Here is a 114859-nt window from a genome sequence, read left to right on the forward strand (position 1 = left end):
CACCCACCACGTGCCGATGGGCATCGCCGCCGGCCTGCTCCTGGGCAAGACCGTTGGCGTACTGGGTTTCACCTGGGTCATGGTCAAAACCGGCCTTGCCGCGCTGCCCGCCGGCGCCAACTGGGGCCAGGTGCTGGGCGTGGCAATCCTGTGCGGCATCGGCTTCACCATGAGCCTGTTTGTCGGCTCCTTGGCGTTTTTGCCAGGCAGCAGTGATTACGCGGGCATGGACCGGATGGGCATCCTGACCGGCTCGATATTGGCGGCGTTGATCGGGTATGCGGTGACGGCGATCGCCAGCCGCAAGCAGGCACTCGTTCAGGCGTAATCGCTTCTGGAGCCGGCGTGCCGGCTCCAGCTTACTCTCGGCCCATTCGGCGCCATCTCACAGAACCGTCCTACAGCCACCCTCCGCTGCTTGCCATAACGTCGTGCTCCCGGCTCCAACGCCGGACGTCGTTAGACAACACGCCAGGAGGGCACGATGGCAAACAACAAGGATATACCACAAGTCTGGCGATGCTACGGGACCGGCACGGGCGGTTACCGACGGCTTGAGGACATGAACGGGCGCGAGCTGGCTGAACGTGACGCCAGGCAGCGAGCATATGAAGCCATGCTTGCCCGCCAGGAAGCCTACGAGGCCAGGCGTAAAGTGGAGCCGCCGCCAACGCCATTGCCCATGGTCGGCTGCGTATTCGCAAAGTCCTGCAATCTGCCGGACGCCCTCATCGACTACAACAATCCGTCCGGTTACATACCGCTTGATCGCATAGGGGACTATGGTGAGCACGTGCTGCTTGGTGGCCGTGAAACCGACAGTGAGGGGCTACTGCCACTCAAGAAGATCAGCGGCAGCGCCCTCCCGGCCGGGCTCGGAACATTGGCACTGGGCGGTTCAGCGGTCGGCGGGGCATCAAGCGTCGCAGCTGGTGCTGGAACAGTCGCCGCAGGCCTGATGCTTGGGATTGCAGCACTTATCTGGCCCTCCAATTTGGGCGACAGCGCGCTTTACAGCGACCGCCAACTGCGCTCAATGCCACGCGCGCGAACACGAGTTCGCCTGCAGGTCGAGCAACTTGGTGACGGCACTCTAAAGGGATACGCCTTTTACACAGGGAAAAATCGCGACTGGGAGATGGTTGATGTCGTGCAGTTTGGTCTGCGCGGCACACGGCAGGTAGCTGACTTGGGCGACGGCGTCGAGCTGATCTGGACGCCTGCCATCGATCCCGCTGGCACCCTCGGTATTCCTGCGCTGGAAGCTGCGCCGCAGGCACCGCAAATCTGGGTGTACCCACCGACCGAGAAGGCCGCCAACATCATCGTTGACCCGATTTACCCGCCGCAATACAGGGATTTCATTCTGGTATTTCCGGCGGATTCGGGGGTTCGGCCGCTCTACGTGGTGGTCAGCGTCAGACCAGGGGACCATGACTACTATGAGGCCCCTAAAACACTTCCAGCCTTTCCCGACGCAGTAAGGGTTAAACCTAAATCATCCGTTCAAGGTGGAGGAAAAAAGAGAGCAAGGTGGGTCGATAGGAAAGGGAAAATCTACGAATGGGACTATAAAAGCAACGCCGTGGAAAAATTTGACAGATTTGCGATTCACCTAGGAGAGTTCAACCATATAACGGGCGAGCAGACTGGCCCAGCAAAGCCAGGCAGAACGACTACTCGACAATAGCGAGAATACGACTCATGACCCATTTATCAATAACCGGCTTCTACCCTGACGAAAAACAAGATGATTCGTTGCAATTCGAATTCGATATAGAAGGAGCCGAACTCAATCAAGCTGCTGCCCAACTCACAGAGTCAAAGCCTCTGGAAAACCTGGCTCCAGGTGAGCTGGAGCTGACAAAAAATCAGATAACGCAATTGGCGGTGTTGCTTAACATCAACCTCCCCGATGACTTGGAATACTTCATCGGAATACGCGCATAACGGTATAATCAAAGGTATGCCTTGATTTATCACGAGCCGTCTTTGAGTCACGATGAAGCTATCAGCTTCCTCACCACCAAAGACCTAAGCAAGGTCACAGAAGCACTCATATCCATCGGCCTTAACGAGACAGACGCTACGTGGGCGCAAGAAACCTGCCTCCGGTAGGTGAGTAATGACGACGAGGACATCGCGTCAGCTGCCATCATTGCGATAGGCCACATCGCGAGGCGCTTCGGTCAGCTGGACATGGCGAAAATTTCGCCAGCACTGCAACAAGCAAAAACAAAATCACCGTTTCTGAGTGGTGCCGTGCAAGACACCCTTGACGATATCCAGATGTTCACCTGATCCCGCAAAACATACGCCCAACAAAAAACCCCAACCGGTCACCCGGTTGGGGTTTTTCTGTTCCTGCGACCTTACTCTTAACGAGTAACGCGGCTGGTCCCGTTCACGGTCATGATGCGAACGCGGTCGCCGATGCGGAAGACTTCGTTCGGGTCAACGGCCTGGACGTAGGCACGCATGCTGCCGTCGTCTTCACGAACAGTGACTTCGACGCCTTGAGTGCGGGTCAGGCCCTCTTCAGCGGCCGAACCGAGCAAGCCACCGGCAACGGCACCGATAACGCCTGTAACGATGCTGCCACGGCCACCGCCGATAGCGCTGCCGCCAACGCCGCCAACCACTGCGCCAGCAACGCCGCCGATTGGGGTCTTGGTGCCTTCGATTTTCACCGGACGCAGGGATTCGATGGTGCCCATGCGAACAGTCTGTACACGACGTGCTTCGTCACGGGAGTACGAGTCGCCGGTCAGACTCGAGGCGCAGCCACCCAGCAGCAGCGACAGGGTGGTAAAGCAGGCAACCAGTAAAACGGACTTACGCATAGCATCAACTCCAAAGGACAGGTATCCATTAAACCGCTGCGGCTTGCCGCCTGTCACGGCATGCCGGGCAGAAAATTGTTTTCATTCAGCCTTAGTACAGAGAACCTGTACCGAAAAACTCGACGAACGGTAGCAATCCACCGCCGCCGCAAGCTTCATGGGCTGTTTCATCAGTGTAGCCAATGGCTGTATGACGCGGCGCGGCGCTGCACACCGAAGCCTCTGACTAGAGACTTCCGCGGGCAGCGCAACATTCAGGCGAGGTGACGAAAGGTGGGCTCAAGGCGCTAGCCGCTCGCGGGCCCAGTCGGCACCCTGCAAGCGGTAGTTCAGGCGGTCGTGCAAACGACTCGCGCGGCCTTGCCAGAACTCGATGCGCTCCGGCAGCAGGCGATAACCGCCCCAGTGTTCGGGGCAGTCAGGCTGGGTATCGCTGAAGCGCTGTTCGGTAGCCTTGAGCAGGTCTTGCAACTCTTCGCGGTCCCGGATCACCCGGCTTTGCGGTGAGGCCCAGGCACCCAGGCGGCTGCCCAGGGGGCGCACCTGGAAGTAGGCATCCGACTCCTGCGGAGTAACCTTGACCACCCGACCTTCGATGCGCACCTGGCGCTCCAGGGTCGGCCAGAAGAAAGTCATGGCGGCAAACGGAAGCGCCGCGAGCTGTTCGCCCTTGGCGCTCTGATAATTGGTGAAGAAGGTAAAGCCCTGTGTGTCCAGGCCCTTGAGCAGCAGGATCCGGCAATGTGGGCGACCGTCCTGGTCGACCGTTGCCAGGGTCATGGCGTTGGCCTCTACCGGTGGCTGCTCGGTTTTCACCGCATCCGCAAACCACTGGTGGAACAAGGCAAACGGTTCACCCGGGGCCTGGGCCTCGCTCAAACCGTCCCGTGTGTAGTCACGGCGCATATCGGCCAGTGCCTGGGTCATGCGGCTTTATCCTTCTGGCTCAAAGAATCAGTTTTTTGCCTGGTCGTTGGTAGCAGCTGGAGCAGCGGCCTTGGCCGGAGCCGGTTTTTTCGCGGCGGGCTTGGCTGGGGCCTTTTTGGCAGCCGGCTTGGCAGCAGCTTTCTTGGCGACCGGCTTTTTCGCCGGGGCAGCTTTCTTGACTGGCGCGGCGGCTGGAGCAGGTACGTCCTGTACAGCAACCATTTCAGCCTTCGGCGGGTTGGCCGAGTTGTACTTGCTCAACAGTGCCAGCATGGTGGTGCGCTGGGTGAACATGATTTCCATGCGACGGTTCAGGGCACGGCCCTGGGTGCTGTCGTTGGCGGCACGTGGCATCAGGTCACCCATGCCACGCAGCATCAGGCGGTCCTGCTTCAGGCCACTGAGGCTGAAAATCGAGGCGATGGACTGCGCACGTTCCTTGGTCAGCGCCTGGCTCACTGGCTCGGCACCTGTGGTGTCGACATGGCCCAGGACCAGTACGGCGGTTTTCGGATCGCCTTCAACCGCCTTGGCAACGCGGGTGAAGGGGCCCAGGGTCACCGGCAGCAACATCGCCGGGCGTTTCGGGTTGTAGGAGCCGTCAACCGGGGCAATCACGACCAGTACGTTGTCGCGACGCTCCAGTTGCAGGTTGCTGTCCTTGATCGCGATGCGCAGGCGCGGCTCGTAGTCGTCAAGCCAGGCCTGGGTGATTTTTGGATCAGGCATAGGGATGTTGGCGACGTCGACCTTGGCCAATGGCTTTGGCTTGCTTTCGAACGGCCACCACCACTTGGTATCGGTATCAGTCTTGGCAACGGCCGGTGCGGCAGCCGGCGCGGCAGCTGGGGCGCCAGGGGCAGGCGTTGCGGCCTTGAGGTCGGCTTTCAGGTCTGCCTTGGCGTCGTCGGCTTTCGACGAGAACGGCCACCAGCTGGAACCGGTATCCGCCTTGGCAATCGGTGCAGCGGCTTGTGCAGGCGCCGCAGCGGCTGGTGCAACCGGCGCAGCCGCCTTGGCAGCAACGGCCGGCTTGGCATCCGGCTTGGCGTCGGCTTGGCTCACTGCGTCCTTGGTAGCAGCCTTGTCGGAGCCAAATGACCACCAATGCCCGCCTTCGGCATCATTTTGTGGGGTTTGTGCACAGCCAGTAATAGTGAGGCATAGCGCCAGTGCCAAGGACTTGTTCGATAACATGAGATATCCACAAAATGAGAAAAAATCAGGGGCCTGAATGACCCGTTAAACAGACGCTTCTGGAACATTAAAGTTACAACATTTTGCCTAGCGTCTTTTTGTATGTGCCTTTGTAACAAAAAAACGCCAGACAGCAAGCTATTTACAGACAACCGGCCAATATTCTTACCAACTTTTGTGCCCGCGGGTCCATAAGTACATAAGGGCCCAATGTATTGGTCACAAAACCAAAGGCTACATCATGTTCCGGGTCGGCAAACCCCACCGAACCCCCGGCCCCTGGATGCCCAAAGGCCCGCGGGCCTAGGCCGAACGTGGCGTTTGGCACCTGCGGTTGATCCAACATGCAGCCCAGGCCAAACCGGGTTTGTGTCAATAAGGTTTTATCCGGGCCAATACTGTGTTCGCGGGTCAACTCTTCGAGCATATCGGCTTCCAGCAAACTACCGTCGAGGAGCCCACTATAAAAACCCGCCAGACTTCGCGCATTACCGTGACCATTTGCCGCTGGCTGCTGCATACGCCGCCATTCGGGTTTATTAGTGCTGGTCAGAATAGACGGTGGGTTGGTAAATGCACGAGTAGTCATCGCCATCGGCTCGCGCATCGTTACTTGAAGTAAACGTTGTGCCGCCGCATCGCCTACATTGCCCTTGCCTCGGGCTATATGGGCAACTCGATAAAACTCTTCGTCTGCCAGCCCCACATGAAAGTCCAGGCCCAAAGGACGTGCGACCCGGGCCACGATGCTCTCGCCCGGCCCGCGACCGTCGGCGCGACGCAATAATTCGCCCACCAGCCAACCATAAGTAATCGCCGCGTAGCCATGGCCTTCCCCGAGCTTCCACCACGGCGCTTCGGCCGCGAGGGCGTCGACCATCATTTGCCAGTCGTACAGCGCTTCGGCGGGCAGCGTCTCACGCAGGGCCGGCAACCCGGCCTGGTGGCAGAGCAAGTGGCGCAGGGTGATGGCTTCCTTTCCGGCTGCGGCGAACTCCGGCCAGTATCTGGCGACCGGCGCATCAAGCTGCAACTTGCCTTCGGCCACCAGTTGCAGCGCCGTGACGGCGGTAAAGGTCTTGGTGCAGGAAAACAGGTTGGCGATAGTGTCGCTGTGCCAGGCCTCGGCACCGTCCTTGTCGGCGGTACCGGCCCACAGGTCAACGACGGTTTCGCCACCGATCTGGATGCAAAGCGCCGCGCCACGCTCCTGAGGGTCGTCGAACAGTGCGGCAAACGCTTCACGCACCGCTTCGAACTGAAGCTCGTAATGACCCTGAATCTGCACCTAAGCCCCCTCGGAAACGTACCGCAAAAAGTGGCCGACATTGTTCCAGCCATTGAGTGATTTGTGAACCCGCACTTGTCGATCGGGGCCCATCAATGGCCTTTGCCGGAATGCCCGCCGGAATGCCCTGCACCCGGCCCCTCAGCATTGCCGCCATGCCCGGGTTTGCCGCCTTCGCCGGTGTGGACTGCTGCTGCAGCCTTGGCCTTTTCGGCCTCCTTGCCCAGTTGTTCAACGGCTGCCAGGTTACTTTTACGCACACTGTCAACAAACCCCTGGAAGGGCACATCGGTGATGCCTACCAGGCCGAAGTGGCCGTTTTCGCCGTCCAGCAGCCGACCGGTGACCGGCTGGTCCAGGTACTGGAACCAATGCACGCCGACAATCGATGGCTCGGCCATGGCCTGCTTGAGGAAGTTGGCGTAGGCAACCCCGCGATCGTCCTCCTTGGCCAACTGCGTCACGCCGCCCCAGAAGGGGCCACGGTCCGCCGAACCGAAGTTGAATTCGGTGATCAGCACTGGCTTGTCCAGCGCCCGCAATGCGGCGAAGTCGTAACCGTCCTGGGGCTTGAGGGTGTACATGTTGAAACTCAGCACGTCGCAATATTGCGCACAGGACGCCACCGCTTCCGGAGTGCTGACCGCGTATCGGCCGCCCAGCAACAGTTGGTTCGGCGCGTGCCATTTCAATGCATCCGAGATGGTCTTGAAGTAGGCATCGGCAAAGGTCTTCTGAAAATATTTGAAGTCTGCTTCGATTTCCGGGTGCTCGGGGTTAGGCATCGGCGGCACGAAGCCTGGGTCTTCCATCAGTTCCCAGGCGGGCAATTCGATACCCCAGGCCTTCGACAGGCCGTCCTGGTTGCGGTACTTGTCGCGCAATTGCTTGAGAAATGCGCGCTTGGCCGGCACATCGGTGGTCATGCGCAACGTGCCGTAGGCCAGGGCGTAGCGAGACTTCGGATCATCACCGGGGCCGGCCCAGGCCAGTTCGTTGTCGGCAAAGAAACCGATCAACCACGGGTCATCGCGATGGTCCCGGGCCGCAATCGCCACCGCACGTTCGGTGGCCATGGCAAAGCGCGGGTCGAACGGGTCGGGCATGCCGCCCCACCAATCGGTGCCGGTACTGATGCTCGCGTAATCGCCGACGATCGACAGTGGCAAGGTGTAAGGCACGCGATCAGCGGTTGCCAACTGTGGCGCACTCCAATTGCCAACGGTGTTGAAACCCCAGGCTTGCAGGCGATCGAGGGTGTGGCCGACCCAGCGCTTCTGGTCAAAACCTTGCTGCACGCAAGGAGCCGGCGGCACACACGGCTGGCCATAGGTGCGCTGCAGGTTGGCGCCATAGAAGTCGTACCAGCGGCCGACATTGAAACTGCGCCCCTGATCGGCACCATTGCCACTGCGGCTGTCACCGCTGCCGTAGTATTTGTCGAAGGGCTCGCCGGCCTTGGGCAGTGCGGCAAACATCCATTCGCGGCCTGCTACATAGGTCTGGCTGTTGTCGGGAGCCACGGTGTTGACGCCCAAGGAATAGAACGGATGGCCTTGCGGCGTCACCAAAAACCAGCGCCCGTCGCGCTTCTCGGTGCGGAAGAAGCCGCTGGCGTCAAAGGCCGGGCCCTTGTTCCAGCCGCCGAATTTGTCCAGGGAGGCCTTGTCGCGCTCGGCCAGCCAGCCCTTGAGCTGTTGCTGTTCCTTGACCGCGGAAGCCTTCAACTGCTCGTCACTGCTGACTTTCTCCGGCCATTTGGCGCGGGTGGACTGCCCATAGGCGTCCACCAGGTCGCTGTAGGTGGCCTTGAGCACCGGCGCGATGTCCTGCACGCCAAAGCGCTCCAGCAGGATGCTTTGGGCAACATTGGGCTTGATCATCGACAGGGTCACCGACACGATCTGGCTGCGGTCGATCTCCCCTTCGCTGCTGGCCAGCAATACGCGCTGGCCATCGACGGTGATCGGCATCGGCGGCCCGGCCTTCATGCCCTGGCTCAACGGCGAGTTGGCTTGCAGCGGGATCAGCAGGGTCTGCGCCGGGCCTGCGGGCAGGTCAATACGGCTGACCAAAGCCCTGCCGTCATTGCTCTGCACCTTGACGTACAGGGTCAGCGCCCAATCCATTGCACTTTGAATGCGCAGGCTCATGGCGCCGGACTGTGACCAGTCCCAGGCACCGGTTTGCGGACTGAGCACCAGGCTCGGTTCGGCGGCCGGGTTGAAGGTGATACGGCGCAGCACTTCGCCTTCAGGGGTTTGTTCGGCGTTGTATTGCGGCAGGCTGGCGTCCTGGGTCGCCACCTTGACCACATCGGCGGGCCGTACAAAGTTGAACAACGTTTGTTGCCCGGCAGGCGCAGCCAGCAATGGCGCGGCAAACAACAAGGCAAAAACAGCGGGCAGCGTGCGAATCATGTGAACAAGGTTCTCCCAAACGGCCGATGACTGGCCTGATGACGTGATGCGATGGTGAGATAGACCACAAAGTGGGCGAATTCGCCCACCGGGTCTTAAGAAATTTCCCGCCGAAACGGCGGCAAAGCATTCAGGATAGCTTTCCCGTAGCGCTGGGTGACCAAGCGCCGGTCAAGCAAGGTGATGGTGCCGCGATCTTCTTCGGTACGCAGCAGGCGCCCGCAGGCCTGGACCAGCTTCAGGGAAGCGTCCGGCACCGAGATTTCCATGAACGGATTACCGCCCCGGGCCTCGATCCATTCGGCCAATGCGGCCTCCACCGGATCATCCGGCACCGAGAACGGGATTTTGGCGATCACCACGTGTTCGCAGTAGGCGCCGGGCAAATCCACACCCTCGGCAAAACTCGCCAGGCCGAACAGCACGCTGGAATCGCCGCCATCCACCCGCGCCTTGTGCTTGTTCAGGGTTTCCTGCTTTGACAGGTTGCCCTGGATAAACACCTGCTTGCGCCAGTCACGGTCGAGGCCGTCGAACACGTCCTGCATCTGTTTGCGCGACGAGAACAGCACCAGCGTGCCCCGGGAACCTTCTACCAGCGACGGCAGGTCACGAATGATTGCCGCCGTGTGGGCCGGCGCATCCCGTGGGTCGGCCTTGAGGTCCGGCACCCGCAACACACCCGCGTCGGCGTGATGGAACGGGCTTGGCACCACGGCGGTGACGGCCTTTTTCGGCAGCCCGGCGCGCATGCGGAAGCGGTCGAACGTGCCCAGCGCAGTCAGCGTAGCCGAGGTGACCAGGGTGCCGTAGGCCACGTTCCACAGGTTGCGTCGGAGCATTTCCGCCGCAAGGATCGGGCTGGCATTGACCTCGATATCAAACAGCGCACCGCTTTCCGACAAGGTCAGCCAACGGGCCATGGGCGGGTTGTCTTCCGGGTCTTCAACGGTAAAGGCGGTCCACAACTCCCAGTTACCCTGGGACCGGGACAGCAGGCTGCCAAACAATGGGTACCACTCTTCGGCCTGGTTGCTGGCGATGCCGATGTTGACCTCGCCGTCCATGCCTTCCTTGAGTAAATCGGTGAGCCGGGTGAACAGGTCGGTCAGGCGCGAAAAGCCCTTCTTCAGTTCGATGCCCATTTCGCGCATGTGCTCGGGGATCAGCCCGCCGACGAAGCGGTGACGCGGCCGTTCGCGGCCTTCCACGTCTTCGCCGGGCTTGAAGTCTGCTACCTGCTCGCAGGCGCTGAACATGAATTGCTGCTGGGTCTTGATCTCGCGCGCCAGCTCCGGAACCTGCTCGATCAGCTTGCCCAGGTCGCCGGGCAGCGGATGTTGCGCGAGCAACTTGGTGAGGTTCTTGGCGGTGGTTTCCAGCCAGTCGGCGGTGGACCGCAGGCGCGTGTAGTGGGCAAAGTGGCCGATGGCCTTGTCGGGCAGGTGATGGCCTTCGTCGAACACGTACAACGTATCGCGCGGGTCGGGCAATACGGCGCCGCCGCCCAGGGCCAGGTCGGCCAGGACCATGTCATGGTTGGTGACGATAACGTCGACCTTGCCCATGCCTTCGCGGGCCTTGTAGAAGGCGCATTGGCCAAAGTTGGGGCAATGACGGTTGGTGCACTGGCTGTGATCGGTGGTCAGGCGCGCCCAGTCGGCGTCTTCCAGGGCATTGGGCCAGCTGTCGCGGTCGCCGTCCCATTTATTGCCGGCCAGCTTCTCGATCATGCTGGTAAACAGCTTCTGACTGACCTCATCGACTTCGATCTTGAAGCCTTCTTCCTCGAACAGCGAGGCCGTCGCGGTTTGCGCATGGCCTTCCTGCAACAACACGTCGAGCTTGGACAGGCACATGTAGCGCCCACGACCCTTGGCCAGGGCGAAGGTGAAGTTCAGGCCACTGTTACGCATCAGGTCAGGCAGGTCTTTGTAGACGATCTGCTCTTGCAGGGCGACTGTGGCGGTAGCAATCACCAGGCGCTTGCCGGCAGCCTTGGCGGTGGGAATCGCCGCAATGCAATAGGCCACGGTTTTGCCGGTACCGGTACCGGCTTCGACGGCCACCACGGCGGGGTCGCCACTGCGCCGGCCTTCGTCGTCGGTGTCGATATCCCCGAGGACCTTGGCAACTTCGGCGATCATCAGGCGCTGGCCGTACCGCGGTTTCAAGCTCTTGGCTTCGAGAAAACGCGAGTAGGCGCCCTGGATCGTGGTTTTGAGTTCAGTGCTGATCATGAATAGTCGGGCGCAAAAAACGCTGGATAAATTTTCAGTGGTTCGGATCGGCCGCTATCATACCCCGCTAATTAATCCCGCGCAGAACGGAGTACCTCAATGACCGTGTTTAGCCTTGCTTATACCCTGCATGTACTGGCGGCCCTGATCTGGGTCGGCGGTATGTTTTTCGCCTGGATGATCCTGCGCCCCGCCGCCATGGCTGCGCTGGACGGGCCTGCCCGGCTTAAACTCTGGGTAAATGTGTTTCAACGTTTTTTCGTGTGGGTTTGGGTCGCGGTGCTGGTTTTGCCGATCAGCGGTGTTGGCCTGCTGCAACTGCGTTTCAGCGGGTTTGAGACTGCGCCGCGTTATGTGCAGGTCATGATGGGCTTGTATGTGGTGATGACGGCGCTGTTTATCCGGATTCAGGCACTGAAGTTGCCGGAGCTGCGCACGGCGGTGGCGGCTGAGGATTGGCCAGCCGGGGCTGCGGCGTTGGGGCAGATTCGTAAATTGGTGGGGATTAACTTGATTGTGGGGTTGGTGCTGGTGGCGATTGCTGCGGCTCGGCCGATGTTCTGAGGATGCCTGCGTAGCAGCTGTCGAGCCTTGGCGAGGCTGCGTACGCGGTGTGTCAGGTACACCGCCGACGCAGCCTCGCCAAGGCTCGACAGCTGCTACGCACACAGGCGTAGCGGTTTATAGCCTTTGGACGGTCACCGCACCCGCAGGCCCTGCTGGGCCCGCCTGCCCTTCCAGCCCGGCGCGGCCTTTCTCGCCGCCATCGGCGTGGTACACCACGCATCCCTTGGACTGCCCGCCTTTACCCGGCTTGCCCGCCGTACCCGCCAAACCACCGGCACCGCCGTCCACCCAGACCTTGATCTTTTCGCCCGGGAAGTCCTGCGGCAACTCTACCCGAACCTGCGCGCCCGCCGCGCCCGGCAACCCGTCGCCGCCGTTGTCGCCATTGGCACCGCGCCCGGCCGAACCCCAGGTGCAACCCGGGTCTTCACCGTTGGCGCCATCCAACCCGGCATAACCCTGGGCACCCGCACCGCCGCGGGCATCCACCGACAGCTCATCGGCCGTCAGCGAATTGATCCGCAAGACCAGGTCACGCCCCGCCTTGGCCGGGCGTTCATGGGTACCTGGCGCGCCGCGCGAAGTGATCTGGCTGCCATGCTCCAGTTGCGCCTGGCGCACCTGCAATTGCAGGGCGGTACTGCCGGGCACGATGGCGATACGCGCTTCGCGACCCAAGTGCAATTCATCCACCGTCACCTGGGTGATGTTGGCGGGAATCAGCAAAGTGCCGTAGTCCGCCACCTCCAGCCGCTCCAGCTGCAAGACGCCGCTGCTGTTGGGCAGGCGCATCAACGAATTGGTCTCGACGCTGACGCTTTGGGCCAGGGCAATGGGGCTGACCAGCAAGGCCAACAGAAAAACCTTACGCATGATTGGCCTCCTTGGTTACATCATTAGTCGGTGCCGGCGCCGAAAAGCTCTGCACATGGAACATACCCACCAGCAGGATCTGCAAGCGGTCACGCCAGGGGTGGGCACGGTTTTTCACACTGCCATTGAACAACAGCAGTTCCAGAATATGGGTCAACAACAATAGGCTGCCGGCCAGACTGACCAACAGGTGAAACGGGTTGATCAGCGGTGTGAACAGATTGACCACCACCAATACCCAGAACAGCAACGTCAATAACTTCCCCAGCCCCCAAAACACCTTCATCCCGCACGCTCCCCTTGCACGTTATTCTTTGGGCGCACAGTAACGACTTCTACAGGCGTTGTGCCAGTGAAGGATTAAAAAATTGATGAAGGGGCCCCTGTGGATCCCACAGGGGCCTTTAGGGTGGGTCAGCGGTTGATCTGGATTTCCACGCGGCGGTTTAGCGCGCGGCCGTCAGCGGTTTTGTTATCGGCTACCGGATGGCTTTCGCCGGCGCCGGTCACGGAGACAAAACTGCTGCGCGGGATTCCGGAACTGACCAGGTAGTCGGTAACCGAATGAGCGCGTCGTTCAGAGAGTTTCTGGTTGTAGGCGTCTTTACCAACGCTGTCGGTATGGCCGCTGACGCGCAGTTGCGCACTCGGGGCCTCTTTTTTCAGGCGGGTGGCGATGATGTCGAGTTTGGTTTTGTCGGCGGCCGTCAGCTTGGCGGAGTCGAACTCGAAGTGCACGTCACGAATCACGATGGTCTCTTCCTTGACCACCACCACTTCTTCTTGAACCACTGCAACCGGGACGGGTGGGCAGCCATTGGCATCCACCTGCACGCCTTTTGGCGTACCCGGGCACTTGTCGCGACTGTCTGGCACGCCGTCACCATCTTCATCACCGTCGCCATGCACCCAGCAATACGCACCGGCCATGCCGCCGATCAGCAGCGCACCATAGCCCGCATAGGAAGAGCTTTGGGTCGCGCCGATGGCCGCGCCGGTCACACCGCCGACCGCGGCGCAGGTGGGCCAGTCGGTTTTTTGCAAGCCTGCGCAACCTGTCAATACTCCGGTTAGCAGAACCAAGGGTAGAGCTGTCCGCATGATGCTCATCTGACTTTCTCCTGAGGGGATCGGCGGGGGCCGACGAATGGAGTAAAGACGGCTCTATTCATCTGCGCCAGCGTGTCACACCCCAGTATTCATTGGCCCGCACGGTTTATTCTCGCCGCCCGCTCTAGGCCCGCACGCTCAGGCAGGCTAGTCTCTACCGTCCTGATGTGAGGATCTTCGATGACTGCCGGTATTTCTTCCCGTACACCCCAGCAAGCGCTTGCCGCGTTGCTTGAGCTACACGCGCCCAAACGCCTGCTGTTATTGGGTGCCAGCCAGTTCCCGGCGCTGGATGCGTTCAAGCAAGCACATGCGGATACACGGGTGTCTTTCGCCGAGCCCGGCCCCTTGCCCGCCGACCTCGCGGCCCAGCGTTTTGACCTGGCGCTGGTCGTCGACTGCCTGGAACACCTGTCAAAACCTGCGGGCCTGACCCTGCTGGGGGGCATTCGCAACCTGAATGCCAGCCGCATTGCGGTGCTGGTAGACCTGGACGCCTGCGCCTGGAAAGACACCGACCTCTTCTCCCTGGCCCTGCAAGCCAGCGAACGTTTCCAGCGCGACGATCAGGTTTTGACGCTGTTTACCTACGATCTGCTTGACTATAAACAGGTGCCGGATTGGCTGAACGCCCGCTTTTGGGCCAACCCGCAAAACTTTGGAAAGTATTGGTGGTAACCCGATGAGTACATCCATTTGCCCCTGCGGCAGCGGCAACCTGCTGGATGCCTGCTGCGGCCATTATCACGCCGGCCACCCCGCGCCCTGCGCCGAAGCGTTGATGCGCTCGCGCTACAGCGCCTATGTGCTGGGCCTGGTGGACTACCTGGTGGCAACCACCTTGCCAGCGCAACAACCCGGGCTGGACACCGCTGCCATTGGTGCCTGGAGCACCCAAAGCACCTGGCTGGGCCTGGCCGTGGAAAGCTCCGAGGTGTTCGGTGGCCAGCCGGAACATGCCTTCGTGACCTTTACCGCCCGCTGGCATGACAGCACAGGCGAACACAGCCACCGCGAGCGCTCCTCATTCGTGCAGAACAACGAACACTGGTACTTCATCGACCCGACCGTTGCCGTGAAAGTCGAGCGCAATGACGCGTGCCTGTGTGGCAGCGGGCAGAAATTCAAGAAGTGCTGTTCTGGCTACCTCTGACATTCGTTGATACCCGGCCGGCTCGCGCTTGCTATGCTGACTCTTCAGACGGAGTAACGGCATGGTTTCTCAGGCGCGGGTATTCAGGACTTACAGCCTTCTGCTGGCATTGATGCTGGGCCTCTCCGGCTGCGCGTCGTGGTTCGCCGACGATACGCCCGCCCCCGAGGTTCGGCTGGTGAAGGTCGACCCGGTGCGGGTCAAACTGCTGGAGCAGAAGTTCAAGCTGTATTTTCGCGTGGACAACCGCGACGACAGCGACTTGACCGTGCGCGGCCTGGTTTACAAGGTCAGCCTGGGGCCGCTGCTGCTGACCGAGGGCGAGTCCAACGAATGGCTAACCGTGCCGCCCCACAGCCACGCGTTCTTCCGGGTATCGGTACGCACTAACCTGTGGCCGCAAATCCGCGATGTGGTCGACATGCTGAAAAATCGGCGCGCGCCCGTGCCCTACCGCCTTGAAGGCGAGTTGAAAACCGGTTTATTTATCGGGAACGACGTGCAGGTGATGCGCAATGGCGAGATAATCCCCGGCGATTTTATTCCGGAGCGACATCGATGACTCAGCAACCCCATGTCCATGGTCCTGACTGCAACCACGATCATGATCAGCATGATCACGACCATGGCCATGTCCACGGCCCGAACTGCGGCCACGCTCACCAGGAGCCGGCGCGCAACACCCTGAAGGACGTAGGTCGTAACGACCCTTGCCCGTGCGGCAGCGAGAAGAAATTCAAGAAGTGCCACGGGGCTTGATGCCCTGAACACAGGTCATTGTGGGAGCTGGCTTGCCTGCGATAGCAATCTTTAAGGCAACAATGATGTGACTGAAACACCGCTATCGCAGGCAAGCCAGCTCCCACATTTTGACCGTATTTCAACCTAGAGTTTTGCGCTGAAACTGCAACATCACCTCCAATCCTCCACCTTCGCGATTGCTCAAGCTCAAACGCCCGTCATGGGCACTGGCAATCGTATGCGCGATGCTCAACCCCAGCCCGTACCCGCCGGTTTCCACATTGCGCGAGCCTTCCACCCGGTAAAACGGCTCCATCACCTGATCCAGCTGTTCCTGGGGAATCCCCGGCCCACGGTCGCTGATGACAATTTTCAAGCTGTCCGCCTTGTCCTCCACCCGCACCACCACCTCGCGGCCATAACGCACCGCGTTCTCCAGCAGGTTCTGCACGCAACGCTTGAGACTGCGGGCATACCCCGGCAGCGGCTGTTTGGCCCGCCCTTCTATCGTGACGGTTTCACCCACATCCTGCAGATCCGCCTGCAAGCTTTGCAGCAAGGCGTTGATGTCGATGTTCTGGCGCTTTTCGTTGATTTCGCCGCTGCTGACAAAATCCAGGGTGCTGGAAACCATGTGTTCCATTTCTTCCAGATCGCTGCGAAAGCGCTCCTTGGTGCGGTTGTCTTCGAGCATTTCCGTACGTAACCGCAGGCGTGTGATGGGTGAACGCAGGTCGTGGGACACCGCCGCAAGGAAACGCGTGCGTTCGGCGATGTTGGCGATCAGCCGCTGTTGCATGGCGTTGAATGCCTGGGCGGCGCGGCGTACTTCGGTGGGCCCATCAACTGAAAGCGGTGGCCGTTGAATATCCCGGCCCAACGCTTCGGCCGCCTTGGCCAGGGCGTTGAGCGGGCGAATGGCCAGGCGCACCGCCACCAAAGCAATGATCACCAACACCAACACCCGCAGCAGATAAATACGCATCACGTAGTCGAACAGCAGGTCCATCGGCGAGGTGCTGGTCCAGCCCTGTTCCTCGGTGGCCTGTACCTGCAACCAGCGCCCGTCCGGCAAACGCAGGTCAATCAGGAACTGCCCCACCACCGGCCTGGAGCCGAGCAAGGTCGACAGCCCGGCATGCTGGCCCTCGGCATCCAGCAACTTGAGACTCAACAGATGCAGGTTCTGCGTGTAGCCAGTTTTTTGCGACAGCACTTTATTCAGCAGACGCTCGGTGGCTCGGTCGCTGTCGCTGATGCTGCTCGGCACATCACTGGCCTGGTCACTGAGCATCAGATGAAAGCGCGGCGTATCAAGCAGCTTGATCAACACATCAGCCTGCGCCGGATCGCTGTGCACCAGCCGCACCACGTCCGCCAGCCGCGTGGCGATCAGCCGGCTGGGAATTTCCAGCACCTGGCCGTGGCGCATGTCGTACCAGATGCTGCTGGTCAGGGCCTGGGCCGCGAGCATGCCGCTGACCAAAATCAGCACCAACCGGCCAAACAACGAACGCGGCAGCAGTTTCACGATTGCAGCGCCACGTCATCGGCGGTGAGCATGTAGCCCTCGTTGCGCACGGTCTTGATCAGCCCGGCCGGCAACTGCGAGCGCAGGCGGCTGACGCACACATCAATCGAGCGGTCGAACGGTGTGCTGTCCTTGTCGAACACGTGATTGAGTAAAAAGTCGCGGCTCAACGGCCGGTTGGGGTGTTGCAACAACAGGCGCAGCACCCGGTAGTCGGAGTTGCCGAGGCTGACCACCACGCCCTGCGGCGAAAGCAATTGTCGCGCCCGGGTGTCCAGTTGCCAGCCGGCAAAGCTGATGCCTGGCGCTTCGTCCAGCCGCGCCCGGTCCGGGAAACTCTGCACCCGGCGCAACACCACCTTGATCCGCACCAGCAACTCGCGCGGGTCGAACGGCTTGGGCAAGTAATCGTCGGCGCCGATTTCCAGGCCCACGATCCGGTCGATCAACGTGCCCTTGGCGGTCAGCATGATCACCGGCGTATTGGAGCTGACCCGCAATTCGCGGCACAAACTCAGGCCGTCTTCGCCCGGCAGCATCAGGTCGAGCACGATCAGGTCGATGACATTCAGCGCCAGGCGGCGGCGCATTTCCTTGCCGTCGCCGGCGGTAGATACCTGAAAACCGGCGTCACTCAGGTAGTCGCACAGCAACTGGCGGATTTGCGGGTCGTCATCGACGATCAGCAGGTGGTCTTGCTTGGCCATGGGGCAACTCGTCCGAAACTCAAAAGGCAGGAGATAGCCGAAACGTCAGCCAGGAGTACGCGCAAATGTAATGGAATGTTGTGGGAAGCGATAATCACGCATCCACATTACAAAGCCACGGCGTGGCGGCCGGTATCGGTCTTTAGACTACCGAATCTAAATGAGATTAATTGTAATTTAGCCTAGGTCACTCCGAATGCCATTGCCTACCCCACGCGCCTTGTCGCTGCAAACTACCCTTGCGCCGATGTTCGGCCTGCTTGCCGCCGGCAGCCTTTCTCCCTCTGCCTGGGCCGATGCGCCGGTGGCGGCGTCCAATGATTCAGTGGTCAGCCTGCCAGAAATCAAGGTCGACGGCGAAGCCACCTCCACCTTCAAGGTCGACCGGGTGACCTCGGCGAAAATCAGCCAGCCGCTGCTGGACGCGCCGCAAAGTGTGACCATCGTCCCGCAGCAAGTGCTCAAGGAGCAGAACGCGCAAACCCTGCAGGAAGTATTGCGCAACGTGCCGGGCATCACCTTCATGTCTGGCGAAGGCAACCTGGGCTGGGGCGACCTGTTTTCGATTCGCGGCTTTTCCTCGGAGCAGAGCCTGACCGTCGACGGCGTGCGCGATGCCGGCCAATCGACCCGCACCGACACTTTCAACCTGCAACAGGCGGAAGTGTTCAAGGGCACCGGTTCGATCGAATCCGGCGTTTCCGCGGTAGGCGGCAGCGTCAATCTGGTGAGTAAAGAAGCGCACCTGGGCGACGCCAACAAACTCTCGGCCGGCATCGGCACCGACAGCTACCGCCGCCTTACCGGCGATTTCAACAAACAACTCAACGACACCACGGCCCTGCGCATCAACCTGATGAAGCACTACAACCAGGTGGCCGAGCGCGACGACGTGGACTACGACCGCTGGGGCATCGCGACCTCCCTCGGCTTCGGCCTGGGCACCGACACCCGCCTGTTTATCGACACCTTCTACCAGAAGGACGACAACACCCCGGACGGCGGCGTACCGATCCAGCGCGGCACCGACGGCGACCGCATGCCGGGCGTGAAGCGTTCGAACTGGTACGGCGATTCGCACCTGTACACCCAGCAGACCAAAACCACCTCGCTCACCGCCCGCTTCGAGCATGATTTTGACTGGAACCAAGCGACCCTGAAAAACCAGACCAAGTGGGAACGCACCGACAACTTCGCCGTGCTTTCACCCGCGCGCTTCTTTGCCGCCAATGCCAGTGGCCAGAAAACCTGCACCGGTACGCGCTGTGCGACCTTGGGCTACACCGGCGTAGGACCGGTAAGCCAGGTGCCCGGCAGCACGGTGAATGCCTACCCGGGATATGCCAACAGCGGCAGCACCGCCTACGGCATTCTACGGGGCAGCGACTTCGGCTTGTCCAAGCGCTACACCATCCTCGACAACCAGACCGACTTCGCCTTCACACTCAATACCGGCGGCCTGGAGCACGCAGTCGTCAGCGGGCTGGAGTTCTACCACGAGACCTACGGCGGCCTGAAACGCAACGCCGAAGTGCCGGCGGGCGACCTGTTCTTCGACATGAATGACCCCAACCACAGCTTCGCCAGCACCACCACCGTCAAGGGCGAGGGCGACCCGCGCTCGGTGATCGACAACGCCGGTCTCTACCTCGGTGACACGATTACCCTGAACGAGCAATGGCAAGTCCTCGGTTCGCTGCGCTATGACCACTGGCAGGCCGAGACCAGCCAGCGCGGCCAAGCCACCATCAACAGCACCGACGGTGCCGTGAGCGGCCGCGTCGGCGCGGTGTACAAGCCTTTGCCTAACGGCAGCATCTATGTGTCCTACAGCGAAGCGGCACAACCGTCAGCCCTCGGCGCGTCGACCAACAACCAGATCTACGGCGCAGCCAGCACCAGCAACTACACCCCGGCCAAGTCGAAAACCTACGAAATCGGCACCAAGTGGGACATTGCCCACGACCTGCTGAACGTCACCGCCGCGGTCTTCCGCACCGAGCTGGACAACTCCTGGGAATACCAGGACGGCGAAACCGCCCCGGTACGCGCCCTCCCCGCCAAGCGTGTCGACGGCGTAGAACTTGGGCTGCAAGGCAATATCAACCCGCGCTGGACGGTATACAGCGGGTTCTCGGCGCTCAAGAGCACCCAGACCAAGGGCGCCAACAAAGGCGAAGAAGCCAAGAACGTCCCGGACCTGACCGCCAACCTGTGGACCACCTACGCCCTCACCGACGACCTGAGCCTGAGCTACGGCGCGCAATACGTAGGACGCCGGCGCTACAGCGACAACAAATACGTCGGTGGCCTGAACAACAACAGCAGCTACGCCACCGGCCCCTCCGGCGTGTACGCGATCTACACCCGCGACCACGAAAAGGCCCCCGGCTACTGGCTCAACAACGTGGCCGCGCAATACAAAGTGAACAAGCAAACCACGGTCAACCTCAACCTCAACAACGTGTTTAACAAGTTCTACTACAGCCAGATCGGCTCGTCCCTGGACGGCTTCCAGCTCTACGGCATTCCGGGCGCCGGGCGCACGCTCACCGCCAGCGTCGACTATGAGTTTTAAGCCGTGCTGATCGAAATCCCGGCCCTGCTGAAAGCCGAAGAAGTCGAAGTGGCCGTCGCCACCTTGCTCGATCAACCGTGGGTCGACGGCAAGGTCACCGCCGGGCAGCGCTCGGCCATGGCGAAAAATAACCGGCAGCTGTCGGAAGACGCCCCGGTAGCGATTTGCCTGGGTGAGCAGATTCTGTCGCGGTTGTCGGACAACGCACTGTTCATGTCTGCCGCCCTGCCAAAGAAAATCTACCCGCCGCTGTTCAACCGCTACAGCGGCGGCGAGGCCTTCGACTGGCATATCGACAATGCAATTCGCGGCCTCAAGGGCGTGCGCGAGCGGGTACGCACCGACATCTCCGCCACCTTGTTCCTGGCTGACCCGGCCAGTTACGACGGCGGCGAACTGGTGATTCGCGACACCTTTGGCGAACACGCGGTGAAGCTGCCGGCCGGGCACTTGCTGATTTATCCCGCCAGCAGCCTGCACAAGATCAACCCGGTGACCCGGGGCGAGCGCATCGCCAGTTTCTTCTGGATCGAAAGCCTGGTGCGCGAAGACAGCCAGCGCCAACTGCTGCTGGACATGGACGTGGCGATTCAACGCCTCAGCGCGCAACACGCCGACGACCACGCACTGCTGCAACTGAGCGGCGCCTATCACAACCTTTTGCGGCGCTGGAGCGATGTCTGATGCGCCGCCTTCACCTGGAGTTCTCGCCATGCTGAAACCCCGCAACTTCCTCAAGCTGGGCGCGCTGTTTGCCGTGCTCGTTCTTGGCCACGCCGAAACCGCTGCGGCCCATGAAGTCACCGACGTGCTGGGCCGCAAGGTCGAGGTGCCAGACCACGTGCAGCGTGTGGTGCTCGGTGAAGGCCGGCTGATTTCGGCGTTTGCCTTGCTGGACAAGGACGCACCGTTCCAGCGGATTGTTGGCTGGCAGAATGACTTGAAACTGCTGGACGCCCACACCTACAACGCCTACGTGGCGAAATTTCCGACGGTAAAAGACATCCCGCTGATTGGCCAGGCGTCGGAGCAAAGCGTCAGCGCCGAGGAAATTCTTTCGCTGAAACCGGACCTGGCGGTGTTCAGCATTTCCGGCCACGGCCCGACCGAACACAGCTCGGTGGCCGATGTGCTGGCCAAGGCGGGCATCGCGGTATTGTTCGTCGACTTCCGCATCAACCCGGTGCAAGGCACCCATACCAGCATGACCGCCCTGGGCCAGGCCCTTGGCCGGGAAACCCAGGCCAAGGCGTTCCTCGACTTTTATGACCAGCACATCAAGGTGATCACCGACGCCGTCGCCACCTTGCCGGCCGGTCCGCGCCCGAGCGTGTTCCTGGAATTGCTGGCCGGCGCCTGGCAGGCACCGGGGCACACCACCGGCAAGAGCGGCATGGGTGAAGTGATCAAACTGGTGGGCGGGCGCAACATCGCCGCCGACGTGGTGCCGGGAGCGCTGGGAGATATCAGTGTCGAGTACGCGCTGAAGGCTGACCCGGATGTATATGTGGCCACCGGCAATCACAAGCCCGGGTTGATTCTGGGTGCTGGCGTGAGCAACGAAGACGCGCGTGCCGCGTTTGATACCGTGCTGGCACGCCCTGAGTTTGTGAACCTTCGGGCGATTCGTGACGGCAATTCCCACGGTCTGTGGCATGACTTCTACAACTCGCCGTACAACCTGCTGGCGATTGAAGCGCTGTCCAAGTGGGTGCATCCGCAATTGTTCGCCAAGCTGGACCCGAGCGCGACCATGGACGCGATGAACCAACAGTTCCTCGGCATGCCGCTGCAGGGTGCTTACTGGATTGATGGCAAGGCCAAGTAACTAAGGCTCACAACCCATTCCCTGCCTGGACACGGTTCCTGTGGGAGCTGGCTTGCCTGCGATAGCGGTGTTGGATTCACCATCGCCATCGCAGGCAAGCCAGCTCCCACACTGACCGCGTACCGGCAGGGATTTTCGTCGTTTTCAAGGCTGCGAATCCAATGACCACTCAAACCCTCGACCTCGCCAGCGCCAGCCAGGGCTACCGCCGCCTGCTGGCCCGGCGCTGCTGGCTGCTGGCCCTGCTGGGTGGCGCGCTGATGTGCGCGATCCTGGTGGACTTGGCCAGCGGCCCGTCGGGCATGGGCCTTGGCGCCCTGCTCGATGGTTTGCTGCACCCCGCCCACCTGAGCCCCACCGACCAGGTGATTATCTGGAACGTGCGCCTGCCCTACGCGTTGATGGCTGTATTAGTGGGCTGCGCGCTGTCGCTGGCGGGCGCCGAGATGCAGGCGATCCTTAACAACCCGCTGGCCAGTCCGTTCACGCTGGGGGTTTCCTCGGCGGCGGCGTTGGGCGCCTCCTTGGTGATTGTGTTTCCGGTGACCACGCTGTGGGTGTCGGCCAATACGGCGATTTCCATTTCGGCGTTTGTGTTTGCCGCCGCCTCGGTATTTTTGCTGCAAGCCATGTCGCGCCTGCGCGGAGCCGGGGTCGAAAGCCTGGTGCTGTTCGGGATTGCCCTGGTGTTCAGTTGCAACGCGGTGGTCGCCCTGTTGCAACTGGTCGCCACCGAAGATGTGCTGCAACAACTGGTGTTCTGGACCTTGGGCAGCGTGACCCGGGCCAACTGGGACAAGCTTGGCATCCTCGCGTTTGTGGTGGCGGTGGTCATGCCTTTCTCCTTCGCTGCCGCCCCACGCCTGACCTTGCTGCGCATGGGCGAAGACCGTGCGCAAAGCTTTGGGGTCGACGTGAAGCGCCTGCGGTTTTTCTCGTTGTTGCGCATCAGCCTGCTGTCGGCCACCGCCGTGGCGTTTGTGGGAACCATCGGATTTATCGGCCTGGTAGGTCCGCATATCGCGCGGATTCTGGTAGGCGAAGACCAGCGCTTCCTGCTCCCGGCCAGCGCGCTTGTAGGTGCGTTGCTGCTGTCGCTGTCATCCATCGCCAGCAAGCTGATCATGCCCGGCGTCATTGTGCCGGTGGGTATCGTCACCGCACTGGTGGGCGTGCCGATTTTTGTGTTGCTGGTGTTCAAGCGTGGGAGGCAGTTATGAGTAGCGGGTTGTCGATTCAGAATGCCCATGTCAGTTATGGACGGCGGCAGATTGTGCATAACCTGAGTCTGCCGACCTTGGCCCATGGCAGCTTGACCGCGTTGATCGGGCCAAACGGTGCGGGTAAGTCGACGTTGTTGCGGGCGGTGGCCGGGCTGGAAAAAATGCAGGGCGTCGTAAGCCTGGGTGACCTGGACCTGACGAAAATGTCTGTTGGCGAGCGGGCTCGTCGTGTGACCTATATGCCGCAGAACCTGCCGCCGGGGTTGAGCCTGAGCGTGATGGAAAGCGTGATCGCAGCGTTACGCGTGGCGAATGTCGATGGCATCGCGCTGTCCAGTGACGCGTGCTTGCGCGAGGCGTTTGATGCGTTGCAGCGCATTGGCATCGCTCATCTGGCGGATCAGCTGTTAAGCACGCTATCCGGCGGCCAGCGGCAACTGGTCAGCCTGGCGCAACTGATTGCACGCCGGCCACAGGTGATGCTGCTGGATGAACCCACCAGTGCGCTGGACTTGAACTACCAGTTGAAGGTCATGGATTGCGTGCGCGACCTGGTACGGGAACACAACCTGATCGCCGTGGTGGTGCTGCACGACATCAACCTCGCAGCCCGTTATGCCGACCGCATTGCCGTGCTGCGCCAAGGCCGGTTGCATGCCTGTGGCCCGGCGGACAATGTGCTCGATGCGGCACTGTTTGCCGAAGTCTATGGTGTGCGGGTACGCATCGAGCGATGCTCACAACAAACGTTGCAGGTGTTGGTGGACGGCGCCGTAACCTGACCCCCCGTAGCAGCTGTCGAGCCTTAGCGAGGCTGCGTTGGCCGCACCGCAACTATCAGGCCAGGCACCGCACCGAGTCGCACCCGACGCAGCCTCGCTAAAGCTCGACAGCTGCTACGGGAGGAGGGTTTCTGAAGAAATGACGGTGGCGTACTCGCCGTGCAGGTTGCCCAACGACATGGCATGTACCGCCTGCGCCGAATGCATCTGCCCGAAAAAGTCCGCCTTGTCGAAGGTGTAGCAGGCATCTTCGATAACCCACGTCTCAAACCCCAGGTTGCCGGCACTGCGGGCCGTGGCCTCCACCGAGTTATGGGTGGCCACGCCCACCAGCACCACTTGCCGAAGCCCGGCCTCACGCAAACTCGCTTCCAACCCTGTCCCACAAAATGCGTCCGGCACCCGTTTCTGGATCAACTGCTCACCCGCCTGCGGAATAAACGCGTCCTGAAACTCCACCCCCGACTGCTCCGGCCAGAACACCGATTCCGGCGAATGGGACAGATGCTGCACATGAATCACCGGCCAACCTTCGCGCCGCCAATGCCCCAGCAACGCCAGCATGCGCTCCTGCGCGTGCGGATTATTACGTCGCCCCAGCCTGGGATGATGAATGCCTTTTTGCTGGTCAATCAGAATCAACGCTGCGCCCGCACGAATATCCATATCGATAGACCCAAATGTTTCATTGAATTTTCGTCAGCCTAACATTACCTATACCTACAGGCATTCGCTCAAGCGTCACCACCCTTGGAGAGCTTCATGATCGACCTGTATTACTGGACCACCCCCAACGGTCACAAAGTGTCGTTGTTCCTGGAAGAAGCCGGCCTACCTTACGAGGTGCACCCGATCAACATCGGCCAGGGCGATCAGTTCAAGCCCGATTTCCTGAAAATCGCTCCCAATAACCGCATCCCGGCCATCGTCGATCAGAACCCGACCGATGGCGGCGCGCCGATTTCCCTGTTTGAATCCGGCGCCATCTTGCTGTACCTCGCGGAAAAAACCGGCCAGTTCATCCCCAAGGACCTGCGCGGTCGTCAGGAAGCACTGCAATGGTTGTTCTGGCAAATGGGCGGCCTGGGACCGATGGCCGGGCAAAATCACCACTTCAGCCAATTCGCCCCGGAGAAGATTCCCTACGCGATCAAACGCTATGTGGATGAGACCGCCCGCCTGTATGGCGTGCTGGACCGACGCCTGGCCGACCGCACGTTTGTGGCGGGCGAGGAATACAGCATTGCCGACATGGCGATCTACCCGTGGATCGTTTCCCACAAGTGGCAGAGCCAGAAGCTCGAAGACTTCCCCCATGTAGAACGCTGGTTCAACCACATCAAACAACGCCCGGCGACGGTACGTGCGTATGAGCTGGTGCAGAAGGTCAACCCGCCGAAATCCTGACCCACAGGCGCATTTCACTCCTTGTGGGAGCTGGGTTGCCTGCGATTGCATCCCTATGGTGAACCAGACACGCCGAGGTGCCTGCATCGCAGGCAAGCCAGCTCCCACAGGATTTTGTGCTGATCCATAAATCTATCTACAAATAAGCATCGCCTCCCGCTTGCGTCGTTTCGCCGCGCTCACTAACGTAGCGCCTTTACTGACGCTACCCCCCGCAGGAGCTTTGCCATGGCCTCGCCAGCCCTCTCACATTTTCTTCCCCGGTTCGGCGTTGCCGCGGCCATTGCCAGTGCCCTGGGCCTGGCCGGTTGCCAGTTACAAAGCACCCAGGACACCCTGCCCCCGGTTTCCGGCGTGCAGCCCATCAAGGGCCTGGCGCAGAACGTTTCCGTGCGCCGCAATAACCAAGGCATCCCGCTGATTGAAAGCAGCACCTTCCATGACGCGCTGTTCACGCTGGGCTATGTGCACGCCAGCGACCGCATCACCCAGATGGTCACCCTGCGCCTGCTGGCCCAGGGCCGTCTGGCGGAAATGTCCGGGCCGCAAGTGCTGGATGTCGACCGGTTCATGCGGGCGGTCAACCTGCGCAAAAGCGCCGGCGAGCTGTATAACGCCTCGTCGCCGCGCCTCAAGCGCTTCTTTGAAGTGTATGCCCGCGGGGTCAACGCCTACCTGTTCCGCTACCGCGACAAGCTGCCGCCAGACCTGGCCCAGACTGGCTACAAGCCTGAATACTGGAAGCCGGAAGATTCGGCGCTGTTGTTCTGCCTGCTGAATTTCAGTGAATCCACAAACCTGCAGGAAGAATTGTCCTCGTTGGTGCTTGCGCAAAAAGTCGGCGCCGACAAACTCGCCTGGCTGACCCCAAGCTACCCGGATGAACCGTTGCCGGTGGCCGAGTCCGACAAGCTCAAGGGCATCAACCTGGGCCAGGTCCCGGGCCTCGCCGCCTTGACCAGCCTCAGCGAACACCTCGGCAGCCTGAACACGTTGGGCACTTCCAGCTCCAGCAACTGGGCGATCGGCCCGCAGCGCAGCCGCAGCAACAAGAGCCTGCTGGCCAACGACCTGTCGACCTCGATGCAGGCGCCGTCGCTGTGGAACTACGTACAGATCCGCTCGCCGAAATACCAGGCCGCCGGTGTGTCGATCGCCGGTTTGCCCACCCTGCTTTCAGGCTTCAACGGCAAGGTGGCATGGAGCATGAGCCAGGTTGCGGGCGACACCCAGGATGTGTTCCTGGAGAAGGTCAAGCGCCAGGGCAACGCGCTGTACTACGAGAACAACGGTAAATGGCTGCCGGCCATCGTGCGTAACGAAACCTACTTCGCCAAGGGCCAGCGGCCGATTCGCGAAGCGGTATACGAAACGCGCCACGGGCCATTGCTTAATAGTGCCCAGGCGCTAAACGGCGGCTACGGCCTGGCGTTGCAGACCGCCGACTTCAAGGACGATAAGAGCCTGGACGCGTTCTTCGACCTGTCCCGTGCACAAAACGCCGGCAAAGCGTCTGACGCAACCCGGGAAATTCGCGCGATTGCCTTGAACATGGTCTTCGCCGACGCCAGCAGCATCGGCTGGCAGGTGACCGGACGCTTCCCCAATCGCCGTGAAGGCGAAGGCCTGGTGCCGTCGCCGGGCTGGGACGGGCGCTACGACTGGGATGGCTACGCCGATGCGATGCTGCACCCTTATGATCAAGACCCGACCCAAGGCTGGATCGGCACTGCCAACCAACGCACCATTCCCCGTGGCTACGGCATGCAACTGTCCAACTCGTGGGCTGCGCCGGAACGCGCCGAACGTATCGCGCAACTGGCCGGCAGCGGCAAGCACGACAGCCGCAGCATGATCGCCATGCAGTACGACCAGACCACCACGTTCGCCGCCAAGCTCAAGCGCATGTTCCAGGCACCGGGCATGGCCCAGCCGTTGAAACAGGCGATTGATGGATTGCCGGTGGCAGACCAGGCCAAGGCGCACGAAGCGCTGGGCCGCCTGATGGCCTTCGATGGTCGGCTGGCCGCCACCTCGGCAGACGCGGCGATTTATGAACTGTTCCTGCAGGAAAGCGCCAAGCAGATTTTCCTCGACGAACTCGGCCCCGAAAACAGCGCCACCTGGAAAGCCTTTATCGGCAACGCCAACCTGTCGTACTCGGCGGTGGCCGACCACCTGCTGGGCCGCGAAGACAGCCCGTTCTGGAATGACGCCCGCACCGGGCAGAAAACCGACAAGCCGACCATCCTCGCCCGCAGCCTGGCCGCGGCGATCAGCGCCGGCGACAGCGCGTTGGGCGCCGATCACAAGGCCTGGCAATGGGGCAAACTGCACAGCTACACCTGGAAGAACACCAGCGGCCAGGCCATTCGCGGCCCACTGGCAGCGGGCGGCGATCACAACACGCTGAACAGTGCACCGTATAGCTGGGGCCAGAGTTTCGACACAACCCAGGTGCCGGCGCTGCGGATGATCGTCGACTTCGGCCAGGTGGAACCGATGATGGGCCAGAGCGGTATTGGCCAATCCGGCAACCCGGCCAGCCCGAACTATGCCAATGGCATCGACCCGTGGCTGAAGGCGCAATACCTGAGCTTCCCGATGCAGCCGCAGAACTTCGACGCCGTGTATGGGAAGACGCGGTTGACGTTGGTGCCAGGAAAATAACCGGGTTTCCCTGACTCAACCGGATCAACATGTGGAAGCGAGCTTGCTGTGGTGAGTGGGCTTGCTGTGGTGAGCGAGCTTGCTGTGGTGAGCGGGCTTGCCCCGCGTTGGGCTGCGAAGCAGCCCCATCAATCTGTGGTGAACTCACGGGGGACAAGCCCCCTCACCACAGCAAGCCCGCTCCCACAGTTGATCGCATCCATTTCCGATAGAACTTCTCCACCCGCCCCCGCCTCATAACTAACAAGCCCACCTCCACGGCATGCCCATGGACCTTGTTATCGCACGGCCCGAAGGCCTCTACTGCCCCGCCGGGGATTTCTACATCGACCCCTGGCGCCCGGTGGAACGCTCGGTGATCACCCACGCCCACGGCGATCACGCCCGCACCGGCAACCAACACTATCTGGCCGCCGCCCCCGGCGAAGGCATCCTGCGCTCACGCCTGGGCCAGGACATCAACCTGCAAACCCTGGCCTACGGCGAAACCCTGCGCCATCACGGCGTCAATTTGAGCTTCCATCCCGCCGGCCATGTGCTCGGTTCAGCCCAGGTGCGCCTCGAATACCAGGGCGAAGTGTGGGTTGCCTCCGGTGACTACAAAGTCGAACCCGACGGCACCTGCGCACCGTTCGAACCCGTGCGCTGCCATACCTTCATCACCGAGTCGACCTTCGGCCTGCCGATCTACCGTTGGCAGCCCCAGGCGCAGATTTTTGCCGGGATCAACGACTGGTGGCAGGCGAATAGTGCCGCCGGCAAGGCCAGCGTGTTGTTTTGCTATTCCTTCGGCAAGGCCCAGCGGATTCTCCATGGCATCGACGCCAGCATCGGCCCGATCCTCAGCCATGGCGCGGTCGAACCGCTGAACCGGGTGTACCGCGAAGCCGGCGTCTATATCCCCGAAACCCTCTACGCCGGTGACTTCAAAAAAACCGACCCTTTGTTGCGCCAAGCCCTGATCATCGCCCCGCCCTCGGCCGGCGGCAGCACCTGGATGCGCCGTTTCGGCGATTACAGCGACGCCTTCGCCAGCGGCTGGATGCGCCTGCGCGGCACCCGGCGGCGGCGCGGGGTGGACCGCGGTTTCGTGCTTTCAGACCACGCCGACTGGCCCGGGCTGTTGTGGGCCATCGAGCAAACCGGCGCCGAGCGGGTGATGGTCACCCACGGTTCTGTGGGCGTATTGGTCCGCCACCTGCGGGAAAAGGGCCTGGACGCCCAGGGGTTCACCACCGAATACGGCGATGACGAAGAGGAAGCTACGTCATGAAAGCCTTCGCCGAGCTGTACGCCAATCTCGACGCCACAACCTCCAGCAACGCCAAACTCGCTGCCTTGCAGGCCTATTTCCTCCAGGCGCCAGCGCAAGATGCCGCGTGGGCGGTGTACTTTTTATCCGGCGGGCGGCCACGGCAACTGGTGCCCACACGCTTGCTGCGGGACATGGCCACCGAAGCCGCCGGCATTGAGCCGTGGTTGTTCGAAGAAAGTTATCAGTCGGTAGGCGACCTGGCAGAAACCATTTCCCTGCTGTTACCGGAATCGCCCCACACCTCGGACGACGGTTTGGCGATATGGCTGGAAGAGAAACTCTTGCCGTTGCGCGGCCTGCCGCCAGAAGAATTGAGTGAACGCCTGCCCGCCTTGTGGGCACAACTGGATCAACCCAGCCTGATGCTATGCATCAAGCTGATCACCGGCAGCTTTCGCGTGGGCGTGTCGAAGTTGCTGGTTACCCGCGCCCTCGCGGCCATGGCCGGGCTGGAAAGCAAACGTGTGGCCCAACGCCTGGTGGGCTACACCGACCTGTCCAACCGTCCGACCGCCGAAGGCTATTTGAAGCTGATTGCCGCCGAATCATTGGACGAACACGCACAACGTGGCGGGCAGCCTTATCCGTTTTTTCTTGCCCATGCCTTGGCCCAACCCGTGGAGCAATTCGATGCTTTGCTTGGCGCCCCCGATGACTGGCAAGTGGAATGGAAGTGGGACGGCATTCGCGCGCAACTGGTCAAGCGTGAAGGCCGTTTGTGGGTCTGGTCCCGGGGCGAGGAGCTGGTGACCGACCGCTTCCCGGAGCTTCATGACCTGGCGCACAGCCTGCCCGATGGCACGGTGATCGACGGTGAAATCGTGGTGTGGAAGGCCTCGGTACAGCCCTTTGCCCTGCTGCAACAGCGCATCGGCCGCAAAACCCTGAGCAAGAAAATCCTCGAAGACGCCCCCGTCGCGGTGCTGGCCTATGACCTGCTGGAACACCACGGTGAAGACTGGCGCAACCACACCCAGGCCGAGCGCCGGGCGCAACTGGAGCAAGTGATCAGCGACTGCAACCGGCCGACGTTGCAGGCGTCTCCATTGCTGACCGGCGACAGCTGGCAGGCATTGGCCGAACAACGTGAAGCCTCCCGCAGCCTGGGCGTGGAAGGCATGATGCTCAAGGCCCGCGACGGCCTCTATGGCGTGGGGCGTACCAAGGACATGGGCGTGTGGTGGAAGTGGAAGGTCGACCCGTTCAGTGTCGACGCGGTGTTGATCTATGCCCAGCGCGGCCATGGCCGGCGCGCCAGCCTGTACAGCGACTACACCTTTGCGGTGTGGGACGGCCCGCCCGGTACTGAGCGTACGTTGGTGCCGTTCGCCAAGGCGTATTCGGGCCTGACCGATGAAGAAATGCGTAAGGTCGACGCCATCGTGCGCAAGACCACCGCGGAGAAATTCGGCCCGGTGAGCAGCGTAAAGCCCAGCCTGGTGTTTGAATTGGGTTTTGAAGGGATTGCCCTGTCCAAGCGGCACAAGAGCGGCATTGCCGTGCGGTTCCCGAGGATGTTGCGTTGGCGCCAGGATAAATCCGTGGATGAGGCAGACAACCTGGCCACACTGCAAAATCTGCTGGCCTGACCCAAGCCCCTGTAGGAGCTGGCTTGCCAGCGATAGCGTCCTCAAGATCACCGTCACATTCAAGAAACAATCGCCGGCAAGCCGGCTCCTACAGGATGATGCTGTGCTTCAGGTTGGTGCGGTCAATTTTCCATGCCCGTTTTCGGGCATTTCCTATTGGCACAACTCCTTAATCTCACCTTTTAAAACGACCATTCGGAACTATGGTGCAGAAATTGCTACTTGAGTTCGGTCTGACACCGTTCAGTAACAGTCCTAACCGCGCCACAAGCGCTTATCTTGGTTTCCAGGGATTACATAATGAAAAAAGCATTGCTGACCCTTTCTGCACTGGCTCTGTGCATGGCCGCAGGTTCTGCGCTGGCCAAGGAATACAAGGAATTGCGTTTTGGTGTCGATCCGTCCTACGCGCCGTTTGAGTCAAAAGCCGCTGACGGTAGCCTGGTGGGCTTCGATATCGACCTGGGCAATGCCATCTGTGCCGAGCTGAAGGTCAAGTGCAAGTGGGTCGAAAGTGATTTCGACGGCATGATTCCAGGCCTCAACGCCAACAAGTTTGATGGCGTGATTTCCTCGATGACCGTGACCGAAGCCCGTGAAAAGGCGATCGACTTCTCCAGCGAGCTGTTCTCCGGCCCGACTTCCCTGGTATTCAAAAAAGGCGCGAACTACTCCACGCCTGAGTCCCTCAAGGGTAAAACCGTGGGCTACGAGCAAGGCACCATCCAGGAAGCCTACGCCAAGGCCGTACTGGACAAAGCCGGTGTGACTACCAAGGCCTACGCCAACCAGGACCAGGTGTATGCCGACCTGACTTCCGGCCGCCTGGACGCTTCCGTGCAGGACATGCTGCAAGCCGAACTGGGCTTTTTGAAGTCGCCAGCCGGCGCTGACTACGAAGTCAGCAAGGCCATCGACGATCCACTGCTGCCATCGAAAACTGCGGTCGGTATCAAAAAAGGTAACAAAGACCTGAAGGCCTTGTTGGATAAAGGTATCAAAGCGTTACACGATGATGGCACCTACGCCACCATCCAGAAGAAACACTTTGGCGATCTGAACCTGTACAGCGGCAAATAATGCCTGGGGCGCCCTTCCTCTGGAGGGGCGCTTTTTTATCGCCATAGGTCCTGATTTATGTTCGAAGATCTTTTGCAAACCCTGGGGCTCAGTGCCTTCAGCTTGAAGGGTTTCGGCCCGCTGTTGCTGCAAGGCACCTGGATGACCGTCAAGTTGTCGGTGTTCTCCCTGGCCGTCAGCGTGTTGCTGGGCTTGCTCGGCGCCACCGCCAAACTCTCCAGCCTGGCATTCGTGCGGATTCCCGCGCAGATCTACACCACCTTGATTCGCGGCGTGCCTGACCTGGTGCTGATGCTGCTGATTTTCTACAGCCTGCAAATCTGGCTGACCGGCTTTACCGACTTTATGGAATGGGACTACATCGAGATCGACCCATTCAGCGCCGGGGTGATCACCCTGGGCTTTATCTACGGTGCGTATTTCACCGAGACCTTTCGCGGCGCGATCCTCGCCGTGCCCCGTGGCCAACTGGAGGCCGCCACGGCCTACGGGCTCACGCGTGGCCAGCGGTTTCGCTTTGTGACCTTCCCGCAAATGATGCGCTTCGCCCTGCCGGGCATTAACAACAACTGGTGCGTGATGCTCAAGGCCACGGCCCTGGTGTCGATCATCGGCCTGGCGGACCTGGTCAAGGCCGCGCAGGATGCCGGCAAGAGCACGTATCAGTTGTTCTATTTCCTGGTGATCGCGGCGTTTATCTACCTATTGATCACCAGCGCATCCAACGTTGTCCTGCGCTACCTGGAACGGCGCTACTCCGCAGGCTCCCGGGAGGCAGTGCGATGATCGAGCTTATTCAACAATACTGGCGGCCCTTCCTTTATAGCGATGGCCAGCACATCACCGGCCTGGCCATGACGATGTGGCTGCTCAGTGCCTCGATCCTCATCGGCTTCGTGGTTTCGATCCCGCTCTCCATCGCCCGAGTGTCGCGCAATCGCTGGGTACGCTGGCCGGTGCAGTTCTACACCTACCTGTTTCGCGGCACGCCGCTGTATATCCAATTGCTGATTTGCTACACCGGGATCTACAGCATTGCGGCGGTTCGCGCCCAACCCGTGCTGGACGCGTTCTTTCGCGACGCGATGAACTGCACCATTCTCGCCTTCGCCCTCAACACCTGCGCCTACACCACGGAGATTTTTGCCGGGGCAATCCGCAGCATGGCCCACGGCGAAGTCGAAGCAGCAAAAGCCTATGGCCTGAGCGGCTGGAAGTTGTATGCCTATGTGATCATGCCGTCGGCCCTGCGCCGCTCGCTGCCGTATTACAGTAATGAAGTGATCCTGATGCTGCACTCGACGACAGTGGCCTTCACGGCGACAATCCCGGACATCTTGAAAGTCGCCCGGGACGCCAACTCTGCCACTTACATGACCTTCCAATCATTTGGTATCGCTGCGCTGATCTACCTGACCGTGACCTTTGCCCTGGTCGGTCTGTTTCGTCTGGCGGAGCGCCGCTGGCTGGCCTTTCTCGGCCCCAGCCACTAAGGAGCCTGCATGCGTCATCAGACTCATCCACTCGTGGCGCCGGTGCCGGGCACGGCGCGGCAGATCCACAGCTTCCACTTCGGGCCCGAGCAGGCCGAAGGCAAGGTGTACATCCAGTCGTCGCTGCACGCCGACGAGCTGCCGGGCATGCTGGTAGCCTGGCACCTGAAGGCGCGCCTGGCACAACTGGCCACCGCCGGGCGCCTGCGCAGCGAAATCGTGCTGGTGCCCATCGCCAACCCGACGGGCCTGGAACAGGTGTTGATGGACATCCCGCTGGGCCGCTATGAACTGGAAAGCGGGCAGAACTTCAATCGCCTGTTTGTCGACCTGAGCGACGAAGTCGGCAATCAGGTCGAAGGTTTGCTGGGGGATGACCCTACGCACAACGTCGAGCTGATCCGCGACGCCCTGGTCATGGCCCTGGCGGCGCAAACGCCCGTCACGCAACTGGAGTCCCAGCGCCTGGTGCTGCAACGCCTGGCCTGCGATGCCGACATGGTGCTGGACCTGCACTGCGACTTCGAAGCCGTGGCGCACCTGTACACCACCCCCGAGGCGTGGCCGAAGGTGGAGCCGTTGGCGCGCTATATCGGTTCGCAGGCCAGCCTGTTGGCCACCGACTCCGGCGGGCAGTCGTTCGATGAGTGTTTCACGCTGGTGTGGTGGCAATTGCAACAACGCTTTGGCGAGCGCTTCCCGATTCCGATGGGCAGTTTTTCGGTGACCGTCGAGTTGCGCGGCCAGGGTGATGTAAACCACGGCCTGGCCAGCCTCGACTGCCAGGCGATCATTGATTACCTGATTCACTTCGGCGCGATCAGCGGCGAGCCTGCACCGTTGCCGGCATTGCCCTACCCCGCCACACCGCTGGCAGGCGTCGAACCGGTGGCCACGCCCGTCGGCGGCTTGCTGGTGTTCAGCGCCCTGCCTGGGGAATACGTGGAGGCCGGACAACTGATCGCCGAAATCATCGACCCCATTTCTGACCGCGTAACGCCGGTGCATTGCCGCAATGCCGGCCTGCTTTACGCCCGTTCGCTGCGGCGCATGGCCACTGCCGGGATGGTTATCGCCCATGTCGCGGGCACTGAAGCCTATCGCAGCGGCTACCTACTTTCGCCTTGAGGATGCACGCCCCATGTACAAATTGACCGTTGAAGGCCTGCATAAAAGCTATGGCGACAATGAGGTGCTCAAAGGTGTCTCGCTCAAGGCCAAGACCGGTGATGTGATCAGCTTGATCGGCGCCAGCGGCTCGGGCAAAAGCACCTTTTTGCGCTGCATCAACTTTCTTGAACAGCCCAATGATGGCGCCATGACGTTGGACGGCCAGCAGATCCGCATGGTCAGCGACCGCCATGGGATGCGCGTGGCGGATGACGCTGAGTTGCAGCGCCTGCGCACGCGGTTGGCGATGGTGTTTCAGCATTTCAATTTGTGGAGCCACATGAGTGTGCTGGAGAACATCACCATGGCGCCGCGCCGGGTGCTGGGTTGCAGCAAGAAAGACGCCGAGGACCGTGCCCGCCGGTACCTGGACAAGGTTGGCTTGCCGGCGCGGGTGGCGGATCAATATCCGGCGTTTTTGTCGGGTGGGCAGCAACAGCGGGTGGCGATTGCCCGGGCGTTGGCGATGGAGCCGGAGGTGATGCTGTTTGACGAGCCGACTTCGGCGCTGGATCCGGAATTGGTGGGTGAGGTGTTGAAGGTGATCCAGGGTTTGGCTGAGGAAGGCCGGACGATGATCATGGTGACCCATGAGATGAGCTTTGCCCGGAAGGTATCGAGCCAGGTGCTGTTTTTGCACAAGGGGTTGGTGGAGGAACAAGGTGCGCCGGAGGATGTGCTGGGTAGCCCGAAGAGCGAGCGGTTGCAGCAGTTTTTGAGTGGGAATTTGAAGTAGCCGGTCGGGGTGGGGTGTATATCCGTTATTTAGGTAACGGCCGCCTAGGGTCCGCTCTTACAGCGGCTCACTTTTGAACAGCGCAAAAGTAAGCAAAACGCTCTTGCCCCACCGCTCCGTACTGCCTGCGTTCGGCCAGCGTGGTTTAACGGGGCGCCTAAGATCAAGATCAACGGCAGATCAACAGCACAGCGGCCTGAAAGCCGACTTGAGTGTTAAAAGCAAAATCAAAAGCTAAAGCGGGGACGGTCCACTGTAGGAGCTGGCTTGCCGGCGATGGCATCGCCTCGGTGTGTCTGGAAGACCGAGGTGTTTGCATCGCAGGCAAGCCAGCTCCCACAGAAAAGCAGAGCCACCCCGCCCGTAGCAGCTGTCGAGCGCCAGCGAGGCTGCGTGCTTTTGATCTTGATCTGCTCTTGATTTTGATCTGCGGGCCCCGTCAACCACGATGGCCTTCGTTCCGGCATGCCGAGCCTAGGCGAGGCACCGAGTGGTGGGGCAAAGCGTTTTTTGGTTACTTTTTTAGGCGTTTGTAAAAAAGTGACCCGCTGTAAGAGCTGAACCCTAAGTTGCCGTTACCTAAATAACGGATATACACCCCACCCCCCAGCAATCGCAGTTAAACCTTTCCCCCACCGCACGGGTCTCTGAAATACACCCCCAGAGCCCCAAGCATGGCCAAATCCCCCAACTTCGCCAAAGACTGGTTCACCGCCAAGGGCTGGAAACCGTTCGCCTTCCAAAAAGACGTATGGCAGGCAGTCAAGGAAGGCCAATCGGGACTGCTCCACGCCAGCACCGGCGCCGGGAAAACCTACGCACTGTGGTTCGCCGCCCTCAACCGCTTCGCCATCACCGAAGACACTCCCCGCAAACGCAAAACACCCGCCGAACCGCTGACAGTCCTGTGGATCACCCCCATGCGTGCCCTGGCCGCAGACACCGCCCGGGCCCTTGAAGCACCGCTGCAATCACTGAACATCCCCTGGAGCGTGGGCCTGCGCACCGGCGATACCAGCAGCAGCGAGCGCGCCCGCCAGAGCCGTCGCCTGCCCACCACCCTGATCACCACCCCGGAAAGCCTGACGCTGATGCTCGCCCGCGCCGACAGCCAGGTCAGCCTGTCGCGACTGCGCATGGTGGTCGTGGATGAATGGCACGAATTGATCGGCAACAAACGCGGCGTACAACTGCAATTGGCCCTCGCCCGCCTGCGGCAATGGCATCCTGAGCTGATTGTGTGGGGTATATCCGCGACATTGGGTAATCAAGCCCACGCGTTGGAGGTGTTGATCCCACAAGGCGGTGGGATCAACGTGAAGGGCCAGACGACCAAGAAACTGCGGGTGGACACCCTGCTGCCCCCGGTTATCGAGCGTTTCCCGTGGGCCGGCCACATCGGCCTGAAAATGCTCCCGCAGGTGGTGGCCGAGGTCGACGCCAGCAGCAGTTGCCTGGTGTTTACCAACACACGGGCGCAATCGGAAATCTGGTACCAGGCCTTGCTCGATGCTCGTCCCGACTGGGCCGGGTTGATTGCCTTGCACCACGGCTCGCTGTCCCGGGAAACCCGTGATTGGGTGGAACGCGCCTTGAAGGAGGGGCAACTGAAGGCCGTGGTATGTACGTCGAGCCTGGACCTGGGGGTGGATTTCCTGCCGGTGGAACGGGTGCTGCAGATTGGCTCGGCCAAGGGTGTGGCGCGCCTGATGCAACGTGCCGGGCGTTCCGGCCACGCACCAGGCCGCCCGTCGCGCGTCACGCTGGTGCCGACCCACAGCCTGGAACTGGTGGAAGCCGCTGGCGCGCAGGACGCCATCGCTGAACGGCGCATCGAAGCCCGTCAGTCGCCCCACAAGCCGTTGGATGTGCTGGTGCAGCATTTGGTGAGCATGGCGCTGGGCGGCGGCTTTGTGCCGGATGCGCTGCTGGCAGAGGTGCGTACCGCCTGGGCCTATCGAGACCTGAGCGACGCGGATTGGGCCTGGGCATTGGGCTTCGTGCGCCATGGTGGCCTATCGCTGACTGCCTACCCGGATTACCGCAGGGTCGAGCCAGACGAACACGGCATCTGGCGCGTACCCGATGCCCGGCTGGCGCGGCGCCATCGGATGAGCGTGGGCACCATCGTCAGCGACGCCAGCATCCAGCTCAAATTCTGGAGCAAAGGCGGCGGTGGCAAGACCCTGGGCAGTGTCGAGGAAGGTTTTATTGCGCGGCTGAAGCCAGGGGATGGTTTTCTGTTTGCCGGGCGCCTGCTGGAATTGGTCCGGGTGGAGAACATGACTGCTTATGTACGGCGCAGTAACGTGAAAAAGGCCGCCGTACCGCGCTGGAACGGCGGGCGCATGCCACTTTCCAATGAACTGGCCCAGGCAGTGGTCAAGCGCTTCGATGCGGCCGCCCACGGTCAATTCATCGGGCCGGAGATGCAGGCGGTGCAACCGTTGCTGGAAACCCAGTTGCGCTGGTCCGGGCTGCCGACTCGCGAGCATCTGCTGGCCGAGGCGCTCAAGTCGCGGGAAGGCTGGCACCTGTTTTTGTATCCGTTCGCCGGGCGCCAGGTGCATCTTGGGCTGGCAAGCCTGTTGGCGTGGCGGGTCAGCCGGCAACAGGCGGTGACGTTTTCGATTGCGGTCAACGACTATGGGCTGGAGCTACTGAGCGCGACCGAAGTGAATTGGCCGGCCTTACTGGGGGGTGGGGCACTGTTCAGTCCGGATCATCTGCTGGACGACGTGGTAGCGAGCCTGAATGCCGGTGAACTGGCCCTGCGGCGCTTTCGCGAGATCGCGCGGATCGCCGGGCTGGTGTTCGCAGGCTACCCGGGCGCGCCGAAAAGTACGCGCCAGGTGCAGGCCTCCAGCGGTTTGTTCTTTGAAGTGTTCAAGCAATACGACCCACAGAACCTGCTGCTGACCCAGGCAGGGGAAGAAGTCCTGCGGGATGAGTTGGATATTCGTCGGCTGGAAGAAACGTTGCAGCACTTATCAGCATTAAAACTGGACCTGCATCTGGTCAAGCGGCCTACCCCGCTGGCCTTTCCGTTGCTGGTGGAGCGTTTCCGGGAAAGCCTGAGCTCGGAAAAACTTTCGGAGCGCATTGCACGGATGGTTCAGGACCTGGAAAAAATCGCCGATAACGGGAAAAACTGATGCCCTCTCATTGCCCGATACAACTGGCAGAAGAAGCCCTGTGGTTGCTGGCGGACAAGGCCGTGTATTGGCCTGCGAGAAAATGCCTGTTGATCGCCGACGCGCACTTTGGCAAGGCGTCGGCCTATCGCAGCCTCGGCCAGCCAGTGCCGCAGGGCACGACCACTGACAACCTGCAGCGCCTGGACCAACTGTTGGCCGCCTACCCGTGTGTGCAGGTGATCTTCCTCGGCGACTTCCTCCACGGGCCCGGCTCCCACGCCAGCGGCACCCTGAACGCATTGAGGGCCTGGCGAGAGCGTCATTCAACCGTGGCGCTCACGCTGATTCGCGGCAACCACGACAAGCGCGCAGGCGACCCACCTGCCGACCTGGCGATGGAGGTGGTAACCGAGCCCCTGCTGATGGGCCCGTTTGCGCTGCAGCACGAACCCGACGTCCATGCCAGCCACCATGTACTGGCCGGGCACGTGCATCCGGTGTATCGCCTGCGGGGCAAGGGTCGGCAAAGCTTGCGCCTGCCGTGCTTCCGGCTCGGCGCCCAAGTCAGCCTGTTGCCGGCGTTCGGTGCGTTTACAGGAGGTTATTCAGTGACTCATGACGAAGACAGCCAGATCTTTGTGATCGGCGACCATGAAGTATGGCCAGTGCGTTGAGCAACTGACCATTGGGCCACCGGTTTCAAAATCAAGCCACCGGGGCGGGAGGCGGTTCGTCAGGCAGGGTGGGCTCACCCGGCTCTTCAGGCTGGTTGGGCCAGGGATCATCGGGGCCAGGTTGGCCGGGAATGCCGCCTGCGGCGGGATCGGCCATCAAGGACCAGGCCATGACACCAATCTGATTGGGTTCAAGCCGGGCGAGTTCGGCGCTGATTCGCGGATCGAGCTTCATAGGGGACTCCTCAAGCGTGGCCCGGCGCGTTGTGCACGCGTCGGGGCAGTACACTCAATAGAGTGTCTGCCCGCTGACAAATTCCCTAAGCCTGTAAGACGATTCGATCAAGTGCGTGGGAGAGTAACGCCGCGCTGGCCCTGATACTTGCCGCCACGGTCTTTATAGGACACTTCACACTCTTCATCGGATTCAAAGAACAACATCTGGGCAACGCCTTCGTTGGCGTAGATTTTTGCCGGCAAGGTGGTGGTATTGGAGAACTCCAGGGTCACGTGCCCTTCCCATTCCGGTTCCAGCGGAGTGACGTTGACGATGATGCCGCAGCGCGCGTAGGTGCTTTTGCCCAGGCAAATGGTCAGGACGTTGCGCGGGATACGGAAGAACTCGACAGTGCGCGCCAGCGCAAAGGAGTTTGGCGGGATGATGCAGACGTCGCTCTTGACGTCGACGAAGCTTTTTTCGTCGAAGTTTTTCGGATCGACGGTCGCCGAGTTGATGTTGGTGAACACCTTGAACTCATCGGCGCAGCGTACATCGTAGCCGTAGCTGGAAACCCCGAACGAAATCAGTCGCTCAGTGCCTTCGCCACGCATCTGGCGCTCCACGAAGGGCTCGATCATGCCGTGCTCTTGCGCCATGCGGCGAATCCACTTGTCCGATTTGATGCTCATGGCGGGTGTCCTGAATAGCGAGGTGAAAAAATTCTGTTGGGCATCTTACCGGGGCTGGCCCCGTGGTTCAAAGGGGCGACTGTTTTTCTTGGCGCCGCGCAGCCCCTGCTGGGCGGGGCGCACCTTCAAATGTGGGGCGTTGATGCGGTATCGGGCTGCCGCCAGTCACGAAAATAGAGAAACCTTCGGAAATACCATTGGCACGTTCCTGAAAAAGGGTTAAGGTGGCGCCACTGTGCTGCTTGTGTCACTGAGAATCTCTACACGATATGTTGAATTTCGATCCAACCATCTCCAAGAATTTTTCCTGCTCTTTGCACTCAGTCTCGGCCAGGGCTTTTCCTGAGTCGCAGTTAACTTTGTCCAAGGAGATACACCATGTCTAATCGCCAAACTGGTACCGTTAAGTGGTTCAACGATGAAAAAGGCTTCGGCTTCATCACTCCACAATCCGGTGACGACCTGTTCGTTCACTTCAAAGCTATCCAATCCGACGGCTTCAAAAGCCTGAAAGAAGGCCAACAGGTTTCTTTCATCGCTACCCGCGGTCAGAAAGGCATGCAAGCTGAAGAAGTTCAAGTTATCTAACTTGTACTGATTTAGTCAAAAAGCCCCGCCCTCAAAAGCGGGGCTTTTTTGTGCCTGGGATTTGGCTATCGTAGCAGCTGTCGAGCGCCAGCGAGGCTGCGTAGGGTGCGACACCGAGTTGAGGCCGGACGCAGCCTCGCTGGCGCTCGACAGCTGCTACGCGCCCCCCAAAGCAAAACGCCCGGTGCATTCACATGCCCCGGGCGTTTTCATAGCTGCCTTACAGGCCGTTATTGGAACAACGACTCACTCGACAAGCCATTTTTCTCCAGGATCTCGCGCAAGCGCTTGAGACCCTCTACCTGGATCTGCCGCACCCGTTCCCGGGTCAAGCCAATCTCCAGGCCAACATCCTCCAGGGTGCTGCTTTCGTGGCCGCGCAGCCCGAAGCGGCGAATCACCACCTCACGTTGTTTGTCCGTGAGTTCGGAAAGCCACTGGTCGATGCTTTGCGACAGATCGTCGTCCTGCAGCAACTCACAAGGGTCCGTAGGACGATCATCAGTCAGGGTATCTAGCAGGGTTTTATCCGAATCCGGACCCAGCGAGACATCGACTGAAGACACCCGCTCATTGAGACCGAGCATGCGCTTGACCTCCCCCACCGGTTTCTCCAGCAGGTTGGCGATTTCTTCAGGCGAAGGTTCATGATCGAGTTTTTGGGTCAGCTCACGTGCCGCCCGCAGGTAGACGTTGAGCTCCTTGACCACATGGATCGGCAACCGGATTGTGCGGGTTTGATTCATGATCGCCCGTTCGATGGTCTGACGAATCCACCAGGTGGCATAGGTCGAAAAGCGGAAGCCCCGCTCAGGGTCGAACTTCTCCACCGCCCGGATCAGGCCGAGATTGCCTTCCTCGATCAAGTCCAACAGGGACAGCCCACGATTGACGTAGCGTCGGGCGATTTTCACCACCAGCCGCAGGTTGCTTTCAATCATGCGCTTGCGCCCAGCCGGATCGCCTTTTTGCGACAAGCGCGCAAAAAAGACTTCTTCTTCGGGAGTGAGCAGAGGGGAAAAGCCGATTTCATTGAGGTACAGCTGGGTCGCGTCGAGCGCCCGCGTGTAATCAATGTATTTGTGTTGCTTTAACGCGGTGGAGTTCTTGGATTTGGTGCGAACTGAAGGTACAGCAGGTCCCTCATTCGACATCGATTCCGTAGCAATGCCGGTCTCCATAAGGAGAACCTCATCGTCGATGTCAAACTCCGGCGCTTCTTTACTGAGAGCCATTGTTATAGTCCTTTGGTGAGTTCGACCTCAAGCTCAAGCGACGCCTTTATCCTTGGCAACGCTGGAGCCTGTTCCTTCTACGCGAGGGAACAGGCTGGTAACAACACATCAACGACGGGGAAGGAATTGCAGCGGATCAACAGGCTTCCCTTGGCGGCGAATCTCAAAGTGCAGTTTCACCCGGTCTGTACCAGTTGACCCCATTTCGGCAATTGTCTGTCCGACTTTGACCTGCTGCCCCTCCCGAACCAACAGCCTGCGGTTGTGACCGTAGGCACTGACGTAGGTATCGCTGTGTTTGATGATGACCAGCTCGCCGTAGCCCCGTAAACCACTCCCGGCGTACACCACTGTCCCATCAGACGCAGCTAAAACAGGCTGTCCCAAATCCCCGGCGATATCAATGCCTTTATTCAAACTACCGTTTGAAGAGAATTTTCCAATCAGGATGCCATTTGAGGGCCATCCCCAACCAGTCGGCGCCGGCCCTGCCGGAGGCAGTGGAGCAGGTGCAGGTTTGCTCGCAACGCTAGGCGCAGCGGTGCCTGCAGGGCGGGTAATGATTGTGGTTTTGCTCGAAGACGACGGCGAAGAGGCGGTATTTGTGACAACGGCGGTCGGTGCTGAACCGGTTCGCCCATCGAAACGGATAGTTTGTCCCGGATGTATCGTATACGGCACGGGAATGTTGTTACGGGCGGCCAGCGCCTTGTAATCCCACCCATACCGGAAGGCGATCGAGAACATCGTATCGCCCTTGCGCACGACATATTGCCCGGTGGTAACGGTTGGTTTTTGCGGTACCGCATTATTGCGGTCAACCACCCGCGCACCGGATGGCGTGCTTGAACAAGCCGCCAACAAGGAACTCAAGACAAGGCCAATCACCAGTCGCTGAAAGCTTGTTTGACTCATACGCTGTGCAATGACCGTGAGACTCACCCGCCGCTCCCTTTGTGGTGGCTGACTATGAACGCCTGTATCAGGCTTGAAATATGACGCAAGTATAACTGGCCGTTGGGTTTTTACTGGAAACACGATTCTAAAGAAATTTTCATCATGTTTAATTCCCACGAGCAATCATGTTGACTCAATAGACCCCGCTGTAAGACACATACCCGGCAATAGAATTCAGTAGGCAGGAATAATTGATCAGGCCAGCGGGCCATTAAGCAACGGGACGAAACGCACGGCGCCGAGCACGTGCCGGGAAAAGCCCTCTTCCTCGCGAACAATCAACATTAATTGTTGCACTTCGCCGGAGCCCACCGGGATCACCAGGCGCCCGCCGGGAGCCAGTTGATCGAGCAAAGCCTGGGGCACATCGGTTGCCACCGCAGTGACGATAATGCCGTTGTACGGCGCCAGCGCCGGCCAGCCTTCCCAACCATCGCCCCAGCGAAACACCACGTTGCGCAGGTTCAACTCCACCAGGCGCTCCTTGGCCCGGTCCTGCAGAACCTTGATGCGTTCGACCGAGAACACCCGCTCCACCAGCTGTGACAACACGGCCGTCTGGTAGCCGGAGCCGGTACCGATTTCCAGCACCTTGTCCAGCGGGCCCGCCGCCAGCAGCAGCTCACTCATCCGCGCCACCATATAAGGCTGGGAGATGGTCTGGTTGTGGCCGATTGGCAACGCAGTGTCTTCATAAGCGCGATGGGCCAGAGCCTCATCGACAAACAGATGCCGCGGGGTACGCCGGATGACTTCCAGCACCTGGGCGTTGGACAGCCCTTCTTCGTACAGGCGCTGGATCAATCGCTCGCGGGTGCGCTGGGAGGTCATCCCGATGCCCCGGCGCAGCAGGTCGTCTTGTTCACGAGCCATCAGCGCAGCCCCTCCAGCCAGCCATCGAGGCTACTGAAGGCATCACTGAAGGTGCGATCAAGTTGCAACGGGGTAATCGAGACATAACCTTGCATCACCGCATGAAAGTCCGTGCCCTCGCCACCGTCCTCGGCATCGCCGGCAGCGGCAATCCAGTACCCTTCCCTGCCACGTGGGTCGACCACCTTCAGCGGCGCTGCCGCACGGGCGCGATGGCCGAGGCGGGTCAGCTGGATGCCGCGAATATGATCCAGGGGCAGATTGGGAATATTGACGTTGAGCACCGTGCGCGGCGGCAAGACCAGGGTGTCATGGGCTTCCACCAGCTTGCGGGCGAAATACGCCGCGGTGGCCAGGTTGTCCAGTTGACGGGAAGCAAACGAGAAGGCAAACGAAGTCCGACCCAGGAAGCGCCCTTCAAGGGCTGCTGCCACGGTACCGGAATACAACACGTCGTCCCCCAGGTTGGCGCCCAGGTTGATCCCGGAAACTACCAGGTCCGGCTCGCGCTCCAGCAGGCTGTTGATCGCCAGGTGCACGCAGTCGGTCGGCGTGCCGTTCACGCTGATAAAGCCGTTGGGCAACGTCTGTACATGCAAAGGACGGTCGAGCGTCAGCGAGCTGCTGGCGCCGCTTTTGTCCTGGTCCGGGGCAACCACCACGCACTCGGCGTAATCCGCCAGCGCAGCATAAAGCGCGGCAAGGCCGGGTGCGGTGACCCCGTCGTCGTTAGATATCAGAATACGCATGGGCTGTCCGTCTGCCCCACCGGCACCAGATCTACAAGCTCGCGCACCAATACGGTGGCGAAGCATCCAGCCGGCAGGACGAATTCCAATTGCAGAATGTCAGGCTCGGGATAATGCCACGTCAACCCGCCAATGGGCAGTCGAAGAATGCGACGTTCCTGGCTCATGCCGGCATTCACCAGCCAATCGCGCAGGTCGGCTTCACCGTCGGCAATCGCTCGCTCCAACGCATGGGTAGCGCCAGTGGCAGGCGAATCGCCTTCGCCCCATTGCGGCCCGGTGGGATGCAGGTCGAGGATCGCCAGGCGTGGGTCGCTGCATTCAGCCTCCTCCGCCGGGAAAAAGCTGCGGCTGTCGGTAAACGCCAGCAAATCGCCGACCTGGGCGCGCTGCCAGGAACCGTCGGCTACCCGCGCCGCCAGCACTTTGTTGAACAGAAAGCTGCGTGCCGTCGACAGCAGGCGCGAACGCACGTTGCGCTGCTCCGGCAAGGCCTTGCGCGCAGCCCAGTCACGGGCATCGACGACGTTGCCGCCGTTATGACCGAAACGCTGGGTGCCGAAATAGTTGGGAATACCTTGTTTGGCGATCAGTTGCAGGCGCGCGTCGATGGCCGCGGCATCGCCGGCAAACTGGGTCAGGCGCAAGGTAAAGCCATTGGCCGAATGGGCACCGCGCTGCAGCTTGCGCTTGTGGCGGGCGATCTTGAGGATCTTGAGGGTGTCGTTTTCCGCCCCGCTCAGGTCCGGATCAGCCTTGCCCGGCAACTGCACGCTGAACCACTGGCGGGTCAGCGCCTGGCGGTCCTTGAGCCCGGCGTAGCTGACGGTGCGCAACGGCACGCCCGCCGCCTTGGCAATCCGTCGCGCGGCTTCTTCGGTATTCAGGCCGCGCTTTTCCACCCACAGCCACAGGTGTTCACCCTCGCCGGTCAGCGGGATATCCAGTACTTCATCTACCTGGAAATCTTCAGCGGTAGCCTTCAGAACAGCGCTGCCCAAGGCCTCGCCATAGGCACGCGGGCCCAGCAATTGCAGATCATTCATGCGCGCAGCAACAAGGCAACGGCGTGCACCGCAATGCCCTCTTCGCGGCCGGTAAACCCGAGCTTTTCGGTGGTGGTAGCTTTTACGTTCACTTGATCCAACTCAACTTGAAGATCTGCGGCAATCAGCGCGCGCATCGATTCGATATGCGGGGCCATCTTGGGCGCCTGGGCAACGATGGTGTTGTCGACATTGCCGACCTTCCAGCCCTTGGCGTGGATCAAACCGACCACGTGACGCAGCAGCACGCGGCTGTCCGCGCCCTTGAAGGTGGGGTCGGTGTCCGGAAAGTGCTTGCCGATGTCGCCCAACGCGGCGGCGCCGAGCAAGGCATCGCTCAAGGCATGCAGCACTACGTCGCCGTCGGAATGAGCCAGCAACCCATGGTGGTGCGCGATTCGCACACCGCCCAGGGTGATGAAATCGCCTTCGGCGAAACGGTGCACATCGTAGCCGTGGCCAATACGCATAAAAAAACGCCCCGATTTAATTCAGGGCGTGATTCTACCTACTTTTGCCTCACATTAACCGAGCAAAGCGCGTGCGTGATGGCGTAAGTGGTCTTCGATGAAGCTGGCAATAAAGAAGTAGCTGTGGTCATAGCCCGGTTGCAGTCGCAGCTTGAGCGGGTGGTTGGCCGCCTTGGCCGCTTGTTGCAAGGCCTCAGGCTTGAGCTGCACCGCGAGGAAATCGTCGCGATCGCCCTGGTCCACCAGCAGTGGCAGCTTTTCCGAGGCTTCGCTGATCAACACGCAGGCATCCCATTCGCGCCATTTGGAGCGCTCTTCCCCGAGGTAACGGGAGAACGCCTTCTGGCCCCACGGGCAATCCATCGGGTTGTTGATCGGCGAGAACGCCGACACCGACTGATAGCGCCCGGGGTTGCGCAAGGCGCACACCAGCGCCCCATGACCGCCCATGGAGTGGCCGCTGATGCCGCGCTTGGCCGATGCCGGGAAATGCGCCTCGACCAATGCCGGCAATTCCTGCACCACGTAGTCATGCATCCGATAGTGCTGGGCCCAGGGTTCCTGGGTGGCATTCAGATAAAAACCGGCACCGAGGCCGAAATCCCAGGCATTGTCCGGGTCGCCCGGCACACCCGGCCCACGAGGGCTGGTGTCCGGGGCGACGATGATCAACCCCAGCTCGGCGGCCATGCGCTGGGCGCCGGCCTTCTGCATGAAGTTCTCGTCGGTGCAGGTCAGCCCCGACAGCCAGTACAGCACCGGCAACGTGCCGCCCTGCTCCGCTTGTGGCGGCAGGTAAACGGCAAAGGTCATGTCGCAACCGAGCACATCGGAATGATGCTTGTAGCGTTTATGCCAGCCACCGAAGCTCTTCTGGCACGACAGGTTTTCCAGACTCATGGCCGACCTCAGAAGTGGATGACGGTACGAATGCTCTTGCCTTCATGCATCAGTTCAAACGCTTTGTTGATGTCTTCCAGGCCCATGGTGTGGGTGATGAACGTGTCCAGCGGGATTTCGCCGGTCTGGGCCATTTCCACGTAGCTTGGCAATTCGCTGCGGCCACGCACGCCACCAAACGCCGAACCGCGCCAGACGCGGCCGGTCACCAGTTGGAACGGACGGGTGGCAATTTCCTGGCCGGCACCCGCCACGCCGATGATCACCGACTCGCCCCACCCCTTGTGGCAGCACTCCAGCGCGGCACGCATCAGTTGCACATTGCCGATGCACTCGAAGGAAAAGTCGACACCACCATCGGTCAAATCGACGATCACGTCCTGGATCGGGCGGTCGTAATCTTTCGGGTTGATGCAGTCGGTGGCGCCCAATTGCTTGGCGATTTCAAACTTGGCCGGGTTGATGTCGATGGCAATGATGCGGCCGGCCTTGGCTTTTACCGCGCCGATCACCGCTGACAGGCCGATGCCGCCCAGGCCGAAGATGGCCACGGTGTCGCCTGGCTTGACCTTGGCCGTGTTGATCACCGCACCGATACCGGTGGTGACGCCACAGCCCAGCAGGCAGACCTTTTTCAGCGGCGCGTCCTTAGGAATTTTGGCAACGGAGATTTCCGGCAGCACGGTGTACTCGGAGAAAGTCGAGGTGCCCATGTAGTGGAAAATCGGCTGGCCTTTGTAGGAGAAGCGCGAGGTACCGTCGGGCATCAAGCCTTTGCCCTGAGTGGCGCGAATGGCCTGACACAGGTTGGTCTTGCCCGACAGGCAGAATTTGCACTTGCCGCATTCCGGGGTGTACAGCGGGATCACGTGGTCGCCCACCGCCACCGAGGTCACGCCCTCGCCGATGGCTTCTACCACCGCGCCGCCTTCGTGGCCCAGGATCGACGGAAAGATGCCTTCCGGGTCCGCGCCCGACAAGGTGTAGGCGTCGGTATGGCACACACCGGACGCCACCACCCGCAGCAACACCTCGCCCGCCTTGGGCATGGCCACATCCACTTCAACGATCTCGAGGGGTTTCTTGGCTTCGAAGGCTACGGCCGCGCGGGACTTGATCATCCGGTTTCTCCATCGGGTTAAAAACGTAAGACCGGCAGTGTAAAACATGGCCACCTGATTAATAATCCAGGTGAAAGCAAAACATTATTGCTGTACAGGGATAATCACCATGTTGGAAAACCGCTGGGAAGGCATCGACGAGTTTGTCGCCGTGGCCGAGTGCAGCCAATTCACTGCAGCCGCAGAGCGCCTGGGGGTGTCGTCCTCTCATATCAGCCGCCAGGTCGCCCGGCTGGAAGAACGACTGCAAACGCGCCTGCTGTATCGCAGCACCCGGCGCGTGACGCTCACCGAGGCCGGCCAGACGTTTCTGCAACACTGCCAACGCTTGCAGGACGGCCGCGAGGAAGCCCTGCGCGCCGTGGGCGACCTCGCCAGCGAGCCCAAGGGCATGCTGCGCATGACCTGCGCGGTGGCCTATGGTGAGCGCTTTATCGCCCCATTGGTCACGCGATTCATGGGCTTGTACCCACAACTGCGCGTGGACATCGAGCTGACCAACCGCCCACTCGACCTGGTCCACGAAGGCCTGGACCTGGCCATTCGCCTGGGGCGCCTTGCCGACTCGCGGATGGTTGCCAGCCGACTGGCGCCCAGGCGCATGTACCTGTGCGCCTCGCCCGCCTACCTTGAGCGGTATGGCCGCCCCCACAGCTTGTCGGAACTCAGCCGGCATAACTGCCTGATTGGCAGCTCGGATATCTGGCAACTCAAACAGGACGGGCGGGAGTTCTCCCAGCGCGTGCAGGGAAACTGGCGCTGCAACAGTGGGCAAGCCGTACTGGATGCAGCGTTGCAGGGCACCGGGCTCTGCCAGTTGCCCGACTATTACGTGCTGGAATCCTTGCACAGTGGCGCCCTGGTCTCGCTGCTCGAGGCTCACCAGCCGCCGAATACAGCGGTGTGGGCGCTGTATCCGCAGCAACGCCATCTGTCACCGAAAGTGCGCAAGCTGGTGGATTTCCTCAAGGAAGGCCTGGGCAAAAACCCGGTCTATCTGTAAATGCCGGCCTCAATAAGTAACGCCTGCCCGGTACGGTATTGCCTGCAAATACGCGCTGCTCCCAGCGCCAGAAGGCATACCGATGATCCCCAACGCGGCACAGCTTCAACGTATCAACCACTTTATCCGCAAGGTCCTGAATGATTTCCCGGTGCCAGCCGAAGTGGCCGCCCGGTTAATTCGCGACAGTGCCCAACCCCTCAGCCAGGAAACCCTGGAACCCGACGCACTGCTGCTGACCACCCTTGAGTACAACACCGACGATCCGCACGCGCCCTTTACCGCAGCGGTCGTCCAATCCATGAGCCTGACCGAAGCGATGATCTGCAGCGCACCCATCGCCGCCGGCGGGATAATCAATACCACCGGGTTTTCCACCACCGCACCGTACTTCAACGTGGTCAAAGAGCTGCCGCGCCTGATGGATAACCGCATCCCGGCCATGTTCAACGAAGAATTCATCGCCGCGGGCTGGATCCCGCCGATGCGCTATGAGGCGATTTACCACAAGAGCCATCCCCAGGTGTACGACCGCCGTACTCAATCAGACATCGTGCCCGCCACCTTTCGCGACTTTGTCCGCAACAGCCATTTCGATACAGCCTACGACGAGGCGTTACAGGCTTTCTGGGGCATGCACCTGGAAAACTACAAGACGCTGATGCGAACGGCGTTCATCGAGGCATACCTGAGCCAGGCCGTAGAACTGACACTGACCCAGGACGAGGTGCAACTGGCGGCCAGGGCGGCAGGCATGCCCGCCAACAAGGACCTGAGCAGCCTGACCCTTGAGGACTTGCAGGCACCCTACCGCCCTGACACCCACCTTGATCTACGGCTGCTACGCATCCATAACGCTGAAGCAACCTCCCTCCTTACCATCACGGATAAGCAGAGCCAGATCACCTTGCTCTACATTCCGGGTAACTCTTCGCCTTTCCATGGTTTCAATAACCCGGCGTCAATGAGGAAATGGCTGGCGGGCGCGGCCAAAGACCCTACGCTTCGTAAAGCCTTGGTGGCCTATTTCGACCCGGACACCGTCGATTCCGGGTATATCTACAGCGGCGTGGAGGAGGCCCTGATAGGCATCAGCCTGTTTCCTGACAGCGCCCCGGCAGCCGGTTTGTTCAACCGCTTGCTGCACAACAACTATTGGGACCCCGAGCAATACATAAACAACCCCGGTTACCCGGCGCTGGGCGGCAACCCCTTCGACTATATGGCCCGGCAAATACGCGCACGTATTTCAAAGATGGCGGCAAACACCATCACCTCGCCCCTGGATATTCGCAAGGCGCAGACCATCGACGCCCTGGAAAAGGCTTGCTTGCTGGCGATCCCCATCGCCCTGGCGATGGGCACGGCATTGTTGGCAGAATTTTGCTTTATCACCGCAGGTTCAGTTGAAATGGCCATAGGCGCCGACGACGTGATCAAAGGCAAGCCGCAGGCCAGCGAACGTATTACGTTCGGCGCCCTGAATGCTTCGCCGGTGGTATTGCACGGCATCGGCACCGCCATCACCACACTGAACAAGATTCGGGTCGGCCTGGGCAAAGCCGTACGGGAAACCGATGGCCAGATCAGTGCGAGTGCACTGCCAGCCGCGGCCACCACAGGCGAATCGCCGGGCCGCACGCTGGTGCCGGCTCACCACCCCAGTGGGTTGCAGATCGTGAAGATCGACGGCGATGCCTTCATGACCTACACCGCGCCAAATGACGGTGGCCTTTTCGAACTGTTCATCAGTGACCCGGTAGACCCGCGACGTGTCCAGTCGACCGGGCTGTATGCCATCCAAGGCCCGGACCTCAAATGGCGCCGGGCAGGGTTGAGTGGCGGCGCGCCGTTTCGTAATGCCTGGCAAAAAATCTACCGGGTGCTGGGTGGCACAACCGACACGACCTTTTTCAGCGGCTACGAAATGCCGGCCTCGATGCGCGATACGCTTGCCGGGATGTTGCATGACAGCAGTAAATTTAACGAAGAATACGAACCCTTTGGCGCAGGCCTGCAATTGCTTAGAGACGCCCGCAAGCTGTTCTTCGAAAAGAGAAACAAACTGGCGCAAGACGCCGCAATATTCTTCGATTCGCCGTCTTTGCCGCTGGTAAGGCCGCCGCTGCCGAGCTTCACCCTGAGCGAATCGCAATCCGGCATCATCTCAAAACTGTTCGGCGTCAGTGATGGCGTGGTCCTGGGCGAAAGTCATGGTGACCTGTCGAGCAAGGCGATCCTGATCGATAATATGCACATGCTCGCCCGCATTGGCGTCAAGCGCCTCTACTTCGAGCATTTACTGACAGATGTGCATTTACCTTTGTTGAAGGCGTTCTACAGGTCCAAGGGCACGCCAATGTCCGACGAGCTCAAAAACTACCTCAAGGCTATCTACCCGCCACTCACAGATACGTATTACTCGTTTCAAAACGTCATCATTAAGGCCCGGGACGCCGGTATCAAAATCCAACCCATCGACTGCACCGCCAGTTACATGGTCAAGGGCATGGCCGACGCCGACGGTACCCTGCGCCAGCAATTGATGAATTTTTATGCCACCGAGGTAATTCAATGGGTCCAGACGACTAAACGTCGCCCGGGGAAATGGATTGCACTGGTAGGCAACAGTCATACCAATACTTTCCGGGGAACGCCGGGGCTTGCCGAGCTGACTGGCAGCATCGGGCTGCGCGTTAAAGATGCCAGGGCTGGGCAACGCCTGGGGATTGAGGTAGATCCGGGAGATACGTTGGGCCTGGGTATTGGCAAAGGCGAGGCGACCGTCAAAGCCGATCTCGTGTTGCGGGTAGACCCCACTACGCTGCAACGAATTGCGGCGGGACAACCCGGCCCCTCACACCGCCAAGTAGCAACGACCCCGGAAACCCGGCTGACCCGACCAGGACAATTCCTGCTGTCGGCTGCCAGCGAGGGCATGCCGGCGCGGGTCCATTACCGGGCACGCCGAGGAGACCTCCAGACCTTCACGGTCAATCAGTTGGGATCGATGGTCTCCATTACATCGCCGGGCTGGGCGGTCGATAAACAACCGTTCGCGAACGTGCCAGCCCTGGTAGAGGCGCTGAAAGCCCAGCCGGGGTTAGAGGAGGTCAGCGACTGAGGCCTGCAATCAGGCTTGAAAAGCCCGACGCTGTCGCAGCCATTCGAGGTCTTCGGGGCGGGTGACCTTGAGATTGTCGCTGCGGCCTTCGATCAGGCGCGGCGCGTGCCCGGCCCACTCCATGGCCGACGCTTCGTCGGTGATCACCACGTCCGAGACCAGGCTGTCGGCCAATGCGCGGTGCAAGGCGCCCAGGCGGAACATCTGTGGGGTATAGGCCTGCCAGATCGGAGCACGATCGACAGTTTCCAGCACGCGCCCGTGTTTGTCGGCACGCTTGAGGGTGTCCCGCGCCGGCACTGCCAGCAGGCCACCCACGGCGTCGTCGGCCAGTTCAAAGAGCAGCTTGTCGAGGTCCGCGCGGCTGAGGTTTGGGCGGGCTGCATCGTGCACCAGCACCCAGTCGTCGTCGCTGGCGCCCTGGCCGTGCAGGTAAAGCAAGGCATTGAGTACCGAGCCGGATCGCTCATCGCCGCCGTCCACGCGCACAATACGCGGGTCGGTTGCACAAGCCAGGGCCGGCCAGTAAGGGTCATCAATCGCAACGCTGACCACCAGTCCCTTGAGACCTGGATGGTCGAGGAAACAGCCAAGGCTGTGTTCGAGAATAGTGCGCCCGCCCAGTTGCAAGTATTGCTTGGGACGGTCCGCGGCCATACGGGCACCCACGCCCGCGGCAGGAATCACGGCCCAGAAGGCCGGTGAGGAAATGCTCATTGGGCCAACTGGTAGAGGGTCTCGCCCTCCTTGACCATGCCCAACTCATGGCGAGCCCGTTCTTCAACGGTCTCCATGCCTTTTTTCAGTTCAAGCACTTCAGCGTCGAGCACACGGTTGCGCTCCAGCAACACCTCGTTTTCGGCGTGCTGTGCGGCAATTTGCTGGGTCAGTTCGGTGACCTGCGCCAAGCTGCCATTCCCCACCCATAGGCGGTACTGCAGGCCAGCCAGCAGCAAGAGCAAGACGAGGAACAACCAATTGGGACTGCGCATCGAATATCGGGTATCCAGTGAAAAAAGACAGCCATGCAAAACTTTTGAAGCAACTGATAGCACGAAGCCTGGATTAACCAGGCTTGTGCTTGTTAGTCATGAGATTAGCGTCGAAATTCACGTTGTCGTGATTTTTCCGACGTAATCCGCTGACCTTTTACCATTTAACAATCAGCCGCGAAACTCGCTGCGACCGTTGTATTTGGCTTTGGCGCCCAGTTGCTCTTCGATACGCAACAATTGGTTGTACTTGGAAACGCGATCGGAGCGGCACAGGGAACCGGTCTTGATCTGCCCAGCCGAAGTGCCCACGGCCAGGTCGGCAATGGTCGAATCTTCGGTTTCGCCGGAGCGGTGGGAGATCACGGCAGTGTAGCCCGCAGCCTTGGCCATCTGGATGGCTTCCAGGGTTTCGGTCAGGGTGCCGATCTGGTTGAACTTGATCAGGATCGAGTTGGCGATCTTCTTGTCGATGCCTTCTTTCAGGATCTTGGTGTTGGTCACGAACAGGTCGTCGCCAACCAGTTGGATTTTCTCGCCGATCTTGTCGGTGAGGATTTTCCAGCCCGCCCAGTCGGACTCGTCCAGGCCATCTTCAACGGAGATGATCGGGTAGCGCTCGGTCAGGCCCTTGAGGTAGTCGGCAAAACCTTCAGAGGTGAATACGTGGCCTTCACCGGACAGGTTGTACTTGCCGTCTTCGTAGAATTCGCTGGCCGCGCAGTCCAGGGCCAGGGTCACGTCGGTGCCCAGCTTGTAGCCAGCGTTGGCCACGGCTTCGGAGATGACTTTCAGTGCATCCTCGTTGGACGCCAGGTTCGGCGCGAAACCACCTTCGTCACCCACTGCTGTGCTCAGGCCACGGGCCTTCAGTACAGCCTTGAGGTGATGGAAAATCTCGGTGCCCATGCGCAGGCCTTCGGAGAAGGTCTTGGCGCCAACCGGCTGCACCATGAATTCCTGGATGTCGACGTTGTTGTCCGCGTGCTCGCCGCCGTTGATGATGTTCATCATCGGCACCGGCATCGAGTACACACCCGGGGTGCCGTTCAGGTTGGCGATGTGGGCGTACAGCGGCAGGTCCTGGTCCTGTGCAGCGGCCTTGGCAGCAGCCAGCGACACGGCGAGGATAGCGTTGGCGCCCAGGCTGCCTTTGTTTTCGGTACCGTCGAGCTTGATCATCGCGTGATCAAGGGCTTTCTGGTCAACAGGGTCCTTGCCCAGCAGCAGGTCACGGATCGGGCCATTGATGTTGGCTACCGCCTTGAGTACACCCTTGCCCAGGTAACGGCTCTTGTCGCCATCGCGCAGTTCCAGCGCTTCGCGGGAACCTGTGGAAGCACCGGACGGCGCGCAGGCGCTACCGATGATGCCGTTATCGAGAAGCACGTCGGCTTCGACGGTAGGGTTGCCACGGGAGTCGAGAACTTCACGACCTTTGATGTCGACGATTTTTGCCATTGTTGTAAACACTCCAAAGTTGACGAAAACGCTCTATACCGCTCGATATAACTTGTGGGTCACATTGCTTTTTGTAGGAGTCGGCTTGCCGGCGATGAGGCCGGCTGCATCGCCGCAAGGCTTGAGGGCGCCATCGCCGGCAAGCCGGCTCCTACAGAAATTGGTTCGCCGATATTACGCGGTTTCGACGCCAGGAAAACTCTTGACCAGTTCGTCCAACTGCTTCAACTGGGCCAAAAATGGCTCCAGCTTGTCCAGGCGCAGGGCGCACGGGCCGTCGCACTTGGCGTTGTCCGGGTCTGGGTGGGCTTCCAGGAACAGGCCTGCCAGTGACTGGCTGATACCGGCCTTGGCCAGGTCCAGTACCTGGGCACGGCGCCCGCCAGCGGAGTCGGCGCGACCACCGGGCATTTGCAGCGCGTGGGTCACGTCGAAGAACACCGGGTATTCGAACTGTTTCATGATGCCGAAACCGAGCATGTCCACCACGAGGTTGTTGTAGCCGAAGCTCGAACCACGCTCGCAAAGGATCAACTGGTCGTTACCCGCCTCCACACACTTGCTCAGGATGTGTTTCATTTCCTGGGGCGCGAGGAACTGGGCTTTCTTGATATTGATCACAGCGCCGGTCTTGGCCATGGCGACCACAAGGTCGGTCTGGCGCGACAGGAAGGCCGGCAACTGGATGATGTCGCACACCTCGGCGACCACGGCCGCTTGTTCCGGCTCGTGGACGTCGGTGATGATCGGCACGCCGAAGGCTTGCTTGATGTCCTGGAAGATCCGCATGCCTTCTTCAAGGCCCGGGCCGCGATAAGAGGTCACGGACGAACGGTTGGCCTTGTCGAAGCTGGCCTTGAACACGTAGGGGATACCGAGCTTTTCGGTCACCTTCACGTACTCTTCACAGACCTGCATCGCCATGTCGCGGCTTTCCAGCACGTTCATGCCGCCGAACAGCACCATGGGCTTGTCGTTGGCAATCTCGATGTCGCCTACGCGAATGATCTTCTGGGCCATCAGGTTTACGCCTTCTTCTGATGTTGCGTCAGTGCTGCTTTAACGAAGCCGCTGAACAACGGGTGACCGTCGCGCGGGGTCGAGGTGAACTCCGGGTGGAACTGGCAAGCCACGAACCATGGATGATCCGCTGCTTCAACCACTTCAACCAGCGCGCCATCACCGGAACGACCGGAGATTTTCAGGCCGGCTTCGATGATTTTCGGCAGCAGGTTGTTGTTCACTTCGTAGCGGTGACGGTGACGCTCGACGATCACGTCCTTGCCGTAGCAATCGTGAACCAGGGAACCCGGCTCCAGCAGGCAATCCTGCGCGCCGAGGCGCATGGTGCCGCCCAGGTCGGAGGTTTCGGTACGGGTTTCGACGGCGCCGGTGGCATCTTCCCATTCGGTGATCAGGCCCACGACCGGGTGGCCGCTGGTGCGATCGAACTCGGTGGAGTTGGCATCCTTCCAGCCCATCACGTTACGGGCGAACTCGATGACCGCCACTTGCATGCCCAGGCAGATACCCAGGTAGGGCACCTTGTTCTCACGAGCGTACTGGACGGCCGTGATCTTGCCTTCCACGCCACGCAGACCGAAGCCGCCTGGAACCAGGATGGCGTCAACGCCTTCCAGCAGCGCAGTGCCCTGGTTCTCGATGTCTTCGGAGTCGATATAACGCAGGTTGACCTTGGTACGGTTGCTGATGCCCGCGTGGCTCATCGCTTCGATCAGCGACTTGTAGGCGTCCAGCAGTTCCATGTACTTGCCGACCATGGCGATGGTGACTTCATGCTCAGGGTTGAGCTTGGCGTCGACCACAGCTTCCCACTCGGACAGATCGGCGCCGCCACACTGCAGGCCGAAACGCTCGACGACAAAATCATCCAGCCCCTGGGAATGCAGGATGCCCGGGATCTTGTAGATGGTGTCGGCGTCTTCCAGGGCGATTACCGCACGTTCTTCAACGTTGGTGAACTGGGCGATCTTGCGACGCGACGCGATGTCGATCGCGTGGTCGGAGCGGCAAACCAGCACGTCCGGCTGCAGGCCGATGGAACGCAGTTCCTTGACCGAGTGCTGGGTAGGCTTGGTTTTGGTTTCGCCGGCGGTGGCGATGTACGGCACCAGAGTCAGGTGCATCAGCATCGCGCGCTTGGCGCCGACTTCGAAACGCAACTGGCGAATGGCTTCGAGGAACGGCTGGGATTCGATGTCACCTACGGTGCCACCGATCTCGACCATTGCCACGTCGGCATCGCCTGCACCCTTGATGATGCGGCGCTTGATTTCGTCGGTGATGTGCGGGATCACCTGGATGGTTGCACCCAGGTAGTCACCACGGCGCTCCTTGCGCAGCACGTGCTCGTAGACACGGCCGGTGGTGAAGTTGTTGTTCTGGGTCATGGTCGTGCGGATGAACCGCTCGTAGTGGCCCAGGTCCAGGTCAGTCTCGGCGCCGTCGTGGGTGACGAACACTTCACCGTGCTGGAACGGGCTCATGGTGCCCGGGTCAACGTTGATGTACGGGTCCAGCTTGAGCATGGTGACCTTAAGTCCCCGCGCCTCCAGGATGGCCGCCAATGAAGCGGAGGCAATGCCTTTCCCCAATGAAGAAACAACACCGCCCGTGACGAATATGTAGCGCGTCATGAAAAACCCTAGAAGTCTGCGTTAAAGCGGTCCGAGCCGCCGGGGAAAGCGAAGGAAGGCCGAAGCCCCCGATCACCTGCATTAATCACAGTGCACCTTTCAAAAAAACCGCCGCGTTGTGACAGACCAGCAATGAAACACCGGTACGTTGATCGCTACACATTTTTTGGAATCGCCCAGCAAAGACTGCTTGGTAATCGGCAACTGCTGCGATTCAGGCGAATCCACAGAAGTTGTATCAAGAAGGGAGCGTAGTCTACCGGAAAGGCTCTATCAGCTCAAACCTTGATCGCAGGTTGGTGGCATCCAATGTAATTGCCAGCCGTTATGGCGACCTGCCGAAAGCCCCGGCAGGTTGGCCACAGCCAGCAATTGTTGGCCCTGATACAGCAGCGGCAATCTGCCACGGATGAAGCCTGGCACCGCACTTTCGTTAAGCAACCGCTTCAGGTCGCGCCGGCCCCGGCCTGGCAATTCGATGATTTCGCCGCCCTGGCGATAACGGATGCTCAAGGTCCCTTCGGGCGCGCTGCCGCTGAAATGCAGTTGGCCGTTACCGGATAACTGTAGTGGGTTTTGCGGGTGTGGCCAGCTCACCGGCGCGTCTGAAAATTCCGACCAACTGGCGGGTAACCACCAGATATGCCCAGCGCAACGGTGTAACTGGCCATCGGCCAGGCACCACAGCGGCTGTGCGTCTTCCTTGGCATCGCGCAAGGCCTGCCAACCGGCCCAGTGCTCGCTGTCGGGCAAGCGGGTCAGCGGTGCCAGCCAATGCCTCAGCGCATTGCGCTGGCGGGCCTCAGAGAGCGCGCAAAGCGGTTCAAGGGCCAGCGACGGCAACGCCAACCAGGGAAACGCCGAAGCCTGGCTGGCGGCCAGCAGGTCCATTTGTGCCAGTTCGTCGAGCAGGCCATGGGCTTCGCTCAAGTGTTCGGCGCTACGGGCCATGGTGCTGACAGCCTGGGGCCAGCGCTCGGTCAACTGCGCAAAAACATGGTGGCGCAAGTAATTGCGGGAAAAACGCGGATCAGCGTTGGAAGGGTCTTCGATCCAGCTCAATTGTTGCTCGCGGGCGTAGGCCTCCAGGTCGGCGCGAGATACATCCAGCAAGGGTCGCACCAAAAAACCCGCGCCCACTGGGCGCTGCGCAGGCATTGCCGCCAACCCACGCACACCCGCGCCACGCAACAAGCGAAACAGCAAGGTTTCGGCCTGGTCGTCGCGGTGCTGGGCCGTGACCAGCACCTCCCCTGCCCCGATCGCCTCGGCAAACGCCTGATACCGCGCCTCACGGGCGGCGCGCTCAAGACTTGCGCCGGGCTGTACCTGCACGTGGATAATCCGCAGTGACACGCCCAAGGCATCGCATACGGTCTGACAATGATCCGGCCACGCATCAGCCGCAGCTTGCAACCCATGGTGGATATGGAGCGCGCTGAGTGGTGGGAGTTTTTCGGTTTTGGCCAGAGTGGCCAAAAGGTGTAGCAGGACAGTGGAGTCGAGGCCGCCAGAAAAGGCGATATGCCAAGTCGGGGCTTTGCGCCAGGGCGCGAGGGCTTGCAGAAGTTTTAGGGACAGGCTCGGCTTGAAGGGTTTCATCGAAGAGTACCGTGCGAACGAAATCGCAACTGTAGGAGCCGGCTTGCCGGCGATGAAGCCCGCGAGGACATCGCACAACTCAAGGCCGCCATCGCTGGCAAGCCAGCTCCTACAGGTTGGTATTACGTCGGCTTAGAGGCCGTAGCTCATCAGTCGCTCGTAACGACGGGCCAGCAGTGCCTCGTTGTCGAACTTCTTGAGCATCGCCAGCTGCGAGCTGAGTTCGGCACGAATGGTCGCGGCAGCGGCAGCCGGGTCGCGGTGAGCGCCGCCCAATGGCTCGCCGATCACTTTGTCCACGATACCCAGGCCTTTGAGGCGATCAGCGGTGATGCCCATGGCTTCGGCAGCGTCTGGCGCTTTCTCGGCGGTTTTCCACAGGATCGAGGCGCAGCCTTCCGGCGAGATCACCGCGTAGGTCGAATATTGCAGCATGTTCAGTTGGTCGCAGACGCCAATGGCCAATGCGCCGCCGGAACCGCCTTCACCAATCACGGTAGCGATGATCGGCGTCTTCAGGCGCGCCATCACGCGCAGGTTCCAGGCAATGGCTTCGCTTTGGTTGCGCTCTTCAGCGTCGATGCCAGGGTAAGCGCCCGGTGTGTCGATGAAGGTCAGGATCGGCATCTTGAAGCGCTCGGCCATTTCCATCAGGCGACAAGCCTTGCGGTAACCTTCGGGGCGCGGCATGCCGAAGTTGCGGCGAACTTTTTCGCGCACTTCGCGGCCTTTCTGGTGACCGATCACCATCACAGGCTGGTCGTCCAGGCGGGCAATACCGCCCACGATGGCCGCGTCGTCGGAGAAGTGACGGTCGCCGTGCAGTTCATCGAACTCGGTGAAGATGTGCTCGATATAGTCCAGGGTGTACGGACGGCGCGGGTGGCGGGCCAGGCGCGCGATCTGCCAGCTGGTCAGCTTGCCGAAGATGTCTTCGGTGAGCGTGCTGCTCTTGTCTTGCAGGCGAGAGATCTCATCGCCGATGTTCAGCGAATTGTCATTGCCGACCAGGCGCAGTTCTTCGATCTTGGCTTGCAGGTCAGCGATCGGCTGTTCGAAATCAAGAAAATTCGGGTTCATAAGCGTCCGTCTTGGGTCGACGGCCAAGGAGTGCCTGGCCAGCCGGTTGTCTATTCGCGCCCTACCTTAAGGGAGAGGCGCGTTCAGGTCGAGATTAAATGTTCGGTCGAGATCTGGCGATTTGATATCGCCGACACATCAACGGTATTGGAGGAAGACGTTGTCACGCCCGAACTGGTCACGCAATGCTTGAATCAAGCCATCTGCCGGGTCGATTCTCCAGGTCTCGCCGAACTGCAGCATGGCCTTGGCATCGTTGCCGGTGTACTCCATGGTGACCGGGCACGCGCCGCGATGACGCTTGAGCAGGTCACCCAGCCAGCGTAGCTGATCACCTTTGAGCGCATCGGTGCGCACTTTCAGGCGTAGGCTTTCGGCCAGGTTGGTGCGGGCATCTTCCATGCTCATCACGCGCTTGATCCGCAGGCGCAGGCCGCCGGAGAAGTCGTCGTTGCTGACTTCCCCTTCCACCACCACCATCGCGTCGGTCTGCAACAGCGACTGGGCGGAATGAAATGCATCGGCAAACAGCGACGCTTCGATCCGGCCCGAGCGATCATCGAGGGTGATGAAGCCCATCTTGTCGCCCTTTTTGTTCTTCATCACCCGCAGGGCGATGATCATGCCCGCGACGGTCTGTGTGTCTCGCGCCGGCTTGAGGTCGATGATGCGCTGGCGGGCGAAGCGCCGGATTTCACCTTCGTATTCGTCAATCGGGTGCCCAGTGAGGTACAGCCCCAGGGTGTCCTTCTCGCCCTTGAGGCGTTCCTTGAGGGTCAGGTCCTTCGCCTTGCGGTGGTTGGCGTAGACGTCGGCGTCTGCTTCGACGAACAGCCCGCCAAACAGGTCGGCGTGGCCGCTGTCGTGGGTGCGCGCGGTCTGCTCGGCGGCCTTGATCGCTTCTTCCATGGCGGTCAGCAACACCGCGCGATTGCGGTCAATGTTGGCCTGGTAGGCCTTCGGCTCATCATGGAAGTACGGGCCCAGACGATCCAGGGCGCCGCTGCGGATCAAGCCATCAAGGGTACGTTTGTTGATGCGCTTGAGGTCGACCCGCGCGCAGAAGTCGAACAGGTCCTTGAATGGCCCGTCCTGGCGCGCTTCGGTAATCGCTTCCACCGGGCCTTCGCCCACGCCTTTGATCGCGCCAAGGCCATAAATGATGCGGCCTTCGTCGTTCACCGTGAACTTGAACTCGGAAGCGTTCACGTCTGGCGCGTCAAGGCGCAGCTTCATGGTGCGCACTTCTTCGATCAAGGTCACGACCTTGTCGGTGTTGTGCATATCCGCAGACAGTACCGCGGCCATGAACGGCGCCGGGTAATGGGCCTTCAGCCAGGCAGTCTGGTAAGACACCAGGCCGTAGGCGGCGGAGTGGGATTTGTTGAAGCCGTAACCGGCGAACTTCTCCACCAGGTCGAAAATGTTACCGGCCAGGTCGGCGTCGATGTTGTTGCTCGCGCAACCTTCAATGAAGCCGCCGCGCTGCTTGGCCATCTCCTCGGGTTTTTTCTTACCCATGGCTCGACGCAGCATGTCCGCGCCGCCAAGGGTGTAGCCGGCCATCACCTGGGCAATCTGCATGACCTGTTCTTGGTACAGGATGATGCCGTAGGTCGGTGCCAATACGGGCTTGAGACCTTCGTACTGGTAGTCGGAGTGCGGGTAAGCCAGCTCGGCACGCCCGTGCTTACGGTTGATGAAGTCGTCCACCATGCCCGATTGCAGCGGGCCCGGACGGAACAGCGCCACCAGTGCGATCAAGTCTTCCAGGCAGTCGGGCTTGAGCTTTTTGATCAGCTCTTTCATGCCGCGCGACTCAAGCTGGAACACCGCCGTGGTCTCGGCTTTTTGCAGCAATTGGTACGTCGGTTTGTCGTCCAGCGGGATAAAGGCGATGTCCAGCGGCGGCTCGTCGATCTTCGCGCGCTCGCGGTTGATGGTCTTCAGCGCCCAGTCGATGATCGTCAACGTACGCAGGCCGAGGAAGTCGAACTTCACCAGGCCGGCCGCCTCCACGTCGTCCTTGTCGAACTGGGTTACCAGGCCATCGCCTTCTTCGTCGCAATAGATCGGCGAAAAGTCAGTCAGCTTGGTCGGAGCAATTACCACACCACCGGCGTGTTTACCGACGTTACGCACCACGCCTTCGAGCTTGCGCGCCATGTCCCAGATTTCGGCTGCTTCTTCATCGACCTTGATGAAGTCCCGCAGGATTTCTTCCTGCTCGTAGGCTTTTTCCAGGGTCATGCCGACTTCGAACGGAATCATTTTCGACAGGCGGTCAGCCAGGCCGTAGGACTTGCCCTGCACCCGGGCCACGTCACGGATTACCGCTTTCGCCGCCATGGAACCAAAGGTGATGATCTGGCTTACGGCGTTGCGGCCGTACTTCTCGGCCACATATTCAATGACCCGGTCGCGACCATCCATGCAGAAGTCGACGTCGAAGTCGGGCATCGATACCCGTTCCGGGTTAAGGAACCGTTCGAACAGCAGGTCATATTCCAGCGGGTCGAGGTCGGTGATCTTCTGTACATAGGCCACCAGCGACCCGGCACCCGATCCACGGCCAGGACCTACCGGCACGCCGTTGCTTTTGGCCCACTGGATAAAGTCCATTACGATCAGGAAGTAACCGGGGAACCCCATCTGGATAATGATATCCAGCTCAAAATTCAGCCGGTCGACGTACACCTGGCGCTTGGCTTCGTAATCTTCAGTAGTGTCCTTGGGCAGCAGGACGCTCAGACGATCTTCAAGGCCGTCAAACGAGACCTTGCGGAAGTATTCATCGATGGTCATGCCATCGGGAATCGGGAAGTTGGGCAGGAAGTGCTTGCCCAGCTTCACTTCAATATTGCAGCGCTTGGCGATTTCGACGGAGTTTTCCAGCGCCTCTGGCAGGTCGCTGAACAGCTCGGCCATTTCATCGGCGCTTTTGAGGTACTGCTCTTCACTGTAGTTTTTCGAGCGGCGCGGATCGTCCAGCGCCCGGCCTTCACCGATGCACACGCGGGTTTCGTGGGCCTCGAAATCTTCCTTCTTGATAAACCGCACGTCGTTGGTCGCGACCAGCGGCGCGCCGAGCTTTTCAGCCAGGGCCACGGCGGCGTGCAACTGCTCTTCGTCGTTGGGGCGGTTGGTGCGCTGGATTTCCAGGTAGAAACGGTTGGGGAACACCTCCATCCACTCGCGCGCGAGGACCTCCGCCTCCTGAGGGTTGCCGCCCAACAGCGCGATGCCGATTTCACCCTCTTTAGCCGCCGAGAGCATGATCAGCCCTTCGCTGGCTTCGGCCACCCATTCGCGCTCGATGATGATCGAGCCGTTGCGCTGGCCATCGATAAAGCCACGGGAAATCAGTTCGGTGAGGTTTCGATAACCGACACCGTTCATCGCCAACAGGCTGATGCGGCTCAGTGGGTTATCCGGGTCCTTGTTCGACAGCCACAGGTCGGCGCCGCAGATCGGCTTGATGCCGGCGCCCATGGCGGCCTTGTAGAACTTGACCAGGGAACACATGTTGTTCTGGTCGGTTACCGCTACGGCAGGCATGTTCATGCCCACCAGGGTTTTGACCAGGGGTTTGATCCGTACCAGGCCGTCGACCAGGGAGTATTCAGTGTGCAGGCGCAGGTGAACGAATGAAGCCGGCATAGTGATCCTGTACAAAACGTGGAAACAACAAGGCCCGGATTGTACCGGGCCTTGGCAAAAACATCAGCCTTGCTGCTAAACCTCGATCAGGCTTTCCCGGGCCTCGTAAGCCTGGCGAACCGGGGCGAACGAGCGGCGATGGATCGGGGTTGGGCCCAGGCGAGCCAAAGCTTCCAGATGAACGGGCGTCGGATAGCCTTTGTGCCCGCCAATACCGTAGCCGGGATAGATCAATTCGAAAGCCGCCATTTCTCGGTCACGGCTGACCTTGGCCAGGATCGAGGCCGCGGCAATCGCCGGCACCTTGCTATCGCCCTTGACCACTGCCTCTGCCGGCATTGTCAGCTTGGGGCAGCGGTTGCCGTCGATCATCGCCATTTTTGGCGTGATGTGCAGGCCTTCAATGGCGCGCTGCATGGCCAGCATGGTGGCGTGCAGGATATTCAGTTTGTCGATTTCCTCGACCTCAGCCCGAGCAATGTGCCAGCTCAGGGCTTTCTCACAGATCTCGTCATAGAGTTTTTCGCGACGGGCTTCAGTGAGTTTTTTCGAATCGTTGAGGCCGAGGATCGGACGGTTCGGGTCGAGAATCACCGCAGCGGTGACGACTGCGCCGCACAGCGGGCCGCGGCCCACTTCATCAACGCCCGCCACCAGGTCCAGGGCATCGGCGACCAGGCTGAAATCCAGGCCCATTTGCGTCTTCATAGGGCTTCCTGTTTATGGCCGATCAAGGTCAGCACAGCCTCTGCCGCCTGGTTCGACGCATCACGGCGCAAGGTGCGGTGGATTTCGTCGAAACCACGGGTTTGTTCGTCGCCGCCATCGATCAACGGGAGCAGGGTTTGCGCCAGGGCTTCAGGCGTTGCATCGTCCTGCAACAATTCAGGCACCAGCAGGCGCTGGGCCAGCAAATTGGGCAGGGAGATGTAGGGGCTTTTGACCATACGCTTGAGAATCCAGTAGGTCAGCGGCGCCAAGCGATAGGCCACGACCATCGGGCGTTTGTAGAGCAAGGCTTCCAGGGTCGCAGTGCCGGAGGCGATCAACACCGCATCGCAGGCGGCCAACGCCAGGTGCGAGCCGCCGTCGAGCAGGGTCAACGGCAAGTTGCGCCCTACCAGCAATTCCTCAATCTGCACACGACGCTGAGGGCTGGCGCATGGCAATACGAAGCGCACACCCGGCTTCAGGGCTTGCAGCCGTTCGGCGGCATCAAAAAACAGTGCGCCGAGTCGCCCGACTTCGCCACCACGGCTGCCCGGCATCAAGGCCACCAGCGGCCCGTCAGGCAAGCCCAATTCGGCGCGAGCGCCAGCACGGTCCGCCTCGAGCGGGATAGTGTCAGCCAGGGTGTGGCCGACAAACCGCACCGGCACGCCCTTTTCTTCGTAGAACCGGGCCTCGAACGGCAGCAGGGTCAGCATCAGGTCGCAGCCTTCACGAATCTTCAGCACGCGCTTTTGCCGCCACGCCCACACGGACGGGCTGACGTAATGCACGGTCTTGATCCCGGCCCGACGCAACTTGAGTTCAATATTGAGTGTGAAGTCCGGCGCATCGATTCCGATAAAGACGTCGGGCTTTTCTTCGATCAGGGTCTGAATCAGCTTTTTGCGGCGGGCCAGCAGCTCGCGCAAACGACCCAGCACCTCCACCAGCCCCATGACCGACAGGCGCTCCATGGGAAAGTAAGACGTGAGGCCTTCAGCCTGCATCAGCGGACCGCCGACACCGATGAACTCAACCGCTGGATGCTGGACCTTAAGGGCTCGCATGAGGCCTGCACCGAGAATGTCGCCGGAAGCTTCTCCGGCCACCAACGCTATACGCAGCTTGGCCATGATCAGCGGGTGATGCCGCGAGTCGACGACTGGATCGAGTCACGGAAGATCGTGACTTCGGGAAACAATGCGGCGGGTTCGGTCAGTTCGCTCAAGGCCTGGTCGACCGTCAGCCCCTGGCGGTAAACCACCTTGTATGCGCGGCGCAAGGCATGGATCGCGTCTTCGCTGAAACCCCGACGGCGCATGCCTTCGAAGTTCATGCTGCGGGCCTCGGCCGGGTTGCCGAATACCGTGACGAATGCCGGAACGTCCTTGCCGATGGCGGTACCCATGCCGGAAAAGCTGTGGGCGCCAATATGGCAATACTGATGGACCAGGGTGAAGCCGGACAGGATCGCCCAGTCGTCAACGTGTACATGGCCCGCCAACGCGGTGTTGTTGACCAGGATGCAGTGGTTGCCGATCACACTGTCATGACCGATGTGGGCATAGGCCATAACCAGGTTGTGGTCACCCAGGGTGGTCTCTGCGCGGTCCTGAACGGTCCCGCGGTGAATCGTCACGCCTTCACGGATGATATTGTGGTCACCGATTACCAGGCGTGTTTCTTCACCCTTGTACTTCATGTCCGGGGTGTCTTCGCCTATCGAGGAAAACTGATAGATGCGATTGTGTTTGCCAATCCGCGTCGGGCCTTTGAGGATCACATGCGGCCCGATGACTGTACCCTCGCCGATTTCCACACCTGCGCCGATGATCGACCATGGGCCGACCTCAACGTCGGCGGCCAGCACGGCCGTCGGATCGATGATTGCGCGAGGGTCAATCAAACTCATAGTTTGCGTTCCGCACAGATGATTTCAGCCGAGCACACCGGCTTGCCGTCGACCGACGCCTGGCATTCGAACTTCCAGATCTGGCGCTTGCAGCTGATGAACTTGGCTTCCAGGATCAACTGGTCACCCGGAGTAACCGGGTTGCGAAAGCGCAGTTTGTCGGAGCCCACGAAATAGTAGAGCGTGCCATCGGCAGGCTTCAGGTCGAGCATTTTGAAACCAAGGATACCGGCAGCCTGGGCCATCGCTTCAATGATCAGTACGCCTGGCATGATGGGATGCGCAGGGAAGTGACCATTGAAGAACGGTTCGTTGATGCTGACATTCTTGTAGGCACGAATGCGCTTTTCCTCAACATTGAGGTCCGTAACCCGGTCCACCAGCAGGAACGGGTAACGGTGAGGCAGGTATTCGCGAATCTCGTTGATGTCCATCATTTCGGGGGGAAGCCTGTAATAAAGATTGGGAGCGCGCGGACTAAGGCACGCCCCTCTAGCAAATCAAGGAGGCAGTCTAGCGGCTGTGCACACTTGATATGGAAATGGTATCAGCCATCTGATGAAGCATTACCGCCAGGGGTCACGTCCCCAACACGCTTTTCCAGATGTTTCAGGCGCCGAGCGATATCGTCGAGCTGCCTCAGACGCGCCGCGCTCTTGCGCCATTCGGCCGCAGGCTGCATGGCCGTACCGGATGAATAGGACCCAGGCTCGGTAATCGAATGGGTCACCATGGTCATGCCGGTGATGAATACGTTGTCGCATACTTCGATATGGCCCACCAGGCCGACACCGCCGGCGAGCATGCAATGCTTGCCAATCTTGGTGCTACCGGAAATCCCCACACATGCCGCCATGGCGGTGTGATCGCCAATCTGCACGTTGTGGGCGATCTGAATCTGGTTGTCCAGTTTTACCCCGTTACCAATGACGGTATCGGCCAAGGCCCCGCGATCGACAGCGGTGTTGACGCCAATTTCAACGTCATCGCCGATCAACACGCCGCCTACCTGGGCAATCTTGTGCCAGACACCCTTCGAGTTGGCGAAGCCGAAGCCTTCACCGCCAATCACGGCGCCCGACTGAATGACCACACGCTCACCAATACGCACGTCGTGGTAAAGGGTCACGCGGGGCGCCAGCCAGCCACCGGCACCAATCTCACTGCGGGCACCAATGAAGCACTGGGCGCCTACCGTTACATCCGCGCCGATACGTGCGCCGCTTTCGATCACCACAAAGGCACCGATGCTCGCGGCAGGGTCAACCTGCGCGTCATCCGCGATAACCGCAGTGGGATGGATACCGGCAGCAGCCTTGGGTTTTGGATCGAACAGGTGCGACACCCGTGCGTACGCCAGGTAAGGGTCGGCAACGACCAGCGCATCCCCGGCAAACCCTTCGGCGTCAGCGGCCTTCAGCAACACGGCTGCGGCACGGCTGTCACCCAGGAATTTGCGGTATTGGGGGTTTGCCAGGAAGCTCAACTGAGCTGGGCCAGCCTCCTGCAAGGTGGCTAGCCCAGTGATTTCCTTCTCCGGGGAGCCACTCAAGGTAGCCCCCAGGAACTCGGCCAATTGGCCGAGCTTGATAGTCGCAGTCATGGCTTACTTCAGCTGGTTCATGCGCTCGATCACCTGACGGGTGATGTCGTACTGAGGTTTAACGTCGATTACCGCACCGCGTTCGAACACCAGGTCAAAGGCACCTTTCTTGATGACTTCTTCCACAGCGCTGTCGAGTTTCGGCTTGAGTTGCTTGAGCATTTCGCGGTCGGCAACAGCCTTGGCTTCGTTCAGCTCCTTGGACTGGAACTGGTAGTCACGGGCCTTTTGCTTGAATTCAAGCTCCAGACGCTCGCGCTCGCCTTGCTGCATCTTGTCGCCACCGGCTACCAGACGATCCTGGATACCCTTGGCGCTGCTTTCCAGTGTCTTGAGCTTGGTCAGTTGCGGACCGAATTTTTTCTCGGCATCCACGGCGTATTTCTTGGCCGCATCAGATTCCAGCAGGGCCATCTGATAGTTCAGCACGGCAATTTTCATTTCGGCAAAGGCCGGGGTCGCTACCAGGACAGTCGCCAGGAGAACCAATTGAGTCAACTTACGCACGATGCACTCCTACAAATCCGTTGTCGTTATCTTGGGTCAGACGCTTAGAACGTTTGGCCGAGGGAGAATTGGAAAATCTGGGTTTCAGCGTTATCCGGTTTCTTGATCGGCATGGCCAGAGCAAAGCTCAATGGGCCCAGCGCCGTCACCCAGGTCACGCCCACACCTACAGAGCTTGCCAGGTTGCTCAGACTAATATCGTTGCACTGTGTGCTGGACTTCGAGCCGTTCGGGTTGGTGACCTGTTCGCACTTGGAGTCGAACACGTTACCCACATCCCAGAAGACCGAAGTACGCAGGGAACGTTGGTCTTTCACGAATGGCAGCGGGAACAGAATCTCTGCACCACCCTGGATCAACACGTTACCACCGAATGGCAGCGGGTCGTTGTCCGAGTCAGGCAAAGTGCCCTGGTTACCGGTCACACCCTCGCCACGGCTTGGGGTACCACGAGGACCCAAGGTGCTGTCCTTGAAGCCACGTACCGAGTTGAAACCACCGGCGTAGTAGTTCTCATAGAACGGCAAGCCGCTGGTCGAACCGTAGCCATCGCCATAACCCAGTTCGGTGTGCAGGCGCATGGTGTAGTTTTCGCTCAATGGCTGGAACAGCTGGCCACGGTAGTCAAGCTTGAAGAACGACAGGTCGCTGCCCGGCGTGGTTGCTTCCAGAGTCAGGCTCTGGGAGTGGCCACGGGTCGCCAGTACACCTTTGTTCAGGGTCGATTCCGACCAGCCGGCCGAAGCCTTGAAGTTCAGGAACTGGTCGCCCTCTTTACGCACGAAGTTGAAGATCTCGTCCACGGTGTACACACCGGTCTTGATCTTGTCCTGTTGCGCGGTGAGGCCGAAGGTCAGACGCGAGGTCTCACTGATCGGGTAACCAATGTTGGCACCAACGCCCAGGCTGTCGATTGCATAGCTTGCAACGTCGACGTCGAGGTCTTTGTAGTCGGTTGTGCGGTAGAAGGCGTTGTAGCCAAGGCTCACACCGTCAGCAGTCCAGTAGGGGTCGACATAACCGAAGTTATAGCGGCTCTGGTATTCGCTTCGGGTCAGGCCGATGGAAACCTTGTTACCGGTACCGAGGAAGTTGTTCTGGGTGATCGAACCACCGAGGATCAGGCCGGCGCTCTGGGCGAAACCGACACTGGCGGTAATCGAACCGGAGGCTTGCTCTTCTACTGCGTAGTTCACGTCAACCTGGTCATCCACACCCGGGACTGCCGGGGTTTCGACGTTCACTTCTTTAAAGAAGCCCAGGCGCTCAAGGCGAACCTTGGACTGGTCGATCAGGTAAGTCGACGCCCAGCCACCTTCCATCTGACGCATTTCGCGACGCAGCACTTCGTCAGCAGACTTGGTGTTGCCACGGAAATTGATGCGGTTGACGTAGGCACGCTTGCCCGGGTCTACGACGAAAGTGATGTCCACGGTGTGGTCTTCGTCGTGCGGGGTGGGTACGCCGTTGACGTTGGCGAAGGTATAGCCCTCGTTACCCAGGCGGCGGGTGATCAGTTCGGACGTGGTGGTCATCAGCTTGCGCGAGAACACCTGGTCTTTCTGCACCAGCAACAGGGACTTGACCTGGTCTTCAGGCACTTTCAAGTCGCCGCTGAGCTTGACGTCACGAACCTTGTATTTCTCGCCTTCGTTGACGTTGACAGTGATGTAGACGTGCTTCTTGTCCGGGGTGATGGACACCTGGGTCGAAGCGATATCCATGTTGATATAGCCACGGTCCAGGTAGTAGGAACGCAGGCGCTCCAGGTCACCGGACAGTTTTTCGCGGGCATACTTGTCATCGTTCTTGAAGAACGACAACCAGTTGGTGGTCTTGAGTTCGAACAGGTCGATCAGGTCGTCATCAGAGAACTTGGTGTTACCCACCACGTTGATGTGCTGGATCGCGGCCACGGTGCCTTCGTTGATGTTGACCTTCAGGCCCACACGGTTACGCGGCTGCGGCACCACTTCGGTCTCGACGGTAGCCGAGTAGCGGCCCTGGGCAACGTATTGGCGTTGCAGTTCGTTACGCACGCCTTCGAGAGTGGCGCGCTGGAAGATCTCGCCCTCGGCAAGGCCCGATTGCTTGAGGCCTTTCATCAAGTCTTCAGTGGAGATCGCCTTGTTGCCCTCGATCTCGATACTGGCGACAGAAGGCCGCTCGACCACAGTGATGACAAGGACGTTGCCTTCACGACCCAGTTGGATATCTTGAAAGAACCCGGTTTTGAACAGCGCACGAGTGGATTCCACCAGGCGACGGTCATCAGCCTGTTCCCCGACGTTCAACGGCAAGGCACCAAAGACGCTACCCGCGGAAACCCGCTGGAGGCCGTTGACGCGAATATCGGAGATGGTGAAGGACTCGGCGTGAACTTCGGCGATCATCAATACGGTGAGAACCGCAGTTAGCAGCAGACGTTTCATGAAGTCCTTTCTTATTCCAACTGGCAATAAACAAACTGCCGCAAAATGCGGCAGATTCGCAATTCAGCGAAGCGTTACAGTCGTCCCAGATCGTTGACCAGGGCTAACAACATCACCCCAACCACCAAACTGATACCGATCTGTATCCCCCAACCCTGCACCCGATCCGACAAGGGGCGACCACGCGCCCACTCGACCAGATAAAACAACAGATGCCCCCCATCCAATACTGGAATGGGCAACAAATTCAGAACCCCAAGGCTAATACTCAGATAAGCCAGGAAATTCAGGAAATCTACAACGCCCGACTGGGCAGAAGCGCCCGCCACTTTAGCAATGGTTATCGGTCCACTCAAGTTTTTTACCGAGAGCTCGCCGAACAACATTTTCTTGAGGGAATCGAGGGTCAGCACACTCATGGTCCAGGTGCGTCTCGCGCCCTCGCCAATTGCCGCCAACGGCCCGAAACTGACCTCTCGCACCATCGAAGGTGGCCACTCGACACCTTTGACACCGGCGCCCAGGTAACCCCCGGCCGCCTTGGCTTCCCCGCGAACCGCCAGAGTCACAGGGACGTCGATTTGAGCACCATCGCGCTCAACTTTCAGCACAATTTTGGTATCAGGGCGTACACGTACCAGGTCGACCACTTGCTGCCAGTCGCCCAGTACCTGGCCATCGAGCGCCAGCAAGCGATCGCCGGTTTTCAAGCCTGCGGCCTGAGCCGGCCCCTTCGGATCCAGCTCTGCGAGCACCGGCGGCAAGGCCGGACGCCATGGGCGAATACCCAGTGACTTGATCGGATCAGGCTCATCAGAACCCTTCAGCCAGTGGTCCAGGGTCAGCTCGCGCGGCGTTTCAGCGGTAGAGTCCGGCTCACGCACCACCAGCTTCACGATGCCGCTTTCACCCAGGCGACGCACCAACTGCAAATTGACCGCACCCCAACCAGTGGTTGGTTCGCCATCAACTGCAACAATTTCCTGCCCGGCGGTCAGGCCCGCCTTGGCTGCCATACTGTCCGCCTCGACTGCACCGATGACCGGACGCACCTGCTGGCTGCCCAACATGGCCAAGACCCAGAAAAACACGATAGCCAACAGAAAGTTGGCGATCGGGCCTGCTGCGACGATGGCAATACGCTGACGAACGGTCTTGCGATTGAAGGACTGGTCCAGCTGGTCCGCCGGCACTTCGCCTTCGCGCTCGTCGAGCATCTTGACGTAGCCGCCCAACGGAATGGCCGCAATCACGAACTCGGTGCCGCGACGGTCGTGCCAGCGCAGCAATGGCATGCCGAAGCCTACGGAAAAGCGCAGCACCTTGACGCCGCAACGACGCGCGACCCAGAAATGGCCGAACTCGTGGAAGGTGACCAGCACACCCAGAGCAACCAGGGTGCCGACAATCATGTAGAGCGCACTCATCTAATTTCTCCGCATTCCAATCCAGTGCCTGAAGGCTCAAACACACCCAAAGGCTAACGCGTATTGCGGCCCAGCCATTGCTCGGTCAAGGCCCGGGCCTTTGTATCCGCCTCGAACACCGCGCCCAGATCACTCACGGCGACGACGGGCTCAAGGTTTAAAACGTCCTCGATGATACTCGCGATCTGCGGAAAGCGGATGCGCCGGTCAAGAAACGCTGCCACCGCCACTTCGTTGGCCGCATTCAGCATCGCTGGCGCGCTGTTACCCGCTTCCGCAGCTTGCCGCGCCAGACGCAGGCAAGGGAAGCGCTGCTCGTCAGGCGCTTCGAAATCCAGACGGGCAATGGCAAACAGGTCCAACGGCGCAACACCTGAGTCAATCCGCTCCGGCCATGCCAGGGCATTGGCGATCGGCGTGCGCATGTCCGGGTTGCCCAACTGGGCCAATACGGAGCCATCCACGTAATCCACCAGGGAATGAATCACACTTTGTGGGTGGATCACCACCTCGACCTGGTCCGGCCGGGCATCGAACAGCCAGCACGCCTCGATCAGCTCCAGCCCTTTGTTCATCATGCTCGCCGAATCCACCGAGATCTTGCGACCCATGGACCAGTTCGGATGAGCGCACGCCTGATCAGGGGAAACATGCTCCAGATCGGCCAGCGGAGTCTGCCGGAAGGGGCCGCCGGAGGCTGTCAGGAGAATCCGGCGCACGCCGACCTGGCTCAACCCGCGGGCGAAATCACCGGGCATGCACTGGAAAATCGCGTTGTGTTCGCTGTCCAGCGGCAACAACACGGCGCCGCTCTTGCGCACCGCCTGCATAAAGAGCGCGCCGGACATCACCAGGGCTTCTTTATTGGCCAGCAGAATCTTCTTGCCTGCATCAACGGCGGCCAGGGTCGGACGCAAGCCGGCAGCGCCGACAATCGCCGCGACTACGGTGTCGACATCAGGGTCAGCCGAAACCTGGCACAACCCCTCCTCCCCCACCAGCACCTGAGTCGCCAGGCCCGCAGCGCGCAGGTCATCCTGCAAACCACGGGCGGCGGCTGCTTCAGGCACCACCGCGTATTGCGGCACGTGCCGCACACACAGTGCCAGCAGTTCGCTCAGGCGACTGAAACCGGTCAATGCGAAGACTTGATAACGCTCGGGATGACGGGCAATCACATCCAGGGTACTCAGGCCCACCGAGCCAGTAGCGCCCAGCACGGTGACCTGTTGCAGACGGCTCACGAGGCAGCCATCCACAGCAGTACGGCAAAGATCGGGATCGCGGCCGTCAGGCTGTCGATACGGTCCAGCACACCACCGTGGCCCGGCAGCAGGTTACTGCTGTCCTTGATCCCGGCTTGACGCTTGAACATGCTTTCGGTCAGGTCACCGACTACCGAGATGAACACGACCACGGCCGCGCCCACCAGGGACAGGAGCATTTCCTTGACGGTCCAGCCACGCACCACACCGACCACCAGCGTAATCACCAGGGTCAGCGCCAGGCCGCCATACACGCCTTCCCAGCTCTTGCCCGGGCTGACAGCCGGTGCCAGCTTGCGCTTGCCGAAAGCACGACCGGAGAAGTAGGCACCGATATCGGCACCCCACACCAGCACCATCACCGCCATGATCAGCCAGTTCCCCAACTGCATGTGCTTGATGTAGACCAGGCCTTGCCAGGCGGGCAGCAGGATCAAAAGACCGATCACCAGCTTGCAGGCGACACTGGACCAATGGCTGCTGGTGCCTGGATAAGTCAGCACCAGATAGGTCGCCAGCGCCCACCACAACACCGCCGCACCCAGCACCCAAGGCGCCACGTCCGGCAGGACGTACATCAGGAACATCAACAACGCCACGACAGCGGCGTACACCACACGCGGCAACTGCGCGGTGAAGCCCGCCAGGCGCGCCCATTCCCAGGCACCCAGTGTCACAACCAGGCCAATGAACAGCGCGAAGTTTGCGCCCTCAAGCAGGAAAAACCCGCACAAGGCAATAGGCAGCAGGATCAGCGCCGTGATGATTCGTTGTTTAAGCATTAAACCCGGGCTCCAGCTTCGATCTGCTCGCTCGTTTTACCGAAGCGACGCTGACGGGAAGCGAAATCGGCCAGCGCATTGCGCATGGCATCGTGTTTGAAGTCCGGCCAGAACAGGTCGGAGAAGTACAGTTCGGTATAGGCCAACTGCCACAACAGGAAGTTGCTGATGCGGTGGTCGCCACCGGTACGAATGCACAGGTCGGGCAACGGCAGGTCGCCAGTCACCAGACAGGTTTGCAACAGTTCGGGGGTGATGTCTTCCGGTCGCAGATGACCGGCCTGCACTTCCCGCGCCAGGCGTTGCGCAGCCTGGGCGATGTCCCACTGGCCGCCGTAGTTGGCTGCAATTTGCAGCACAAAACGGTTGCTGCCGGCAGTGATCGCCTCGGCCTCGCGCATGGCCGCTTGCAACTCGGGATGGAACCGCGAGCGGTCGCCGATGATGCGCAGGCTGATGTTGTTCTCGTTCAGGCGCTTGGCCTCACGACGCAGGGCCTTGAAGAACAGGTCCATCAAGGCACTGACCTCCTCGGCCGGGCGCTGCCAGTTTTCACTGGAGAACGCGAACAGGGTCAACACTTCGACCTTGGCCTCAGCGCATACCTCGATCACGGCACGCACAGCATCGACACCCGCTTTATGCCCGGCGACACCCGGCATAAAGCGCTTCTTCGCCCAGCGATTATTCCCGTCCATGATGATCGCGACATGGCGCGGCACCACAGAGGGTACAGTCTGCTTGGTCTTTTCCATGAAGGCGTCCTGACCCCTTATACGGCCATCAGGTCCTTTTCTTTATCTTCCGTGGCCTTGGTGATCTGGGCCTCGGCGTCTTTAGTCAGCTTGTCGATATCGGCGACAGCACGACGCTCTTCGTCTTCGCTGATTTCCTTGTCCTTGACCAGCTTCTTCAGGTCACCCAAGGCATCACGACGAATGTTGCGCACGGCAACCCGTGCATCTTCAGCGGCGCTGCGGGCCTGCTTGGTGAAGCCCTTGCGGGTTTCTTCAGTCAGGGCCGGCATGGAGATCAGCAGCAGCTCACCCAGGTTGGTCGGGTTGAGGTTCAAGCCGGCGCTCTGGATCGCCTTGTCGACAGCGCCGAGCATGTTGCGCTCAAAAGCCACGACTTGCAGGGTGCGCGAATCTTTTACAGTGATGTTCGCCACTTGAGTGATCGAAGTATCAGTACCGTAGTACGGCACCATCACGCTGCCCAGGATGCTTGGGTGAGCCTTGCCGGTACGGATCTGACCAAATGCATGGTTCAGGGAGTCCAGGGATTTCTGCATGCGCTCTTGAGCGTCTTTTTTGATTTCGTTGATCATTGTTCGATTTCCTCGATCAGAGTCCCTTCCGCGCCGCCATGTACGATGTTCAGCAGGGCGCCGGGCTTGTTCATGTTAAATACGCGCAGCGGCATCTTGTGGTCGCGGCACAAGCAAATGGCCGTCAGGTCCATCACGCCCAGCTTGCGATCCAGCACTTCATCATAAGTCAGATGATCGAACTTCTCGGCATGCGGGTCTTTGAATGGGTCTGCGGTGTAGACACCGTCAACCTTGGTGGCCTTGAGCACCACGTCTGCGTTGATCTCGATACCACGCAGGCACGCTGCCGAATCGGTGGTGAAGAACGGGTTGCCGGTACCGGCAGCAAAAATCACTACCTCTTTGGCATCCAGGTGACGCATGGCTTTGCGACGATCATAGTGATCCGTTACGCCAACCATGGAAATAGCCGACATGACGATCGCGGTGATGTTGGCGCGCTCCAGGGCATCGCGCATCGCCAGGGCGTTCATCACAGTGGCCAGCATGCCCATGTGGTCGCCCGTCACCCGATCCATGCCGGCAGCGCTCAGTGCTGCACCGCGGAACAGGTTGCCGCCGCCGATCACCAGACCGACCTGAACACCGATACCGACCAGTTGGCCGACTTCCAGCGCCATGCGATCAAGTACCTTGGGATCGATCCCAAACTCTTCCGACCCCATCAGGGCCTCGCCGCTAAGCTTGAGTAGAATGCGTTTATAGCGAGCCTGATGACCACTGCCCTGCTGAGCCATTGCGAATCTCTCCTGCGGCGTATTTTTGAAAATTCTTGGCAAGCCGTTTACGGCCTGCGTTCACTCTAGCTTGACGCTGTCACAGCGCCATCGGAACACGGCTTTGTAAGCCAGTTCCAAAGGGAAACCAATAAAAATCGATCACCCCATTTGAAAAGAGGCTGCGCGCGTAAGCGGGCAGCCTCTTTTGGGCGACAGTTTAAAACTGTCTTACTGCTTGGCGGCAGCCAGCTGGGCAGCAACTTCTTCAGCGAAGTTGTCGACCGGCTTCTCGATGCCGTCGCCTACTTTGTAGTAGGTGAAGGAAACGATTTCAGCACCGGCTTTCTTGGCCAGTTCGCCAACCTTGATTTCAGGGTTCTTGACGAACGCCTGCTCAACCAGGGAAGCCTCAGCCAGGAACTTGCTGATACGGCCTTTGATCATGTTTTCAACGATGTTTTCCGGCTTGCCGGCGATTTTGTCAGCGTTGAGGCTCAGGAACACGGCTTTTTCGCGTTCGATTGCTTCAGCGGACACTTCCGATGGCAGCAGGAATTCAGGGTTGCTGGCCGCTACGTGCATAGCGATGTCTTTGGCCAGTTCAACGCTGCCGCCTTTAAGGGCAACCACAACGCCGATCTTGTTACCGTGCAGGTAACCACCGACAACATCACCTTCAACGCGAGCCAGGCGACGGATGTTGACGTTTTCGCCAACCTTGCCGACCAGTACCAGGCGAGCAGCTTCTTGAGCTTCGATCAGCGGCGCGACGTCAGTCAGCTTGTCAGCGAACGCTTTTTCAACGCTTGCAGCAACAAATGCCTTGAAGTCGTCCTGCAGAGCCAGGAAGTCGGTCTGCGAGTTCACTTCCAGCAGAACGGCGGTTTTACCGTCTTCTTTAAGAGCGATAGCGCCTTCAGCAGCCACGTTGCCTGCTTTCTTGGCAGCCTTGATGGCGCCCGAAGCACGCATGTCATCAATGGCTTTTTCGATGTCGCCGCCGGCCTTGGTCAAGGCCTTTTTGCAATCCATCATGCCTTCGCCAGTACGCTCACGCAGTTCTTTAACCAACGCTGCAGTAATCTCTGCCATTTTCAAAATCCTCTTGGATAGGTTTTCAACCATTCCACCCGATTGAACGGGCGATCAATTCTTCCCGAACCACCCTTGTAGGCCGCTGCACGTTACAAGTGTTGTAGCTGCGCTGCCGACAAGTGGTTTTCGAGGTGGCAAAAAGGGGGCCAAGCCCCCTTTTTGCTTACTGAGTAAACGCCAAGGCGTCAGTTACTCAGCTGCTGCTACCGGAGCTTCTTCAACGAACTGCTCGGTGCCGCCAGCAACGTGGTTGCGACCACGGATTACAGCGTCAGCCATCGAACCCATGTACAGCTGGATAGCGCGGATTGCGTCATCGTTGCCTGGGATGATGTAGTCAACGCCTTCCGGGCTGCTGTTGGTATCGACTACGCCGATAACCGGGATGCCCAGCTTGTTGGCTTCGGTGATCGCGATGCGCTCGTGATCAACGTCGATAACGAACAGTGCGTCAGGCAGGCCGCCCATGTCCTTGATACCACCCAGGGAACGATCGAGCTTTTCCAGGTCGCGAGTGCGCATCAGCGCCTCTTTCTTGGTCAGCTTGGCGAAAGTACCGTCTTCGGCTTGCACTTCAAGGTCACGCAGACGCTTGATGGAAGCACGGATGGTTTTGAAGTTGGTCAGCATGCCGCCCAACCAGCGGTGATCGACGTACGGCGAACCGCAACGTGCTGCTTCTTCAGCAACGATCTTGCCAGCGGAACGCTTGGTGCCGACGAACAGAATCTTGTTTTTGCCCTGGGCCAGGCGCTCTACGAAAGTCAGAGCTTCGTTGAACATTGGCAGGGTTTTTTCAAGGTTGATGATGTGGATCTTGTTACGCGCGCCGAAAATGTATTTACCCATTTTCGGGTTCCAGTAACGGGTCTGGTGACCGAAGTGCACACCGGCCTTCAGCATATCGCGCATGTTGACTTGGGACATGATAGTTCCTTAATAAGTCGGGTTTGGCCTCCACGTATCCCAATGACCAACCAGCGGCATTCGCCTCCGGCACCCAGGTCATCGTGTCGACACGTGTGTGGATTTAAGCTTTGCGGGGTATCCCCGGAAAGCGGCGCATTTTATACCACAGGGCTGGCAAAAACGGAACCCGAAATCACATTTGCCGTCAGTCGCTTTTGCCTAACCCTTTGAATAGAGCCAGAATGCCCCCATCCTTATAGACAGAAGCGATCGCCAGACGCTCATGGTTTGCCCCCAGCGTCTGCTAGAATCGCGTTTTTTGGGCTTGTGCGAATTCTGCAACCTTTTGTCGCACACCCGTAAACCGTATTGATTTCAGCGCGTCGCGCTAGAGAGAGCCTGTATGACCGTCACCCTCAAAACCGCCGAAGACATCGCTGGCATGCGTGTTGCCGGCAAACTGGCTGCCGACGTGCTGGAAATGATTGCCGAACACGTCAAGCCCGGCGTCACCACCGAAGCGCTGGATCGCATCTGCCACGACTATATCGTCGACGTGCAAAAAGCCATCCCGGCGCCGCTGAACTACAAGGGCTTCCCCAAGTCGATCTGCACCTCGATCAACCACGTGGTATGCCACGGGATTCCGGGCGACAAGCCACTGAAAGACGGCGACACCCTGAACATCGACGTCACCGTGATCAAGGACGGCTACCACGGTGACACCAGCCGCATGTTCCACGTCGGCAGCGTGCCAGTGTGGGCCGAGCGCCTGTCGCAAGTGACCCAGGAATGCATGTACAAGGCCATCGAGATCGTCAAGCCCGGCTGCCGCCTGGGCGACATCGGTGAAGTGATCCAGAAGCACGCTGAAAAGAACGGTTTCTCGGTGGTGCGCGAATTCTGCGGCCACGGCATCGGCAAGGTATTCCACGAAGAGCCGCAGATCCTGCACTACGGCCGCGCCGGCACCGGCATGGAGCTCAAGGCAGGCATGACCTTCACCATCGAGCCGATGATCAACCAGGGCAAGGCCGACACCAAGGTACTGGGCGACGGCTGGACCGCCATCACCAAGGACCGCAAGCTCTCGGCACAGTGGGAACACACCCTGCTGGTGACCGATACCGGCTACGAGATCTTCACCCTGCGCGCCGATGACACGATTCCTCGCGTTTCGGCGTAATGTTTGCACCGGTTTTCTAATAGCAACGCTGTGACCCCTAGATAGAAAGGAAAACCGATCGATGCCCCAGGTGGATCCCGAACTCTTCGACCGTGGCCAGTTCCAAGCGGAACTGGCGCTGAAGGCCAGCCCTATCGCCGCCTTCAAAAAGGCCATCCGTCAGGCCCGCGAGGTGCTCGACGCGCGTTTTCGTACGGGCCGGGACATCCGCCGGCTGATCGAGGACCGCGCCTGGTTCGTCGACAACATCCTGCAAAAGGCCTGGGAGCAGTTCAGCTGGAGTGAAGACGCCGATATCGCCCTGGTGGCGGTCGGCGGCTACGGCCGTGGCGAACTGCACCCCTACTCCGACATCGACCTGTTGATTTTGCTGGAGAGCGCCGACCACGAGATTTTTCGCGATTCCATCGAGCGTTTTCTGACGCTGCTGTGGGACATCGGCCTGGAAGTCGGCCAAAGCGTGCGCTCGGTAGACGAATGCGCCCAGGAAGCCCGCGCCGACCTGACGGTGATCACCAACCTGATGGAAAGCCGCACCATCGCCGGCCCCGAGCGACTGCGCCAGCGCATGCTGGAAGTCACCAGTACCGCACACATGTGGCCGAGCAAGGATTTCTTCCTGGCCAAGCGCGCCGAGCAGAAAGCCCGCCACCACAAGTACAACGACACCGAATACAACCTGGAGCCCAACGTCAAAGGCTCGCCGGGCGGGCTGCGGGATATCCAGACCATCCTGTGGGTTGCACGCCGCCAGTACGGCACCCTGAACCTGCGCGCCCTGGCCGGGGAAGGCTTTTTGGTGGAGAGCGAAAACGCCCTGCTGGCCTCCTCCCAGGAGTTCCTGTGGAAAGTGCGTTACGCCCTGCACATGCTGGCCGGGCGCTCCGAAGACCGCCTGCTGTTCGACCACCAGCGCTCCATCGCCACCCTGCTGGGGTTTGAAGGCGAAGACGCAAAGACCAGCATCGAAAGCTTCATGCAGCAGTACTACCGCGTGGTGATGAGCATCGCCCAGCTCAGCGACCTGATCATCCAGCACTTCGAAGAAGTGATCCTGGCCCCGGAAGACGAAGCACCGCCGCAGCCGATCAACGCGCGCTTCCAGCTGCACGATGGCTACATCGAGGCCCGCAACGACAACGTGTTCAAACGCACGCCGTTCGCCATGCTGGAAATCTTCGTGTTGATGGCCCAGCAGCCGGAAATCAAAGGCGTGCGCGCCGACACCATTCGCTTGCTGCGGGAAAACCGTCACCTGATCGACGACGAGTTCCGCCACGACATCCGCAACACCAGCCTGTTTATCGAGCTGTTCAAGTGCAAGATCGGCATCCACCGCAACCTGCGCCGGATGAACCGCTACGGAATCCTGGGGCGCTACCTGCCGGAGTTCGGCTTTATCGTCGGGCAGATGCAGCACGACCTGTTTCACATCTATACGGTGGACGCCCACACCCTGAACCTGATCAAACACCTGCGTAAGTTGCAGTACACCCAGGTGTCAGAGAAATTCCCGCTGGCCAGTAAGCTCATGGCGCGCCTGCCCAAGCCTGAGTTGATCTACCTGGCCGGCCTGTACCACGACATCGGCAAGGGCCGGCATGGCGATCACTCGGAAATTGGTGCGGTGGACGCCGAGGCGTTCTGCCAGCGTCACCAGTTGCCGCTGTGGGACAGCCGCCTGATCGTGTGGCTGGTGCAAAACCACCTGGTGATGTCCACCACCGCCCAGCGCAAGGATTTGTCCGACCCGCAGGTGATCCATGATTTCGCCCAGGCCGTCGGCGACGAGACCCGCCTCGACTACCTGTACGTGCTCACCGTGTCCGACATCAACGCCACCAACCCGACGCTGTGGAATTCCTGGCGCGCCAGCCTGTTGCGCCAGCTCTACACCGAGACCAAGCGCGCGCTGCGTCGCGGCCTGGAGAACCCGGTAGACCGCGAGGAACAGATCCGCCGCACCCAAAGCGCGGCACTGGATATTTTGGTGCGTGGCGGCAACGACCCGGACGACGTCGAGCAACTCTGGTCGCAACTGGGCGACGACTACTTCCTGCGCCACACTGCCGGTGACGTGGCCTGGCACAGCGACGCGATCCTGCAGCAGCCGGCCGACGGCGGGCCGTTGGTACTGATCAAGGAAACCACCCAGCGCGAGTTCGAGGGCGGCACGCAGATCTTCATCTACGCACCCGACCAGCACGACTTCTTCGCCGTGACCGTGGCCGCGATGGACCAGCTCAACCTGAACATTCACGACGCCCGGGTCATCACGTCCAGCAGCCAGTTCACCCTCGACACCTACATCGTGCTCGACACCGAAGGCGAGTCCATCGGCGACAACCCGGAGCGGGTGAAAAAGATCCGCAAGGGCCTCACCGACGCCCTGCGCAACCCGGACGACTACCCGACCATCATCCAGCGCCGGGTGCCGCGCCAGCTCAAGCATTTTGCGTTCGCCCCCGAAGTGACCATCCACAACGACGCCCAGCGCCCGGTGACCGTGCTGGAACTCAGCGCGCCGGACCGCCCGGGCCTGTTGGCGCGAATCGGCACGATCTTCCTGGAGTTCGACCTGTCGTTGCAGAACGCCAAGATTGCGACCCTGGGCGAACGGGTCGAAGACGTGTTCTTTATTACCGATGCCGACAACCAGCCGCTTTCCGACCCTGAACTGTGCCGACGCTTGCAGGAAGCCATCGTCCAGCAGTTGAGCGTCAACCAAGGGACCGGCGTCGAGATGTCCAGACTGACGATTTGATTTTTAACTGTATAAATGCGGTTCCTGTAGGAGCTGGCTTGCCTAGCGATGGCATCACCTCGGCGTACCTGATACACCGCGGTGCCTGCATCGCTGGCAAGCCAGCTCCTACAGGGAGCCCGTGATAGAGGCCCTCATGAACAACGCTCTGAACCAGTTGCAGCCCTACCCGTTCGAGAAACTGCGCCTCCTGCTGGGCAGCGTCACGCCGAACCCGGACAAACGCCCGATCGCCCTCTCCATCGGCGAACCGAAGCATAAATCCCCACAGTTTGTTGCCGATGCACTCGCCAACAGCCTGGACCAGATGGCCGTGTACCCCACCACGTTGGGCATACCGGCCCTGCGCGAGGCCATTGGCGCTTGGTGCGAACGCCGCTTCAGCGTGCCCAAGGGCTGGCTGGACCCGGCGCGCAATATCCTGCCGGTAAACGGCACCCGTGAAGCGCTGTTTGCCTTCACCCAGACCGTGGTCAACCGTGGCGATGACGCGCTGGTGGTCAGCCCGAACCCGTTCTATCAGATCTACGAAGGTGCTGCGTTCCTCGCCGGGGCCAAGCCGCATTACCTGCCCTGCCTGGATGAAAACGGCTTCAATCCGGATTTCGACGCAGTGTCGCCGGACATCTGGAAACGCTGCCAGATCCTGTTCCTGTGCTCGCCAGGTAACCCGACCGGTGCATTGATCCCGGTCGACACCCTGAAAAAACTGATCGCGCTGGCCGACGAATACGACTTCGTGATCGCCGCCGACGAGTGCTACAGCGAGCTGTACTTCGACGAGCAAACCCCGCCGCCAGGCCTGCTCAGTGCCTGTGTGGAACTGGGTCGCCAGGATTTCAAGCGCTGCGTGGTGTTCCACAGCCTGTCCAAGCGCTCCAACCTGCCGGGCCTGCGTTCGGGTTTTGTGGCCGGTGATGCCGAGATCCTCAAGGGCTTCCTGCTGTACCGCACCTACCACGGCTGCGCGATGCCGGTGCAAACCCAACTGGCGAGCATTGCTGCCTGGCAGGACGAAGCCCACGTGCAGGCCAACCGCGATCTGTACCGGGAAAAGTTCGATGCCGTGCTGGCGATTCTCAAACCCGTGCTGGACGTGCAAAACCCGGACGGTGGTTTTTACCTGTGGCCGAACGTGAAGGGCGACGATGCGGCGTTCTGCCGGGACTTGTTCGTGGAAGAGCACGTGACCGTGGTGCCGGGTTCGTACCTGTCGCGTGAAGTCGACGGTTTCAACCCGGGCGCCGGGCGTGTGCGCCTGGCGCTGGTTGCGCCGCTGGCAGAGTGCGTGGAAGCAGCAACGCGGATTCGCGACTTCATCACTCGCAATAAATAACTGCTCTGAATGTGGCGAGGGAGCTTTCTCCCGCTCGGCTGCGCAGCAGTCGTAAACCGGCTGATGCCGTTTTCCTGCATGAATGAAGTCGCCAGCGTTGGGGCGACTTCGTCACCTAGCGGGAGCAAGCTCCCTCGCCACAAGTAAGCACCGCGGTGTTATTTGATATGACCCAGATTCGCCTCGCTCATATCCAGATCCGCCAACACCTCCCGTAGCACATCATCACCAATCTGGTGGTGACGGCTCAGGCTATACAGTTCCAGACGCTGCGCCCGCAGGGCCTTGAGCCGCAACTTGCGCTCCAGTTGGTCCATCTGCAACGCCAGCGCCTGGGCTTCGGCCGAATCGTTGAACACTTCCAGTTGATGACGATACTCCGACATCAACCGCGCCTTGAGCTCGGTGGCCAAGGCTGCCTGGGCGGCATCCTGGGGTGCAGCTTCAGCGGGTTCTTCGGCTTCCAGGGCATGGATAGCAGCCACGGCGGTCTTCTTCCAGGCCTCGCGCACTTCATTGTGGCGTTTCTCATCCGGGCTCTTCTCGATGCCGCGTAACAGCAGCGGCAAAGCGATGCAGGCCGCGACCAACGACAGCAGGATCACACCGGCGGCGATGAAGATCAGCAGGTCGCGCTCGGGAAAATCCTGCCCCGGCGCAAGCAGCAACGGTACCGACATCACACCCGCCAGGGTCACGGCACCGCGTACGCCACCGACGGTCAGCAACCAGCAGGACCGCGCGGTGGGCACCAGCGTCAGCTCACTTTTCCCACGAATCCGGCGCAATAAGCCCGACAGTCGCCAGATGCTTTGCACCCAGATAAACCGCAATACCACCAGCACCAGGAAAATCGCGATCACGTCCAGGCAGCGATAGAGCAATGTCGGCCATAGCGTCGGTTCATGGCTGACCACCGCCTTGATGATGTCTGGCAATTGCAGACCCAGCAGCAAGAAGATCAAGCCGTTAAACGCAAACTCCAGCAGCGACCAGACGCTGCGATTGAGCAGCCGGGTGCTGGTCTGGCGCGGCAGCAGGTCGAGCCAGCTTTGCATCATGCCCGCCGCCACTGCTGATAGAATCCCCGATGCACCAAGGCGTTCCGCCAGCACGTACGCGGCGAACGGCAGCAGCAACATAAACACCACGTGAGTCGCCGGGTCGTCCCAGCCCCGGGCGATCATCCACGAGCGCAAGCGGCCCACCAGCCAACTCAGAGCCACGCCCACCGCCAGCCCGCCCACGGCCACCAAAACAAAGGTCAGGCTGGCATCGCCCAGGGAGAACACCCCGGTCAACGCCGCCGCCAGGGCAAACTTGAAGGTCACCAGGCCCGATGCATCGTTCATCAAGGCTTCGCCCTGGAGCATATGCATCAATGGCTGCGGCAGACGGTTCTGGGAAATCGCCGACACCGCCACCGCATCCGTCGGCGACAACACCGCCGCCAGGGCGAAGGCCACCGGCAACGGGATAGTGGGCAGCAGCCAATGAATGAAGTAACCGGCGCCCACCACCGTGAACAGCACCAAACCCACCGCCAGCGTCAAAATCGGCCCACGCAAGGCCCACAGCTCACGCTTGGGCATGCGCCAGCCATCAGAGAACAGCAGCGGCGGCAGAAACAGGAAAAGAAACAACTCAGGGTCCAGGGCCACATGCAGCCCCAGCGTCGGCCAGGCCAACAAAGCACCGGCGGCGATCTGCACCAACGGCAACGGCAGTGGGATAACACGCCCGACAAGGCGCGAAACGCTGACCAGCATCAGCAGGATAAGTACGGTGTAGGCAGTTTGCATAACGCGGGATTCCCAGACAATCAACTTGCAACAACACACATCAGGCAACAACTACCTGTTGAAGTGCCATATTAGCCGCCTATGCTGCGCGATGGCTTTTGCACAAAAGTCGCACACCAGTAAAACGCAATCGTGACGAGCGGCACCGAAAGCCGCTGGCCATGGCATAATCCGTGACCTTTCATCTGCGTCAGCCCAAAGGGGGGCAATTCCTTGACCGATTCAAGCAAAACGTTGCACCTTTTCGGCATCAAAGCCTGCGACACCATGAAAAAGGCGCGCACCTGGCTCGATGAACACGCTGTCAGCTATGAGTTTCATGACTACAAAACGGCCGGTATCGACCGCGAACACTTGACCCAATGGTGCAATGAGCACGGTTGGCAGGTGGTTTTGAACCGTGCGGGCACCACCTTTCGCAAACTCGAAGACGAACGCAAAGCCGATCTCGACCAAGCGAAAGCCATTGAATTGATGCTCGCGCAACCCTCGATGATCAAGCGACCGGTGCTTGATCTCGGTGACAAAACCCTGATTGGCTTCAAGCCAGATAGTTATTCGGCGGCCCTCAAGTAGGCCAGCCCACTCCATTTTTGTAGAGGTAACAGCATGTCCAATTCCCTGTTCAGCCTGGGCTTCGGCGTCGGCACTCAGAACCGCCAAGGTGCTTGGCTGGAAGTGTTTTACGCACAACCGCTGCTCAACCCTTCGGCTGAAATCATCCAAGCCATTGCACCAGTCCTCGGTTACAGCGAAGGCAACCAGGCCATCACGTTCACCGTGGCCCAGGCTTCGCAACTGGCTGACGCGCTCAAGGGCGTCGACGCTACCCAGGCCGCACTGCTCACCCGCCTGGCTGAAAGCCACAAGCCGCTGGTCGCCACGCTGCTGGCCGAAGACGCCGCGCTGACGTCCACGCCTGAGGCTTACCTCAAGCTGCACCTGCTGTCCCATCGCCTGGTCAAGCCACATGGCCTGAGCCTGGCCGGTGTGTTCCCGCAGCTGCCGAACGTGGCCTGGACCAGCCAGGGCGCAATCGACATCGCCGAGCTGGCCGAGCGCCAACTCGAAGCACGCCTGCGTGGCGAGCTGCTGGAAGTGTTCTCGGTGGACAAGTTCCCGAAAATGACCGACTACGTGGTGCCGAGCGGCGTGCGTATCGCTGATGCCGCACGCATCCGCCTGGGCGCCTACGTAGGCGAAGGCACCACCGTGATGCACGAAGGTTTCGTCAACTTCAACGCCGGTACCGAAGGCCCGGGCATGATCGAAGGCCGCGTGTCGGCTGGCGTGTTCGTCGGCAAGGGTTCGGACCTGGGCGGCGGTTGCTCCACCATGGGCACCCTGTCGGGCGGCGGCAACATCGTGATCAAGGTGGGCGAAGGCTGCCTGATCGGCGCAAACGCCGGTATCGGTATCCCGTTGGGCGACCGCAACACCGTGGAATCGGGCCTGTACGTCACCGCCGGGACCAAGGTTGCACTGCTGGACGAGGCCAACCAACTGGTCAAAGTGGTCAAGGCGCGTGAGCTGGCCGGCCAACCCGACCTGCTGTTCCGCCGCAACTCCGAGACCGGTGCCGTGGAGTGCAAAACCCACAAGTCGGCCATCGAACTGAACGCAGCGCTGCACGCTCACAACTAAGCAGCGACTCGATGCCACTAACGGCCCACACCTTCAGGGTGCGGGCCGTTTATACGAGCCTTGATCACCATGCTTGTGCCCTCTCCCTGGCGCGCCGATTTCCCGGCCATCGCCACTTTGCAACGGCAAGACCAGACCTATCTGGACAACGCCGCCACCACGCAAAAACCTCAAGCCCTGCTGGATGCCATCAGCCATTACTACGCCAATGGCGCAGCGAATGTGCACCGTGCCCAGCATCTGCCGGGCGCCCATGCGACCCAGGCGTTTGAGGACAGCCGCAGTAAAGTGGCGCAGTGGCTGAACGTCGGCGACCACGGGCAAATCATCTTCACCCACGGCGCAACTTCCGCGCTGAACCTCCTGGCTTATGGCCTGGAGCACCTATTCAACCCGGGCGACGAGATTGTCATCAGCGCCCTGGAACACCACGCCAACCTGCTGCCATGGCAGCAACTGGCTAAACGCCGCGAGCTGACGCTGGTGGTCTTGCCACTTGACGATGACGGCTTGATCGACCTGCAAACCGCCGCCCAATTGATTGGCCCGCGTACCCGCCTGCTGGCGGTCAGCCAACTGTCCAACGTGCTTGGCGCCTGGCAGCCGTTGCCACCGTTACTGGCGCTGGCCAAGGCGCATGACGCAGTGACCGTGGTCGATGGCGCCCAGGGCATCGTCCATGGTCGCCATGACATGCAGGCTCTGGGCTGCGACTTCTACGTGTTTTCCAGCCACAAACTCTACGGGCCGGATGGCGTCGGCGTGCTGTATGGCCGCACTGAAGCCCTGCATCACCTGCGCCACTGGCAGTTTGGTGGCGAGATGGTGCAGCACGCTGATTATCAAAGCGCCAGCTTCCGTCCCGCGCCCCTTGGCTTCGAAGCCGGAACACCGCCCATCGCCAGCGTGATTGGCCTGGGCGCAACCCTGGATTACCTGAGTTCCCTCGACCAGCAAGCGGTAATGGCACACGAAGCCGCGCTGCACGACTACCTGTTGCGTGGCTTGCAGGCGCGCAAGGGCTTGCGCCTGCTCGGTTCGCCGCACGTAGCCTTGGCCAGTTTCGTGGTGGACGGCGTGCACAACGCCGACCTCGCCCACTTGCTCACGGAACAAGGGATCGCCGTACGCGCAGGCCATCATTGTGCAATGCCGCTGCTCAAGCAGATGGGGCTCTCGGGTGCGATTCGGGTGTCGCTGGCGCTGTATAACGATTCCGATGACCTGGAGCGCTTTTTTGAAGCGCTGGACCAGGCACTGGATATGTTGCGATGAGCTTGCCGACCGAGGCAGTCGTCGCGCTGCAAGCGTTTCAGGCAGTCGGCAGTTGGGAGCAACGGGCCCGCCTGTTGATGCAATGGGGCGAGCGGTTGCCCGCCTTGCCGGGTGAAGACAAGGTCGAGGCCAACCTGGTGCAGGGCTGTGAAAGCCTGGTGTGGCTGGTGGGGCGATTGCAGGACGGCCATTGGCAGTTTGCCGCCAGCAGCGATGCACGGCTGATTCGCGGGTTGGTGGCGTTGTTGCTGGCGCGGGTTAACGGCTTGTCTGCGGCAGAGTTGCTGGCGGTTGATCTACCCGATTGGTTCAATCAGCTGGGGCTTTCCCGCCAGTTGTCGCCGTCGCGCAGCAATGGCTTGAATGCAGTACTGCAGCGGATGCGGGAATTGAGGTTCAACACATAACCCCTGTGGGAGCTGGCTTGCCTGCGATGGCGGTGTATCAGTAACAACTGCAGTAACTGACAGGCCGCTATCGCAGGCAAGCCAGCTCCCACATTTTGATCTTCATTCAGGGTTGAGAGCTAAGGCGCCTTGACTCGATCCGAAGGCCGGCGCACCCCGGCCACAATCTTGTCCACCGCCTTGGTCGCCGCCACCATGCCGAACGTCGCGGTGACCATCATCACCGCGCCAAACCCGCCGGCGCAGTCCAGCTTCACGCCATCACCGACAAAACTCTTCTGCAAACAGATGCTGCCGTCCGGCTTCGGATAACGCAGCTGTTCGGTGGAGAACACGCAGGGCACGCTGTAATGACGGGTCACGGTGCGCGAGAAGCCATAGTCACGGCGCAACGTGGAGCGCACTTTCGACGCCAGCGGGTCATTAAACGTACGGTTCAAATCACACACCTGGATCAACGTCGGATCAATCTGCCCACCCGCGCCGCCGGTGGTGATGATCTGGATCTTGCGCCGCTTGCACCAGGCGATCAGCGCAGCCTTGGCGTTCACGCTGTCGATGCAGTCGATCACGCAATCAATGTTCGGCGTGATGTACTCGGCCATGGTTTCGCGGGTGACGAAATCAGCCACCGCATGCACGGTGCAGTCCGGGTTGATGCCCTTCAGGCGCTCGGCCATCACCTCTACCTTGGCCTTGCCCACCGTGCTGTCCAGCGCATGCAACTGGCGGTTGCTGTTGCTCACGCAGACATCATCCAGGTCAAACAGCGAAATCTCGCCCACACCGCAGCGGGCGATCGCTTCCGCCGCCCACGAGCCCACACCGCCCACGCCGACGATGGCCACGTGGGCCGCCTTCAGGCGTTCCAGGCCTTCAATGCCATACAAGCGGGCGACGCCGGCAAACCGTGGATCTTCTGTACTCATGACCATTACCCCAAAAACCGGCGCGCATTATAGGGCGTTGCCGCGACAAGTTCGACGCATCCAGCTACAAGTAAAGAACTTAGGTGAACTTTCGCTGCCCAATGTCCGGTTTTTCTCGGCTTGCTGTACGGTCAGTGAAAGGCCGGTGTAGGATGCGCGCCGTTCGGCGCAGGCCGACACCTCTTTTCGTTCCACACCTTTTGGAACCCGAAATAGCCATGTCATCGCGTAAATTTGGACTCAACCTGGTGGTAGTGCTGGCAATTGCCGCGCTGTTCACCGGCTTCTGGGCGCTGATCAACCGCCCGGTCAACGCCCCTAACTGGCCCGAGCAGATCTCCGGTTTTTCCTACTCGCCGTTCCAGCAAGGCCAGTACCCACAGAAAGACCAGTATCCGACCGACGATCAGATGCGTCAGGACCTTGCGATCATGAGCAAGCTGACGGACAACATCCGTACCTACTCGGTCGACGGCACCCTGGGGGATATCCCCAAGCTGGCGGAAGAGTTCGGTTTGCGGGTGACGCTGGGGATCTGGATCAGCCCGGACCTTGAGCGCAACGAGCGCGAGATCCAGCGCGCCATCGAAATCGCCAACAGCTCGCGCAGCGTTGTGCGTGTGGTGGTGGGCAACGAAGCGCTGTTCCGTGAAGAAATCACCCCCGAAGCGCTGATCGTGCTGCTGGACCGGGTACGGGCCGCCGTCAAGGTGCCCGTGACCACCTCCGAGCAATGGCACATCTGGGAACACAACCCGCAACTGGCCAAGCACGTCGACCTGATCGCCGCGCACATCCTGCCGTACTGGGAACATATCCCGGTGGACAAGGCCGGCCAGTTCGTCCTCGACCGCGCCCGGGACCTGAAGAAGACCTTCCCGAAAAAGCCGCTGCTGCTGTCGGAAGTTGGCTGGCCGAGCAACGGCCGGATGCGTGGCGGTGCTGACGCCTCCCCCGCCGATCAGGCGATTTACCTGCGCACACTGGTTAACACGCTGAACCGCCAGGGCTACAACTACTTCGTGATCGAAGCGTTTGACCAGCCGTGGAAAGCCAGCGATGAAGGCTCTGTAGGCGCCTATTGGGGCGTGTTCAACGCCGCGCGCCAGCAGAAATTCAATTTTGATGGCCCAGTGGTGGCGATTCCGCAATGGCGCGTACTGGCGATCGGCTCGGTGGTGCTGGCGCTGCTGTCGCTGACCTTGCTGATGATCGACGGTTCGGCCCTGCGCCAGCGTGGCCGTACGTTCCTGACCTTTATCGCGTTCCTGTGCGGTTCGGTATTGGTGTGGATCGGCTACGACTACAGCCAGCAATACAGCACCTGGTTCAGTTTAACCGTGGGTTTCCTGCTGGCACTCGGCGCCCTGGGCGTGTTTATCGTGTTGCTGACCGAGGCCCACGAACTGGCGGAAGCGGTCTGGACCCACAAGCGCCGGCGTGAATTCCTGCCGGTTGAAGGGGATTCGGACTACCGCCCGAAAGTCTCGATCCACGTGCCGTGCTACAACGAGCCGCCGGAGATGGTCAAACAGACTCTCGATGCCCTGGCCGCCCTCGACTATCCGGACTACGAAGTCCTGATCATCGACAACAACACCCAGGACCCGGCCGTGTGGGAACCGGTGCGCGACTACTGCGAAACTCTGGGCCCGCGCTTCAAGTTCTTCCATGTCGCGCCCCTGGCCGGTTTCAAGGGCGGCGCGCTGAACTACCTGATCCCGCATACCGCCAAGGATGCCGAAGTGATCGCGGTGATCGACTCCGACTACTGCGTGTCGCCCAATTGGCTCAAACACATGGTGCCGCACTTCGCCGACCCGAAAATCGCCGTGGTGCAGTCGCCACAGGATTATCGCGACCAGAACGAAAGCACCTTCAAGAAGCTCTGCTACGCGGAATACAAAGGCTTCTTCCATATCGGCATGGTCACCCGCAACGACCGTGACGCGATCATCCAGCACGGCACCATGACCATGACCCGCCGCTCGGTCCTGGAGGAGTTGGGTTGGGCTGACTGGTGTATCTGTGAAGATGCCGAGCTGGGCCTGCGGGTATTCGAAAAAGGCCTGTCGGCGGCGTACTACCACGACAGCTACGGCAAGGGCCTGATGCCCGATACCTTTATCGACTTCAAGAAACAGCGTTTCCGCTGGGCCTATGGCGCGATTCAGATCATCAAGCGTCACACCGCAAGCCTGTTGCGCGGCAAGGACACCGAGCTGACCCGTGGCCAGCGCTACCACTTCCTGGCGGGCTGGTTGCCGTGGGTGGCGGATGGCATGAACATCTTCTTCACCGTGGGCGCCCTGTTGTGGTCGGCGGCGATGATTATCGTGCCGACGCGGGTTGACCCGCCGCTGCTGATTTTCGCGATCCCGCCCCTGGCGTTGTTCGTGTTCAAGGTCGGCAAGATCATCTTCCTCTACCGTCGTGCGGTAGGTGTGAACCTGAAAGATGCGTTCTGCGCGGCACTGGCCGGGCTGGCGTTGTCGCACACCATCGCCAAGGCGGTGCTGTACGGCTTCTTCACCACCAGCATTCCGTTCTTTCGTACACCGAAGAACGCCGATAACCACGGTTTCTGGGTGGCAATTTCCGAAGCCCGGGAAGAGATGTTCATCATGCTGCTGTTGTGGGGCGCGGCACTGGGGATTTACCTGGTGCAGGGCCTGCCGAGTAATGACATGCGCTTCTGGGTGGTGATGTTGCTGGTGCAGTCGCTGCCGTATGTGGCGGCGCTGATCATGGCGTTCCTGTCGTCGTTGCCGAAACCGGCCCCGGCGCAAGAGCCTGTGACCACCGCTTAAAATCCTGCGCAATGCACTAAACGGCGGCCTCTGGCCGCCGTTTTGCTATAAGATAACGGCCATTTTGCGCGCCCTGCACTGGAGTTTTTACATGACGGCCAACGCCGACCTTTCGCCGACCCTCCAACTCGCTATCGACCTGATCCGTCGCCCGTCGGTGACGCCAATCGACGCCGATTGCCAGAAGCTGATGATGCAGCGCCTGGGCGACGCCGGTTTTGCGCTTGAGCCGATGCGTATCGAGGATGTGGATAACTTCTGGGCCACCCACGGTAAACACGAAGGCCCGGTACTGTGCTTCGCCGGCCACACCGACGTGGTGCCGACCGGCCCGGTCAAGGCTTGGCAGAACGACCCGTTCGACGCGCTGATCGACGAAAACGGCATGCTCTGCGGCCGTGGCGCAGCAGACATGAAAGGCAGCCTGGCCGCTATGTTGGTCGCCTCCGAGCGCTTCGTGACCGACTACCCGGACCACAAGGGTTCGGTGGCCTTCCTGATCACCAGTGATGAAGAAGGCCCGGCGCACCACGGCACCAAGGCCGTGATCGAACGCCTGGCGGCCCGCAAGGAGCGCCTCGACTGGTGCATCGTCGGCGAACCGTCGAGCACCACGCTGGTGGGCGACGTGGTCAAGAACGGCCGTCGTGGCTCCCTCGGCGCCACCCTGACCGTGCGCGGCGTGCAAGGCCACGTGGCCTACCCGCACCTGGCGAAGAACCCGATCCACCTGGCCGCTCCGGCCCTGACGGAACTTGCCGCCGAGCATTGGGACGACGGCAACAGCTTCTTCCCGCCGACCAGCTTCCAGATCTCCAACCTCAATTCCGGCACCGGCGCCACCAACGTGATCCCGGGTGACCTGACGGCGGTGTTCAACTTCCGTTTCTCTACCGAGTCTACCGTCGAAGGCCTGCAGCAGCGGGTCGCGGCGATTCTCGACAAACATGGCTTGGACTGGCATGTGGAGTGGGCGCTGTCGGGCCTGCCGTTCCTCACCGAACCGGGTGCATTGCTTGATGCCGTCTCCGCCAGCATCATGGCCGTCACCGGCCGCCAGACCAAGGCATCCACCAGCGGCGGCACCTCTGACGGGCGCTTCATCGCCACCCTCGGCACCCAGGTGGTAGAGCTGGGCCCGGTCAACGCAACAATCCATCAGGTCAACGAGCGCATCCTCGCCAGCGACCTCGATGTGCTGACCGAAATCTACTACCAGACCCTGATCAAGTTGCTCGCCTGATGCTTGCTTGCCCCATTTGCAGCGCACCGCTACACGAGGTGGACAACGGCGTGGCCTGCCCGGTCGGGCATCGTTTCGATCGTGCACGCCAGGGTTACCTGAACCTGTTGCCGGTGCAGCACAAGAACAGCCGCGACCCGGGCGATAACCTGGCGATGGTGGAGGCGCGCCGCGACTTCCTCAACGCCGGGCATTACGCCCCAGTGGCCAAGCGCCTGGCCGAACTGGCCGCAGAGCGCAAACCCCAACGCTGGGTCGACATCGGTTGTGGCGAGGGTTACTACACCGCGCAGATCGCCGACGCCCTGCTGCGCGCCGATGGCTATGCGCTGGATATTTCCAAAGAAGCGGTCAAGCGCGCGTGCAAGCGCAACCCCACCGTGACCTGGTTGATCGCCAGTATGGCCCGGGTGCCATTGGCCGATGCCAGTTGCCAGTTCCTTGCCAGCGTCTTCAGCCCGCTCGACTGGCTGGAGGCCAAGCGCCTGCTCAACCCGGGCGGCGGCTTGATGAAGGTCGGCCCCACCCGCGGTCACCTGATGGAACTGCGCGAGCGCTTGTACGACGAAGTGCGCGAGTACACCGACGACAAGCACCTGGCGCTGGTGCCGGACGGCATGAGCCTGCAGCACAGCGAAACCCTGGAATTCAAACTCAGCCTGGCCGACCCAAAGGATCGCGCCAACCTGCTGGCGATGACACCCCACGGCTGGCGCGCCAGTGCCGAGCGCCGCGCGCAGGTGATCGAGGCCGCCGAACCGCTGCTGGTCACTGTGTCGATGCGCTACGACTATTTCGTGCTTCAATAACCTATTATTTTGCGGGCCTCTTGGGGCCTGCGCTGAACCCGCGAATGGATTTTCAAAATCCCGCAATGAGGAACATCCATGCGCCAACCTGATATCGAGATTTACCTCAAGGACGCCGACGTCGACCACAAGGCTATCGCCGCCTGGCTGGGCGCTGCCCTGGGCGCGTGCACCGATTGGGTCCAGCGCGGCCAGACCTACAAGTGCACCGCCGGCAGCGTGCCGGTTACCTGGTTGCCCAAAGCCGTAGGCAAATGGAACAGCCTGTACCTGGAAAGCGACCAGACCCCATGGGAAGACGACATCGCCTGCGCCCGCGCAGCCTTTGCCGCGCTGAACGTCGAAGTGCGTTGCGCGCCGGGTAGCTGGGTTGAGGAAGAAGGTGAAGAAAGCGCCGATACCTGGGTTCGTATCAGCGCAGACGGCGAAGAGCAGATCACCTGGAGAACCACATAAAGCCAGGCCAACAAGGCCTCAATGTGCACACCCAATCAAATGTGGGAGCTGGCTTGCCTGCGATGGGCGCACCTCGGTCATTCAGCCAAACCGCGGCGATGCTATCGCGGGCAAGCCCGGCTCCCACATTCGGCCGGGCTCCCACATTTAAAGGTGTGTTGTGCCTATCGGGTTACAGACCCACCACATCCTCAGCCTGCAAACCCTTCTCGCCCGTCACCACGGCGTATTCCACCTGCTGGCCTTCAGCCAACGAACGATGGCCGTCACCGCGAATGGCGCGGTAGTGCACAAACACGTCCTTGCCGTCTTCTCGCTGGATAAAGCCATAGCCCTTGGCGTCGTTGAACCACTTCACATTGCCGGTCTCGCGCGTTGCCATCTGTTTTGCTCCCACTTGCTTTTTATAAGTACGTTTATTGTTGAGTCGTCGCAGTTGAACTGCCGAGTATAAGACACGCTCCAAAAGCTTCAACTCAAGATTACTTCGCCGCTTTTTTGCCGATTTTCGACTAATACTGCACACTAGCGCCCCGAGCACCTGCCCGGCTTTTTTCCCAACTCAAAGCAGCAAGCCTATGACCCGTTCTCCCTTTCGCCGTCTGGTATTTGGCACCTTGCGCCGGCTGTTGTACCTCTGGGTTCGCTCAGAGACGATCAACCAGTCGTCCCTTACCCTGAACCTCGACCGCAGCCGTCCGGTGTTTTACGTCTTGCAATCCCCGTCCCTCACCGAATTGGCGGTGGTTGATACCGAATGTACCAAGGCCGGCCTGCCCCGCCCGGTACTGCCGGTATCGGTGGGCCCGTTGATGGAGCCGGCGGCCTTCTTCTACCTGACGCCCGACCCCGACTGGCTCGGCCGCCAGGACAAGCGCGGCGCACCGCCCACCCTCACCCGACTGGTGGACGTGCTCACCGAACACGCCGAAGAGAATGCACAGATCATTCCAGTCAGCGTGTTCTGGGGCCAGTCGCCCGACAGCGAGTCCAGCCCCTGGAAGCTGTTGTTCGCCGACAGCTGGGCCGTAACCGGGCGCCTGCGTCGGCTGTTGAGCATCCTGATCCTGGGCCGCAAGACCCGGGTGCAATTCTCTGCGCCTATCAACCTGCGTGAATTGATCGAGCACAATAAAGGCCACGAACGCACCGTGCGCATGGCCCAACGCATCCTGCGGGTGCACTTTCGCAACCTGAAGACCGCCGTGATCGGCCCCGACCTGTCCCACCGGCGCAACCTGGTCAAAGGCCTGGTCAACATGCCACTGGTGCGCCAGGCGATCCTGGACGAAGCCGAACGCGAGAAAATCACCCCCGAAAAAGCCAAGGCCCAAGCCTTGCGCTATGGCAACGAGATCGCCTCCGACTACACCTACACCGCTATCCGCTTCCTGGAAGTGGTACTGAGCTGGTTCTGGAACAAGATCTACGATGGCATCAAGGTCAATAACATCGAGGGCGTGCAAAAGGTCGCCCAGGGTTACGAGGTGATCTATGTGCCGTGCCATCGCAGCCATATCGACTACCTGCTGCTGTCTTACCTGCTGTTCAAGAATGGCCTGACCCCGCCGCACATCGCCGCCGGGATCAACCTGAACATGCCGGTGATCGGCAGCCTGTTGCGCCGTGGCGGGGCGTTTTTCATGCGCCGCACCTTCAAGGGCAACCCGCTGTACACCTCGGTGTTCAACGAATACCTGCACACCCTGTTCACCAAGGGTTTCCCGGTGGAGTATTTCGTCGAAGGCGGGCGTTCGCGCACCGGCCGCATGCTGCAACCGAAGACCGGGATGCTGGCGATTACCCTGCGCAGTTTTCTGCGCTCCTCACGCATGCCTATCGTGTTTGTGCCGGTGTACATCGGCTATGAGCGGGTGCTCGAAGGCCGCACTTACCTGGGCGAGCTGCGCGGTGCGAGCAAGAAAAAAGAGTCGATTTTCGATATTTTCAAAGTGATCGGCGCCCTCAAGCAGCGATTTGGCCAGGTCGCCGTGAACTTCGGCGAACCGATCAAGCTGGCTGAATTCCTCGACAGCGAGCAGCCCGACTGGCGCTCCCAGGAGCTGGGCCCGAACTACAAGCCGGCATGGCTCAACGAAACCACCAACCGCCTCGGCGAGCGGGTGGCGCAACACTTGAACGAAGCGGCGGCGATCAACCCGGTGAACCTGGTGGCCCTGGCACTGCTGTCCACCACCCGACTGGCCCTGGACGAACAGGCCATGGCACGCCAGCTTGATCTGTATCTGGCGCTGCTGCGCAAAGTGCCCTACTCGCCCCACACCACGTTACCCGAAGGTGATGGCCAGGCGCTGATCAAGCACGTCAAGGACATGGACCTGCTGTCGGAACAGAGTGATGCCTTGGGCAAAATTCTGTATCTGGACGAGCAAAACGCTGTCCTGATGACCTACTACCGCAACAACGTGCTGCACATCTTCGCCCTGCCGGCGCTGCTGGCGAGTTTCTTCCAGAGCAGCTCGCGGATGAGCCGCGAGCAGATCCTGCGCTACACCCGCGCACTCTATCCGTACCTGCAATCGGAGCTGTTTATCCGCTGGTCGTTGGACGAGCTGGACGCGGTGGTCGACCAGTGGCTGCAAGCCTTCGTCGAACAAGGCCTGCTGCGCTTCGAGAACGCGGTGTACCTGCGCCCGGCCCCGAGTTCGCGGCACTTTGTACTGCTGACGCTGCTGTCCAAAAGCATCGCCCAGACCCTGCAACGTTTCTACATGGCCATCTCGCTGCTGCTCAACAGCGGCCAGAACAGCATCAGCGCCGAAGAGCTGGAAGACCTGTGCACGGTCATGGCCCAGCGCCTGTCGATCCTGCACGGCCTGAACGCCCCGGAGTTCTTCGACAAGAGCCTTTTCCGACATTTTATCCAGACGTTACTGGAGCAAGATGTGCTGCGCCGCGACGAGGCCGGCAAGCTGAGCTATCACCCGCTGCTGGGTGAGCTGGCCGAGGGCGCGGCCAAGCGCGTGTTGCCGGCGGACATTCGCCTGTCAATTCGCCAGGTGGCCCTGCATCGCAGCGACGATGCGGCAGACACGCCTGTTGCCGAAGAAACACACTAGAGTGACCCAGGCGCCAGGGTGTTTCTGGCGCCGCTGACAAGGAGTTGTACCGTGAAAAAAATCATCCTCCTGGGCCTTACCGCCCTCTTGGGAGCCTGCCAGAGCATGAGCCCCGCGCCCAAAGCCAGCCTTGATGGCGAAGTCTTTTACCTGCAACGCAGCGCCCTGCCGCCCGCCGCCACCTTGAGTGTGACCCTGCAGGATGTGTCCTTGATGGACGCCCCGGCCGTGACCCTGGCCAAGCAGAAAGGCCCGGTCAACGGCCAGGTGCCGCTGCCTTTCCACCTCAGCTATGACCCGGCCCAGGTCAAGCCCGGCCACAGCTACTCGGTGAGTGCTCGCATCGAACTGGATGGCAAGCTACTGTTCATCACCACCGAACGGCACTCCGTGCAGTTGAACGGCCAGGATCCCAAACCGCTGCGCGTACGCGTGGATGCGGTTGCACACTGATTAAAAAATCGAACATAAGGACGCACCCATGCTCCATAACTCCCTTCGCCTCACTGCCCTGTGCGCCGGCCTGCTGCTCGGCGCCAACGCCATGGCCCTGTCCCTCGGCAGCCTGTCCCAGGGTGACGCCAGCGGTGGCCTCAAGGACGCACTGACTCAAGGCGCACAGATTGCCGTGAAACAACTGGGCGTGCCCGGCGGTTTCAGCAACAACCCCGAAGTGAAGATCGGCCTGCCGGGCAAGTTGGGCAAAGTCGCCGACAAATTGAAAATGTTCGGCATGGGTGACCAGGTCAACCAACTGGAAGCCAGCATGAACAAGGCGGCAGAGTCTGCCGTGACCCAGGCCCAGCCAATCCTGGTAAATGCCGTGAAAAACATGAGCGTGACCGACGCCAAGGGCATCCTCACCGGTGGCCAGGACTCCGCCACCCAGTACCTGAACAAAAGCAGCCGTGACGAGATCCGGGCCAAGTTCCTGCCGATCGTCAAGGCGGCCACCGACAAGGTCGGCGTTGCCCAGCAGTACAATGCGCTCGCGGGCAAGGCGGCGACGTTTGGTGCGATTGATGCCAAGAGTGCCAACGTCGAAAGCTACGTGACCGAGCAGGCACTGGACGGGTTGTTCAAGATGATCGCCCAGCAGGAAGAAACCATTCGCAAGAACCCGGCAGCCGCCGCCACCAGCCTGGCGAAGAAAGTGTTCGGCGCCCTGTAAAAGCCTTCCCGCCGCAATGAAAAACGCCCTGAATGATTCAGGGCGTTTTCAGTTCACCCAGTCGTACGGTTCAGACGTACTTTATCGACTTAGCGCAAAAGGCGTCGGCAAGTGAGCATAGGGTGGGTGGATCTCACTCACGGGGGCGTAATGATGAATGGGTGCAAACCCGGGTCGGGAACGTAGCGCAGGCCTCATCGGCGGGCGGGGGTGGTAGCCCTCACCGAAGCCAGGCCGGCCATGCCCATACCCATGTCCATGTCCAGGCTTGCGCGGCCGTCCTGGACCCACTTCTTTATTGGCGCCGGGCAAGAAATGACTTAACAGCGATCCCAGGACCGCGCCTTTAAAAGCCGCCAGGGCAGACAAAATAAACATATGACACTCCATGAACTCATTATTGATGTGTCAGCACGACGATCGTGCAGACACCTTGCCTGTCAATCAGGCAAATCTGAGTGGAGTGATACCTGCAAACGTTCCCAATGGAAGCAAGCCGTTTGCATCCACATGTTAAGCCGCGTCCTTCCTGACCCGGAACCACGCTGCATACAACGCTGGCAGGAACAACAGCGTCAGCGCCGTCGCCACAATCAAGCCGCCCATGATGGCCACGGCCATCGGCCCGAAGAACACACTGCGTGACAACGGGATCATCGCCAATACCGCCGCCAGCGCCGTCAACACAATCGGCCGGAAGCGCCGCACCGTGGCCTCGATAATCGCCTGCCACGGCGCCAACCCGGCCTTGATGTCCTGCTCGATCTGGTCCACCAGGATCACCGAGTTGCGCATGATCATCCCCGACAGCGCGATGGTCCCCAGCATTGCCACGAACCCAAAGGGTTGGCGGAACACCAGCAAGAACAGCGTCACCCCGATCAACCCCAATGGTGCTGTAAGAAAGACCATCGCCGTGCGTGAGAAACTGCGCAGTTGCAGCATCAGTAACGTCAGCACTACCACGATAAACAGCGGCACACCGGCCTTCACCGAATTTTGTCCACGCGCGGAGTCTTCTACGGTGCCGCCGACTTCCAGCAGGTAACCGTCCGGCAGTTCGGCACGCACGCCTTCCAGGGTCGGCAGGATCTGCTCCACCAGGGTTGCAGGTTGTTCCTTGCCGTAGATATCGGCGCGCACGGTCACGGTCGGCAGGCGATTACGGTGCCAGATAATGCCCTCTTCAAAGCCGTACTCCAGGGTCGCGATCTGCGACAGCGCCACGCTTTTGCCGTTATCGGTCGGCACTGCCAGGCTTGGCAGCAGCGATAACTCGGTGCGTTCATGCACCGTGCCGCGCAGCAGGATTTCGATCAACTCGTTGTCCTCGCGGTATTGGCTGACGCTGGAACCGGTCAGGGAGCTCTGGAGGAATTTCGACAGGTTGGCGGTGCTCACACCAAGGGCGCGGGCGCGGTCCTGGTCAACGTTGAGGTAGACGACCTTGCTCGGTTCTTCCCAGTCCAGGTGCACATTGACCACGTGGGTATTTTCACGAACCCTGGCCGCCACTTTGCGCGCCAGGGCGCGGACTTCTTCGATGTGCTCGCCCGTCACCCGGAACTGCACCGGGTAACCAACCGGCGGCCCGTTTTCAAGGCGCGTGACCCGCGAGCGCAAGTCCGGGAACTGTTCGTTAAGGGTTTCGATCAGCCAGGTGCGCAGGCTTTCACGCTCCTCGATGGTCTTGGCCAGCACCACAAATTGGGCGAAGCTGGCGGCGGGCAGTTGCTGGTCCAGCGGCAGGTAAAACCGTGGCGAGCCCGTCCCCACATACGCCACGTAGTTTTCTATGCCCGCATGTTCCTTGAGCAACGCTTCCAGGCGTTTGACCTGGTCTGCGGTGTTGCTCAGGGACGCGCCTTCTGCCAGCTTCAGGTCGACCATCAGTTCCAGTCGCCCGGAAGCCGGGAAGAATTGCTGGGGCACAAAGCGGAACAGTGCCACCGAGCCGATAAACAACAGCAGCGTCAGCACAATTACCGTCTTGCGCCGACGCACGCACCATTCCACCAGACGTCTTACGCGCTGATAGAACGGCGTGCCGTAGGGATCCGGCCCGTCGGGGCCATGCTTGGCCGCATGAATCTTCGCCAGGTCCGGCAGGAGTTTTTCCCCCAGGTACGGCACGAACACCACCGCCGCGACCCAGGAGGCCAGCAGCGCGATGGTCACCACCTGGAAGATCGAACGGGTGTATTCGCCAGTGCTCGATTGCGCCGTGGCAATCGGCAGGAAGCCTGCCGCCGTGATCAGCGTGCCGGTGAGCATCGGGAACGCGGTGCTGGTCCAGGCGAAGCTGGCGGCCTTGAGGCGGTCGTAACCCTGCTCCATTTTGATCGCCATCATTTCCACGGCAATGATCGCGTCGTCTACCAGCAAGCCGAGCGCGAGCACCAACGCGCCAAGGGAAATTTTGTGCAGGCCGATGCCGAGGTAGTACATGGTGGCGAAGGTCATGGCCAACACCAGCGGAATCGCCAGGGCGACCACCATGCCAGTACGCACGCCCAGTGAGAAAAAGCTCACCAGCAACACAATCGCAAGGGCCTCGGCCAGTACCTGGACGAATTCGCCGACACTGGTTTTTACCGCTGCTGGTTGGTCCGATACTTTGCGCAGCTGCATGCCGGCAGGAAGGTTCTTCTGCAGACGTGCGAATTCGCTTTCCAGGGCCTTGCCCAGTACCAGGATGTCGCCGCCATCGCGCATGGCCACGGCCAGGCCGATGGCATCGTCGCCCATGTAACGCATGCGCGGCGCCGGTGGATCGTTGAAGCCGCGATGAATCTCGGCCACGTCACCGATACGGAACGTGCGATCACCGACGCGAATCGGGAAATCGCGAATCTCTTTAACCGTCTTGAAGTTGCCGGAAACCCTTAACTGCACGCGCTCGCTCGGGGTTTCAAAGAAGCCTGCGGTAGACACTGCGTTTTGTTCTTGCAGCGCCTGCTGCACCGCTGCCAACGGCAAGCCAAGGGTGGCGAGCTTGAGGTTGGACAGCTCGATCCAGATTTTTTCGTCCTGCAGCCCCAGCAGTTCGACCTTGCCCACATCCGGTACCCGTTGCAGCTGGATCTGGATGCGATCGGCATAGTCCTTGAGCACCGCGTAGTCAAAGCCGTCGCCGGTCAGGGCGTAGATATTGCCGAAGGTGGTGCCGAATTCATCGTTGAAAAACGGGCCCTGGATATCCGGTGGCAAGGTCTGGCGGATATCGCTGATCTTCTTGCGTACCTGATACCAGAGGTCCGGGATCTGCGCGGAATGCATCGAGTCCCGGGCCATGAAGGTGACCTGGGATTCGCCGGGGCGCGAGAAGGACACGATGCGCTCGTAGTCACCGGTCTCCATCAGTTTTTTTTCAATACGCTCGGTAACCTGGCGCGAGACTTCCTGGGCGGTCGCCCCCGGCCAGTTGGTTTTGATCACCATGGCCTTGAAGGTAAACGGCGGGTCTTCGCTTTGTCCCAGCTTGGTGTAGGACAAGGTGCCAACCACTGCCAGCAGGATCATCAGGAACAGTACGATCTGGCGATTACGCAACGCCCATTCGGAAAGATTGAAACCCATCGGGACTACTCCTTGGCCGCCAGGACTACCACTCGGTTGGCGCGGTCCACCGGGCGCACTTGCTGGCCCTCATGGAGTACATGCACACCCGCGGCGATTACCCAATCGGTCGGGTTCAAGCCTTCCAGCACCGGCACGGTTTTCTCGCCAAAGGCCCCGATGCGCACCGGTGTACGCTTGAGGGTATTGTCGGGCTGCACCACCCAGACGTAGGACGCACCGTTTTCCGCGCTCAGAGCAGACAGCGGTACCGAGAGGGGAATCACCCCATCCGCCTGTATGAATACCCGGGCGCTCTGCCCCAGTTCCGCAGGCACCTTGCCGCCGGTAAACGCAACACGGGCGGCGAAGGTTCGCGACTTTGGATCGGCAGCGGGCGACAGTTCGCGGATGCGGCCATTGAAGCGCTGGTCGGGCTGGCTCCATAGCTCCACAGACACCGGCTGGCCAATCTTGAAGCGCCCGAAGCTTTGCTCCGGCAAGCTGATCAATACTTCCCGCTCGCCATCGGTGGCCAAGGTGAAGACAGTCTGGCCGGCAGACACCACCTGGCCGACTTCCACCGCACGCTTGGCGACCACGCCATCCTGCGGGGCGCGCAGCACGGCGTAACCGGCCTGGTTATTGGCCACGTCGAATTCGGCTTTGATCTGCTTGAGGCGAGCTTCACCGGAACGGTAGAGGTTTTCGGAATTGTCGTACTGGGAACGGCTGACCATCTGACGGTCCATCAGGGTTTTGTAGCGGTCACGCTCGGCACGCACCAGGCTCAGGTTGGCGTCGGCGGCGCCGACTTGGGCGCGGGTGGCTTCCAGTTGCAGGCGCACGTCCTGGGGATCGAGTTCTGCCAAGGCCTGGTTGGCCTTGACGCGCTCGCCTTCCTCGACCAGTCGTCGGGTGACTTTGCCGCCAATGCGAAAGGCCAGGTCAGGCTCATAGCGCGCACGCACCTCGCCCGGGTAGCTGTCGGAAGCCTGCGCCGAAGGCTCTGGCTGCACCACCATGGCCGGGCGGACGGTGGTTTGTGCAGCTTCTTCATGGCCACAGGCAGCCAACAGGAATACCAAGCTGGCAGGCAACGCGAGTGGCAGGAAATAGCTGCGCATGCTGAAGGACCTTTCGCTAATGATGCTAGGAATAATTATACTGGCCGGTATGTTATTAATACCAAACTCACCAGTCCAGTAATAAAGTGAAAATGTCCGACAATCCTGTAAACACCAATAGCCCCGGGCGTCCCAAGGACATGGCAAAACGCCAGGCAATACTCGATGCGGCGAAAATCCTGTTCTTGAGTAATGGGTATGCCAGCACCAGCATGGATGCCGTGGCCGTGGAGGCCGGGGTGTCGAAGCTGACCGTGTATAGCCACTTCACCGACAAGGAGACGCTGTTCTCGGCGGCAGTGGTCGCCAAGTGCGAAGAGCAGTTACCGGTGATGTATTTCGAACTGCCGGCAGACGTGCCGGTGGAGAAGGTGCTGCTCAATATCGCGCGCGGCTTTCACGTGCTGATCAACAGCGAGGAGTCGGTGAACCTGCATCGGCTGATGATGACGTCGGGGAGCCAGGACCCGAAGTTGTCACAGATCTTTTTCGAGGCAGGCCCGATGCGCATGCTGCAGGGGATGGAGCGGCTGTTGGGCAAGATCGACCAAAGTGGCGCACTGAGTATTCCCAAGCCGTTCACCGCCGCCGAACATTTTTTCTGCCTGCTCAAGGGCACGGCAAATTTTTGTTTGTTGTACGGGTGCGGGGGGCAGTTGAGTGCCGAGGCGGCCGAGGAGCATGTGCAGGAGGTGGTGGGGTTGTTTATGCGAGCTTATCGGGATTGATGTGCCCTAGGGGTTGGATGAGGGCTATAGGGTTTGCGCTCTTACAGCGCAACCCTAAGTCGCCGTTACCGCAGCAATGGATAGGCCCTCAATAAAGCCGCCTCAAGCGTTCCCCGCCAGCCTCAACCGCGCAGCCTGAGTAAAATCCAGCATTCGCTTGAGCGGTCTGACAGCCTGCGGAATCACTGAAGGCTCAACAAAAATCTCGTTGCTCCCCTCACGCAAACATTGCAGCGTGCGCTCCAGGGTGTTCATGGCCATCCAGGGGCAATGCGCACAACTGCGACACGCCGCCCCATTCCCGGCCGTCGGTGCCTCGATAAAAACCTTATCCGGGCACAGCTGCTGCATCTTGTAAAAAATGCCCCGGTCAGTCGCCACGATAAATGTCGTGTTCGGCAACCGCTGCGCCGCCGCGATCAGTTGGCTGGTAGAGCCCACCGCATCCGCCAATTCAATCACCGACGTCGGCGACTCCGGGTGCACCAGAATTGCCGCGTCCGGATACAGTGCCTTCATGTCCTCCAACTGCTTGGACTTGAACTCCTCGTGAACGATGCACGCACCGTCCCACAGCAGCATGTCTGCGCCTGTCTGGCGCTGGATATAGGTGCCCAGGTGCTTGTCGGGCCCCCAAATGATCGTCTCACCGTTGTCCATCAGGCTTTCGACGATCTCCAGCGCGCAACTGGACGTCACCACCCAGTCAGCCCGGGCTTTCACCGCCGCCGACGTATTGGCATAAACCACCACGGTGCGCTCGGGGTGCTGATCACAGAACGCCGAGAACTCATCCACCGGGCAGCCAAGGTCCAGGGAGCACGTAGCTTCCAGGGTCGGCATCAGGATGCGTTTTTCAGGCGTGAGGATCTTGGCCGTCTCCCCCATGAAACGCACGCCAGCTACCAACACCGTCTTGGCCGGGTGCGCCGCGCCGAAGCGGGCCATTTCCAGGGAATCGGAGACACAGCCACCGGTTTCTTCGGCCAGGGCCTGAATCACCGGGTCGCAGTAGAAGTGCGCCACCAGCACCGCGTCCTGAGCCTTGAGCTCGGCAGCGATGGCAGCACGGTAGCCCGCCTCTTCTTCGACACTCAGCACCTTGGGCTGCTTGGCGTCGAGATGGGCTTGGACCAGAAGGCGTTCGGAAATTTGCGTCATGTTCGCAAGACCTGCAGGCGCAGTTGCGCGAAAGTCGAGTGTACCACCGGCTTTGGAGCCCTTCGGGCGCCGCCGGACGAAGTGATTGTGTTCATCAAGCACGGTGAAGCTGCGCAAGGCTACAGAATATCGAATGGATTCAAAAGCCTAATCTGGGGTTGGGCGAGGCATAAAAAAGGGAAACCCGGCCAGGGGTTTCCCTTTTAACAACGACGGTTTAACCAGGCAAAGCGGACGGATCGTCTTGCAGCAACACCCACTGATGCATGTTCGCCAGCGCATCCTTCAGGATGGTTTCATCCGCGCCCTGGGCCTTCTCGCCTTCGCGCGCCGCATACTCCAGCAACACCAGGTAGTCGCGATGGCTGCTGGCCTGGTTTGGCACCACGGTGTCTTTAACCAACATCCCCATCTCGTAGCGCTGCGTACGGGTGTTCTGGCTGGCGCTTTGGTCCACCGAGGCGTTGGTCAGGAAGCCATCCTTATAGGTGATATTCGCCGAGCTGCTGGCCTTGTCGTCGACCTGCTTATAGAGGTAGTTCTGCGACTCACGCCGGGTGTCCAGGGCCGGTGCCTTCCCGCCATTGAGCCCCAAATGAAAACTGGCCTTGAGCTTTGATTGCTGGCTCTGATCAATCGTGCGGTTGGAGATGTCATTGCCGCCGACACGCGTCTTCTGGGAAACCTCATAGGCAAACGTGTCGATTTCCGACAGGCGAGCCGGGTTAGTCGATTTGGCGGCCTGGGTGATGGAGGCCTTGAAGTCTGCCAGGCCGGTCAACAAGCCTTGATCCGCCGTGCTGCGGGTCAGCGCCGCTGGCGCTTTGACGCCCTGCGGGTAGTTGCTGTTCATGGCGGTAAACGCATCCTTGAACATCGCCATCAGGTCAGCATCGGCCTTGCCACGCGCCTGGGCCTTGTCGAATTGGGCCAGGTAGCTTTTCAGCGCGATGGCCTGTTGCTTGGCGTTGCCAAGGATGCCGGCATTTTTCAGGTCTACCGAGAGATTCACCTCCCCCGCCGGGCTGCTCATGCGCGTGGAGCGGCTCTGGCTGTCCGCATGGAATGCCAGGGTGAGGTTGTCGGCGTTGCCTACTTTCAATTTGCCGCTTAGATCCACCGAGGACAACACGCTGGAATCAAACTGCGTCAACTTGCCCAAGTCGAGTTTCGGCGGCTGGGCGCTCATGCCGTCGACGGCGCCCTGGAAGGCCTCGCCCAACTTGGCGATTTCCTTGAGCTCGGCGGCGCTGAGGGTGCCTCCGTCCACCTTGGCCTGCGCGGCCAGGCCACCGGCCTGGCTGGCCAAACTGAAGGTGACGGTCTTGCCGCTGGCCGTCTTGACGGTAAGGCTGACCAGGTTGTCTGCCTGGGTGTGCAGCAGCGCTTGTTGAACCTTGAGTTCGGTGGGGCTTTGGGGCTTGGACGAGGTGGTACTGAGCGCTGACTGGGAAATGTCCGTACCGCCCTTCGCAAATTGCTCGATCAGGGTAGCGCCCAAGCCACTGAACCCTGTGCCTCTGGGCAGCGCATAAAAATTCGTGTTGATTGCTTTGGTCACCGCATCGTAGCTGTCGCTTTCCCACGCATTGATCGGCCCATGGCCAGGCAACTGGCCGTTGCGAGAATAGGTTTGGGCGAGAAGGTCTACCGTGACATTGCCAAGGCTGACCACTGAGGAAGGACGCACGCCAGTCACATCCGTTGCTGGCGACAGCGTGGCTGGCGGCGTAACGGCTGGTCGATTGGCGAGGGCGATGGCCGAGCTGATCGGCGAAAGCGTAGTCATGACGATCCCTGTCTTGAGCTGGATTACGCTTAATTTAACCAAGACAGGGAAGGTTTGGTAGCAAGATTGATACAATTACTAGCAAAGAGCCATGTCAGAAAAATGACTCTTCGCCCTCTTTCAGTGCATCAGAAGCGGTAAGTGACCGAACCACCAAAACCGTTGGCACTGTTTTCATACTTGGCGTTGTAGGTCAGGCCCAGGGCTGGCTGGCTCTGGCGCACCTTGATCGGCTCTTCCTTGAGGTAGGAATAGGCAACGTCAAAGGTCACGTTTTCGATTGGCGTCCACCCGGCACCCAGGCTGAAGACGGTGCGGTCACCCGTCGGAATTCGCACGGAGCGGTCGGTGTTGTTGGTAGGTGTCTGATCCACCGAGAACCCGGTACGCAGCACCAGTTGCTTGTTGACCCGATACGCTGCGCCGATGGCATGGGACCAGGTGTCGTGCCAGTTCTGCTGTTCGGTGATGGAGTTCAAGCCGCCGAACTGGGCGGTCAGGGCCGACACGCCATCGTTATTGACGGTGATCTTCTTCAACTGGCTCCAGCGGGTGTAGGTGCTGCCCAGGTACAAGGTCCAGTCATCATTCAATTGGTGGGTAACGGAGAAGTCCACCGACGATGGCGTCGTCACGTTCAGGCTCGCGTCATAGCGCTGTGGGCCGCCATCAAACGCATCGGACACAAGGCCTGAAGCGTTGGTCTTGCCGGTGAGGTGGTAGACCACTTGCGAGTGATAGGTCACGCCGATACGCGTGCTTTCCAAAGGTTGCACCAGGATACCGGCGTTAAAACCGGTGGCGGTGTCGTTACCCTTGATCTTGACCTGCTCACCCGCGCCGCCACCGAGCGGCACGTTGGAATCCAGCTCACCCGAGATACGGTTGAAGGTCGGCCCGAAGCCCACCGAGACCTTGTCGTTGAAGGCATAGCTGACCGTTGGCTGGACGGTGACGACCTTGATCACGCTTTTACTGCCAAAACCGTTGCCCTGGAAAGCGTTCTCATAGTCGGTTTCCAGGCCGAACGGCGCATAGATCCCCAGGCCGAACGCCCAGTGTTCATCAATCGGTGTCACCAGGTAGCCCATCGGCACAGCAATGCCCGGCACCATGTCGCCCTTGTCGGTGCCGGGGTTGTTGGCACCAAATTGCGAGGAGCTGGCGTTTTTGATATTCGAACTGGCATCCAGGTAGGTCGCCCCGATGCTCACTTCATTCTGCTTGAGGCGGGACATGCCGGCCGGGTTGCCGTACACCGTACTGGCGTCATCGGCGGAAGAGGAACGCCCGGCGTAGCCTGTACCCATTGAACTGATGCTTTGTTCATTGAGGGCAAAACCACCGGCAAACAAGGAGGTGGAGGCGAGCGAAATCGACAGCGCCAAAGCGCTCTTGAAGAGTTTTTTATTCATTATTAGAACTCGAATTATTGGGCAGCACGAGGAAGCTACCAATGTTCGAGCGGGCAAATTATGAAGAGTTTTTCATGCAGTAAATTGTCCGACAATCTCACTGTTTTCAAAGACTTCGGCGGATTTTCCAGCACGTATTCAGACCTCAAAACCTGAATATGACCGATGGGTTTTCATGAAGGTGCAGCGTGTTGGCCGCACCTTCATTATCGTCAGCGAACCCAGTATTTGTTGGCCGCCGCGATGGTCGCAAACTCCGTCGCCACCACTTGGCCAATGCTGATCAGCATCGCGGCGTCGTTGGCGTATACATCCCGCAGTCGGTTGCGCACGGCATCGTCGGGCTGGGTGGCCTTGATCACCAGGCGGGCCATCTTGATCGCCAGTTGGCGCCCGTCTTCAGGGGTCTCGGTGATCAGGGAATTGTTGGGTATCAGGCTCATCAGGGTTTCCTCTTGTTATTGATCGCTTACTGCCGACGCCCGAAGGACACCGGGTACGCGGCCGAACGTGCATTGATCATCGGGTCTTGCGGCTCGACGCCTGCCGGGACGTTGTTGGGCAGGAACATCAGGCTTTTTTGCGCGGCCACGTTATCGGCGACCGCGCGGGTGATTTCGACGGTACCCAGTTCGACCACCGGCCGGCTGTTCGGCCAGGCGGTGGACGGGTCGTCCAACTTGTCGCCAGGTTCGGCCACCTGGACCACCAGCTTGAAACGGGCTGGAGCCTTGGCGATGCGCTGCAAGATTTCCTCGCTCAGGTAATCCGGCTGCGCCTTGGCAGCCTTTGCATCAGTCAGGTAATGAGCACCGCTGACCGGCAAAAATTGGTAGCGACCGAATGTCACCTTGCCCGCCTCGTTGATGAACCTGAAGGTGTTCACTCCATAGTAGGGCAGCGTGGCGAAACTTTCCGGTGCCGGCTTGGGCGCCGTGAGGAACGCCTTGGCCACCGGATGGCTGGCCAGGTAGCCGTCCAGCGGCGTGGGTTTGGGCACGTCGGGGCCGCTGGTGCCGAGGGCGGTCAACAGGTCACGAAAGTCGTCGGCGGTGGGTGACGGGAAGCCGTTGAACGAGTGGGCGACGATGTCTGTAGAACCGCCGCCGGGCAGCGCGAAGCGAATCGCCAGGCCACGCGGGCTGGCCAGGGCGTGGTTGTCGGGAATATCCGGAATTCCGGCAAAGTTGGAAAAGCGCACCGTCACCGGCACAGCGCTCGCCTGCAAATGCACCGCTTTGCTGATGGAGGCTGCCGAAGGGCTTGGGGTGAACTGCCCTTGCAGCACCACACCCTTGGCGTGCACGGCGCGCGCACCGGGATGTTGGCCAAACACCCCGTTCAGGGCATCAACCAGTTGGGTCGGGGTGGATGGCTGGGCCGGTGCGTCCTGGGCCGCCGCACTGGCAATCAAGGCCAACGAGAAAGGGACGGCCAAGAGTAAATGAGTGGTTTTTTTCATGGTGAAACCTGCAGGGTGGTGGGTGATCCCGGCAGATTCTAATCGACAAAAAACAATTACGACAATAACTTTTGTCATTATTGTTTTTATCCCGTTTTCAAAACAGTTGACGGTATACTCGGCCCTCCAACCAGCCAGCGAACCCAGCCAGCCGTGAGCACCAAAAGCGACATCCTCAACCTTCTGCAACGCGAACCCCTGACCGTGGTGCAGCTGTGCGAACACCTTGCCGTCACCCGTAATGCGGTCATCGTGCAGCTCAAGCAACTGGAGTCCGAAGGGCTTGTGCGCCGCAGCAAGATCCGCCCGCCCAATACCGTGGGCAAACCGCCGGTGGTGTTCGAAGCAGCGCCCGGCAGCGAGGACGTTACCTCCACGGCCTACCAGATTCTGCTGACCAACCTGCTCGCGGTGCTCAAGGACCGCTACGCCGCCGAGGAATTGGGCGACGTGCTGGAGCAGACCGGCCGCCAACTGGCGCAAAGCGCTGGCCTGGCCAACCCGAAGGACTTCGACAGCGGCCTGCGCGCTGCCATGGCCGCCGCCGATTCCCTGGGCGCCAGCACCGAGGCGGTGGTTCAGGAAGGTGGCGTGATGGTGCGCAATTTCACCTGCCCGGTGGGCAGCGTAGTGCGCGAGGAGCAATGCGTATGCCGGGCCATGGCCGGGTTCTTTTCCGAGGCTACGGGTTTTCCTGCCAGCGAACAGTGCCTGCGGGAAGACCGACTGATCTGCCAATACTTTATCCAGCAAGGTCAGGGCGCCGCTGAATAAGCATCAAGTCGCTGGTGGTATAGGTATTGCGATGACATGATAATGGTCATTCAATACGCGCGGCCGCACTCAAATGAATAGCAATGCCGGGAAGGGTTCCGAAACAGATAGCCCTCCCGCATCGGGCGTGAGCGATTTGTCCATCGCAGACTTGAATCACAGTGACGCGTTCACCGAGCGCGTGCTTGCCAGCATCAATGACTGCATCAAAGTGCTGGACCTCGACGCACGCCTGACCTTCATGAGCGAAGGTGGCAAGCAGATCATGGAGGTCAGCGATTTCAACGCAATTCGCGGCTGCCCGTGGCCCGACTTCTGGCAGGACCAGGGCAATCTCGACGCCCTGGCCGCCGTGCAGGCTGCCCGGGACGGACGTAATGCCAGCTTCGTCGGCGCTGCCAATACCCTGGCCGGCAACCTGAAATGGTGGCACGTGAATGTCAGCCCGATCATGGGCAGTGACGGCCGCCCGGAAAAAATCCTTTGCGTTTCCCGGGACATCACGCCCCTGCGCGAAGCCGAAGAAGCCCTGCGCAAGCTCAACGAATCCCTGGAACAACGGGTGATCGAACGCACCCGCGACCGCGACCGTATCTGGCGCCTGTCACCGGACCTGATGCTGGTGGCGCAACTCGACGGTGTGATCTCCGCCGTGAACCCGGCCTGGACACGCATGCTCGGCCATGCAGAAAACGAGCTGGTAGGCAGCCAATTGCTGGCCCTGGTTCACCCCGACGACCTGGCCGTCTCATCCTCGGCCGTCAGCCGTTTGGGGGATGGCAAGAACTTCCCCAACTTCAAGAACCGTTACCGGCATCAGGATGGCAGCTATCGCATGATTGCCTGGACGGCCGTGCCCGACAGCGACTACATCCACGCCGTAGGCCGCGACATCCAGGCCGAGGAAGAAGCCAAGGAGGCCTTGCGTCTGTCGGAAGACGCCTTGCGTCAGTCACAGAAACTGGAAGCCATCGGCCAACTCACCGGCGGCGTCGCACACGACTTCAATAACCTGCTCACGGTGATCAAGTCCTGTGCCGACTTGCTAAAGCCGCCCACCCTGAGCGAAACGCGACGCGTCAAATACGTAGAAGCCATCGCCAGCACGGTCGACCGCGCCGCTCGCCTGACCGCCCAATTGCTGACCTTCGCCCGCCGCCAGGCCCTGCGGCCGGAGGTGTTCAACGTCGGCGAAAGTGTGATGCGGGTCGGTGAGATGATGGACAGCCTGACCGGTTCGCGGGTCAAGGTGAGCATTCAGGTACCCGACGATGCCTGCTTTATCAACGCCGATGAAAGCCAGTTCGACACAGCGCTGGTGAATATGGTGGTCAACGCCCGAGACGCGATGGCTGGCAACGGGCATTTGACGATCACCGTGTCAACCGCCAACTGGCTGCCCTCGGTACGCGCCCACCCGGTACGCATCGCCGATTACGTGACCATCGAACTGGCCGACACCGGCGCGGGTATCCCGCCGGAGAAACTCGACGCAATCTTTGAGCCCTTCTATACCACCAAGGGCATCGGCCAGGGCACCGGGTTGGGCTTGTCCCAGGTGTACGGTTTCGCCAAGCAATCGGGCGGTGAAATCCTGGTGCAGAGCGAATGCGGCAAAGGCAGCCAGTTTATCCTGTACCTGCCCAAGGTCGAGCCAAGCGCCATGCCGGCACTTCAAGACACCAGCCCTTCGCTGATCGTCTCAAACTTGTGTGTGTTGATGGTCGAGGACAACGCCGATGTTGGCCTGTACACCTCGCAAACCCTGGAACAGATGGGCTTTAACGTGCTGTGGGTACCGGATGCCAACAGCGCGCTGGAAGCCCTGGCCCCCAACCCGGAAAGCTTCCAGGTGGTGTTCTCTGACATCTCCATGCCCGGCATGAGTGGCCTGGAGTTGCTGGACGCGATCGAGGCCCTGTACCCGTGGCTGCCGGTGGTGCTCACCACCGGCTACAACGACGAATACGCCCGTATCGCGCAGGAAGAGGCCAGCCGTTTCGTGCTGTTGCAAAAGCCCTACTCCACCGAGGCGCTGGCATTGCTGCTGCAAAAAGTCGTCAAGAGCCGCCTGTCCCTGATCGCTCAAGGCTAAACCGCAGGCGGGGCCGCTTCTGGAACGTTGCCCATCTCCAGCGCCAGGTCCAGCCAGGCCCGCGCCGCCGGTGGCAGGTGCGCCTGACGTCGCCAGGCCAGGGCGATGTGCCAATCGGTCTGGGGCTCGTCCAACTGGATCAGGGCGATGCCGGCATGCAGGTGTTTGTAAGCCAGCATGCTCGGCAAAAATGCGACGCCCAAGCCGGCGGCCACCAGGTCGACGATAAAATCGATCTGGGCGCTGCGGGCCGTGATACGCGGGACTACGCCTCTGCGCTCGCACGCCGTGAGAATAATCCGGTTAAGCGCAAACCCGGCTTCGAACAGAATGAACGGCGAGTCGGCGAGGTCGGAAAAATCGACGCTTTGGCGCCCGGCCAAAGGATGGTCAATCGGCATCACCACCATCAAAGGCTCGACGCGCACATCCTGATATTCAAACTCACCCGCCACCGGTACCAGCAGCGCGGCCAGATCCACCTCCCCGGCCTCCAGGCACTCGCCCAATTTCTTGCTGCCGTGCTCGATCAGCTCGATCTCGATCTCGGGGTAACGTTGTCGGTACAGGGCGAACATCGCCGCAAACAACACGCCACTGCCCACCGGCGGCAAGCCAATGCGCAATACACCGCGCTTGAGCCCGAGTAGATCATTGATCTCGGCCACCAGGTCACTGCGCTCGGCCAGCAACACTAGAGCACGACGGTAGGCAATTTCGCCGGCCGCCGTCAGCTCGCTCTTGTGGCCGATGCGGTTGAACAGCGGCGCACCCAATTCATCTTCCAGAGTCTTGACCGCCTTGCTGACGGTAGACTGGGTGAGCGACACCACCTCGGCCGCCTGTGAGAAGCTGCCCTGGCGCACCACTTCGACAAAGGCCAGCAACGTGCGAAGGTTCATGAGTATTCCATTTGCGACTTGATTCAAGTTGGAAAAGTTGTTTTTACCATGAAAGGCCTTTGTCTATCCTTCCCCCCACCGTTTTCTCCACTCGGGGCATCACTGTTCATGATCATTTCGTCCGCATCGGATTACCGCGAAGCCGCCCGCCGCAAACTGCCGCGTTTCCTGTTCGACTATATCGACGGCGGCGCCTACGCCGAACACACCCTCAGGGCCAACAGTTCGGACCTGTCGGATATCAGCCTGCGCCAGCGCATCCTGCGCAACGTCGAAAGCCTGAGCCTTGAAACGACACTGTTCGACCAGCCATTGGCGATGCCGGTGATCTTGAGCCCAGTGGGCCTGACCGGCATGTTTGCCCGGCGTGGTGAAGTCCAGGCGGCGAAGGCGGCAGCGAACAAGGGCATTGCGTTTTGCCTGTCGACCGTTTCTGTGTGCCCGATCGAGGAAGTGGCGTCCCAGAGCCCGCAATCGATCTGGTTTCAGCTGTATGTGCTGAAAGACCGCGGCTTCATGAAAAACGCCCTGGAGC

Annotated in this window: 101 protein-coding genes and 1 pseudogene (2 of these 102 cut by a window edge); 46 read left to right on the top strand and 56 right to left on the bottom strand. The window is 60.4% G+C overall.

What is annotated here, in order from left to right:
• The 4 genes and pseudogenes from nhaA to ACZRN6_RS10045 form a co-directional block, all read left to right on the top strand.
• Positions 1-328 carry the 3' portion of a Na+/H+ antiporter NhaA gene (gene nhaA, locus ACZRN6_RS10030; protein WP_322143632.1) on the top strand. 860 nt of this gene lie to the left of the window's left edge, so only the last 328 of its 1188 coding nucleotides appear in the window; its start codon lies off the left edge, out of view; the stop codon is at positions 326-328.
• Between the two features lie 156 nt (positions 329-484).
• The gene (locus ACZRN6_RS10035) at positions 485-1690 is read left to right on the top strand and encodes an S-type pyocin domain-containing protein (RefSeq protein WP_464007865.1); all 1206 of its coding nucleotides are present in this window, start codon (positions 485-487) and stop codon (positions 1688-1690) included.
• A 14-nt stretch (positions 1691-1704) separates the two neighbouring features.
• Entirely contained in the window at positions 1705-1950 is a 246-nt protein-coding gene (locus tag ACZRN6_RS10040; protein ID WP_322143631.1) for a pyocin S6 family toxin immunity protein, read from the top strand.
• Between the two features lie 21 nt (positions 1951-1971).
• A pseudogene (locus tag ACZRN6_RS10045) lies at positions 1972-2301 on the top strand (hypothetical protein).
• A gap of 77 nt (positions 2302-2378) precedes the next feature.
• On the opposite strand, the gene ACZRN6_RS10050 reads toward ACZRN6_RS10045, so the two are convergent.
• The 6 genes from ACZRN6_RS10050 to dinG form a co-directional block, all read right to left on the bottom strand.
• Complete coding sequence (locus ACZRN6_RS10050) at positions 2379-2843, bottom strand: outer membrane lipoprotein (RefSeq protein ID WP_010176704.1); 465 nt, start codon at positions 2841-2843, stop codon at positions 2379-2381.
• Between the two features lie 279 nt (positions 2844-3122).
• Entirely contained in the window at positions 3123-3770 is a 648-nt protein-coding gene (gene pdxH, locus ACZRN6_RS10055) for a pyridoxamine 5'-phosphate oxidase (RefSeq protein ID WP_322143630.1), read from the bottom strand.
• Positions 3771-3797: 27 nt separating this feature from the next.
• A complete protein-coding gene (locus tag ACZRN6_RS10060; protein ID WP_464007866.1) occupies positions 3798-4967 on the bottom strand; it encodes an OmpA family protein in 1170 nt (389 codons plus the stop codon).
• Between the two features lie 142 nt (positions 4968-5109).
• Positions 5110-6255 carry a serine hydrolase domain-containing protein gene (locus ACZRN6_RS10065; protein ID WP_464007867.1) on the bottom strand — a complete coding sequence of 382 codons (1146 nt, stop codon included), beginning with the start codon at positions 6253-6255 and terminating at the stop codon, positions 5110-5112.
• A 92-nt stretch (positions 6256-6347) separates the two neighbouring features.
• Positions 6348-8675, bottom strand: a complete 2328-nt coding sequence (locus ACZRN6_RS10070) for a beta-galactosidase (protein WP_464007868.1) — start codon at positions 8673-8675, stop codon at positions 6348-6350.
• Between the two features lie 95 nt (positions 8676-8770).
• Positions 8771-10915 (bottom strand): ATP-dependent DNA helicase DinG, encoded by a 2145-nt coding sequence (gene dinG, locus ACZRN6_RS10075; RefSeq protein ID WP_177082266.1) that lies wholly within the window; start codon positions 10913-10915, stop codon positions 8771-8773.
• A 99-nt stretch (positions 10916-11014) separates the two neighbouring features.
• Here dinG and ACZRN6_RS10080 point away from each other — a divergent pair, with 99 nt between their 5' ends.
• The gene (locus tag ACZRN6_RS10080) at positions 11015-11479 is read left to right on the top strand and encodes a CopD family protein (RefSeq protein WP_322143626.1); all 465 of its coding nucleotides are present in this window, start codon (positions 11015-11017) and stop codon (positions 11477-11479) included.
• Between the two features lie 117 nt (positions 11480-11596).
• On the opposite strand, the gene ACZRN6_RS10085 is transcribed toward ACZRN6_RS10080, so the two are convergent.
• The 3 genes from ACZRN6_RS10085 to ACZRN6_RS10095 form a co-directional block, all read right to left on the bottom strand.
• The gene (locus tag ACZRN6_RS10085) at positions 11597-12355 is read right to left on the bottom strand and encodes a collagen-like protein (RefSeq protein WP_464007869.1); all 759 of its coding nucleotides are present in this window, start codon (positions 12353-12355) and stop codon (positions 11597-11599) included.
• The gene (locus ACZRN6_RS10090) at positions 12348-12641 is read right to left on the bottom strand and encodes a DUF1145 domain-containing protein (protein ID WP_322143624.1); all 294 of its coding nucleotides are present in this window, start codon (positions 12639-12641) and stop codon (positions 12348-12350) included. Before ACZRN6_RS10090 ends, ACZRN6_RS10085 begins: the two co-directional genes overlap by 8 nt.
• Positions 12642-12769: 128 nt before the next feature.
• Positions 12770-13465, bottom strand: coding sequence for a PA1041 family peptidoglycan-binding anchor lipoprotein (locus ACZRN6_RS10095; protein ID WP_464007870.1), 696 nt, complete (start codon positions 13463-13465; stop codon positions 12770-12772).
• Positions 13466-13645: 180 nt separating this feature from the next.
• Between ACZRN6_RS10095 and ACZRN6_RS10100 the strand changes: the two genes are divergently transcribed.
• From ACZRN6_RS10100 to ACZRN6_RS10115, 4 genes are all read left to right on the top strand, one after another.
• Positions 13646-14143: a DUF6231 family protein gene (locus tag ACZRN6_RS10100; RefSeq protein ID WP_464007871.1), complete on the top strand. Its 498-nt coding sequence runs from the start codon at positions 13646-13648 to the stop codon at positions 14141-14143.
• A 4-nt stretch (positions 14144-14147) separates the two neighbouring features.
• Entirely contained in the window at positions 14148-14618 is a 471-nt protein-coding gene (locus ACZRN6_RS10105) for a YchJ family protein (RefSeq protein ID WP_322143621.1), read from the top strand.
• 61 nt (positions 14619-14679) lie between these two features.
• Positions 14680-15180, top strand: coding sequence for an LEA/WHy family protein (locus ACZRN6_RS10110; RefSeq protein WP_322143620.1), 501 nt, complete (start codon positions 14680-14682; stop codon positions 15178-15180).
• Positions 15177-15377 (top strand): SEC-C metal-binding domain-containing protein, encoded by a 201-nt coding sequence (locus ACZRN6_RS10115; RefSeq protein WP_464007872.1) that lies wholly within the window; start codon positions 15177-15179, stop codon positions 15375-15377. The genes ACZRN6_RS10110 and ACZRN6_RS10115 overlap by 4 nt, the downstream gene beginning before the upstream one ends.
• A 121-nt stretch (positions 15378-15498) precedes the next feature.
• Here the strand turns inward: ACZRN6_RS10115 and ACZRN6_RS10120 are convergent, their stop codons facing one another.
• Both ACZRN6_RS10120 and ACZRN6_RS10125 read right to left on the bottom strand, forming a co-directional pair.
• A complete protein-coding gene (locus ACZRN6_RS10120; protein WP_464007873.1) occupies positions 15499-16890 on the bottom strand; it encodes an ATP-binding protein in 1392 nt (463 codons plus the stop codon).
• The gene (locus ACZRN6_RS10125; protein WP_322143617.1) at positions 16887-17597 is read right to left on the bottom strand and encodes a response regulator; all 711 of its coding nucleotides are present in this window, start codon (positions 17595-17597) and stop codon (positions 16887-16889) included. The genes ACZRN6_RS10120 and ACZRN6_RS10125 overlap by 4 nt, the downstream gene beginning before the upstream one ends.
• A gap of 196 nt (positions 17598-17793) precedes the next feature.
• On the opposite strand from ACZRN6_RS10125, the gene ACZRN6_RS10130 reads away from it, so the two are divergent.
• From ACZRN6_RS10130 to ACZRN6_RS10150, 5 genes are all read left to right on the top strand, one after another.
• Positions 17794-20175, top strand: a complete 2382-nt coding sequence (locus tag ACZRN6_RS10130) for a TonB-dependent receptor (protein WP_464007874.1) — start codon at positions 17794-17796, stop codon at positions 20173-20175.
• 3 nt (positions 20176-20178) lie between these two features.
• Positions 20179-20859, top strand: coding sequence for a Fe2+-dependent dioxygenase (locus ACZRN6_RS10135; RefSeq protein WP_464007875.1), 681 nt, complete (start codon positions 20179-20181; stop codon positions 20857-20859).
• A 28-nt stretch (positions 20860-20887) separates the two neighbouring features.
• Positions 20888-22003 carry an ABC transporter substrate-binding protein gene (locus tag ACZRN6_RS10140; RefSeq protein WP_464007876.1) on the top strand — a complete coding sequence of 372 codons (1116 nt, stop codon included), beginning with the start codon at positions 20888-20890 and terminating at the stop codon, positions 22001-22003.
• Between the two features lie 161 nt (positions 22004-22164).
• Positions 22165-23223, top strand: coding sequence for a FecCD family ABC transporter permease (locus tag ACZRN6_RS10145; RefSeq protein ID WP_322143613.1), 1059 nt, complete (start codon positions 22165-22167; stop codon positions 23221-23223).
• Complete coding sequence (locus ACZRN6_RS10150) at positions 23220-24008, top strand: ABC transporter ATP-binding protein (RefSeq protein WP_322143612.1); 789 nt, start codon at positions 23220-23222, stop codon at positions 24006-24008. Before ACZRN6_RS10145 ends, ACZRN6_RS10150 begins: the two co-directional genes overlap by 4 nt.
• Before the next feature lie 114 nt (positions 24009-24122).
• Here the strand turns inward: ACZRN6_RS10150 and ACZRN6_RS10155 are convergent, their stop codons facing one another.
• Positions 24123-24674 carry a cysteine hydrolase family protein gene (locus ACZRN6_RS10155; RefSeq protein ID WP_322143611.1) on the bottom strand — a complete coding sequence of 184 codons (552 nt, stop codon included), beginning with the start codon at positions 24672-24674 and terminating at the stop codon, positions 24123-24125.
• A 96-nt stretch (positions 24675-24770) separates the two neighbouring features.
• Here ACZRN6_RS10155 and ACZRN6_RS10160 point away from each other — a divergent pair, with 96 nt between their 5' ends.
• From ACZRN6_RS10160 to pdeM, 11 genes are all read left to right on the top strand, one after another.
• Positions 24771-25415, top strand: a complete 645-nt coding sequence (locus ACZRN6_RS10160) for a glutathione binding-like protein (RefSeq protein WP_322143610.1) — start codon at positions 24771-24773, stop codon at positions 25413-25415.
• A 228-nt stretch (positions 25416-25643) separates the two neighbouring features.
• A complete protein-coding gene (locus ACZRN6_RS10165; RefSeq protein ID WP_464007877.1) occupies positions 25644-28085 on the top strand; it encodes a penicillin acylase family protein in 2442 nt (813 codons plus the stop codon).
• A gap of 268 nt (positions 28086-28353) precedes the next feature.
• Positions 28354-29358 (top strand): ligase-associated DNA damage response exonuclease, encoded by a 1005-nt coding sequence (locus ACZRN6_RS10170; RefSeq protein ID WP_322143608.1) that lies wholly within the window; start codon positions 28354-28356, stop codon positions 29356-29358.
• The gene (locus tag ACZRN6_RS10175) at positions 29355-30989 is read left to right on the top strand and encodes an ATP-dependent DNA ligase (RefSeq protein ID WP_464007878.1); all 1635 of its coding nucleotides are present in this window, start codon (positions 29355-29357) and stop codon (positions 30987-30989) included. The genes ACZRN6_RS10170 and ACZRN6_RS10175 overlap by 4 nt, the downstream gene beginning before the upstream one ends.
• A gap of 300 nt (positions 30990-31289) precedes the next feature.
• Positions 31290-32069, top strand: a complete 780-nt coding sequence (locus tag ACZRN6_RS10180) for a transporter substrate-binding domain-containing protein (protein WP_322143606.1) — start codon at positions 31290-31292, stop codon at positions 32067-32069.
• 57 nt (positions 32070-32126) lie between these two features.
• Positions 32127-32855: an ABC transporter permease gene (locus ACZRN6_RS10185; protein ID WP_322143605.1), complete on the top strand. Its 729-nt coding sequence runs from the start codon at positions 32127-32129 to the stop codon at positions 32853-32855.
• The gene (locus ACZRN6_RS10190) at positions 32852-33562 is read left to right on the top strand and encodes an ABC transporter permease (RefSeq protein ID WP_322143604.1); all 711 of its coding nucleotides are present in this window, start codon (positions 32852-32854) and stop codon (positions 33560-33562) included. The genes ACZRN6_RS10185 and ACZRN6_RS10190 overlap by 4 nt, the downstream gene beginning before the upstream one ends.
• Before the next feature lie 9 nt (positions 33563-33571).
• Positions 33572-34690, top strand: coding sequence for a succinylglutamate desuccinylase/aspartoacylase family protein (locus tag ACZRN6_RS10195; RefSeq protein WP_464007879.1), 1119 nt, complete (start codon positions 33572-33574; stop codon positions 34688-34690).
• 13 nt (positions 34691-34703) lie between these two features.
• Entirely contained in the window at positions 34704-35468 is a 765-nt protein-coding gene (locus ACZRN6_RS10200; protein ID WP_322143602.1) for an ABC transporter ATP-binding protein, read from the top strand.
• Between the two features lie 674 nt (positions 35469-36142).
• Entirely contained in the window at positions 36143-38623 is a 2481-nt protein-coding gene (locus ACZRN6_RS10205) for a ligase-associated DNA damage response DEXH box helicase (protein WP_464007880.1), read from the top strand.
• Positions 38623-39279, top strand: a complete 657-nt coding sequence (gene pdeM, locus ACZRN6_RS10210) for a ligase-associated DNA damage response endonuclease PdeM (RefSeq protein ID WP_464007881.1) — start codon at positions 38623-38625, stop codon at positions 39277-39279. The genes ACZRN6_RS10205 and pdeM overlap by 1 nt, the downstream gene beginning before the upstream one ends.
• Before the next feature lie 31 nt (positions 39280-39310).
• Here pdeM and ACZRN6_RS10215 read toward each other — a convergent pair whose 3' ends face one another.
• Both ACZRN6_RS10215 and dcd read right to left on the bottom strand, forming a co-directional pair.
• Complete coding sequence (locus tag ACZRN6_RS10215; RefSeq protein WP_003219272.1) at positions 39311-39514, bottom strand: hypothetical protein; 204 nt, start codon at positions 39512-39514, stop codon at positions 39311-39313.
• Positions 39515-39621: 107 nt separating this feature from the next.
• Positions 39622-40188 carry a dCTP deaminase gene (dcd, locus tag ACZRN6_RS10220; RefSeq protein ID WP_093412595.1) on the bottom strand — a complete coding sequence of 189 codons (567 nt, stop codon included), beginning with the start codon at positions 40186-40188 and terminating at the stop codon, positions 39622-39624.
• Positions 40189-40566: 378 nt separating this feature from the next.
• Between dcd and ACZRN6_RS10225 the strand changes: the two genes are divergently transcribed.
• Positions 40567-40776 carry a cold-shock protein gene (locus ACZRN6_RS10225; RefSeq protein ID WP_002554837.1) on the top strand — a complete coding sequence of 70 codons (210 nt, stop codon included), beginning with the start codon at positions 40567-40569 and terminating at the stop codon, positions 40774-40776.
• A 230-nt stretch (positions 40777-41006) separates the two neighbouring features.
• On the opposite strand, the gene rpoS is transcribed toward ACZRN6_RS10225, so the two are convergent.
• The 8 genes from rpoS to ACZRN6_RS10265 form a co-directional block, all read right to left on the bottom strand.
• Positions 41007-42011, bottom strand: a complete 1005-nt coding sequence (gene rpoS / locus ACZRN6_RS10230) for an RNA polymerase sigma factor RpoS (protein WP_063032880.1) — start codon at positions 42009-42011, stop codon at positions 41007-41009.
• A gap of 108 nt (positions 42012-42119) precedes the next feature.
• Positions 42120-42953 (bottom strand): peptidoglycan DD-metalloendopeptidase family protein, encoded by an 834-nt coding sequence (locus tag ACZRN6_RS10235; protein ID WP_322143599.1) that lies wholly within the window; start codon positions 42951-42953, stop codon positions 42120-42122.
• 210 nt (positions 42954-43163) lie between these two features.
• Positions 43164-43799, bottom strand: coding sequence for a protein-L-isoaspartate(D-aspartate) O-methyltransferase (locus tag ACZRN6_RS10240; protein WP_169865481.1), 636 nt, complete (start codon positions 43797-43799; stop codon positions 43164-43166).
• A gap of 41 nt (positions 43800-43840) precedes the next feature.
• Positions 43841-44590 (bottom strand): 5'/3'-nucleotidase SurE, encoded by a 750-nt coding sequence (surE, locus tag ACZRN6_RS10245; protein WP_322143598.1) that lies wholly within the window; start codon positions 44588-44590, stop codon positions 43841-43843.
• Complete coding sequence (gene truD / locus ACZRN6_RS10250; RefSeq protein ID WP_464007882.1) at positions 44578-45636, bottom strand: tRNA pseudouridine(13) synthase TruD; 1059 nt, start codon at positions 45634-45636, stop codon at positions 44578-44580. Before truD ends, surE begins: the two co-directional genes overlap by 13 nt.
• Complete coding sequence (ispF, locus tag ACZRN6_RS10255) at positions 45633-46106, bottom strand: 2-C-methyl-D-erythritol 2,4-cyclodiphosphate synthase (protein WP_177087220.1); 474 nt, start codon at positions 46104-46106, stop codon at positions 45633-45635. The genes truD and ispF overlap by 4 nt, the downstream gene beginning before the upstream one ends.
• Before the next feature lie 54 nt (positions 46107-46160).
• Complete coding sequence (gene fghA, locus ACZRN6_RS10260) at positions 46161-47006, bottom strand: S-formylglutathione hydrolase (protein WP_464007883.1); 846 nt, start codon at positions 47004-47006, stop codon at positions 46161-46163.
• A gap of 8 nt (positions 47007-47014) precedes the next feature.
• Positions 47015-48127, bottom strand: coding sequence for an S-(hydroxymethyl)glutathione dehydrogenase/class III alcohol dehydrogenase (locus tag ACZRN6_RS10265; RefSeq protein ID WP_464007884.1), 1113 nt, complete (start codon positions 48125-48127; stop codon positions 47015-47017).
• Between the two features lie 109 nt (positions 48128-48236).
• On the opposite strand from ACZRN6_RS10265, the gene ACZRN6_RS10270 reads away from it, so the two are divergent.
• Positions 48237-49130: a LysR substrate-binding domain-containing protein gene (locus ACZRN6_RS10270; protein ID WP_322143594.1), complete on the top strand. Its 894-nt coding sequence runs from the start codon at positions 48237-48239 to the stop codon at positions 49128-49130.
• A gap of 82 nt (positions 49131-49212) precedes the next feature.
• A complete protein-coding gene (locus tag ACZRN6_RS10275; protein ID WP_464007885.1) occupies positions 49213-52254 on the top strand; it encodes a membrane-targeted effector domain-containing toxin in 3042 nt (1013 codons plus the stop codon).
• 9 nt (positions 52255-52263) lie between these two features.
• On the opposite strand, the gene ispD is transcribed toward ACZRN6_RS10275, so the two are convergent.
• The 23 genes from ispD to rpsB all read right to left on the bottom strand — a co-directional run bounded on the left by ispD (position 52264) and on the right by rpsB (position 78419).
• Positions 52264-52971 (bottom strand): 2-C-methyl-D-erythritol 4-phosphate cytidylyltransferase, encoded by a 708-nt coding sequence (gene ispD, locus ACZRN6_RS10280; protein WP_322143592.1) that lies wholly within the window; start codon positions 52969-52971, stop codon positions 52264-52266.
• Entirely contained in the window at positions 52968-53246 is a 279-nt protein-coding gene (gene ftsB / locus ACZRN6_RS10285; protein ID WP_003219292.1) for a cell division protein FtsB, read from the bottom strand. The genes ispD and ftsB overlap by 4 nt, the downstream gene beginning before the upstream one ends.
• Before the next feature lie 171 nt (positions 53247-53417).
• Entirely contained in the window at positions 53418-54707 is a 1290-nt protein-coding gene (gene eno / locus ACZRN6_RS10290; RefSeq protein ID WP_464007886.1) for a phosphopyruvate hydratase, read from the bottom strand.
• 174 nt (positions 54708-54881) lie between these two features.
• On the bottom strand, positions 54882-55727 hold the full coding sequence (gene kdsA / locus ACZRN6_RS10295) for a 3-deoxy-8-phosphooctulonate synthase (RefSeq protein WP_464007887.1): 846 nt from the start codon (positions 55725-55727) through the stop codon (positions 54882-54884).
• 5 nt (positions 55728-55732) lie between these two features.
• A complete protein-coding gene (locus ACZRN6_RS10300) occupies positions 55733-57364 on the bottom strand; it encodes a CTP synthase (protein WP_322143589.1) in 1632 nt (543 codons plus the stop codon).
• A 273-nt stretch (positions 57365-57637) separates the two neighbouring features.
• On the bottom strand, positions 57638-58966 hold the full coding sequence (gene tilS, locus ACZRN6_RS10305; protein ID WP_464007888.1) for a tRNA lysidine(34) synthetase TilS: 1329 nt from the start codon (positions 58964-58966) through the stop codon (positions 57638-57640).
• A 132-nt stretch (positions 58967-59098) separates the two neighbouring features.
• Positions 59099-60046, bottom strand: a complete 948-nt coding sequence (locus tag ACZRN6_RS10310) for an acetyl-CoA carboxylase carboxyltransferase subunit alpha (RefSeq protein WP_322143587.1) — start codon at positions 60044-60046, stop codon at positions 59099-59101.
• A gap of 138 nt (positions 60047-60184) precedes the next feature.
• The gene (dnaE, locus tag ACZRN6_RS10315; protein ID WP_464007889.1) at positions 60185-63706 is read right to left on the bottom strand and encodes a DNA polymerase III subunit alpha; all 3522 of its coding nucleotides are present in this window, start codon (positions 63704-63706) and stop codon (positions 60185-60187) included.
• Between the two features lie 75 nt (positions 63707-63781).
• A complete protein-coding gene (gene rnhB, locus ACZRN6_RS10320) occupies positions 63782-64414 on the bottom strand; it encodes a ribonuclease HII (protein ID WP_102368230.1) in 633 nt (210 codons plus the stop codon).
• The gene (lpxB, locus tag ACZRN6_RS10325) at positions 64411-65550 is read right to left on the bottom strand and encodes a lipid-A-disaccharide synthase (RefSeq protein WP_322143584.1); all 1140 of its coding nucleotides are present in this window, start codon (positions 65548-65550) and stop codon (positions 64411-64413) included. The genes rnhB and lpxB overlap by 4 nt, the downstream gene beginning before the upstream one ends.
• Positions 65551-65552: 2 nt before the next feature.
• Positions 65553-66329 (bottom strand): acyl-ACP--UDP-N-acetylglucosamine O-acyltransferase, encoded by a 777-nt coding sequence (gene lpxA / locus ACZRN6_RS10330; RefSeq protein WP_322143583.1) that lies wholly within the window; start codon positions 66327-66329, stop codon positions 65553-65555.
• Entirely contained in the window at positions 66326-66766 is a 441-nt protein-coding gene (gene fabZ / locus ACZRN6_RS10335; protein ID WP_003219309.1) for a 3-hydroxyacyl-ACP dehydratase FabZ, read from the bottom strand. Before fabZ ends, lpxA begins: the two co-directional genes overlap by 4 nt.
• Before the next feature lie 110 nt (positions 66767-66876).
• Positions 66877-67932, bottom strand: coding sequence for a UDP-3-O-(3-hydroxymyristoyl)glucosamine N-acyltransferase (lpxD, locus tag ACZRN6_RS10340; RefSeq protein ID WP_322143582.1), 1056 nt, complete (start codon positions 67930-67932; stop codon positions 66877-66879).
• Positions 67933-67935: 3 nt separating this feature from the next.
• Positions 67936-68439, bottom strand: a complete 504-nt coding sequence (locus ACZRN6_RS10345) for an OmpH/Skp family outer membrane protein (RefSeq protein ID WP_003219314.1) — start codon at positions 68437-68439, stop codon at positions 67936-67938.
• Positions 68440-68483: 44 nt separating this feature from the next.
• On the bottom strand, positions 68484-70871 hold the full coding sequence (gene bamA, locus ACZRN6_RS10350) for an outer membrane protein assembly factor BamA (protein WP_322143581.1): 2388 nt from the start codon (positions 70869-70871) through the stop codon (positions 68484-68486).
• Positions 70872-70945: 74 nt separating this feature from the next.
• Positions 70946-72298 (bottom strand): sigma E protease regulator RseP, encoded by a 1353-nt coding sequence (gene rseP / locus ACZRN6_RS10355; protein ID WP_322143580.1) that lies wholly within the window; start codon positions 72296-72298, stop codon positions 70946-70948.
• 53 nt (positions 72299-72351) lie between these two features.
• On the bottom strand, positions 72352-73542 hold the full coding sequence (ispC, locus tag ACZRN6_RS10360; RefSeq protein WP_322143579.1) for a 1-deoxy-D-xylulose-5-phosphate reductoisomerase: 1191 nt from the start codon (positions 73540-73542) through the stop codon (positions 72352-72354).
• Complete coding sequence (locus tag ACZRN6_RS10365; protein WP_322143578.1) at positions 73539-74345, bottom strand: phosphatidate cytidylyltransferase; 807 nt, start codon at positions 74343-74345, stop codon at positions 73539-73541. The genes ispC and ACZRN6_RS10365 overlap by 4 nt, the downstream gene beginning before the upstream one ends.
• Positions 74345-75100 (bottom strand): polyprenyl diphosphate synthase, encoded by a 756-nt coding sequence (gene uppS, locus ACZRN6_RS10370; protein ID WP_003219323.1) that lies wholly within the window; start codon positions 75098-75100, stop codon positions 74345-74347. Before uppS ends, ACZRN6_RS10365 begins: the two co-directional genes overlap by 1 nt.
• 17 nt (positions 75101-75117) lie before the next feature.
• Positions 75118-75675, bottom strand: a complete 558-nt coding sequence (gene frr, locus ACZRN6_RS10375; RefSeq protein WP_322143577.1) for a ribosome recycling factor — start codon at positions 75673-75675, stop codon at positions 75118-75120.
• Positions 75672-76415 (bottom strand): UMP kinase, encoded by a 744-nt coding sequence (gene pyrH, locus ACZRN6_RS10380; protein ID WP_003219327.1) that lies wholly within the window; start codon positions 76413-76415, stop codon positions 75672-75674. Before pyrH ends, frr begins: the two co-directional genes overlap by 4 nt.
• Before the next feature lie 210 nt (positions 76416-76625).
• A complete protein-coding gene (gene tsf / locus ACZRN6_RS10385) occupies positions 76626-77489 on the bottom strand; it encodes a translation elongation factor Ts (protein ID WP_318303986.1) in 864 nt (287 codons plus the stop codon).
• 192 nt (positions 77490-77681) lie between these two features.
• A complete protein-coding gene (gene rpsB / locus ACZRN6_RS10390; protein ID WP_003219330.1) occupies positions 77682-78419 on the bottom strand; it encodes a 30S ribosomal protein S2 in 738 nt (245 codons plus the stop codon).
• A gap of 385 nt (positions 78420-78804) precedes the next feature.
• On the opposite strand from rpsB, the gene map reads away from it, so the two are divergent.
• From map to dapC, 3 genes are all read left to right on the top strand, one after another.
• Positions 78805-79587, top strand: coding sequence for a type I methionyl aminopeptidase (gene map, locus ACZRN6_RS10395; protein WP_088422999.1), 783 nt, complete (start codon positions 78805-78807; stop codon positions 79585-79587).
• Between the two features lie 61 nt (positions 79588-79648).
• Positions 79649-82351, top strand: coding sequence for a [protein-PII] uridylyltransferase (locus tag ACZRN6_RS10400; protein ID WP_464007890.1), 2703 nt, complete (start codon positions 79649-79651; stop codon positions 82349-82351).
• 136 nt (positions 82352-82487) lie between these two features.
• Positions 82488-83687, top strand: coding sequence for a succinyldiaminopimelate transaminase (gene dapC, locus ACZRN6_RS10405; protein WP_464007891.1), 1200 nt, complete (start codon positions 82488-82490; stop codon positions 83685-83687).
• 158 nt (positions 83688-83845) lie between these two features.
• Here dapC and ACZRN6_RS10410 read toward each other — a convergent pair whose 3' ends face one another.
• Complete coding sequence (locus tag ACZRN6_RS10410) at positions 83846-85489, bottom strand: Na+/H+ antiporter (RefSeq protein ID WP_464007892.1); 1644 nt, start codon at positions 85487-85489, stop codon at positions 83846-83848.
• 213 nt (positions 85490-85702) lie between these two features.
• On the opposite strand from ACZRN6_RS10410, the gene ACZRN6_RS10415 reads away from it, so the two are divergent.
• The 4 genes from ACZRN6_RS10415 (at position 85703) to ACZRN6_RS10430 (ending at position 88815) form a co-directional block, all read left to right on the top strand.
• On the top strand, positions 85703-86065 hold the full coding sequence (locus ACZRN6_RS10415; RefSeq protein ID WP_088422994.1) for an ArsC family reductase: 363 nt from the start codon (positions 85703-85705) through the stop codon (positions 86063-86065).
• 33 nt (positions 86066-86098) lie between these two features.
• On the top strand, positions 86099-87133 hold the full coding sequence (dapD, locus tag ACZRN6_RS10420) for a 2,3,4,5-tetrahydropyridine-2,6-dicarboxylate N-succinyltransferase (RefSeq protein WP_322143528.1): 1035 nt from the start codon (positions 86099-86101) through the stop codon (positions 87131-87133).
• 69 nt (positions 87134-87202) lie between these two features.
• Entirely contained in the window at positions 87203-88408 is a 1206-nt protein-coding gene (locus ACZRN6_RS10425) for an aminotransferase class V-fold PLP-dependent enzyme (protein WP_464007893.1), read from the top strand.
• Positions 88405-88815: a SufE family protein gene (locus ACZRN6_RS10430; protein WP_322143526.1), complete on the top strand. Its 411-nt coding sequence runs from the start codon at positions 88405-88407 to the stop codon at positions 88813-88815. Before ACZRN6_RS10425 ends, ACZRN6_RS10430 begins: the two co-directional genes overlap by 4 nt.
• Before the next feature lie 119 nt (positions 88816-88934).
• On the opposite strand, the gene tcdA is transcribed toward ACZRN6_RS10430, so the two are convergent.
• Entirely contained in the window at positions 88935-89744 is an 810-nt protein-coding gene (gene tcdA / locus ACZRN6_RS10435) for a tRNA cyclic N6-threonylcarbamoyladenosine(37) synthase TcdA (protein WP_177048605.1), read from the bottom strand.
• 218 nt (positions 89745-89962) lie between these two features.
• On the opposite strand from tcdA, the gene ACZRN6_RS10440 reads away from it, so the two are divergent.
• The 4 genes from ACZRN6_RS10440 to ACZRN6_RS10455 all read left to right on the top strand — a co-directional run bounded on the left by ACZRN6_RS10440 (position 89963) and on the right by ACZRN6_RS10455 (position 95062).
• Positions 89963-92554, top strand: coding sequence for a glycosyltransferase (locus ACZRN6_RS10440; protein WP_464007894.1), 2592 nt, complete (start codon positions 89963-89965; stop codon positions 92552-92554).
• A gap of 91 nt (positions 92555-92645) precedes the next feature.
• The gene (gene dapE / locus ACZRN6_RS10445; protein ID WP_464007895.1) at positions 92646-93797 is read left to right on the top strand and encodes a succinyl-diaminopimelate desuccinylase; all 1152 of its coding nucleotides are present in this window, start codon (positions 92646-92648) and stop codon (positions 93795-93797) included.
• Positions 93797-94606, top strand: a complete 810-nt coding sequence (locus tag ACZRN6_RS10450; protein ID WP_464007896.1) for a putative RNA methyltransferase — start codon at positions 93797-93799, stop codon at positions 94604-94606. Before dapE ends, ACZRN6_RS10450 begins: the two co-directional genes overlap by 1 nt.
• Before the next feature lie 78 nt (positions 94607-94684).
• Positions 94685-95062: a hypothetical protein gene (locus ACZRN6_RS10455; RefSeq protein WP_464007897.1), complete on the top strand. Its 378-nt coding sequence runs from the start codon at positions 94685-94687 to the stop codon at positions 95060-95062.
• Positions 95063-95234: 172 nt separating this feature from the next.
• Here the strand turns inward: ACZRN6_RS10455 and ACZRN6_RS10460 are convergent, their stop codons facing one another.
• Entirely contained in the window at positions 95235-95444 is a 210-nt protein-coding gene (locus ACZRN6_RS10460; RefSeq protein WP_032891681.1) for a cold-shock protein, read from the bottom strand.
• Positions 95445-95640: 196 nt separating this feature from the next.
• Between ACZRN6_RS10460 and plsB the strand changes: the two genes are divergently transcribed.
• From plsB to ACZRN6_RS10475, 3 genes are read left to right on the top strand one after another with little or no spacing between them, the layout of a single operon-like run.
• Positions 95641-98142, top strand: coding sequence for a glycerol-3-phosphate 1-O-acyltransferase PlsB (gene plsB, locus ACZRN6_RS10465; protein ID WP_464007898.1), 2502 nt, complete (start codon positions 95641-95643; stop codon positions 98140-98142).
• A gap of 51 nt (positions 98143-98193) precedes the next feature.
• Positions 98194-98595 carry a YbaY family lipoprotein gene (locus ACZRN6_RS10470; protein ID WP_464007899.1) on the top strand — a complete coding sequence of 134 codons (402 nt, stop codon included), beginning with the start codon at positions 98194-98196 and terminating at the stop codon, positions 98593-98595.
• Positions 98596-98623: 28 nt separating this feature from the next.
• Positions 98624-99313: a DUF4197 domain-containing protein gene (locus ACZRN6_RS10475; protein WP_464007900.1), complete on the top strand. Its 690-nt coding sequence runs from the start codon at positions 98624-98626 to the stop codon at positions 99311-99313.
• Between the two features lie 513 nt (positions 99314-99826).
• Here the strand turns inward: ACZRN6_RS10475 and ACZRN6_RS10480 are convergent.
• Together ACZRN6_RS10480 and ACZRN6_RS10485 are read right to left on the bottom strand one after the other, a co-directional pair.
• Positions 99827-102892 carry an efflux RND transporter permease subunit gene (locus ACZRN6_RS10480; protein WP_322143518.1) on the bottom strand — a complete coding sequence of 1022 codons (3066 nt, stop codon included), beginning with the start codon at positions 102890-102892 and terminating at the stop codon, positions 99827-99829.
• A gap of 5 nt (positions 102893-102897) precedes the next feature.
• On the bottom strand, positions 102898-103998 hold the full coding sequence (locus ACZRN6_RS10485) for an efflux RND transporter periplasmic adaptor subunit (protein ID WP_322143517.1): 1101 nt from the start codon (positions 103996-103998) through the stop codon (positions 102898-102900).
• 92 nt (positions 103999-104090) lie between these two features.
• Here ACZRN6_RS10485 and ACZRN6_RS10490 point away from each other — a divergent pair, with 92 nt between their 5' ends.
• Positions 104091-104726 carry a TetR/AcrR family transcriptional regulator gene (locus ACZRN6_RS10490; protein WP_322143516.1) on the top strand — a complete coding sequence of 212 codons (636 nt, stop codon included), beginning with the start codon at positions 104091-104093 and terminating at the stop codon, positions 104724-104726.
• 102 nt (positions 104727-104828) lie between these two features.
• On the opposite strand, the gene nadA is transcribed toward ACZRN6_RS10490, so the two are convergent.
• From nadA to ACZRN6_RS10515, 5 genes are all read right to left on the bottom strand, one after another.
• Positions 104829-105887: a quinolinate synthase NadA gene (nadA, locus tag ACZRN6_RS10495; protein ID WP_322143515.1), complete on the bottom strand. Its 1059-nt coding sequence runs from the start codon at positions 105885-105887 to the stop codon at positions 104829-104831.
• Between the two features lie 217 nt (positions 105888-106104).
• Positions 106105-107676, bottom strand: a complete 1572-nt coding sequence (locus ACZRN6_RS10500; protein ID WP_464007901.1) for a lactate dehydrogenase — start codon at positions 107674-107676, stop codon at positions 106105-106107.
• 128 nt (positions 107677-107804) lie between these two features.
• Positions 107805-109091, bottom strand: coding sequence for an OmpP1/FadL family transporter (locus ACZRN6_RS10505; protein ID WP_322143513.1), 1287 nt, complete (start codon positions 109089-109091; stop codon positions 107805-107807).
• A 212-nt stretch (positions 109092-109303) separates the two neighbouring features.
• On the bottom strand, positions 109304-109534 hold the full coding sequence (locus ACZRN6_RS10510) for a hexameric tyrosine-coordinated heme protein (RefSeq protein WP_322143512.1): 231 nt from the start codon (positions 109532-109534) through the stop codon (positions 109304-109306).
• Positions 109535-109560: 26 nt separating this feature from the next.
• Positions 109561-110553 (bottom strand): catalase family peroxidase, encoded by a 993-nt coding sequence (locus tag ACZRN6_RS10515; protein ID WP_464007902.1) that lies wholly within the window; start codon positions 110551-110553, stop codon positions 109561-109563.
• 153 nt (positions 110554-110706) lie between these two features.
• Between ACZRN6_RS10515 and ACZRN6_RS10520 the strand changes: the two genes are divergently transcribed.
• Both ACZRN6_RS10520 and ACZRN6_RS10525 read left to right on the top strand, forming a co-directional pair.
• Positions 110707-111327 carry a helix-turn-helix transcriptional regulator gene (locus ACZRN6_RS10520; protein ID WP_322143510.1) on the top strand — a complete coding sequence of 207 codons (621 nt, stop codon included), beginning with the start codon at positions 110707-110709 and terminating at the stop codon, positions 111325-111327.
• 136 nt (positions 111328-111463) lie between these two features.
• Positions 111464-113422, top strand: a complete 1959-nt coding sequence (locus tag ACZRN6_RS10525; RefSeq protein ID WP_464007950.1) for a hybrid sensor histidine kinase/response regulator — start codon at positions 111464-111466, stop codon at positions 113420-113422.
• On the opposite strand, the gene ACZRN6_RS10530 is transcribed toward ACZRN6_RS10525, so the two are convergent.
• Positions 113419-114324 carry a LysR family transcriptional regulator gene (locus ACZRN6_RS10530; RefSeq protein ID WP_464007903.1) on the bottom strand — a complete coding sequence of 302 codons (906 nt, stop codon included), beginning with the start codon at positions 114322-114324 and terminating at the stop codon, positions 113419-113421. The genes ACZRN6_RS10525 and ACZRN6_RS10530 overlap by 4 nt on opposite strands.
• 108 nt (positions 114325-114432) lie before the next feature.
• On the opposite strand from ACZRN6_RS10530, the gene lldD reads away from it, so the two are divergent.
• Positions 114433-114859 carry the start of an FMN-dependent L-lactate dehydrogenase LldD gene (lldD, locus tag ACZRN6_RS10535; protein WP_322143508.1) on the top strand. It continues 716 nt past the right edge of the window, so 427 of the gene's 1143 nt are visible here — the first part of the coding sequence; it begins with the start codon at positions 114433-114435; its stop codon lies off the right edge, out of view.

The organism is Pseudomonas sp. A125, from assembly GCF_055409485.1.

What these genes read in the sequence shown, in the direction of transcription:
- ACZRN6_RS10060 (WP_464007866.1), bottom strand. Translation starts at nt 4,967, where the DNA reads ATGTTATCGAACAAGTCCTTGGCACTGGCGCTATGCCTCACTATTACT.
- ACZRN6_RS10400 (WP_464007890.1), top strand. Translation starts at nt 79,649, where the DNA reads ATGCCCCAGGTGGATCCCGAACTCTTCGACCGTGGCCAGTTCCAAGCG.
- ACZRN6_RS10490 (WP_322143516.1), top strand. Translation starts at nt 104,091, where the DNA reads ATGTCCGACAATCCTGTAAACACCAATAGCCCCGGGCGTCCCAAGGAC.
- lpxA (WP_322143583.1), bottom strand. Translation starts at nt 66,329, where the DNA reads ATGAGTTTGATTGACCCTCGCGCAATCATCGATCCGACGGCCGTGCTG.
- ACZRN6_RS10200 (WP_322143602.1), top strand. Translation starts at nt 34,704, where the DNA reads ATGTACAAATTGACCGTTGAAGGCCTGCATAAAAGCTATGGCGACAAT.
- ACZRN6_RS10225 (WP_002554837.1), top strand. Translation starts at nt 40,567, where the DNA reads ATGTCTAATCGCCAAACTGGTACCGTTAAGTGGTTCAACGATGAAAAA.
- ACZRN6_RS10130 (WP_464007874.1), top strand. Translation starts at nt 17,794, where the DNA reads ATGCCATTGCCTACCCCACGCGCCTTGTCGCTGCAAACTACCCTTGCG.
- ACZRN6_RS10505 (WP_322143513.1), bottom strand. Translation starts at nt 109,091, where the DNA reads ATGAATAAAAAACTCTTCAAGAGCGCTTTGGCGCTGTCGATTTCGCTC.
- rseP (WP_322143580.1), bottom strand. Translation starts at nt 72,298, where the DNA reads ATGAGTGCGCTCTACATGATTGTCGGCACCCTGGTTGCTCTGGGTGTG.
- dinG (WP_177082266.1), bottom strand. Translation starts at nt 10,915, where the DNA reads ATGATCAGCACTGAACTCAAAACCACGATCCAGGGCGCCTACTCGCGT.
- ACZRN6_RS10265 (WP_464007884.1), bottom strand. Translation starts at nt 48,127, where the DNA reads ATGATCAAGTCCCGCGCGGCCGTAGCCTTCGAAGCCAAGAAACCCCTC.
- ACZRN6_RS10310 (WP_322143587.1), bottom strand. Translation starts at nt 60,046, where the DNA reads ATGAACCCGAATTTTCTTGATTTCGAACAGCCGATCGCTGACCTGCAA.
- ACZRN6_RS10150 (WP_322143612.1), top strand. Translation starts at nt 23,220, where the DNA reads ATGAGTAGCGGGTTGTCGATTCAGAATGCCCATGTCAGTTATGGACGG.
- ACZRN6_RS10275 (WP_464007885.1), top strand. Translation starts at nt 49,213, where the DNA reads ATGATCCCCAACGCGGCACAGCTTCAACGTATCAACCACTTTATCCGC.
- kdsA (WP_464007887.1), bottom strand. Translation starts at nt 55,727, where the DNA reads ATGGCCCAGAAGATCATTCGCGTAGGCGACATCGAGATTGCCAACGAC.
- ACZRN6_RS10105 (WP_322143621.1), top strand. Translation starts at nt 14,148, where the DNA reads ATGAGTACATCCATTTGCCCCTGCGGCAGCGGCAACCTGCTGGATGCC.
- fabZ (WP_003219309.1), bottom strand. Translation starts at nt 66,766, where the DNA reads ATGATGGACATCAACGAGATTCGCGAATACCTGCCTCACCGTTACCCG.
- ACZRN6_RS10205 (WP_464007880.1), top strand. Translation starts at nt 36,143, where the DNA reads ATGGCCAAATCCCCCAACTTCGCCAAAGACTGGTTCACCGCCAAGGGC.
- ACZRN6_RS10195 (WP_464007879.1), top strand. Translation starts at nt 33,572, where the DNA reads ATGCGTCATCAGACTCATCCACTCGTGGCGCCGGTGCCGGGCACGGCG.
- ACZRN6_RS10185 (WP_322143605.1), top strand. Translation starts at nt 32,127, where the DNA reads ATGTTCGAAGATCTTTTGCAAACCCTGGGGCTCAGTGCCTTCAGCTTG.
- ACZRN6_RS10425 (WP_464007893.1), top strand. Translation starts at nt 87,203, where the DNA reads ATGCTTGTGCCCTCTCCCTGGCGCGCCGATTTCCCGGCCATCGCCACT.
- ACZRN6_RS10175 (WP_464007878.1), top strand. Translation starts at nt 29,355, where the DNA reads ATGAAAGCCTTCGCCGAGCTGTACGCCAATCTCGACGCCACAACCTCC.
- uppS (WP_003219323.1), bottom strand. Translation starts at nt 75,100, where the DNA reads ATGGAAAAGACCAAGCAGACTGTACCCTCTGTGGTGCCGCGCCATGTC.
- ACZRN6_RS10450 (WP_464007896.1), top strand. Translation starts at nt 93,797, where the DNA reads ATGCTTGCTTGCCCCATTTGCAGCGCACCGCTACACGAGGTGGACAAC.
- ACZRN6_RS10460 (WP_032891681.1), bottom strand. Translation starts at nt 95,444, where the DNA reads ATGGCAACGCGCGAGACCGGCAATGTGAAGTGGTTCAACGACGCCAAG.
- rpoS (WP_063032880.1), bottom strand. Translation starts at nt 42,011, where the DNA reads ATGGCTCTCAGTAAAGAAGCGCCGGAGTTTGACATCGACGATGAGGTT.
- ACZRN6_RS10145 (WP_322143613.1), top strand. Translation starts at nt 22,165, where the DNA reads ATGACCACTCAAACCCTCGACCTCGCCAGCGCCAGCCAGGGCTACCGC.
- ACZRN6_RS10410 (WP_464007892.1), bottom strand. Translation starts at nt 85,489, where the DNA reads ATGCAAACTGCCTACACCGTACTTATCCTGCTGATGCTGGTCAGCGTT.
- ispF (WP_177087220.1), bottom strand. Translation starts at nt 46,106, where the DNA reads ATGCGTATTGGCCACGGCTACGATGTGCACCGTTTCGCCGAAGGCGAT.
- ACZRN6_RS10365 (WP_322143578.1), bottom strand. Translation starts at nt 74,345, where the DNA reads ATGCTTAAACAACGAATCATCACGGCGCTGATCCTGCTGCCTATTGCC.
- ACZRN6_RS10140 (WP_464007876.1), top strand. Translation starts at nt 20,888, where the DNA reads ATGCTGAAACCCCGCAACTTCCTCAAGCTGGGCGCGCTGTTTGCCGTG.
- dapE (WP_464007895.1), top strand. Translation starts at nt 92,646, where the DNA reads ATGACGGCCAACGCCGACCTTTCGCCGACCCTCCAACTCGCTATCGAC.
- ACZRN6_RS10455 (WP_464007897.1), top strand. Translation starts at nt 94,685, where the DNA reads ATGCGCCAACCTGATATCGAGATTTACCTCAAGGACGCCGACGTCGAC.
- rpsB (WP_003219330.1), bottom strand. Translation starts at nt 78,419, where the DNA reads ATGTCCCAAGTCAACATGCGCGATATGCTGAAGGCCGGTGTGCACTTC.
- ACZRN6_RS10100 (WP_464007871.1), top strand. Translation starts at nt 13,646, where the DNA reads ATGACTGCCGGTATTTCTTCCCGTACACCCCAGCAAGCGCTTGCCGCG.
- fghA (WP_464007883.1), bottom strand. Translation starts at nt 47,006, where the DNA reads ATGAGTCTGGAAAACCTGTCGTGCCAGAAGAGCTTCGGTGGCTGGCAT.
- ACZRN6_RS10475 (WP_464007900.1), top strand. Translation starts at nt 98,624, where the DNA reads ATGCTCCATAACTCCCTTCGCCTCACTGCCCTGTGCGCCGGCCTGCTG.
- dapC (WP_464007891.1), top strand. Translation starts at nt 82,488, where the DNA reads ATGAACAACGCTCTGAACCAGTTGCAGCCCTACCCGTTCGAGAAACTG.
- ACZRN6_RS10095 (WP_464007870.1), bottom strand. Translation starts at nt 13,465, where the DNA reads ATGAGCATCATGCGGACAGCTCTACCCTTGGTTCTGCTAACCGGAGTA.
- ACZRN6_RS10485 (WP_322143517.1), bottom strand. Translation starts at nt 103,998, where the DNA reads ATGCGCAGCTATTTCCTGCCACTCGCGTTGCCTGCCAGCTTGGTATTC.
- nadA (WP_322143515.1), bottom strand. Translation starts at nt 105,887, where the DNA reads ATGACGCAAATTTCCGAACGCCTTCTGGTCCAAGCCCATCTCGACGCC.
- ACZRN6_RS10270 (WP_322143594.1), top strand. Translation starts at nt 48,237, where the DNA reads ATGTTGGAAAACCGCTGGGAAGGCATCGACGAGTTTGTCGCCGTGGCC.
- dapD (WP_322143528.1), top strand. Translation starts at nt 86,099, where the DNA reads ATGTCCAATTCCCTGTTCAGCCTGGGCTTCGGCGTCGGCACTCAGAAC.
- ACZRN6_RS10050 (WP_010176704.1), bottom strand. Translation starts at nt 2,843, where the DNA reads ATGCGTAAGTCCGTTTTACTGGTTGCCTGCTTTACCACCCTGTCGCTG.
- ACZRN6_RS10215 (WP_003219272.1), bottom strand. Translation starts at nt 39,514, where the DNA reads ATGAAGCTCGATCCGCGAATCAGCGCCGAACTCGCCCGGCTTGAACCC.
- ACZRN6_RS10515 (WP_464007902.1), bottom strand. Translation starts at nt 110,553, where the DNA reads ATGAAAAAAACCACTCATTTACTCTTGGCCGTCCCTTTCTCGTTGGCC.
- ACZRN6_RS10090 (WP_322143624.1), bottom strand. Translation starts at nt 12,641, where the DNA reads ATGAAGGTGTTTTGGGGGCTGGGGAAGTTATTGACGTTGCTGTTCTGG.
- pdxH (WP_322143630.1), bottom strand. Translation starts at nt 3,770, where the DNA reads ATGACCCAGGCACTGGCCGATATGCGCCGTGACTACACACGGGACGGT.
- plsB (WP_464007898.1), top strand. Translation starts at nt 95,641, where the DNA reads ATGACCCGTTCTCCCTTTCGCCGTCTGGTATTTGGCACCTTGCGCCGG.
- ACZRN6_RS10080 (WP_322143626.1), top strand. Translation starts at nt 11,015, where the DNA reads ATGACCGTGTTTAGCCTTGCTTATACCCTGCATGTACTGGCGGCCCTG.
- ACZRN6_RS10500 (WP_464007901.1), bottom strand. Translation starts at nt 107,676, where the DNA reads ATGACTACGCTTTCGCCGATCAGCTCGGCCATCGCCCTCGCCAATCGA.
- map (WP_088422999.1), top strand. Translation starts at nt 78,805, where the DNA reads ATGACCGTCACCCTCAAAACCGCCGAAGACATCGCTGGCATGCGTGTT.
- rnhB (WP_102368230.1), bottom strand. Translation starts at nt 64,414, where the DNA reads ATGAAGACGCAAATGGGCCTGGATTTCAGCCTGGTCGCCGATGCCCTG.
- eno (WP_464007886.1), bottom strand. Translation starts at nt 54,707, where the DNA reads ATGGCAAAAATCGTCGACATCAAAGGTCGTGAAGTTCTCGACTCCCGT.
- ACZRN6_RS10300 (WP_322143589.1), bottom strand. Translation starts at nt 57,364, where the DNA reads ATGACGCGCTACATATTCGTCACGGGCGGTGTTGTTTCTTCATTGGGG.
- tilS (WP_464007888.1), bottom strand. Translation starts at nt 58,966, where the DNA reads ATGAAACCCTTCAAGCCGAGCCTGTCCCTAAAACTTCTGCAAGCCCTC.
- tsf (WP_318303986.1), bottom strand. Translation starts at nt 77,489, where the DNA reads ATGGCAGAGATTACTGCAGCGTTGGTTAAAGAACTGCGTGAGCGTACT.
- dnaE (WP_464007889.1), bottom strand. Translation starts at nt 63,706, where the DNA reads ATGCCGGCTTCATTCGTTCACCTGCGCCTGCACACTGAATACTCCCTG.
- ACZRN6_RS10115 (WP_464007872.1), top strand. Translation starts at nt 15,177, where the DNA reads ATGACTCAGCAACCCCATGTCCATGGTCCTGACTGCAACCACGATCAT.
- ACZRN6_RS10480 (WP_322143518.1), bottom strand. Translation starts at nt 102,892, where the DNA reads ATGGGTTTCAATCTTTCCGAATGGGCGTTGCGTAATCGCCAGATCGTA.
- lpxB (WP_322143584.1), bottom strand. Translation starts at nt 65,550, where the DNA reads ATGGCCAAGCTGCGTATAGCGTTGGTGGCCGGAGAAGCTTCCGGCGAC.
- ACZRN6_RS10070 (WP_464007868.1), bottom strand. Translation starts at nt 8,675, where the DNA reads ATGATTCGCACGCTGCCCGCTGTTTTTGCCTTGTTGTTTGCCGCGCCA.
- ACZRN6_RS10240 (WP_169865481.1), bottom strand. Translation starts at nt 43,799, where the DNA reads ATGACCTCCCAGCGCACCCGCGAGCGATTGATCCAGCGCCTGTACGAA.
- surE (WP_322143598.1), bottom strand. Translation starts at nt 44,590, where the DNA reads ATGCGTATTCTGATATCTAACGACGACGGGGTCACCGCACCCGGCCTT.
- frr (WP_322143577.1), bottom strand. Translation starts at nt 75,675, where the DNA reads ATGATCAACGAAATCAAAAAAGACGCTCAAGAGCGCATGCAGAAATCC.
- ACZRN6_RS10165 (WP_464007877.1), top strand. Translation starts at nt 25,644, where the DNA reads ATGGCCTCGCCAGCCCTCTCACATTTTCTTCCCCGGTTCGGCGTTGCC.
- ACZRN6_RS10160 (WP_322143610.1), top strand. Translation starts at nt 24,771, where the DNA reads ATGATCGACCTGTATTACTGGACCACCCCCAACGGTCACAAAGTGTCG.
- ACZRN6_RS10155 (WP_322143611.1), bottom strand. Translation starts at nt 24,674, where the DNA reads ATGGATATTCGTGCGGGCGCAGCGTTGATTCTGATTGACCAGCAAAAA.
- ACZRN6_RS10040 (WP_322143631.1), top strand. Translation starts at nt 1,705, where the DNA reads ATGACCCATTTATCAATAACCGGCTTCTACCCTGACGAAAAACAAGAT.
- ACZRN6_RS10035 (WP_464007865.1), top strand. Translation starts at nt 485, where the DNA reads ATGGCAAACAACAAGGATATACCACAAGTCTGGCGATGCTACGGGACC.
- ACZRN6_RS10085 (WP_464007869.1), bottom strand. Translation starts at nt 12,355, where the DNA reads ATGCGTAAGGTTTTTCTGTTGGCCTTGCTGGTCAGCCCCATTGCCCTG.
- pdeM (WP_464007881.1), top strand. Translation starts at nt 38,623, where the DNA reads ATGCCCTCTCATTGCCCGATACAACTGGCAGAAGAAGCCCTGTGGTTG.
- dcd (WP_093412595.1), bottom strand. Translation starts at nt 40,188, where the DNA reads ATGAGCATCAAATCGGACAAGTGGATTCGCCGCATGGCGCAAGAGCAC.
- ACZRN6_RS10125 (WP_322143617.1), bottom strand. Translation starts at nt 17,597, where the DNA reads ATGGCCAAGCAAGACCACCTGCTGATCGTCGATGACGACCCGCAAATC.
- tcdA (WP_177048605.1), bottom strand. Translation starts at nt 89,744, where the DNA reads ATGAGTACAGAAGATCCACGGTTTGCCGGCGTCGCCCGCTTGTATGGC.
- ACZRN6_RS10530 (WP_464007903.1), bottom strand. Translation starts at nt 114,324, where the DNA reads ATGAACCTTCGCACGTTGCTGGCCTTTGTCGAAGTGGTGCGCCAGGGC.
- ACZRN6_RS10180 (WP_322143606.1), top strand. Translation starts at nt 31,290, where the DNA reads ATGAAAAAAGCATTGCTGACCCTTTCTGCACTGGCTCTGTGCATGGCC.
- ACZRN6_RS10190 (WP_322143604.1), top strand. Translation starts at nt 32,852, where the DNA reads ATGATCGAGCTTATTCAACAATACTGGCGGCCCTTCCTTTATAGCGAT.
- ftsB (WP_003219292.1), bottom strand. Translation starts at nt 53,246, where the DNA reads ATGCGCAGTCCCAATTGGTTGTTCCTCGTCTTGCTCTTGCTGCTGGCT.
- pyrH (WP_003219327.1), bottom strand. Translation starts at nt 76,415, where the DNA reads ATGGCTCAGCAGGGCAGTGGTCATCAGGCTCGCTATAAACGCATTCTA.
- ACZRN6_RS10430 (WP_322143526.1), top strand. Translation starts at nt 88,405, where the DNA reads ATGAGCTTGCCGACCGAGGCAGTCGTCGCGCTGCAAGCGTTTCAGGCA.
- ACZRN6_RS10110 (WP_322143620.1), top strand. Translation starts at nt 14,680, where the DNA reads ATGGTTTCTCAGGCGCGGGTATTCAGGACTTACAGCCTTCTGCTGGCA.
- ACZRN6_RS10170 (WP_322143608.1), top strand. Translation starts at nt 28,354, where the DNA reads ATGGACCTTGTTATCGCACGGCCCGAAGGCCTCTACTGCCCCGCCGGG.
- ACZRN6_RS10510 (WP_322143512.1), bottom strand. Translation starts at nt 109,534, where the DNA reads ATGAGCCTGATACCCAACAATTCCCTGATCACCGAGACCCCTGAAGAC.
- bamA (WP_322143581.1), bottom strand. Translation starts at nt 70,871, where the DNA reads ATGAAACGTCTGCTGCTAACTGCGGTTCTCACCGTATTGATGATCGCC.
- truD (WP_464007882.1), bottom strand. Translation starts at nt 45,636, where the DNA reads ATGAATGATCTGCAATTGCTGGGCCCGCGTGCCTATGGCGAGGCCTTG.
- lpxD (WP_322143582.1), bottom strand. Translation starts at nt 67,932, where the DNA reads ATGACTGCGACTATCAAGCTCGGCCAATTGGCCGAGTTCCTGGGGGCT.
- ispD (WP_322143592.1), bottom strand. Translation starts at nt 52,971, where the DNA reads ATGAGCATTTCCTCACCGGCCTTCTGGGCCGTGATTCCTGCCGCGGGC.
- ACZRN6_RS10440 (WP_464007894.1), top strand. Translation starts at nt 89,963, where the DNA reads ATGTCATCGCGTAAATTTGGACTCAACCTGGTGGTAGTGCTGGCAATT.